We start from the raw sequence: 115,343 nt of genomic DNA on the forward strand, positions 1-115,343 counted from the left end.
TACATTACCCGTATTAATTATTTTATATCCAATTACAATCATTTTAATTTTCGTATCATTTATCGATAAATATACGAAACGTAAACCTTCTGTCTATATCGGAGCGATGATCGCAGCATTCATTATTAGCTGTATTCATGCACTTGATAATGTGGGAATGATACCAGGTTTTATCGCTAATATCGTACACACAATTCCTTTTTATGAATTAGGTATCGGCTGGATCGTTCCAGCAATAATCGGTGGTATAATCGGATACTTTATTCCGCAAACAGAAGCTGAAGTTGAGGTTTCTAGAAAATAAAAAGAAGCCAGCATGTATTTCATGCTGGCTTCTTTTTATTTTCTAGCGCTGAATACAGTATTTGTATATGAGCGAACAGTTAACATATAGTAACTAATCTTTAATATTTCGTTTTATACTACGCTTTGATACTTCTAAAAAATCCATCGTATACCTCCATCCGCTCTCGCATGTCTTTATACATGCAGTGTATACGAAAAAAAACTTCCTCCCTATCGATTTTCATTACATCTCTCTTACGATATTGTAATATAACAAATTAAAAAAGAATCTAGTTCCCTAGGTTATTTACATCATATGTTTAAATGTGAATAACGCATCAATTCATCTGCTTAAACTAGGTACAAACTCAACATTACATATCCATACCTTACAAAACTGTAAGGTTATTGTAAGCTAAAACGATTTGTCATATTCTTCACCTCTTCTATACTTAATGTAGATACTAAAACGAGCGAAAAGGTGATAAATAAATGAAAAAGAAAAATAAAGTGTTAATTACTAGTGTAGTAGCGATCGGAATTGCAGCTGGATCATATTTTGCTTTAGCTGGCGGTAGTTCAGAAGTAGCAATGGCATATAGCGGTTATAAAGTTACAGAAAAACAAATTGAAAATGCACAAAAATTTGGCGGCGAAGTTATTCCAAACGGAATTGAAACGATTTCATTTGATCCAACAAAAGGTACGTATGAATTAGCTGTTAAAAAAGGTGACGAAGTGAAAAAAGGGCAGCTTCTATTTAAATATAATGACCCTACTGCTAAACAAGGTGTAACAGAAGCAGAAATGCAAAAGAAAATTGCACAAAAAGAAGTGACATTATATCAAAAACAAATTGATGCAGCGAAACAAAAATTACAAAAAGATAAAAATGCAGGTCTTCCTCAGGAAGCATTAAAGGCATCGGAAGTCGAAGTGCAACAATTAGAATCACAACTTGAAATGAAAAAGTTTGAAGTAGAAAAAGCTGATGAAATGATTAAAGCAGCAAAAGAGAAAGTAAACACACTTTCTGTAACGAGTCCAACCGACGGTGTAATTGATGATATCGTAAAAACTGCTGATGAAAAAACAGGTATGAGTGGCATTACACTTCGTCACGCTGGTCAATTTAAAGTAAAAGGTCAACTTTCTGAATATGAACTTGCTAGTATGAAAGTTGGGCAAGAAGTAACTGTTTCATCAAAAACTGTCGCTGGTAAGACTTGGACAGGAAAAGTAACAGAAATCGGTTCTACACCATTAAAGAGCATGGACGAAAATAAAACTGTTTCTAATTATCAATTCACTGTCACATTAGATAATAGTGAAGAATTACAAAACGGCTTCCATGTTTACGTAACAAGTAAATCTGGCGAAGCAACTGGTACGATTGTTCCGAAAAGCAGCATTGTGAAAAAAGGTGACAAAAATGTTGTCTTCATTGTAAAAGACGGTAAAGCGAAAGAACAAGCAGTTACTGTTGAATTTGAGACAGATAGCGAAGCAAAAGTTTCTGGAGTGAAAAAAGGAGAGGAAATTATCTCTAAACCTGAAAAAGACTTAAAAGACGGTATGGAGGTTGTCACTCAATGATTAACTTAAAAGGCATCACGAAATCTTTCCAAAATGGTGCAGAGTCCGTTCAAATATTACACGGAATTGATGTAAAACTAAACCAAGGAGAATTCACTTCTATTATGGGACCATCTGGTTCTGGTAAATCAACATTAATGAACATTATCGGTTGCTTAGATAAACCAACGACAGGTGCGTACGAACTAGCTGGTCAAAACATTTCAAACATGTCTGAAACAGAACTTGCACATGTTCGTAATAAAGAGATCGGATTCATATTCCAAAACTTTATGTTATTACCGAGACTTACAGCACTTCAAAATGTAGAACTACCTCTTATTTACGCTGGAGTCGATAAAAAAGAAAGACGTGAGCGCTCATTAGCAGCTTTAACAAAAGTCAGTTTAGCTGATCGTGCTACTCACTTACCAAATGAATTGTCAGGTGGACAAAAGCAGCGTGTCGCAGTCGCACGTGCAATCGTAAATAACCCAAAATTTCTCTTAGCAGATGAACCGACGGGTGCACTTGATACGAAAACAAGTACACAAATTATGGATCTCTTTTACGAATTAAACAAACAAGGCTCAACAATCATTATGATTACCCACGATCGTGAAATTGGGGAAGCGGCAGCACGTCAAATTGTAATTCGTGACGGAAATATCGTCCAAGATTGGAGAGGTTAATTTTGAACACGAGTGAAAATATACGCATGGCCCTTTCCTCTATCTTTGCTCATAAAATGCGTTCTATATTAACAATGCTAGGTATTATTATCGGTATTAGCGCCATTATTACTATCATTTCAATGGGTGATGGTACAAATGCAAAGTTTAAAAAAGAGTTAGGCCAAGGAAAAGATACTGAAGTAACGATTTACTACAACAACCCTGATTATGGAACTGATAGTGCCAAAATCACACCTGATATGCTAAAACGTCTTCAAACTGTACCAGGCGTTAAAGATGTTTATCCAGATGTAAGTATGAAAGTAAAAGCATCTTCTGGTTCAAAAGATGTCTCTCTTGATTTAAAAGGTGGAACAGGCGCCTTTATGACAGATTCGAAAATAAAATTAGTTCACGGTCGTGAATTAAACGACAGCGAATTAAACCAAGCAATTCCTGCTGTTATATTAAATGAAGAAGCTTTCAACAAATTATTTAGTGGTTGGGAATCAAATCTATACACAGATATAAAAGGAAAGCCGTATAAAATAGTCGGTGTATACGAAACGAAAAACGAATTTGGAATGGCTATGCCTGAAGGTTATACATCTCTTGAAAACGCGCCTGTCATTTCAGGAGTAAATGAGTATGACTCTGTAAAATTAACAATGACCTCTCCCACAGAACGTAAAAGTGTAGAAAAACAAGCCGTTTCCGTTTTAAATGAAATGAAAGCTCCTAAATTTGAGCATAAATTTGAAGCTCAAGATATGGGTGAGTTTACGAAGCAATTAGATGAATCAATCGGTATGATGAAAATGGTATTCGGTGGTATCGCTGCTATCTCTTTACTTGTTGGTGGTATCGGTGTAATGAATATCATGCTTGTATCTGTAACAGAACGTACACGTGAGATCGGTATTCGTAAAGCACTTGGTGCAACGCGCGGTAAAGTATTAACGCAATTCTTAATTGAATCTTGTATTTTAACAGGACTCGGTGGTTTCATTGGATTCATGCTCGGTATCTTCTTCGCTTGGATCGTCTCAATCTTTGCCGGATGGCCACTCGTTATCTCAAAAGAACTTGGACTGCTTTCAGTAGGTATCTCAATGCTAATCGGTATTGCATTCGGTTTACTACCGGCTAACAAAGCTGCTAAACTTGATCCAATTGAATGTTTACGATATGAGTAAATAAAAACGTAGGAGTTTACACTCCTACGTTTTTTATTTGATTGAAGGCAAATGCAATTTTATCAACGTTTTGACAAAAATAAGAACCTCTAACTTCTATTATATAATTCTACTGTAATTCGTGAACAAATTCATAACGATATCGTCCCTTTAAATCATGTTTCTTCTATTATATATGTTTCATGTTACGAATATCTTTTTATCATTTAAACTTTCATTTCTTGCGAAAGCCATCAAGCAATCCTATTATTGCAAAAATAATATGTAAAAGAACAAATTCAAGGCGTAATTTTTTCCATACTACAACTTATTTTGTAACAATTATATCTCTATTTCATTAAAATTAACCCTATATATATGACTTCACACACAAAAAAATTATATTTTTATAACTAAATTGCAATTTAAACAGTTAAACACCCCCATTTTGTAACGTTACAGAAATTACAGCGTAATAATACTGATACATTATTAATCTATTAGTAATTAAAATAGTATTGTTTTTATGAATACTATGTTCTAATCCCCTAAAAACCGCGAGGAAAACGTTATCAGGATATTAATGGGATTATTACAGAATATTAATGCCTCGTTACGAATGCTTTGTAGTTTTGTGTTTTCCGCAAATAAGAAAATAATGGTTGCTATAATGAGGTCAACGAAAACAAATGCAATGGAGGCTATTATGAAAAAATTTATGGGTATAGCAACAGCAGCGGTTTTTGGTCTTGGGATTTTCACAACATCTGCTAAAGCAGAAACAATCGTAACGACTGATGTACTAAATGTACGAGAAAACCCAACTACTGAATCACAAGTTGTCGGAAAGTTATTAGATGGATATAAAGTTAACGTTTTACATACAGAAAACGGATGGTCAAAAGTTAAATTAAATAGTGGTAAAGAGGCTTTCATAAGCGCTGACTACACAAAAGATTCTTACTACGTAACAGCAAATGTATTAAACGTACGTGCTGGTGCAAACACAGACTCAGAAATTCTTGGTAAGTTAAAACAAGATGATGTAATCGAAACAACACACGAAGTGCAAAATGACTGGATTCAATTTGAATATAACGGAAAAACAGCTTATGTTCATGTTCCTTACTTAACAGGTAAAGCACCAGTTAAAGTTCAACCAGCAGTTAAAGTTGAAAAAGCAATTAAAGTTCAAGACACAGCTAAAGTTCGTGAAGCAGTTAAAGCTGGAGAATTAGCTGAAACTCAAGCAAAAGCTAAAGCTCAAGAAGCAACTAAAGCTCGTGAAGCAGCTGAAGCTCAAGCAGAAGTTAAAGCTCAGGAAGCAGCTAAAGCTCGTGAAGCAGCTAAGGCTCAAGCAGAAGTTAAAGCTCAGGCAGATGCTGAAGCTCAAGCAGAAGCTAAAGCTCAAGAAGCAGCTAAAGCTCGTGAAGCAGCTAAAGCTCAGGAAGCAGCTGAAGCTCAAGCAGCGGCTAAAGCTCAAGAAGCAGCTAAAGCTCGTGAAGCGGCTAAAGCTCAGGCAGATGCTGAAGCTCGTGAAGCAGCTAAGGCTCAAGAGGCAGCAGCTGAAGCTCGTAAAGCAGCTAAGGCTCAAGAGGCAGCTGATCGTGAAGCGGCTAATAAGGCTCAAAAACCAGCTACACAACAACCTGTTGCAAAAGAAACTGAGAAAAACACACAATCTTCTTCTCGTGAGTTCCAAGTTGTAGCAACAGCTTACACAGCAGATCCACTTGAAAATGGTTACAAAGCAGGAGACCAGGTAAAATCAGCTATGGGTCATAACTTAACAGCTAATCCAAACATGAAACTAATTGCAGTTGATCCAAGTGTCATTCCATTAGGTTCAAAAGTATGGGTTGAAGGTTACGGAGTAGCAATCGCTGGTGATACTGGTGGAGCTATTAAAGGTAATAAAATTGATGTTTTAATGCCAGATAAAGGTACATCAAGTAACTGGGGACGCCAAACAGTTACAGTGAAAATTTTAAACTAATTATTAAAAAAAGAGTTAGTCTCACTGTTGAGGCTAACTCTTTTTTTATGATTCTTACATTCTTTCTTTCTCTTGAAAGTAACTAATATTATCCCGAATCCATTTTCTCTCTGACATAAACAAGTTTCCTCGTTTTTTATATACTTTATCAAACGTCTTTAAAACTTCTTCATGAGTAGCAAACTTATGTAAGAAACGAAGAGCAATGACGATCTCTGATTCATCAGTAGGCTCTACTTCATTTTTACGTCTTCTAGAAACAACTTTAGTTACACGTTCGCTAATTGGTTGAATCGCCATTTCATCTCCATATGCATAAATAGCTCGAACAGCTTCGTATTTCACCATCACATTTCTATCCTTTAAAGCTTCAATATAAACTATTTGTAAGTCCGCTCCCCCTATTTTCGCTAAAACCTCAATAACAGTTGAACGAACATAAGCACTATCGCAATGTAAAAGCTTTGTTAAAGGTAAGATTGATCGCTTTGTTCCAATCTCATATAAAGTGGCACATATATTTACAATATCATCTCGATTCTCTTCCACTGTAAGTAACTTCAATAAAGCATCTTCTGCTTCCAACGATTTACACAACTTTAAAGCGATGACAGCAGAATAACGAACTCCACTATTTTTATGATATATGTAAGGAATAATTTTATGTGCATTGCTTGCTTCAGATAATTTACTTAAATCTATGAGCATGCTATCTAACACCATCCTGCTTTCTTCACTTTCTAACCGATCTATCAAATAATCTGCAATATACATCTCTTTAGTATTTATTGCAAGTCGTGTAATTAAAAAATAAAGATTTGTTTTTATATATACTTTTCGTGCTTCCATTACTTTCTCTTGGAAACAAGAAAAAAGCGATACATCATTTAACTGCCTCGCTTCTTCATACGCACATTGCCGAATACCTGCTTCTTCATCCGCCATCCGCCTTAATAAATCATCTATATACTCTTCCATCTCCTTCTCCCCCGTCCAAGTTAAATCTATCCCTTTGAATTCTATATACGATAGACTACTATTTCAACAGAAAAAAGAGGATGCTATAGCATCCTCTCCTCCCTTCCCTATTCCACACAAGTAAACTGCGTCCAAGCCCCTACATAATCTAGTAAGAACAACTCCTCTTCAGCAATTGTACCGACAATATTTTTCCGTTCATCTATCGGCATTTCTTTCAAGATGATTTGTAGTTCACCTTTATACTTACCAAATGAGTTGTTACCAATTACAACTTGCCCTCTTTCCTGTCGTACACTTTCGCGCACTGGGAAGTCATAGTCTTTGTACTTTTTACGTACTTCTGTAGAACGTACCATATACTCTGTTATGTCACCGCGTCTTACGTGTAATTCTTGCAGTGTCGCTCTCTTCTCTACTTCAGTCGCTTCGTCTACAAATTGTACCTTTAGCTGTAACATGTAACGATTTAAGTTTCCTAGTTTCTCTAACTCTTCTTCACTCGCATAAGCATTTCCGATAATAACATCATCAATAAGCCCTGTTGCCCATAAATGTTTCGCTTGTACTTCAATTGGTAAGTTACGATGTTGTTCAAGCGTACATAATCCGTCGTTAATATCCCATGGACCGATGTCAGCTGCATGCGATGTAATAAAGGCTGCACTGCGAATACCATGCTTTTTGAAGCGTTCACTACAGCGAATGAAATAATCATACGGAAGACCAGTGAATTTTTGCGGATAAAAATTGTGACAACCAATTAAAGCTGATTTATTCGCTTGATGCGAAAGGATATTTTCTAAATAGGCAATATCATTACTTACATTCAGCTCAATTTTTAAGCCATATGGATTATTCGTCATTTTCGCTTCTGTTAACCCATCAAACCCTACATCTAAACGAATTCCATCTGCACCTAACTCTGCAAAGAATGATAGATCACTATAACTAATACCAAGTTGATCGAATACAGCCGGAGCTACATCTAAAATAACTTCCATATCGTGCTCTTTTGCATGCCCAATAATTTCTTTAAATTCAGCTACAATTTCCTCTTTCGGACGATTAACAGATAGTAAACAAGTGAATATTCTTGAAAAACCGTGACGTGCCGCTGCTGAAATATATGCCATATCTTTTTCTTTCGTTGAATGCTCTGGATAAAGTGAAATTCCTAATTTACGCTCCATGCTTTTGCATCTCCTTCACACGTTGTATTAATGCCATACTCGTAAATCTATATTTTGCAGATAAACATGTTGCACATAAAATCGTTGGTACGATAATAAAGAATGGTGATTGTAAGCTCAATGCTACATAAGCTCCCATTGAACATCCGATAAATAATATCGACACAAGTAGTAAAACTAATAACGATTTACTTTGTACCCACTTTGAATAATGAGCAATGCACTGCCCCGCTACAAATGTAATTAAGATGATAATTGCTCCGAGCATTCTGCTTTCTCCTCTCCTGCTAATTGTTGTTTCTCATACATTTTGAAGAATGGGTAGTAAATAACGAATGAGATAACAAAGTTAACAAGTACAAGTACACCAGCCATAATTGTCCAGTCCGTACTAATAATAGCTGCAATTGGTGCTAACATCGTAAATGGCAGCTTCGCCATCATGAGCGGAATCACACCTGAAACAACTGCGAAATATGATACCGTCGTTGTAACGAACGGAATAATTAAAATTGGGTTCATTACAATTGGTGCCCCGAAAATAATTGGTTCGTTAATATTGAATAAACCTGGTACGAATGATAATCTACCTAACTCTTTTAAGAACTTAGATTTAGAGAACATAAACATAATTACTAAAGCTAACGTTGAGCCTGATCCACCAATCCATACGAACCATTGAATAAATTGCTCTGTAAATAAGTTTGGTAACTGATGTGCATTTCCTGTAGCCGTGAATACTTCCATATTTTCAAGAATTGCTGAATCCCACATCGGACGGATGATTGGTCCTAAAATCGCTGGGCCATGTATACCGAACGACCAGAAGAACACGATTAAGAATACTGTTAATAAACCTCCGAATAAATTATTTCCTACTAATACTGATTTTAATGGTGCGATTAAATATGTGATTGTTGTGTTTACATCAAATTTCAAACCGTAACGAATACCCCAGAATAAAAGAATAACTACTAAAGTTGGAATTAATGCTGCAAACGAGTTTGCAACTGCTGGTGGTACACTATCTGGTAATTTAATCGAAATATTATGCTTAATCATAAAGTGATAAATTTCTACTGCAATTAATGCTGTCACAATAGCTCCGAATAAAGAAGTTGCACTTAATGTCCCTACTGAAATATATCTTCCTGCATCAATAACACCTGGTACAGCTTTTGTTATTTGAATTGGTTCAACTGATGCTAGTAAAAAGGCGAGTACAGATAATAATCCTGCACTTAATTGATTGAGCTGATAAAAGTTCGCGAGTGAGGCCCCTACCCCAAATGCTGCGTATAAAGCCATTAAGCCTACTGTAAATCGGAATGGAATATCTAAAATATGACGAAACGGTGCAATCCACTCCATATATGCATCAATTGGTAAGTTTAAAAAGATAACGAAAAATGACCCGACAATCGTTAACGGTAATGTAGAAATAACTCCATTTCGAATTGCTAATAAATGTCGTTGCCCCGCAATCTTTTGCGTTGTCGGCATAATCTTCTGTTCCATAAAGCTCATAAAACCATTCATCGATAACCCTCCCTTTGTTCAATGTGGCGAAACTTAAAAGTTATAACATTATAATGTTTATATTTAAAAAAATATAATTACGCTAAAATTAATTGTTCTGCTTGCTTAAGTACTTTCAAACCATCACACATGCCATAATCTCGTTGTTCTATAATTGCAACTGGTATATCGTATGATTTCGCAAGAAACTCTACCGCTGGAAACAAATACTTCACCTGTGGTCCAATTAAAACAACATCAGCATTTTTCATTTCCAGTTTCACAAGTTCTGAATCGACTGCTTTAATTTTATAATCCTTCCCTTGTTTCTTTGCCTCTTCTTGCATTTTTCTTACAACCATACTCGTTGACATACCTGCCGCGCAACATAATAAAATGTACATATTACACTGTCACTTTCTCTTCCACTCGTTTATGAAGAGTAATAAATTCTTCAGCAAGTTCTTTCACTGTAATGGCATTCATTAAATGATCTTGTGCATGCACTAACAGTAAACTTATTTCTGCATGATTTCCTCTTGCTTCTTCTTGAATTAAGTCTGTTTGAATGCGATGAGCTGCTGAAATTTCTTCACTAGCAAGTGTCATCTTTTCACTCGCATTCTCAAAATCTCCTTGTCTTGCAAAAGCAATTGCTTCAAGTGCCGCGCTTCTCGCGTTACCACCATGTAAAATTAACGCAAATGGAGTTTGCATATCAGTCATTTTAAATTCCTCCCAGCTATGTTTTTTCTATATTTTTATCTTATTATGAAAACGCATACAATTAAACATAAAAAACTTCCGTTATGTAACGGAAGTTTTTATATACTTTTCTTATAAAGATAATAATATCTCTTGGAAATCTTCAATTACTTCAGCCTGAGTTAATTTCTCTATCGTATTCTGACTAGACATAATATCATATAAAAAATCATAAAGCTTTTGTAAATCTTCATTATTATTGCGCTTCACACTAAATAAAATAATAACTTGTACTTTATTATCTCCCCAATCAACAGCTTTATCAAGTGTACAAAACATCAAAAATGTTTGTTCACTTAATAACTGCATCGGATGTGGAATCGCAACTAAATTCCCAACCGCTGTAGGAGATGTGTTCTCTCTCTCCATAACAGAAGCATAAAAGTTTGCAGGTACATAGTTTTTCTCAGCAGCTTTCTCACATAAAAACTGGATAACCTCTTCTTTCGTAGAAGCACTACGATTTAAGAAGATCAAATCTTCCTTAACATATTGCTTCACACTATTATCCACATGCGTAAATAACTGCTGACCAATCGATTTAATCTCTTTATCATCAAATATTGAGTTCACTTTTATAACTGGTACAGGCAAACCACTCGGTATATAAATCGTACTAATAATACAATCTACTTTATCTTTATAAAGGTCTTCTACTTTCAATTGATAATAGCCTGTAATACCTACAATCTCTAATTTATCTCGAAACTGTGATAGAATTTTATATTTCAGTAGCTGTGCACTCCCTTGACCAGTCGCACAAACTAATAAACATCTTTTCTTTTGATTATTTTCTTGCAAACGGCTCATCGCCCCTCCAAAGTGAATGGCAATATAACCAATTTCACTCTCTGGAATGGATTCACCCGTATATTCACCAATTATATCTCCAACGAGAACTGCAATTTCAAAAGCATATGGATAATTTTTTTTCACTTCTGCTAAAAGAGGATTTCTCGTATTTAATTTATATTTCAAACGATTTAATAACGTTTTTAAATGAACACCAAAACCAAATAATAATTCTTCATCATAATAAAAAGTAAGATTCCGTTCTTCCGCTACTTTGAAAAGAATATGTTGCATGAATGCATATACGTCTTTCCCTAATAGTCCTTCCACATTTTCATAGCGATCTCTTGCTGTAACAGCTGTACTTAATAAATGCATCGTCACATATAAAATTTCTTCTTCTGGAAATTGAAGTTTTAACTCTTCCCCTAAATTTCCTAAAATCAGTTTCGCAATTTTATATTCTTTCTTTATGATAAGTTCAGATTCCTCTACATGCAGTGCTTGAATGTAATGATCATCCCTGCATCTCTTTAAAGCAATCGCAATATGAATTGATAAATTATCAATTTCTATATCTGATAAATATATCGTTCCTCCCTCGATATACTTTAGTATAACCGAGCGGATGAGAGAAATATGGGGTAACGATAAATATGTGTCCGTCTGCTCATAGTTCTCATGAAACGGAGTATGGTCATAACGTGGTAAACCATATTGTGATAAACAAGAGCGAATATTAAATTCTTCTCCCACAATACGTATACCATAATATGGTCTTTTTTCAATCTGTAACTCATAGCGACTACAAATATCCGTAACATCTTTCATAATTAAGTTTACAGTAGATTTACTCACATAAATCTCTTCCGCTAGCTGCGAAAGCTTCACATACCCATCTGTCGTTAAAATACGTTGTAAAATATACGCTACTCTTTCTTCATAAGAAGTGGGAATCTTTTCCGTCTGTTTTTGAAATACATTTACGCAAAAATCTTCAAACTTCTTAGTTTTTATAATTTCTAGTTCGTATCCATTCCCCCTTTGTGATTCAATTTTCGCTCCGTGTTCTTCCAACATATCATTTAATAATTTTATATCCTTTTGAATCGTCTTCGTTGATACATGTAAACGGCTCGCTAAAAAAGCTCGATTTAACATCGATTTCTCTTCTAAAAACTCCTCTAAAATAGAAATTAATCGCTGATGCACTTTTGTCATAGCTCTTCCTCTCGCTCTTTATATAAAAGGGAAAAAGCCACTGAAATCAGTAGTTTTTTCCCTTTTATCCCGATTGGTGTGGGCTAATAATCAGTGGGGATGAACTAAATTCCCACTGATTAAAGCTTCACTTTATCCCGCGTTCATTATTTCTTTAGCGTGAATCCAAACTTATCCCAAGCTTGTAAATAATCTAATAAGAAGATTTCTTCCTCTATAACTCGGCCAACTACATTTGTTTTTCCTGTATTCACCATATCTTTTAAAGCAATTTGTAATTCACCTTTATATTGACCATACTGTTCATTATCAATTAAAAGATCACCGCGTTTAATTTCGCGCGTATTATGCGGTTTGAACTCTTCTTTTTTATATTTCACACGACTCTGTGTAGAACGAATCATATATTCAGATACATCTCCGCGATAAAAATGCGGTTCGTCTAACACAATAATTCTTTCTAATTCTGTTGTTGTATCATATAGTCCTATATCAAATGTTTGTTTCTCTTTATTTAATGCACCTAGTGCTTGTAATTCTTCTTCTGAAGCATACGCGTTCGCAATAATAACATCATCAATTAATTCTGTCGCAAACAAATGCTTCGCCTGTGTTGTCATCGGTAATTCACGATGCTGCTCTAATGTACATAACCCTTCTGTTACTGGCCAAGGTCCATATGTTGCATCGAATGATGCAATAAAAGCAGCTGTTCTCATACCGTAATCTTTAAATTGTTTCGAGCATTTAATGAAATGATCGTATGATAATCCTGAATAACGATGCGGATAGAAATTATGACAGCCAATTAAATTTTCACGATTTGGTCTATGACTCATAATGTTATCTACATACTTCGTACCGTTACTCATATTAATCTCAATTTTTAAGCCGTATGGATTGTATGTCATAATTGATTCTTCTAAACCTGAGAAACCAACATCTAAACGAATACCATAAGCACCTAGTTCATGGAAGAACGATAAATCATTATACGAAATACCTAGTTGTTCAAAAACAGCTGGACTAATATCAACTAATACTTGGAACCCTAATGCATTCGCATGAGAGATCGTTTCCTTAAACTCTTCTATAATTGTCTCTTTCTCGCCATCTACAGATAATAAACATGTGAATACACGTGTAAATCCGTATTTACTTGCTAATGTTACATACTCTTTATCTTCCTCTACTGTCGAATGTTCTGGATAAATAGAAATACCTAATCGTCTCATATGTACACGCCTCTTTCTTCATCATATTGTAAACCTTTTCAAATATATGTAGTGAAAAAGTATGTATCCCCTTCTCGTCCACTACCATTTGAATCCGCTTTCTTTAAAGAAAAAATAATTTCTATCATTCATAACAACTACTAGTCTATACATCTATACTTTACATCTTTTTTTCAAAATTGTGTAGTCTTTCCACAAATTTGTCAGTTTTTTTGCCTCGAAAATTGTTATACGTTTTCAAGGCACCTTCCTTGACTGTGACGTTGACCAATACATATACTCGAAAGAACAGAGAAAACTTTTATATAGGGGATGAATATATGGGAGAGGCAATACTCGTAAAACGAGAACCGTTATGGACAAAAGAGTTTATTTCGCTAATTCTAGCAAACTTATGTATGTTTTTAGGATTTCAAATGTTAATTCCAACTTTACCTGTTTATGTGAAAGAAATTGGGGGCACAAGTTCAAATATCGGATTCGTTGTCGGCATGTTTACCGTTGCAGCACTTTTTATTAGGCCGCTAACTGGAAATGCCTTGCAAAAATTCAACAAAAAAATCATTTTAATGATCGGTACCGCTATTTGTTTACTCGCTATGGGCAGTTATCTTTTCGCTTCAACCGTTTTCCTATTGCTTGCCGTTCGAATTTTACACGGAGCTGGTTTTGGTATTACAACGACTACATACGGAACTGTCGTTTCAGATTTAATTCCGCAAGCTCGCCGCGGTGAAGGCATGGGGTATTTCGGTCTTTCTGGAACTATTGCCATGGCGCTCGGTCCACTTATTGGACTTTGGCTTATGCAAGCATATAACTTCACGATTCTTTTTTTATGTGCACTTTCATGCACAATAGTTTCATTAATATTAACGAAACTACTTCAAATCAAAAAATCGCCGCAACCACCACAGCAAACATCTGGTACCTTTCTTGATGGATTTATTGAGCGTAAAGCTTTACTTCCTTCATTATTAATATTATGTATTACGTTAATGTACGGGGGAATTGGGAGCTTTATCACATTATTTGCTACGGAAGTCGGGATTGCTGATATCAGTCTCTTCTTTTTATTTAACGCACTTGCAATCGCTGTAACTCGTCCGTTTTCTGGAAGATTATATGATACGAAAGGCCATACATTTGTCATCATTCCAGGAGTTATTATTACGTTTACAGGTATTATCTTGCTGTCGTATACAACTACAATTCCGAGTTTAATTATTGCCGCAGCATGCTACGGCAGTGGTTTCGGAGCAATTCAACCGGCACTACAAGCATGGATGATTGACCGAGTAGCACCGCACCGACGAGGAGTAGCAACAGCAACATTCTTCTCAGCATTTGACCTTGGAATTGGTGCTGGAGCGATTATTTTTGGATTCATTGCACACTTTACCAACTATGCAACTGTATATCGCTATTCCTCTCTGTTACTTATTGCTTTTCTTTTCATTTATATTACAAGCTTACGGAAGCAAAAACAGGGGGATAAAACAAAAGAAAAAGCCGTTGGGTAATGCTAATTGGTTCTTTTTCGAAGTACTTGGACCAAAAAATCATGTATACACATTCGTAAAAAGCAGTGGATTCCTAAAAAAATCACACTGCTTTTTGCATTGTATTGAAGAGTGAACCGCTGTTCTATTTATTCATGTTGTTCGTATGATATTAATATATAGAACGAATTGGAGGAAATATTAATGAAAGCAATAGTGTACACAAAATACGGTCTCCCCGACGTTCTTCAACTGAAAGAGATAGAAAAACCTGCTCCTAAGGACAATGAAATACTAGTAAAAATAAAAGCGACAACCGTAACGGCAGGAGATATTCGCTCACGAAGTTTTACGGTTCCCCCTTCTGTTTGGCTACCCGCTCGAATCGCACTTGGCTTTAAGCAACCGAAAAAACAAATACTCGGAATGGAATTAGCTGGTGAAGTTGAATCGATAGGAAAAGACGTCACACGATTTAAAAAAGGAGACCAAGTTTTTGCAGCTACCCAAGTGAATTTTGGTTCTTATGCTGAGTATATTTGTCTACCTGAAGGTGGAGCAGTGTGCATGAAGCCCTCCAATATATCCTATGAAGAAGCCGCAGCCATCCCAATTGGAGCACGTACAGCTTTGTTTTTCCTTAGGAAAGCTAACCTTCAAAGCGGTCAAAACATTCTTATTTACGGAGCTTCTGGAAGTGTCGGAAGTTATGCAGTACAAATTTCCAAGTATTTCGGCGCAACAGTTACAGGTGTGTGCAGTAGCTCCAATTTAGAATTGGTCAAATCTCTAGGAGCTGACGAAGTAATTGATTACACCACAAAAAAATTTTCTACTACAGACGAAACTTATGATGTTATCTTTGAAGCCGTAAACAGGAGTCCCTTTTCAGAGTGCATTAAAATGTTAAAGGAAGATGGTACCTATATAAATATCGTTGAACCATTACCAAGTGCTCAAATGCTCTGGACTAAATTAACAAGTCGCGTGAAACTCATATTAAGTCAAAACGCACCTGAAACTTCCGAAGCATTAAATTTCCTTAAAGAACTTGTTGAGAACGGTAAAATAAAAGTGGTCATTGATAGGCGATACACTTTTGAGGAAATTATTGAAGCTCACATATATGTTGAAAAAGGACATAAGAAGGGAAATGTCGTCATAACTATGGAGCATAATGACGATTCTAAATAAAGAAAAAACACTTTGCATAATTGTTAAAATGCAAAGCACCGAAAGTTTTTAACATAAAAAAGCAGAGCAAATTCATATGCGAATTGCTCTTTTTTATTGTTGCGGGCATCTCAAAAGAAAACAGTTTAAAATAATTTAATCATTTTTTACTTTCATTTAATACATTCATTTCAAACCTCCCCATTTCCACTACATATTTTTCTAACTTTAATCAAAAAATATGCAAAGAACTATTATTATAAATAAGGTGAACCTTTACTTAGCACATCCAATTTGGATAGTTTATCTCTCCTATTTTTACTATTCAAAAATAGTGTGACAAATGTGACTTTTTTACAAACCAATCAGATATATCATCTAAAAAACCAATTAAATCCAGGTGTTTCTTTAAAGATTTGTAAACTTTTTATCACTTTGTAAATTTAGTGTAAATTTTACTAATAAATCGTTTACAGTGCCTCAAGGTTTAGTTAATAATTACATCGTACATGAAATTTAAGGAGTGGAATGCGTGGAATACAATATTCAAGATATGATCTTCCAGTTCATTGGTGGATTAGGTATTTTCTTATTCGGGATTAAATACATGGGCGATGGACTGCAACAAGCAGCTGGAGATCGTCTTCGCGATATTCTAGATCGTTTTACAACAAACCCTCTTATGGGTGTACTAGCAGGTATGTTAGTTACAGTATTAATTCAATCAAGTTCAGGAACAACCGCTTTAACAGTCGGACTTGTAAGTGCCGGATTTATGACATTAAGACAAGCAATCGGTGTTATTATGGGTGCGAACATCGGAACGACAGTTACTGCATTTATTATCGGAATTAAAATCGGAGAATACGCTCTTCCAATTATGGCAGTTGGAGCAATCTTATTATTCTTCTTTAAAAATAAAAAAGTACAGTCTTTAGGTCAAGTCGTATTCGGATTTGGTATGTTATTCTTCGGTTTAGAATTAATGAGCGCAGGTATGAAACCTCTTCGTTCTTTAGAGTCATTCCAAGAATTAATGGTTAGTATGAGTGATAACCCGATCTTAGGAATCGTTGTTGGTACAGTCTTCACTTTAATCGTACAAAGTTCAAGTGCGACAATCGGTATTTTGCAAGAACTATTTGGCCAGGGTGCAATCGATTTACAAGCTTCCCTTCCTGTATTATTCGGTGATAACATCGGTACAACAATTACAGCTGTATTAGCAGCAATTGGTACTTCTATTGCAGCAAGACGTGCAGCATTAGTTCACGTTATCTTTAATATCGTCGGTACAATAATCTTTACGATTTTATTAGTACCATTTACAAGTTTAATTCAATATTTCCAAACATCATTAAACTTAAATCCAGAAATGACAATCGCATTTGCCCACGGAACATTTAACGTAACAAATGCACTTATTCAATTCCCATTCATCGCTGTATTAGCATGGATTGTAACAAAACTTATTCGCGGCGAAGATTCTGCTATTGATTTCAAACCGCAACATTTAAATACAATCTTTATTGAACAATCTCCTGCTATCGCGCTAACAGAAGCGCAAAAAGAAATTGTTCGCATGGCTGAGTTTTCTTTACAAGGATTAAAAGAAGCAAACCAATTTTTAAATACACAAGAAAAGAAACACGCTGATATGGCTACGCAATTAGAAGCAGCTATTAACAATTTAGATAAAAAAATTACCGAGTATTTAGTTTTACTATCAGAAAAACCACTTTCACATACAGACTCTGAAAAGCATTCAGTTCTAGCAGGTGTTGTTGGAGATATTGAACGTGTCGGTGATCATGTAGAAAACTTAGTAGAACTTGTAGATTTCCAAATTTCAAACCGCGTTTCACTATCAGATGAGGCACTAGCTGAATTAAATGAAATGCTTGAATTAACAATTTCAACATTACAAGATGCAATCAATGCTTTAACAAACTTCGACACTGAACTAGCTCAAACGGTTATTGCGAAAGAACGTAAAATTGACCAAATGGAACGTGTTCTTCGTAAACGTCATGTATTACGTCTGAACGAACGTAGCTGTTCAGGTGATGCAAGCATCATTTTCGTTGATATGGTAAGTAACTTAGAGCGTATCGGTGATCACGCTGTAAATATTGCTGATGGCGTTTTAGGTGAACAAGGAAAAGTAAATTTAAAACAATCATTATAATAGAAAAGAGACGCTAATTTGAGCGTCTCTTTTTTTATTTCACCTTTACAACCGTTCTTCCTTTTAACTTTCCTTGCAGTATAAGTGTAAATTTCTCATCTAATTCTTTTAATGTACATTCTTCTGTATAAGATAATAGCTCTGAGTTTTTCCACTCACCGGCTAACAATGCCCACACTTCTCTTCTCACATCTACTGGACATTGAACTGAATCTATTCCTAAAAGGCTAATCCCTCGTAATATGAATGGGTATACAGTTGTATTTAATTCATGCCCTGCTACGTTACCACACGTTGTTACACAGCCTCCATACTTCACTACCTTTAAAGAACTTTCTAACATGTTCCCGCCTACAGTATCGACAACCCCAGCATATATTCCTTTAAGCATCGGTCTTCCTGATTCATCACTCAACTCCGCACGGCGAATCATCTTTTTTGCACCTAAACGTAGCAGCATCTCTTTCTCTTCCATTTTCCCTGTTGCCCCTACTACGCTATATCCTAGCTTCCCTAAAATACTAACTGCTACACTGCCTACTCCGCCCGTAGCACCCGTTACTAAAACATCTCCCATACTAGGTGTAATTCCCGCTCTAATGAGCTTATATACCGATAAGGCAGCTGTAAAACCGGCTGTCCCGTACATCATACTTTCCTTCAAAGACATTTCTTTTGGTAAAGGAACAACCCAAGATGATGGCACGCGAATATATTCTCCGAAACCACCAGAAGTATTCATACCTAAATCATACCCAGTTACAATAACTTGATCGCCTTCCTGAAAGGCGTTATTTTCACTACTAACTACCTCTCCCGCTGCATCTATGCCAGGTGTATGAGGATATGTTCTCGTTACACCTTTATTACCAGTAGCTGAAAGGGCATCTTTATAATTTAATGAAGAATAATGAACACGTATTAATACGTCTCCTTCAGGTAAACTATTTACTTCTCTCTCAACAAGCTTTCTTTCAAATTGATTATTTTCCTTTTCTTTCACGACAATTGCTCGGAATGGTGTATGATTCATTACGCTCTCTCCTTCATCCGTAAAATCCTTCTTTATTATATAAGAAATGCTTTTAAAGCTAACCGCTTCTTCTTGGCTATATTTCAACAAATCTTACTTCTCTATCACTTTCTCACAATACGTATTTTCATTTCTACTAAAACACATTATACTTGTTCTACATCTTAAAAATAAAATATAGAAAATCTAACTTTTTATAAATAAATTGAATTTTTACGAAATGTAAATGATTTGTAATGTTTTTTTTCGCTAAATTTCATTATAATAAGTGGATATGAGTGTCGTATTTCAATTCAAATGAAGGAGTACAAGAAATGGAGCAAAACCCATCTTTGCAAGAAAATACACGAACTAAACCGAGAAATAGTAAGAAAAAAACAAAAATTATTATAAGCGTTATTTTATTATTTTTAATAATAGGTGGCGGTTATACTTGGTTTTTAGTAAATAAAGCATCTTCTGCTATTCGAAATGCCGCTCACGATTTAGCGCGCGGTGATAAATCTGATTTGCGTGATAAAGCTGTAAAACCTATTACAAATAATGTATCTGTCTTAATTATGGGTGTTGATGAAAGCGATGTCCGTGGGAAAGAATATGGTGAAGCTATAAGAACGGATGCACTATTACTTGCAACGTTTAATAAAGATAGCAAAACTGTAAAACTATTAAGTATTCCACGAGACACGTATACTTATATTCCAGTAGAAAAGAAAAAAGATAAAATTACACACGCTCATGCATTCGGTGCTACCAAAAACGGAAAAGATGGTGGACCACAAGCAAGTATTGATGCAGTTGAAAAATTAATGAATGTTCCTGTCGATTACTTTGTAAAATTCAACTTTAAATCATTCATGAAAATCGTTGATGATTTAGGTGGCATTGAAGTTGATGTACCAGTTGAATTTACTGAACAAGATAGTAATGATAACGCCGATGCAATTCACCTGAAAAAAGGTGTTCAAAAGTTAAATAGTGAAGAAGCTCTTGCTCTTGCTAGAACACGACACGTTGATAGTGATGCGATGCGTGGTCAACGTCAGCAACTCGTTATCGAAGCCATTTTAAAGAAACTAACAAGCGTTGGATCCGTAACAAAAGTTGGTAACATCATTGATGATATTAACGGACAATTCGTTACAAACTTAACATTCGACGATATGCTTTCATTCTATAAATATGGTGCAGATTCTTCAATTGAGAAATTACAAATTGAAGGTGAAGATTGTTACATGGCAAAAGGTGATGATACATGTAGTAAGTCATCTGGTGGTGGCCGAACTTACTACTACAATCCAGATAAAAAAGAATTAGCTAATGTTACAAATGAACTTCGTAGTCACCTTGGACTACCTGCCTATACAAAATCTGATTCTGATTCGAAAAAAACAAGCCCAGAGAAAACAAAAGAATCTAAGTCTGAAAATACGAGTGAACGCGAATCAAGTAACGATGAAACTCAAAATAAGAATAACAGTGAAGATACAGAAACATCGTCTAATGACAATGAATAAAGTGAAGCAGTGCTCTATGGAGGTAGAGCACTGCTTCTTTTTAATGCTTTCAAAAAAAATCAGAACTTTCCAACTATCTTTTTTAATATTTTTAAATTATAATAAATAGTAGTAATCTATTCCAATTATCAGGGGGCTCATACATATGAAAGCTGCAGTAAAACATAACATTTCAGATTTTAAAGAGTACTTAAAATCAAACGATATATACATGGAAGAAAATATAGATGAAAATGATGGTTCGGTACATTTTTCAGTAGGATTAGAAACAGAAGCTGGCGCAAAAATTCAACTTATCGCTGCTTTCCAAAGCGAACATCCTGCTGTGGATATATACTGCTTCAATGTTGCTCTTGTACCTGATTCAACATCAAAAAATGACATTTTACATGTCATCAATGAATTAAACACATCTTATCGATTTGCAAAATTCACGCTAAACAAACAAAATGCAATTGATATTTCAACATCTCTTGCATTCTCAGAACCAAATTTTAATCCCGCACTTGTCTTTGAACATACGAGAATGCTATATAAACTGGCAAACGATGAATATAAGAACTTAATGAAAGTTATTTGGGCGTAAATAAAAAGATGGTGCTACAAGAGCACCATCTTTTTATTTCGATATCATATCAACCCACATCTTTATCGCAGTTCCTACAATTAAAGTAGACAATACGTATTGCAAAACTTTTTGATTCACTCTCTTCCCTACTCTCACCCCAAGCGGAGCGGCAAATAAACTTGCTATCGCAACGATAAGAGCCGGAATAACAACTATTTGTCCAGTAATCACTTTCCCAGTAGTAATTCCTATCGAGGAAATAAAAGTAATAGCAATAGAGGTTGCTATTGTCGTACGTATCGGTAGTTTTAAAACAACTAGCATAATCGGGACTAAAAGAAATGCACCACCAGCCCCAATAATGCCGGAAACACTTCCTACAATCAACGCTAACATACTAGCTAGCCATTTATTATACATAGGTCCTTCTGAATCTTTACAGTCGTTTCGCTTCGGTATAAACATCATAACAGCCGCAATAGTAGCTAATATTGTATAAACAACATTTACAGCATGCTCATTTAATAGATTTGCACTAAAGCTTCCTACAAAGCTTCCTATTAATATACTAGCTCCCATATACACAACTAACGTTTTATCCATATCGTTACTTTTCCGGTACGCCCACGCGCCTGCAAAAGTTGCAAAGAATACTTGAATCGCTGTAATACCACTCACTTCATGTGATGTATATCCAGCAAACCCTAACAATACCGGAATGTATAAGATCATCGGATAATTAATAATTGCCCCGCCAATCCCAACCATTCCTGAAATAAACGAGCCTATAAACCCAATAATAAAAAGTAGTACTGTTAAACTCATATTGTATCCCCCGCCTTCTAAAAAGAAGGTGATTTAAATAAATAAATTCACATTCCCATCCGAAGCATCTGCTAAATATGCACCTACTCCTGCAAACTCTACCCCTTCCATAATCTCTTCCCCTTTTAACCCTAATAAATCTACTGTCATTTGACAAGCTACAAGCTTAACCCCTTGTTCTTTCGCCATATCAATTAAATCTGGTAAAGGCATCGCATTATGCTTCTTCATAATGCCTTTAATCATCTTTGGCCCCATACCAGCAAAATTCATTTTTGATAATCCCATCTTATCAGCGCCGCGCGGCATCATTTTTCCAAACACTTTCTCTATAAACGTTTTCTTCACTTTCACATGCTCATCTTTCCTAAGGGCATTTAAACCCCAGAAAGTATGAAAAATAGTCACCTCTTGATCGTACGCCGCTGCACCATTTGCAATAATATAAGCTGCCATCGCCTTATCATAATCTCCACTAAATAAAACAATCGTCGTTTTCTTCTGTTGTTCCATGATATTCTCCTCCTAATTACCTATAGGGGTATTTAAAAAATTATTAAAAGGCTCAAATTATCTAGCTACACCCGATACTACTTTCCCCCTTACAAAGCGTTCATACCGCCTGAAACATTTATAATGCGCTGAAACCCCAATTTTTTTAATACTTTTGCTGCTTGCTTACTTCTCATCCCGCTCTGACAAATAACAATTACTTCCTTATTTTTATCTAACTGATTTACTTTACTAGCTAACTCATTTAGCGGGATATTCTGAAACCCCTTCATATAATTTCCTCTATATTCACCTACTGTACGAACATCGATAAATTGTTTTCCCTTTTTTCCCACTATACCCTTTAATTCTTTTCCATTTATATTTTGAACATCTTTCACCGGTAACAAACGCGAAATAACAAACCATGCAGCAAGTACAATGAAAAGCGTGCTTAATATTGTATTCATATAACCTACCTCTCCGCCTTTACAAAACTAGTTTTTCCCTACGCCTTCTTAATCCAAAACTTCAGTACATCGTCTTCTATATTATGCTTTACTATTTCATGACCGCCTGTTTTTGACCATGCTGGAATATCCTTTACCGACCCTTTATCTGTTACATGTACTTCTAGCACTTCTCCAGATTGTAAAGTATCCATCGCTCTCTTCGTTCTTACAATCGGCATCGGACATGCTAAATCTTTCGCATCTAATACTTGTTTTATATTCATCATCTATTCCTCCAGTTTGTTATTTTATAATGAATCATGAACTGCACAACGATTTGGACCAATCTCCATTTCACGCTCTTCTTCCACACTCGGATGGATTTTCCCCATATTCGTTTGACGAATTTCTTGATAAGCATTCGGCTGAGGTGGTAGATTCTCCGTTACAATTTTGCGGAATTCATTCTCATCTTTAATATTTAATCCTGCATTCACTTCAAACAATTGTTTTAAATTAGCACTCACGATCCCATTTTCATCCATTTCACTTATTTTTGAGTAATGAGCTGGTAAAACAATTAACTCTTGAGATAATTCCTTATAGCGCTTATATAATGTATTTCGTAAATCACTCACCCAGTCTTCCGCCTTCCCGGCAAGATCGGGACGACCAATTGAATCTACAAATAAAATGTCACCTGATAATAAATACGTCTCATCTACAATAAATGATGTACTTCCAATCGTATGCCCCGGTGAGTATAACGCGCCAATATTAATTTGGGTACCCCCTACCGTAATAACAGTGCCTTCTACTAGCGGTTCGTACGAGAAAACAACTTCCTCCGCATCTTTTGGAGGTAACCAATACGTACCACCGACTTTTTCAGCCAACTTACGCCCACCTGAAATATGATCTGCATGTAGATGTGTATCCATTACATTCGTAATAGTAACTCCGTGTTCTTTTGCAAAATCTTCGTACGCCTCAATCGTTCTCACCGCATCAATGACTGCTGCTTCACCATTTGAAACGACCATATAAGATAAGCAGCCTTTTCCAAGACGGTTAAATTGATATATACTTCCTCCGCCCTGTACATCTCCTACTTTTAACGGCTTTACATATTCACTCCAAGCTTTCATCCCACCAGCTAAATAAAGAACATTATTGAAACCAGCATCTAACAATTGCTCTGCAACAAATTGCGAAGAGCCCTCTTTCGCACATACGACTAAAATTTCTTTCTCCCGCGGTAATTCATCTACAATATGTTCTACACCATCTAATAAATCAAAATACGGTTTATTTATAGAAGAGATTTGTTTCCCTTCAATTTTCCACTCTTCATAATCCGCTTCATTACGAACATCTAAAATAAATAACTCTCCGAATAAAACTTTCTCTGCGACATCTTTTGCTTGTAACATCTTAGCGACCATTCAATTACCCCCATAGGTATATTTTCGTTTAAAAAAATTTATTTTTCCATGTTCCCTTGCCACTCTAACATACCTGGAATGACATTTTTCACGTTCGAAAAACCTTTTTCTTTCAACGTTTGACACGCTATATCACTACGATTACCAGTTCGGCAAACAACATAAATAGGTTTCGCACGCTCTAACATAGCACTATCTAATTCACCTAACGGCACCGAAATTGCGGATGGAATATGACCAAAGACGAATTCCGCTTCTTCACGAACATCTAATACAGTGCACTCTTCACCATTTAATAATATATTTTGCAATTCCCCATTCGTAATTGTATGAGGATACTTCACAACTTCATTTACTTCATTTTCGTGGGCTTTTCGTACATAATGCTTTAATATATCTCCCTCTTGTTTCGTTCCAATATATTGATGCCCTACTTTACTTGACCAACTTTGTATATCTAGCGTAGAACCTTTATCCGTCGCCTCTATTTCAATAACTTTCCCTGCTGCCAACCCTTCCATCGCCTTTTTCGTCTTCACAATTGGCATCGGACAAGCCAATCCTTTACAGTCTAAACTCGTATCCACTTTTATACTCATAATCATTTCCTCCCTAATCATTACACTTATACCTGCAGGGGTATATTAAAATGTTTTTGAAAATCTGTCAACACATATGTTTGACAGATTATCGGCTTTTTACAAGTAATTGAACAGCTTCTTTAATTAACTCTTCATTTGAGCCATTACCTTTTTCAAACTGCTCGCGCAAACATTGCTCTAAATTTGTTCCCACAACGAGTCCAATTGTACGATCTAGCGCAGAACGGGATGCAGTTAACTGTGTAATAACATCTCGGCAATCTTTTCCCTCTTCCATCATGCGAAGCACACCACGAACTTGACCTTCAATACGTTTCAATCTATTTTTCATATCTTGATTATATTCCACTGTAAACCACCTCCGTAATTATAACTATATTATACATTACTTTGTAACTTTGTATAATATCATATACCCTTAAGGGTATATTGTAAAGCGGTTTATTTTTTTGTAAAACCTTCTAGGGTATAGTAAAAATGCACTACATTGTAGTCCATCTAATTTATTCTCTTTACCCTTTTCTAACTCTTGATCGACAGCCTTTACTGACTAATAATAATAAAGTTGTTTAATTTTAAGGGTGTGAATCCGCATTGCTACGCTGTTAAACTGTTCCATTTCAATAACAAAGTTGTTTAAAAATACGGTAGTGTATAGTTTATAATGAAGTGTAGACAAATACTGTTCGACTTATTAAATTATTTAAACTTTGAAATAGAAGATATAAAAATAGCCTACATTTTAAGGAATATAGGCTAAGCAATATAAGTTAATCTGTTATTAATTTTGAATAAATACTTAGATCAATAAACTTTTCATTAGATTTTTCACACTTTCTCATTGTCCCTTCGAATGTAAAGTTTAACTTTTGTAAGACTTTTATTGAATTAATGTTTTCAGATTCAACTTTTGCTTCTATTCTATTGAATTCTAAAGTACTAAACGCATAATCCATTAAAGAGAGAATGGCTTCTGGCGCATATCCCTTACCCCAAAAAGCTTTACTAATATCGTAACCAATTTCTGCTTTGGCGTTTTTGAAATCAAATGAATTATAACCACAAGAACCGATAATTTCATTTGATTCTAATTCAATTATCGAATAACGAATAGCTCTGTTTTCCCGAGATAGCTTATCAAGCACTTCAATCATATCTACCGCTTGGCTTTCATCAGTAAAACTATTGATATTCATAAATTTTGTAACTTCTGGATCAGACCAAATTGTAAACATGCTAGCTGAGTCTGATGCTTTCATTTTTCTTAAAACTAATCTTTCGGTTTGTAGTTCTGTAATCAATATTTTTACCTCCATTATGTTTTTATTTTGGGGTCAAGATATTGATATCTGCGCATAGTTCAGTCCCTTCGTGTTTCAAGATAATATTATTATAAAAGTTATAAAGGATGAAACAATAACTTTTATAAATTTGGTTATGTCACAGTTTATGATAACTGCATAATAAAGAAAAATGAAACGACCGTATTGTGATTTTTTAAACATCTTTAATTTTATTCTTATTTTCCGTTCGTTGAGAGCAATTATTTTTTAGTTGCTGTATTTCCCATTGCAATAGAAATTCTATTCCAACTGTTGATTTGATTGATTACCAAAACAAGGTCAACATATTGTTTCTCGTCATAGTGTTCACGTACTCGCTTATATAGGTCTTCAGGAACTCTTTTAGTAGGAATTAGAGTAATATGCTCAGATAGTTCAAGAGCAACTTTCTCTTCAGGTGTATAAAAATCACATTCATTCCAAGCATTCAAACAATAAATTCGTTGTTCGGTTTCACCCATCTTACGAGCATCGGATGTATGCATATCTATGCAGAAAGCACAACCGTTAATTTGAGAGACTCTAATCTTTATAAGTTCTCTAGTAATTCGATTAATTGTAGACTTCTTAGTGTACTTCTCCATATCCATCATAATTTTCATGCCATCAGGTGCAACATCATAGTAGGAAATTCTTTGACTCATAAGGCAAGACCTCCTTTAATTTTAAGATACTTATAATTATACCGTCACACGAACATTTGTGCTAATATTTTGTTTGTAAGGCATTCGAAATCAAAGAGAATTTCAGTTGTAGACAGTGTAATTAGTTGTTTCATGGTACGTAACTATCGCAAATGAGTAACCGTATTTTTCAAACAAATATTTTCACTTTTAAATTACTTTATTATTGCCATCAGAAGAAATTGAATAACTTTATTAATTTTTAAACGATTTTATTATGACCAAACATTTACTAACCTCTCTTTGTTAACAAACCCTTGAATAACTTCGTCACCAATAACGAACGTTGGAACAGCCTGAATTTCTACTTCTTTCATAGCATGTTTTATAGCTTCTTGATGTATTTCTCGGTATTTTCGTGATAGTAATGCCTCTTTAAATACATCATGCGAAAGGCCTACTTCCTCCGCCAGTTTTGTTCACACTTCAATATTTTTTCTTCTTGAAAAAATGCAACAAATACTCTATGATGAAATTCATTTCCTTTTCCCTGTTCCTTTGCAAATTAATAACCTTCAAATGCAAAGTGCGTATACGGACGCGATAAACGAGGTAATTTCATTTCTATTCCTAATTTTTTAGCAGTAGAATGAATGAACGAGCTCCAAGCTTCTATCACATAAGGCAATGTCCATGGATTAACTTTAGGATGCGGGATAGGGCGTAATTCAAGTGGCATCCATTCTATTTCTACATCTTTTTCCTTTGCAACCCCATCTAAAGGGGCAGTAGCTAAAAAACAAAATGGACAAATAAAATCAGAATAAACTCTAATTTTCACTGTCATATACATTCCTCACATTTCTTTTTATCCCATATTTGTAACTATACGAGCTTCAAACATGGGGATACTATGACTAATACAATATATCTACTACAAAAAATTCATTTCATTTACGAACGAAAGAATCAACCGTTTTATTATCATACTTCCTATAATCTCTTTGTAAAACTATAATCCATCCCTCCACCTAAAGCTTCAGCTGTATCACCAGTTTCTCTAAAATCATGTGTATAAATTTGTTCAAATGAACCAAAATCTACTTGTTTATAAAATTCATAACAAGGGAATCCATCATGCTCTCCTTGAATATCGATACTACCATCCTTTTTAACACATACAGTTAATAAATAATCCACAGGAGGTGCATATATATTTAATGGATTACTTGCACTGGCACTCATTTTGAATTGGACACCATCAGAATTCCATGCAATATGAGTACACACAATATTTTCAGTACTCGCTTTTCCTGTTCTTTTATTCACAGAACCATCTGGATTTGTAATCTTCTCTGTCGTAATACCCGTGTTTGCATATGAAAACACTTCTTCTTTATAAAAGTCCACTACTACCTCTTGCTCAACTCTAGAGCGCATAGTATTTACCGCATGTGGTGTAAATTCACGTGAATCACCTTCGAATTGGATTACTCTTCCTGTTTGTACATCCTTACTCGGTTCCGTCCAAGACATTGGAATAAATACACTGGCTCTAATTTTAACGATATTAGTCATAAGAAACACCTCTATAATTTTATTTTAGATACTGCATAATATTGAGTAAAACAGACCACAATTTCGCTCCCATAATCAATAGCGTTCTCTTTTGCGTTAGCTACTTCCTTCTTAAAAATAGCGCTATATTTATATCTAGATTGTCGTTTTAAAGCTATATTCCATTTCTCCAGCTAGTGCTGCTGGGGTATCACCCATTTCTCTGAAATCATGTATATATATTAATTTAAATGAACCAAAGTCTATTTGTTTATAAAATTCATAGCAAGGGAAACCATCATGTACACCTTCAACATGCACAGTACCACTTTCATTAACTCGCATAGTCAAAAAATAATCAGCTGCAGGTGCTGCCGCGTTTAAAGGATTACTTGCACTTGCTCTCATTTCAAATGAAACTTCATCTTCACTCCATACAATATTTGTACATGCAATGTTTTCTGTACTTGTTTCTCCTTTTTGATACTCAATTGAGCCATCTGGATTTGTAATTTTCACAGTGACGATACAAGTATCTGCATATGTGAAAATTTCTCTTTTATAAAAATCAATATTCACTTCTTGTTCTAATCTTGAACGCTTTGTGTTCATAGCGTATGGTGTAAACTCACGTGCATCTCCGGCATATTCAAACACTCTTCCTGTTGCAGAATCCTTAATAGGTTTCAGTAAAGTATACGGTGCAAATACACTCCCTCTAATTTTAACGATATTAACCATGTGAAACCTCCATAATTCATTGATTTTATTTAGATAAATCATTATTTTTTCTATCACTATCATATAGTCAATTTGATTGACTATAAGTAAGGAGGTTATATACATGGAGCATCAAACATTTAACGAATTAGATCTCACTTCACTTTTATCATTATCCTTCAGTACATTAATTACTGAACTACATGACAAATTAAGTGAATTGGGATTTGAAGATATTAGGCCAGCGCATGGTTTTATGTTCAAACGCATCCTTCCTAATGGAGCAACTGGCATAGAACTAGCTGAGTATTTAGGGGTTTCAAAACAAGCTGTAAGTAAAATGGTGGATTCTCTTGAAAACAGTGGTTATGTCACGCGCCAAACGCATCCTACTGATAAAAGAGGAAAAATCATTGTTTTAACCGAGCGTGGTTTAGCAGTAATGCAAGCAAAAAAAGAAATAGTAGCTGAAATAGAGCAGCGATGGATTGCAAACATAGGTGCAGAACGAATGCAAATGCTTAAAGCGGATTTAACAACATTCGTTACTAAAGAAAATACAGGCAGATTTTCATCAAGTATACGACCTGTTTGGTAAATAAAAACTCCATATAAAAAACGAATCCATTTTGAAAAAGACTAATCAAAATGGATTCGTTTTTTACAGTTGATTAAAATCATTGATTCCTTTAAATTTTGTTTTAAATATATGAGATACCTATATTTTATACATTATATAATTCTGTAACTCTCTGCACGATCAACTCCGCCGTATTCTCCTCTGGCGGCATCAACAAGTTTGTAACCGGCCCATACACAACAGGATTTAATTCCACTTCATACCCACCATATGCATACTCCTCTTTTGTCGGTAAGTAACCAATATATCCATTCGTATGGCCACAAAAGAAAGCTAGTTCATTTTGAAGACTCTCTTTCATTTCTAAAGCAGTTTCTGAAAAAGGTTCCATCGGTATTCCAGAGAATATACCATCATTAATTTGAAACAATTGAATTTCTAAATCGATACTTAAGTGCCTAATGTTTTTCCTATGCTTATCTAAAACAATAGTAAGCCATTCGTTAGTATTCACACCCCACTGCTTCTCAGCTAATTGGGCCATTCTTTTTATCTCTTCAATCCCTGGAATATCCTTCAATTTCATTTGCATCGTACTCGAAATCGTTCTTAAATTTACAATTGGGCTATAAGTAACTTTTGGCAACATGGTTAATACATGTCCACTAAGCATGTAAGCCATTTGTTTTAATGCTTCCATTGAACCGCGATACTTCGCATTCACGTTTCCAGCAGCACCTTGAACGATAATAATAGGACAGTTTACTATCTTCTCAAGAATCCCTCTCGTCATTCCAGGATAATCTGCTGATAATACATCACTATCACCTTTTAAAACATTCGGATGAGCAGTACAAAATACTACAATCCCAGATAGCTCCTTCGTTTCAGCATCTCTCATTGCTAACATACCAATTCGCTTATCCACAATGCCCTCTATATTTATGCCCATCTTCGCTTTTCCATCAGATGTTCTCTCTCGTCGGTTTACTCCAATATCACCTGTCGTAACACCCCATCCAGCTTCACATAACTTCATGTTGTTATTTGCAGTAACAGCACCGTGCACTACATTATTTAATAAAATCGTTTTATACGACTTTATTAAAGGATGATTACCGACTGTTTCCGGACCAGAGTGTGTATGTGTATAAACAACTGTTATTCGCTCAACTGGCACATGAAGCTCACTCGCTACTCGTTCACGAATAATATTCGTATCTTCTACTAACATCCCGATATTATCAATGCTTATAAACGCAGTCTTCATTTCATCTTTTTCAAACACAAAGACCGTCCCGTAAATACGCTCTTCAATATTATTAATTCCTGTATCTCTATGATATCCGATAAAATCAATACCTAAAGGCGGCGTAATATCCACCTTGCATACCCCTACTTTACTCATTTAAATCGCTCCATTTCTCTATGTAACTCCCTCTCTTCAAGAATAGCATATTTACCATTTTCAAAATAAAAAGAACGGACAAGAAATTCTTTGTCCGTTCTTTTTATTAGACATACTTCCGATGCACCATCTTCCCATCATAAGAAAACACAACGCCCTTACTTTCCACAATGGACTCCATATGCACCGTTCTTCCCCATAGCTGATGAAGATACGGTAATACTTTTTCTAAGTATTTTAAATCGAGCTCGATTCCTTCATAGCTATGTTTAATGTACAATTCCCCATTCTTTAAGTAATCTCCATCTTCCACTACTAAGTACGGGAAACCTCCATTTGTGCGCATATTTACGAGTTGATCGCGTACATGTTCCCACTCTTTATCAATTACTTTATATTCTTTTCCTTGGCGCTGGAATAAGTACATATCTTCTCTCATTACGAGTTTTTTATTTAAGTAGTTTCTTAGGAACGATACGTCCCATTCAATTTCCCGTACTTCAAAGATTTTCTCGCGACCAGAACCAGGCTTCACACCGCGCCTTTTCATTTCTTCTGTCGGATTGTTGTAGCGTTCTTCAATATCTTCAAACATTTTAATGCCGAGGTAGTATGGATTAATACTTGTTTTTGATGGCTGTACGACACCTGCATTTAATTTCGCAAATTCAATTGCTTCACCAGATGTTAAGTCCATTTCACGAAGTATGCGTTGATGCCAGTAGGAAGCCCAGCCTTCATTCATGATCTTCGTTTCAAGCTGTGGCCAGAAATATAACATTTCCTCGCGCATCATCGTTAATATGTCGCGCTGCCACTCTTCTAGCTCACGGCTGTATTCTTCAATAAAGAGGAGTAAATCTTTTTCTGGTTGCGGAGGGATTTTCTTCTTTTTATGCATATTAGGTCGTTCTCTCTTTTTGTTTCGATCATCTAAATTCCATAAATCATCGTACTGTGATATCTTTTTCTTTTCTACATCCTCTTCTAAATCTTCAATACTCCATGCAAGTTTCGGGCGCATAAGTGATGGATCTATATGTTCTTGAATGGCAAGTACTGCATCCAAGAACGTTTCTACCTCTGCTTTTCCGTACTTATGCTCATATGCTTTCACACGTTCAGCTGTTGCTGACATGCTCTCCACCATATCACGTTTCGTATTAGAAAAACGAATATTATTTTTGAAGAAGTCACAGTGCGCTAAAACGTGCGCCACGATTAGTTTATTTTGAATTAAAGAATTCGTATCTAATAAAAAGGCGTAACATGGATCAGAGTTAATAACGAGTTCATAAATTTTACTAAGTCCCAAATCGTATTGTAATTTCATTCTGAAAAATTGCTTTCCAAAACTCCAATGTGAAAACCTCGTCGGCATCCCATATGCACCAAATGTATAAATAATTTCCGCTGGACATACTTCATAACGCATCGGATAAAAATCAAGCCCAAATCCAGTCGCAATTTCCGTAATTTCCGCAATCGCATATTGCAATGCTTTATCTTCACTTGCTCTCATTATTTTCCCTCCTTACACTTTCCCTTAAGAAAGTGTATGATGAGGAACAAGCTTTCATGAGGATTGATTGCATAATAAAAAGACACCCCCGCAAAAACGAGAATGTCTCATCTATTAACCCTCAATAATCTCCATCTTCTCCGTAATCGGTGTACGAGCTTTTCCTTCTGGTGCTTTATCGAAATAGCCGATATGAAGAATTCCAATGATGCGTTGACCTCTTGTTAAACCGATTCCTTCTATAAATAGTGGATTGTAGTTTAATCCACCTGATTTCCAAACGCACCCTAAGCCGCGTTCCCAAGCAAGCAATTGGAAGTTTTGCATAAATGCACATGTTGCAGCGTAATCTTCGTCACGTTGAATTTGACGCGGATCTTCATTAATGTAAACAACGATTTGTGCAGGTGTGCTTAAGAAACGGTCAGATAAAATTTTGCCGCGTTTTGCTCTTTCTTCTTCTGTGAAAGAGTTTAATACTGCGTCTACTAATTTCTGACGGCCTTCTCCAATGTATAATTTACAATTCCATGGTTCACGGTTTTTATGATTCGGTGCCCATGTTGCGTCGTTTAATAGTTCAATTAATAGCTCTTTTTCTACTGCTTTATCTGTAAATGTACGCACAGAACGTCTTTCTTTAATAACGTTTGCGATGGAAGTATATGTAGTCATATTTTTCTCTCCCTTATTTTCATCTATATGTATAATTCCGTTATTGATATTGATTTTCAATTTCGATTATAACCTAGTTTTTCACTATTAATCAATGTTTTATGTTGGAAAACAGTTAAAAAATTAATTTCTCGTTGTGAATAAAAAAACTTGGTGTGTTCACAAGTTTTTCACATTTTATGGAAATGATATGTGTAAGTTTTCCACATTACCCATCTAGGAGGAGTTTACATGTATAAGAAAATCGCAGTAAGTATGACTATGGCAGCATTATTATGCGGAGTGTCTGTTTTCCCTGCTTCCGCTGCCCCGCCAAAAGAAGTAACAATGCATCATCATAAACCAATCTCAGAGGAAGAAATGCATTCTCTCGAAAAACTCGGCTATAACAAACATGAAATTTGGAAAGCTGCCCACATTGCAAGAATAAGTAAAAAAGAAATTAAGGACGTTTTAGCTTACTATAAGCAAAATAAATCTTGGGAGAAAACAGCCGAGCATTTCGGTGTAGATCCAAGTAAATTGAAAAAGCATCATATGAATAAAGAAACTAAAAAAGCACTACTGCAAAAATTAGCAAATATGCAAAAGTCCACACCAGATGGACTAAAACAAAAAATGAAAGAGTATAACATAGGTTTACGTCAGCTCACAGTATTAACAATCATCGCTCAAAAAAGTAATACTTCTCTCGATGATGTACTGAAAATGAAAAAAGATGGGATGGATATTAAACAAATTGCGGAAAAATTAAATGTTAAAAAAGAAGATATACGGACAGAAATGATTAAATTAGTGAAGTCTATTAAAGAAAAGAAAACAAATTAGCCTGCCAAAAAGGAAGAGATATTCAATACTCTTCCTTTTCTTTATGAACTTTCAATTTTCAAGTATAAATTCCCGCCTTTCCCAAAAACTAACATAAGTAAATGATGTAGGTAAGGGGTGAGGAAATGTTTCTTTCGTCTAAAAAGAATACAAAAACAATCTGTTCCATTCCAGAATTTATCCAAACTATGAAAGGGTCTAGTGATTTCGTTTCTTATAACATCGTAGAAGATGGGACGTTATGTTTGTTTTACTATAAATCTACAGCCGAATCACTCCTCATTAATCGATTCATTTTAACACCTTTAAAAAGAGAATTAGATCACATTGAAAATATAAGTGATATAGCAAATATCGTCACACTCGAGGAGATTATCACCGGCCCTTCTATTGATGATATTCGTGAAAAACTATTAAGTGGCTATGTACTTATACAACTAAAAAATGATTCTCACTCAGCAGAATATGCACTTATTCGTGCTGAAATTTCAGTCTTAGGTACACGGCTATATAACGATACTGAAAATGAATATAGTGTCATCGGTCCAAAGGTCGGATTCGTTGAGAATATCGATACAAATATACACTTACTTCGGCGAAATATTGTCACAGAACAATTAGTTTTCAAAGAAGTTATAGTTGGTTCTATATCAAAAACAAAAGTCGTAGTTGCTTACATCGAAGGCATTACGAATGAGCAACACGTTAATACTGCGATGCAGCGCCTACAAGACATTGACTTTGATGTTCCTTTCGATGCAACTATGATTGAACAGTTTATTAGCGATAATAGTAACTCTCCCTTCCCTGTTTTACTACCTACAGAGCGGTTAGATCGTTCTGTTTTTGCATTAATTAATGGAGGAGTCGTTATTTTAACAGACGGTTCTCCTTATGCATTAGCTGGACCGGCGACGTTACTCGATTTTTTTGTCTCTCCAGAAGATTATTATTTACCATGGGTAGCGGGCTCATTTCTTCGAATGGTGCGTTTTTTCGGAGCGGCATTCTCTCTATTCTCTTCAGCTATTTATACAGCCATATTAACGTATCACTATCAAATGATTCCTGCTGATTTACTTGGACCAATCATTTATTCAAGAGCGAATGTACCGTTCCCCCCTGTTTTAGAAGCTCTATTTTTAGAAATTACAATTGAGTTACTTCGCGAAGCAGGGGCACGATTACCGACAAAAGTTGGACAAACAATCGGTATTGTTGGAGGAATTGTAATTGGACAAGCATCCGTTGAGGCTGCTTTAACGAGCACTATTTTATTAATTGCAGTTGCATTATCTGCACTCGCGTCTTTTACAACACCGACGGTAAAGATGTCTTCTACTATCCGGTTACTTCGATTTCCGCTCATCGTTTTAGCTGGAGCATTTGGCGGATTAGGTCTCATTGTCGGATTCGTCTTCATTTTAGCTCATTTAATTCGTTTGAAGTCACTTGGATCGCCATATTTATTACCTTTATACCCATTTCGAGGTGTAAAAACTGCGGAAGGTCTCCTTCGTTTACCGTTTAGTCAAACCGCTGCACGTGCTTCTTTTCTTAGACCGAAAACAAAATGGCGCTATAATCCGGACAAAGCGAAAACGAAACGTGATGGTGAAAAGAAATGAAAAAGATTTTACTATGCTTTACTATGATCCTTTTTACTTTCCAATCAGGTTGTATGCAATCGAACATAGTGGATACACAGCGAATTATTCATGTAAGTGGATTTGATATAACGAAAGACAATAAATTTCGCGGGACAATTCTCTATCCAGATTATACAAAGGACGTACAATCAAAACCAGAAACTCAATCAACTACTGCAAATACAATTGAAACAATCTCTTCACAGTTAAACGCCAAATCACCACATACTATCGCCATAGGTCAAATGCGTGTTGCCCTATTTGGAAAATCATTAGGTGAACGCGGGCTTGCTGACATTATTAACAACTTACAACGTGATCCTAACATTGGCCGAGATGTACAACTAGCACTTGTAGATGGATCAACAGAAGAACTTCTCAAGCATGTTAAAACAAATGGATCGCTCTATCTTGCTGATTTACTTGAGCAAAATATAGAAACTGAAACAATTCCTCGGACCGCTTTAAATATTTTTTTGTATAACTTTTATTCATCAGGAGGCGATCCCTTTCTTCCCTATATTGAAGTTGACGAAGACAAATCAGCTTCTATTAAAGGCATCGCTTTTTTAAAAAAAGATAAAGTGGCTATGTATACAGATAAAAAAGGCTCTTTTTTATTAAAATTACTCATTAATCCAACTAAAAATGGACGTTACGAAGTTCCGATACGTCAAGGTAAACATAAAGGATTAATCGCTACTCAAAACTTATCTGGAAAAAGTGTCTGTGACGTTTCTCAAAACGGGAGTCTTCCAAAGGTTCACATCCACTTAAAACTAAATGGACTCATAAAAAACACTCCTGATTGGCTTGATTTATCTAAAAAGGAGAATATAACTTACGTAAAAAAACATGTAGAAAAAACACTTGAAAAACATTTAAACGAATTAATAAAACAATTCCAAGAAAAAGATATTGATCCAGTAGGTATACGTGAAGAAATTCGTAGTCACTCGAGAAAATGGAGTATGAAACAAATTCAAGAAATGTACCCTAGCGTAGACGTTGCGGTTAATGTGCAAGTTAATATCGTACAATCTGGTATCGGAGAATAATGAGGTGCTAAAATGGCTGAGCAAAATAAAAAGAATACTGTTTCTCCTTATTTCGTATTTCTTTTATTACACTCTCTTCAAATTGGAGTAGGTATATTAGGATATCAGCGAATTATTTCGCAACATGCTGGCTATGATGCTTGGATTTCCCTTATTGTTGCAGGTATTGCAACTCATATCGTATTATTTTGTATGCTTAAAATGTTAGAAAAAGATAATGATTTAATGAATATTCATACGACATGTTTCGGAAAGTGGCTTGGTACCTTTCTTTCCGTTTGTTTCACCTTATACCTTCTATTATTTTGCCTTACAGTTCTTCGTACATATATTGAGGTCATTCAAGTGTGGGTCTTCCCTACCATTAAACCATGGAAATTAACTTTATTATTTTTACTCGTGACCTACTATGTTATAAAAGGCGGATTCCGCTCTGTAACAGGAATATGTTTTTGGGGTATCGTATTACCGATTTTTGTAGTACTATTTTTAGCTTTCCCTATGAAATACGCACATTTCCGTAACATTTTACCTATACTCACACATTCTCCTGTAGAAATTTTAACTTCAGCGAAAGCTTCTGCATTAGAGTTTCTTGGATTTGAGTCGATTCTTATCTTTTATCCGTTAATTGAAAAAGGAAAATCCTTAAAAAAGTGGGCCCATGGCGGCATAGCCTTCTCAACCATTCTATATGTACTCTTGGCAATCATTTCTTTTATGTACTATAGCCAAGGGCAATTGCATCATACCATTTGGCCTACATTAACGATGTTGAAAATCATTAAAATCCCCTTTATTCAGCGATTTGAATACATAATTATTTTCGTGTGGTTCCTTATTATTTTACCTAACCTTTGTGTAACGATTTGGTCTTCTTGCCGTACTATTAAATGTTCTTTTCACATACCATTTAAAATTACATTGCCACTTTTTATCACAATTATATTTATTTCATCCCTATTTTTTACAAACCGTGAGAGTATCAATACATTAAATACAATACTATCTCAAGCTGGCCTGTATATTGTCTACGCTTATGTACCAATTTTATTTCTATTCCATTCACTGCGGTGGCGCTTCAAAAATCGTTCAAAAAAAACTTCTCCCTAGTTGTGCTTTAGTCTGATACAATTTTATTAATACATTTGTAAAGGGGACAAGCCAATGAAAAAGTATGTATTTTCTTTACTTGTAGTACTGAGCTTAATTCTTACTGGATGCGGGAGTACTGGTACAAATGAAAAAAAATCTTCTGAATCAAAAGAAGATCATGACCACGCATCACATACTCAGCAAGCTGACATTCAAGAAAAGACAAAAGGGGTCGACACACTTCCGGCCTTCCTAGACAAACTTGATCCACAAATGAAAGACATCTATACTGTCGCTGGACAAAATGCTGAACTATTGGATTGGATTCCTTGTTACTGCGGCTGTGGTGAAAGTGTAGGACATAAAAATAATAAAAATTGCTTTATTCGTGAAATCAAAAAGAATGGTGAAGTTGTTTGGGATTCCCATGCAACAACTTGTGTAAATTGCTTAGAAATCGCAGTTGAATCTGCTTCGATGAAACAAAAAGGAAAATCAACGCTTGAAATTCGTAATTATATTGATAATAAATACAAAGAAGGATATGGGAAACCAACACCTACGCCAATGCCAAAAGCTTAAAAAACGAGGAGACTCCTCGTTTTTTTTCTTTTCATTCACTTTTTTTCTTAACAAATTCTTTCAAGTGTATTTCTCCTCGCTTATCACACACTATATATAACTCTTCGGTAAGGAGGGTAACACAGTGCAAACATATAACGACTATGACAAAGCTCTCTATTACACGTATTGCTGTAATTGGGATAAACTACTCGTTTTAATGGTTCAAACGAATGATCAACTATTTTCTAAGCGTATTGAACACTTTTTACACGCTTATCAATACAGTAAAGAATTGCCAGAAGTTGACAAACAATTGCAGCTCCTATTTCAATATATTGACCATGCATCCCAGAAGTCACATGTAGAAGAAGTAGTAGAGCAAATTCAAATGTAAAATATAGCGCTATTCTCTCTTAGAGAATGGCGCTTTTTTGAACATTTTTATATCAATAAAAGTTTCCTTTTACAAAACTTTTATTGATAAACATATTTTCTCTTTCTTTTCTGTACTACTTCATACTATAATTTAGTATGTAACTATTATAAGTGAGGTATAAAATATGGGACGAGAAAAAAAGCAAGAGTATGCTTTATTTACTGCATGGGGAGCTTCTTTTATTGCTACGCTAGGTAGCCTATACTTTTCCGAAATCATGAAATTTGAGCCTTGTGTCCTTTGCTGGTATCAACGTATCTTTATGTATCCATTCGTTTTATGGCTCGGCATTGCTGTAGTAAAAAAAGATTATCGTATTGCAAGTTATTCCTTACCAATTGCAAGTATTGGTGCTTGTATTTCTTTATATCATTATGCAATTCAAAAAGTTTCAGCACTATCAGCTGCAGGAGCAGCTTGCGGACGCGTACCTTGTACGGGAGAATACATAAACTGGTTCGGCTTTGTGACAATCCCGTTTTTAGCTCTTATTGGCTTTATCACAATCGCTATTTGCAGCTTTATTGTAATTAAAAACAAATAAGGAGATGAAAGAATGAAAAAAATGCTTATATTTGGCGGTATTATTATCGTCTTATTTGCAGCAATTTTCGCTGTAACACAAATGGAAAAGAAAAACGTATCAACAACTGAAAAAGATTACTACACAAACAAAATTTCTCTTTCAGATCTCCAAAAGAATTTAAAAGAGAAAAAAGAAGAAACAGTATACTTTTATCAAACATCTTGCGTTCATTGCCAAAAATTATCTCCTATCCTAGTACCAATGGCTAAAGACTTGAATTTTGATATGAAAGTTATGGATATTGAAAAATTAGATGCTCCTTGGGATGAATATAAAATTAAAGGTACTCCAACAATCATTCATTTTAAAGATGGTAAAGAAGTGAGCCGTATTAGCGGCGAACAACCGGAAGACAAATTAAAAGAATGGCTTGAGCAAACGAAAAAATAATAAGAAAAGGAAACTCCTTCTATACATGAAATGCGTGTAAAATCCCACACTAATGTATAAGGAGGGGATTTTATGCCAGAAGTGAAATGCTCTGTTTCCAATTGCTCATTTTGGGGACAAGGTAACCTTTGTCAAGCAAGTGCAATCGTTGTTCAACCTGATGCACAAGAAGCAGGTCAAATTGAAAACAGTTCGTATACAAGCGCTGCTTTAACAAACGAGACGCTAGAAAGCTCTGTAACAACGAGTGTAGAGACTTGTTGTCATACATTTAAACCGAAATATTAAACGTAAAAGCATACGATTAGTCGTATGCTTTTTTACATTCCCCTCCAAAAATCATGCATCATAAAAAAGTACAAAATAACGAGAAGGACCGTCCCGCATAAAGTAATGCGTCGATATACACTCTTCTCCCCTTCCCTTGCTTTAACAAATGCCCAAATAAATCCGACGAACAATATTAAATCAACATATGGAACATAAAAGGAGAAGACGAGTAACGCATATACATACACGATAAATAAACAAGTCGTGATTAAGAAAATTTTAAATGCAAATTCACTTTTCATAATGTGACCGCCCCCCAGTCTGTACTGTATTATATTCAGCAAAACATAATAGTTGCTGTTTCAATTTTTTCATTTCACTATTTGCAGGCACACGATTGGTATGAAATCATTAAAACCAACTAAACTTCATCACAAATAAGCTACCGCCTATACACGGTAGCTATTATGGAACATTATATTTCCTTTTATATATGTTACTTAAAATCGAATAAGGTAATTGCTCATAACGAATTTTTTCTCCCGTTTCCTCTACAATATACAAATTGTTTCCTATATAATAGGTTCCATCTTTTCGTTTGGAATACACTGCGTATTTTTCATTTGGCAATACCGTTTTTACTTTCGTTAATTGTCCATTTGGTTCTTGCCAATATATATTTACACGATCAACTAACGTAAGCATTCCAATTTGTTCTTCTTCTACTTTACGACCATTCCAGCTCACAACACGATAACCAAGCTTATAAGCTTCATATTCGGGACTCGTATGAAAACGAGAAATAATTACTTTTGTCTGTAATTGTACCCGGTCGTATAACCATTGTATGTCCCGATCGTGCATGCGAATACAACCATTCGATTCCCGGCTTCCAATCGTTCCTTCACGATTTGTCCCGTGAATAGCATATTCCTTTTTATCCAGACCTAGCCATCTCGTACCGAGAGGATTATTCGGTGCACCCCCAGGTATTTTTTTACGATGGTATTCTTTATTTTTATATTTAGTTATAATACAAAAATTCCCTTCAGGCGTCGGGGTGCTATCTCTTCCTGTCGTTATCGGAAATGTTCTAGTATAGTTTCCCTCTTCAAAAAAAGACAGCTGATTCGTCGTAAGGTTAACTAATATTAAATGATCTGTATTAGCAAAAACGCTAGCTGGCAGGCAGAAAAATAGGATTACGATAAACCATACTTTCTTCATCTAAATCCTCCCTAGCACTAACATCATAATAAAGTGAAACTTTACTCGGTGGGGGGTTTGTCCATCCCCCACTAAGTATTAGCCTTCACCAATCGGGCATTTACGGGCTGTTATCTCCCACCTAACTTCCTTGCATTCGCCGAATTTCGAGGTGGAATTTTACTGCCCGCAAATAGCGGGATAAATGCAATTAGCTTTACTTTGCTCTTATAAATGAAAACTATCCATTCACAATTACGCCACCATTTACATGTATCATTTGCCCTGTCACATATGCCGAATCACTAGACGCTAAATATACATATGCAGGTGCTAATTCATACGGCTGACCAGGCCTTTGCATAGGAACATTACTCCCGAACTGTGATACTTTTTTCTCATCAAAACTAGATGGAATAAGCGGTGTCCAAATTGGTCCTGGTGCAACACCATTTACACGAATTCCTCTTTGTACTAACGACTGAGATAGCGATCTTGTAAAAGCGACAATTGCTCCTTTCGTTGCAGAATAATCAATTAACGTTTCATTTCCTTCATACGCAACGATAGATGCCGTGTTTATAATTACATCCCCTTGCTTTAAATAAGAGAGCGCTGCTTTTGTAACATGAAAATAAGAAAAAATATTAATACGGAACGTTTTTTCTAACTGTTCCGCTGTAATATACTCTAGCCCTTGCTGCGGATATTGCTGTGCGACGTTATTCACAAGAACATTTAAACTCCCCAGCTGCCGGGCGGTCTCTTCCACAATATCTTTACAATGTTGTTCACTACTCAAATCCCCCGGCAGTAATACACAATTCACGCCTTCTTTTTCAACAAGTTGTTTCGTCTCATTTGCATCTTCGTCCTCATCTAAATAAGCAATCGCAATATTTGCTCCCTCTTTTGCAAAAGCGATGGACACAGCTCTCCCAATCCCACTATCTCCCCCTGTAATTAATACATTCTTTCCTTTTAACTTTTCGCTTCCTTTATAATTAGGATCTTCAAACTTTGGACGAGGATTCATTAATGATTCAATACCAGGCTGTTTATTTTGATGTTGCGCTGGCATCGTTAAAAAGGTTTTTTGCTGTGGCATAACTTCCTTCAACTCCTTTTCCCTTATAATGTGCACAATATTAAAAACTACTTACACATAAAAAACCGCAATTCATGCTCATTTTCACGGTTAACATTCGAATTTAAGACATAAAATATGAATTGTTCTAAAGTTTTTATGCAAAACTATTGCAAAATAGTTAAAAAACGAATATTATATATAACTGTTGTGGAAATTATTCGTAAAAAGAAAGGATGTTTATATGTTTAACCTTTCAAAACATAAAACTTCTATTAAAACTGAAATTATGGCAGGTATTATTACCTTTTTAACAATGGCATATATCATTGTCGTAAACCCTGTCATCCTTGGGGATGCAGGCGTTCCATTTGAACAAGCATTTACAGCTACAATTATCGCCGCTGTTGTCGGAACATTATTTATGGCAATCTTTACAAACTTACCAATCGCAATTGCACCAGGTATGGGATTAAATGCTTACTTCTCTTATTCTGTTGTAAAAGCTCATGAAGGCATGACTTTCGCAATTGCATTCTCTGCTGTATTCGTAGCAGGTATGATTTTAATTTTGCTATCATTCACATCTTTCCGTACGAAATTAATGGAAGTAATTCCTGAAAACTTAAAACATGCACTTACTGCTGGTATCGGTCTTTTTATTGCTTTTATCGGTTTACGCTTAACAGGAATTGTTACAAAAAATGATGCAAACTTAGTTGGGCTTGGCGATCTTCACTCTGCTCCAGTTCTACTAGCATTAGCTGGCCTTGGAATTACAATTATCCTTATGTCTTTAAATATAAACGGGGCACTATTTATCGGAATGTTATTAACTGGTATTATCGCTTACTTCACAGGTCAATTAACATTCTCAAACGGCGTTACATCAATGCCTGGATTACCAGAAGGAATTATCGTTTCAAATCCAATTACTGCTGTATCTGATGTAATTAACTACGGATTATACGGCGTTGTGTTCTCATTCTTCCTTGTTACACTATTTGATACAACCGGAACATTACTTGGTGTAGCACAACAAGGTGGATTTATGAAAGATGGAAAGCTTCCAAAAGCAGGACGAGCTCTTCTATCTGACTCATTCTCAGCAACAATTGGAGCTATGTTCGGAACAACACCATCAACGGCTTACATTGAATCATCTGCTGGTGTTGCAGCTGGTGGCCGTACTGGTTTAACAACAATTACAGTAGCTGTTCTATTTGCATTAGCAGCATTCTTCGGACCGTTAGTGAGTGCTGTTTCTGGCGTTTCAGCTATTACAGCACCATCATTAATTATCGTTGGTAGTCTTATGATGGGTTCAGTTCGATATATCGATTGGGATACGTTCGATGAAGCATTCCCAGCATTTTTAGTAATCTTAAGCATGCCACTTACATCAAGTATCTCAACAGGAATTGCACTTGGATTTATTTCATACCCACTTATGAAAGTGGCAAAAGGACAATTCCGTGCTGTTCACCCGCTTGTGTATTTATTCGGAATCTTGTTCGCTTATCAATTAGTTTTCTTACCACATTAAAATCCCTCATAAAGAGGGATTTTTTTACAAATAAAAAAGCCCCCCTCCAAATATAAAGGGCGCTCACAATTTCTAATACCTCTCATCTACCTGTAATTCTGTACTATACTTTTGAATGAAAACTGATGAAATAACCATCATCATTCCTACACTAAACCCAATAAGCTGGTCCAGTAGCATCTCATCATGGATGAACCAACGAAGTAAAAATACACCACCAAAAATAAGCATCATAGTAAACCCAGTATGTCTAAGCCCTTTATATACATTTTTCATATGTATCACCTCTCCACACAATTTTATCCATATTATACCATAACTAATATATATATCTGTTTCTAAAATGGCATTCAGTTATAGATCAATAATAAAAAAGACTGCGGAGAACTTCTTCTCCACAGCCTAATACTTATTTTTGCAAAAATGCCTGTAAATCTGCATACTGTCTCTTCGCATCTTCATAGCCTTGTTCATATAAATTTTGTAGTTTTGCTGTATCCTTCTCCATACGGTCCACTTGAAGCTGCACTTCTGGGCGAATAACAAATAAATTACCAGCTTGTTCTTCTTTTTCAATGTAGTGAAGTGTTTCATTATACACTTCATAACGAGCTAGCATCGTGTTAACAAGGTTCGGATATTTTTTATAAGCTTTCTTTGCAATCCATCCAAATTTTGATTTTTTCTTTGAGTACCCATGATTTCTCGTTAAAATAACAACTGATTTCTTACACCCGTCCGTTTGTGCTTTACGCACTGGAATCGGATCTGAAATCCCGCCATCTAATAACTGCTTACCACGGTAATTTACTACTGGTGTAATGAAAGGTAATGAACTAGATGCTTGTAATAAATTTAGTGCATCATCATTCGTTCCCTCTTTTTCAAAATAAACAGATTGCCCTGTTTCACAATCCGTTGTTCCTATAAGGAAGCGCTCTGGACTATTAAAGTATGTGTCAAAATCAAATGGGACATGCTTTTCTGGAATTTCATGAAAAATGAATTCCATATCAAATAGCTGGCGTTTTTTCCACAAGTTTTTATATGATAAATACTTCGGATGTGATGCATAATCAATATTTACTGTTTTATTTCTATTTCTTTGTCTGGAAAGATACGACGCTGCATGACAAGCACCAGCTGATACACCGATTACATATGGAAAATATAAGTCTTGTTCCATAAAATATTCTAGTATCCCGCCCGTATATACACCACGCATACCGCCGCCTTCTAATACTAATCCCGTATTTTCAAGCATGTTACTCTCTCCTCTTTATATATATTGACTCTTTAATTATTCACTATGTTAAGTATCTTTTTCTATTATATATGAGTTCTTTTAGAAATTATATTCAAAAGGCTTGAAAAAAAGAAAAATAGAGACTCCTCAACAATCCAGTCTCTATTTTAAGCTCTTTGATCAGCAACGATATGAATATCAATATACTTCGTTTGTCTCATAATTTCATTTACAATAGAACCTTTTCGTATTTCTTCCCACCGTGTTCTCGCCGATTGCCCGAGTAAAACTTGTGTCACCTGTAGTCTTTTTGCAACTTCAATAATAACATCAGCCGGCTTTCTTCCTTTCGCTTCTTCTAATACAAAGCTCGCCTCAAATTGATTCGTTAGCGATTTCCATTCTTCAATTATTTGCTTTTTCCCTACTGAAAGGGAATCTATATTTTCCCTTTCTACATTTAAGACATACAATTCAGCGTTTAACCGATCAGCCATGCGCCATCCCCGTCTTATCAATTTCTCCGCTGTCGAACTATATTGCACACAAACGAGAATTTTTTCCTTTACACCAATCGGTTCTATAACTGTTTGGCTGATTTTCTCATCCATATCATCTGCAACTTCGCGAAGCGATAATTCCCTTAGTGCCCCTAAATTATTAAGCGTAAAGAAGTTTTGTAAGCTTTGTTGAATTTTTTCTTCCTTATATATCTTTCCATCTATTAATCTCTTCCTTAGCACTTCCGGCGTTGCATCAACGAGTTGAATTTCATTTGCTTTTTGCAAAATAAAGTCTGGAATACGCTCTCTTACTTTTACATTCGTAATTTGAGCTACAATGTCATGAACACTCTCTAAATGTTGAATATTAAATGCTGATAATACCGATATGCCAGCCTCTAGCAATTCTTGAACATCCATGTAACGTTTTTTATGTTTGGAACCTGGTATATTACTATGGGCAAGTTCATCTACTACAACTACTTGCGGCGCACGCTTTATAATTCCTTCCACATCAAGCTCATAAAATACCTTTCCTTTATAGGAAATTTCTTTTAACGGAACTTTTTCTAAATCAGCAATTGCTTCTTCCGTCTCTATTCTCCCATGTGTTTCAATTAAACCAATTACAATATCAATACCATCTTTTTTCATTTCTCTAGCATCATAGAGCATCTTATAACTTTTCCCTACCCCTGGAGCAGCCCCTACGTATAGCTTTAACTTCCCGCGATTTTGCTGACGAATATATTCTAAATACTCTTCTGGTGTCCGCCTTTGAAACGTCGGTTTATAGTCATCCGCATACAAAACACTCACAACCTTTCTTTCGAAACAACACTACCTCAATCCGTTAGATTGAGGTAGCACTGTTACTATTTCATTAGTTTCTGTAATTCTAAATTTAACTTTAAGACGTTCACGCGATTTTCTCCAAATAAGCCGAGTGCAGCACCTTCCGTTTGATCCTTAATCAATTGATCTAGCTTTTCTTTCGGAATATTCGTTAATTTCGAGATACGATTTACCTGTACGGAAGCCGCCTTCGGACTAATGTCAGGATCAAGCCCTGAACCTGAATTCGTCACTAAATCTATCGGTACTTCTGTAACTGGAACAGTTGGATTTTTTTCCTTCCAGTCTGCAATACTTTTCTCTACTCGTTTCTCTAAATCTGGATTAGACGGTGCATAGTTATTTGAACCAGATGCTTCTGCTTTATATTCTATACTAGAGACACGTCCATGAAAATAACGTGGATCTGTGAAATTTTGACCGATTAATTTCGAACCAATTACTTCATCTTTATCATTATATATAAGACTTCCATCCGCATTATCCTTCATTACCGCTTGCGCAATACCAGTTACAATAAGCGGATATACAAGTCCACACAAGACTAAAAACGTAAAAGTAATACGAATAATTGGTGAAAGTATACTTTGTTTCTTCGCCATCTTTTTTCCCCTCTTCCTTATATGAACAAGCCGACAATCATATCAATTACTTTAATTCCAATGAACGGAACGATAACTCCACCAAGCCCGTAAATGAGTAAGTTTCGGCTAAGCAATGCATTCGAACTCATCGGTTTATATGCAATACCTTTCATCGCCAACGGAATTAGTAATGGAATAATAACCGCATTAAATATTAATGCTGATAAGATTGCTGAAAGCGGTGATGTTAATTTCATAATGTTTAATGCTTCCATTTGCGGAATCGCAAGTGTAAACATTGCTGGAATGATTGCAAAATATTTTGCAATATCATTCGCAATACTAAACGTCGTTAACGCACCACGTGTCATTAACAATTGCTTACCGATTCCTACAACCTCAATAATTTTCGTTGGGTTCGAATCTAAATCGATCATATTGGCCGCTTCTTTCGCAGCTGTCGTACCACTATTCATCGCCAATCCAACGTCAGCTTGTGCTAACGCCGGAGCATCATTTGTACCATCACCTGTCATCGCTACAAGTTTTCCTTTATCTTGCTCTGCTTTAATAACCGCAATTTTATCTTCTGGTTTACATTCAGCAACGAATTCATCTACTCCAGCTTCTTTTGCAATTGTCGCTGCTGTTAATGGGTTATCACCTGTACACATAACCGTTTTAATCCCCATTTGGCGCAATTGTTCAAAACGCTCGCGCATACCAGGTTTTACTGTATCCTTTAAATAGATTAAACCGTAAATACGATCATCTACTGCAACTACAAGTGGTGTTCCGCCCTCTTTTGAAATGAAATCTGCTTTTTGATTCACATCTTTCGGAATCGTTCCGCCTTGTGATTGAACCCATTCAATAACGGCACCAACAGCACCTTTTCTTACTTTCGTTCCATCCTGTAAATCAACACCACTCATTCTCGTTTCTGCTTTAAACGGAACAAATTCACCTTGTTCTGCAAGTTCTCTATTATATGATATAGATTTCGTTTGTACATATTCTATAACTGATCGACCTTCTGGCGTTTCATCTAAAACTGAGCTAATTGCAGCCCATTTCCCTACTTGCTCAATCGTTTCATTCCCTACAGGGAGCAGTGTATGTGCCATCCGGTTCCCGAAAGTGATCGTACCTGTTTTATCTAAAATAATTGTATTAATATCACCCGCAGCTTCTACTGCTTTCCCTGACATCGCTAATACATTAAACTTTGTCACGCGGTCCATCCCGGCAATACCAATCGCTGATAATAATCCACCAATTGTCGTCGGAATTAAACAAACTAACAACGCTACAAGTACAGCTGTATCAATTTGAAACCCTAAATAATTTGTGAAAATCGGCAACGTCACAACAACGATTAAGAAAATAAGCGTTAAACTCGTTAATACTGTATTTAAAGCAATCTCATTCGGCGTTTTTTGACGAGCAGCTCCTTCTACTAAAGAAATCATTTTATCAATAAATGATTCACCAGGATTGCTCGTAATTACAATTGTAATCTCATCACTTACGACCATCGTTCCGCCTGTTACTGAACAAAAATCACCGCCCGCCTCTTTTATTACAGGAGCTGATTCCCCTGTAATTGCAGATTCATCTACAGACGCTAATCCTTTAATTACTTCACCATCATTCGGAATCATTTCTCCTTGTTTTACAATAACAACGTCACCTTTTCTCAGATCAGTTGCTGAAACTTGAACAATATCTCCATTTTCTTTTACAACATTTGCAAACACATCTTTCTTCGATTGTTTTAAAGAATCGGCTTGTGCTTTACCACGACCTTCAGCTAACGCTTCTGCAAAGTTAGCAAATAAAACTGTAAATAATAGAATGAGAGAAACTGTTATATTAAACCACCCTGGTACACTACTAGAACTACTTGGAATAAAGGATAAAATTAACGTAATGATAAATCCAATTTCCACAACGAACATAATCGGATTCTTTATCATTACTTTCGGGTTCAATTTCGCAAAGGATTGTTTCATCGCATGTGTCACGATATCACGATCCATCGTTTTTGCTTGTCTAACCTCATCTTCTACAACATGTATTTGTGACTCGTTCACTTGTTTTTCTTTTACTACTACCGGTCTCATCATTTACCCTCCATTACTTCAATGTAAGAAATTCTGCAATTGGGCCGAGTACTAACATCGGGAAGAATGTTAACGCACCAACAATTACAATCGTTCCGATGAAAATACCTCCAAATAAACTATTATCTGTACGGAACGTTCCGACTGTTTCTGGTACTACCGTCTTCTCTTTCAGTGAAGCTGCAACAGCTAGCATCGTAATTAAACTGAAATAGCGTCCTAAAAACATAACTAAACCAGTCGTAATATTCCAAAACGGTGTATTATCTGCTAATCCTTCAAATCCAGATCCGTTATTCGCAGCTGACGATGTATACTCATATACAACTTGCGTTAAACCGTGGAAACCTGAATGAGAAATTGCATCCGTTCCTAAACTTGTTGAAAGAGCTAATGCCGAAAATCCTAAAATAAGCAATGGATGAAATAATATCGTTACCGCAATTAATTTCATTTCCTTACCTTCAATTTTCTTACCTAAAAACTCTGGTGTCCGACCAACCATTAATCCAGATATAAAGACTGCGATTATTGCATACATAATAATGTTCACAAAACCTGCTCCAACACCGCCGTATACTGTATTTAACATCATATTTACAAGTGGTACTAATCCGCCAATTGGTGTTAATGTATCATGCATCGTATTAACTGCCCCTGTTTCAGCAGCTGTCGTTACTGTTGCGTATAGTGAAGAAAATACAGTCCCGAATCGTACTTCTTTTCCTTCTGTACTTCCTTGTACATGTTCGATACCTATTCCATTTAACGCTGGATTCCCATTTAATTCAGCTGTAGTAATCGTTATAAACCCTAGTAAAAACACCATAAATAGTGAAACGAAAAGGATACGTCCTTGTTTTTTATTTCCTACCATTCGTCCGTACGTAAATGGAAGTGCTGTTGGCAATAACATCATAAGCATCATTTGCAAAATATTACTCATTTGCCCTGGATTTTCGAAAGGATGTGTAGAGTTTGCTCCGAAAAATCCACCGCCGTTATTTCCAAGTTCCTTAATTGAAACGAATGATGCAACTGGCCCACGTAAAATACTTTGCTTCGCACCGTCAATTGTTTGTGCTGTAACAGCTCCGTCCAACGTTTGTGGTACACCAAGTGCGACAAAGACTAGCGCCGCAATAAATGCGATAGGAAGAAAAACTCTCGTTAATGCTCTCGTAAAATCAACGAAAAAGTTACCGAGTTCTTTTCCAGCCAGTCCTCTAATAAAAGCCATAACGAGCGCTAACGTCGTTGCTGGTGCCGCAAACATTAAAAATGTAATCCCGATTAATTGTGATAAATAAGATAAACCATTTTCACCGCTGTAATGCTGTAAGTTTGTATCAGCCATAAAACTAATCGCTGTATTAAAAGCGAGCGTAGGCTCCATCCCTTCAATATGCGCTGGATTTAATGGCAATACACCTTGTAATCTGAAAATGAAATATACGACGACAATCATAAATCCATTGAGTAGAACCAAAGATAATGCGTACTGTTTCCACGTTTGATTGTATGCTTTTACACCTGTAATTTTAAAAATAAGTTTCTCAAAAGGCCCGAATACTTTATCTAGCTTCTTGCTACCTTGAAAGGCTTTCTCTAAATAAATCCCCATTGGCTTTGCTACTAGAATAAACAAGAGCATTGTAATAACGACTGCAACCCAAATCATAATGAATGATTCCCCCTAATTAAAACTTTTCTGGATTTAATAATGCGTATACTAAGTACACCGTAATCGCTGCAACAATAACCGATAAGGCAATCATCATGATTGCTTCCCTTCTTTCACAACTTTATCTGACCAACTTGCAAGACTTGCCATCGATGCGACTAACCCAACAAAAATCCCGATCATTACAACATCTAACATAACTACCCCTCACTTTTTGTTAAAATTTACCATCTCGTTATCAAAAAAAGAACACTAAGCTCTACTTAGTGTTCGAAACGAACAACACAAAGTAAACCTCCTCTCTAAACGCTTACGAGGTTAGCTGTCGGATTCGGGCCTAAAGAGTAGCCCTACTTTCAAAATTGAAAGATTCACCCCAAGTGACGATGCACAAAATTGGTTCCCCCGCTCCATTTCTGGAACTCAGCGATTTTAGGTTTTTTTTGGAAATTTCATAAATGATTTATGAGAGTAAATATACTCCTCTATATTTAACTTGTAAAGAGGCAAATTACTGAAAATAAGAAAATATTCCATCGTTTAAACGCTTACATTACGGGTTATTAATATTCTTTCATCTATTTTCTTGTCTTTTCTTTCTTTTTCATAAAAATGATCCTTTAAATATGAAATAGAAAGAGCGAATTACATGAAGTGCATAGCTTGTTGCACTCAGTATTCACTCTCTTAAACTCTTTACCTTATTTTCTTCTCCAAAGCAAACAAGCGTTAATTCCATATATCTCATCCTCCTTAGCATAAAAGAACTCAAACATAGATTGATATTCTCCTATACTAATCAGACCGACGAAGTGATATATCCATCATGGCACCGCCCTCTCTCAAGACGCTTACGAAGTTAGCTGTCGGATTCGGGCTTTGAGAGTTGCCCTACTTTCAAAATTGAAAGATTCATCCCTAGTGACGACGCACAAATTGGTTCCCCCGCTCCATACATTTGAACTCAGCGTATTACAAAAAATGTATTCTGGCTGATATATCACTCCTGTATTTGGAAAAATTAAACATAAAAAAAGCCAGTTAACAAACTGGCTTCTCATGTCTTTATACACGTGTATTATTCATCTTATAAGCAAAATGATTCGGCGGCCCATGACCACTACCAATATTCAATGGCTCTTCAATCGCTATACTAATAAATCGTTTTGCTTCTTGAACTGCCTCTTCAATTGAATACCCTTTAGCAAGTCCTGCTGTAACTGCAGACGCGAATGTACATCCGCTTCCGTGCGTTTGCTTCGAAGGAATTCGTTCACTTCTAAATTCAATAAACTCTTCTCCATCAAAGAGTAAATCAATTACTTCATTACCTTGATATTCTGCATGTCCGCCCTTCATAAGCACATATTTAGCACCTAATTCGTGCAATACTTTCGCAGCTTCTTTACTATCTTCTATATTTTGAATCTCCATCCCAGTTAACACTTCTGCTTCCGGAACATTCGGTGTTACAACAGTTGCTACTGGTAATAAATATTCCTTTAATGCTTGTACTGCTTCTTGTTGTAATAATGATGCTCCGCCTTTTGCAATCATAACAGGATCTAGTACAATATTATTCCAGCCAAATTTCTTAATATGTTCTGCAACAATTTGAATAATTTCACTGCTAAATAGCATCCCTAGTTTCACAGCATCTGGTGTTAAATCCGTACCAATTGAATTCAGCTGTTCCTTAATTCCTTCTAAAGAAACAGGATATACCCCTTGAACGCCAAGCGTATTTTGAGCAGTAATTGCTGTAATAACCGTCATTCCATACACACCAAGCTCTTGGAATGTTTTTAAATCTGCTTGAATTCCAGCGCCGCCTCCGCTATCAGATCCTGCAATCGTTAAAGCTTTATTCACTTTCATCTCACTCATCCTTTTCTATCCAAAATAGCGATGATAAATTGTTTTCGCTTCACTTATATCTTTCGTTCCATGCACAAGTACACGACCATCTTTGAAAGCAACTAATCTCTTTTCTTCAACAGAAAATGATAATAAATATGGATTTACATTCAAATCATTCACGCGATTATTTAGCAATTCTTTATATTGCTCAAAATTCATTTCTTCTTTATGAGGTGGTCTAATTTGAACTGTATTTCTCCCGCATAACATTGCTGTTTTTGAAGTGTTTTCTTTATTTAAATACGGATATAATGCTTGCTCACCACATGATAGACAATTATGTTTACGAAGCTTTTGCACATTCATACATGAATACTCATTTTTCCATACATCAAATGATACAAGCCCATCTCGAAGCGAGTCATAATCTTCTACTAACAGTTTAAGTGTTTCCGTTACTTGATGAGAAACGACAAGAGATACAGCAGGTGATATAATCCCCGCTGTATCACATGTCGCTCCGCCAAGCGGAATCGATTGTAATAAACAAGATAAACATGGCGTTTTACCTGGAAGAATAGTATAAGAAAGACCGTAACTTCCTACACATGCCCCGTAAACCCATGGAATAGAATATTTTTGCGATATATCATTCACAACGAAACGCGTTTCGAAATTATCAGTCGCATCGATAATTACATCAACATTTGTAACGAGTTCTTCTAACTCTTCAGCCGTTACATCTTGAACGAGAGCTTCTACTCTTACTTCACTATTAATCTCTTCTAGACGTTTTTTTGCCGCCACAGCCTTCGGAAGGTTATTCTCTACATCACTCTCTGCATACAAGTGCTGTCTTTGTAAATTACTCCAATCCACATAATCGCGGTCAACAATTGTTACTGTGCCCACGCCAGCTCTTACAAACATCTCTGCATTTGCACTACCTAATGCACCTGCACCGATAATCAGTACATGCTTTTCTCTTATCTTTTGTTGCCCTTCTCCCCCAATTGGAGAAAATAGTTCTTGGCGAGAATATCGATTATTCAACTACGCTCATTCCTTCTAAAGGACTACTTGCCGTTGCACAACGTTTACGTGCAATACGACCTGCTTCAAACCCTAATCGTCCTGCCTCAATACCTAATTTCATAGCGTATGCCATTTTAATAGGATCTTTTGCCCCCGACACAGCCGTATTTAATAACACACCATCTGCTCCTAATTCCATCGCAAATGCCGCATCAGCTGGGCTACCAATACCAGCATCCACGATAACTGGTACTGTCGCTTGTTCAATAATGAAACTTAAATTTAATGGATTTACAATACCAAGTCCTGAACCAATCGGTGATGCACCTGGCATAATGGCATGCACGCCAAGTTCTTGTAATTTACGCGCTAATACAACATCATCAGATGTGTACGGTAGAACAATAAATCCTTCTTCCAGTAACATTTCAGATGCTTTTAACGTTTCTACCGGATCAGGTAATAACGTTCTATCATCACCAATAACTTCTACTTTTATCATGTCACAAAGTCCAGAAGCTTTTGCTAATTTCGCAATTCGAACAGCTTCTTCAGCATTTTTTGCTCCTGCTGTATTTGGTAATAACGTATATTTTTTCACATCAAGTTTCTCTAATAAATTAGGTTGCTTCGCATCAAATATATCCATGCGACGTACTGCGAACGTTAAAATTTCAGCCTCAGCAACGTCAATTGCTTTTTGCTGTACATCAAAATCAGAGAATTTCCCTGTTCCTAATAAAAGTCTAGAATGAAATGAAAATGGTCCAATGTTTAACATAATCAACCGCCTCCTACGAAAGTTACAATCTCAATTTGGTCTCCATCAAAAACTGATGTATCTTTATGATCATCCTTTTGTAAAATATCTTTATTACGCTCCACTACAACAATTCTGTTATCTAATTCTAAATGTGTAAGTAGCTCAGCTACTGTTTTCACACTCACTGGCACTTCAATTTGATTACCATTAATTTTTAAATTCAAACTTCCATCCCCTTTCTAAACCGATTTAGAAAGCAATGAATCTAGCAGATGATTCTCCTGCTTTCCTTCTATTAAATCAGCCATATACTGACCAGAAACAGGACTTAATAAAATACCGTTTCGATAATGTCCAGTACAAGCATATAAACCTTTTATTTCTTCATGCTCTCCCATATAAGGAGCTTCATGATTCGATTGTGGTCTTAATCCTGCCCATGTACTTTCCCACTCTGCTTCTTTTAAAGCAGGTAATATCGTATAAGCACGCTCTAATATGGAAGTAATACTTTCTGGTTGTACAGATTTATTGAACGTATGAGGCTTCATCGTTGCCCCAATCACATAACGGCCACCGCGCTTCGGCGTAATATAAAACCGCTCTTGGAAAATAGGAGCTTTCAAGAGAGGTTTCCTACTTCTTACTGCAACAACCTCTCCCTTAACAGGATATGTACCCCAATCACTATGGAAATAATGTAGTAATTTCGTACTCCATGACCCTCCAGCGATAACGACTTTTTCGCATGTGATTACACCTTCACTCGTAACAATCCCAGTCACTTTATTATTCTCAATACGAATATCAAACACTTCTGTTTGTTCATATATGTCAGCTCCAGAAAATGATGCGGAGTGTGCGAATGCTTTCGTAAGCTCTGGTGCAATAACGTGACCGTCTTTTGGATAATATACAGCCCCTATAATTGACTCGGAAAGAAATGGCTCTTTTTCCCGCAAACGATCCCCCGTTAGAAAATAGGAATCTTCACCTGTTTTCTGTTGCCAATCCATAATATGAAGAATTCTTTCCTTCTCCTCTTCATTTTGGGCAATGCGATAAATGCCTTTTTCCTCATACCCAATATCGATGCCTGTTTTTTCACGTAAAACTTCTGCAAGTTGTGGAAATATAGCACGGCTTTCTCTAGCAAGCTCAAACAGCGGATCATATTCATCCCATTCTGCCTGAACACCGAGCAAACCAGCAGCTGCTTTCGAAGCTTCAGATGCGATTCTTTGCTTCTCTATAATCGCTACTTTATGCCCTCTTTCTGCTAGAAAGTGTGCAACTGAACTACCAATTACACCTCCGCCAATAATCGCTACATCATACTTCTTACACATGTTTTCCCGCCCACTTTCTTATTGATTCCTTATAAGATTTCGCCTTGCTATACGGATTACTACTGCTTATAATCCCGGACATAACAGCAATGCCACTTACACCATTTGCAAGAACATCACCTGTATTTTCAGGAGTGATTCCACCAATTGCAGTTATTGGTATGGATAAACATCTTGCCATATGAGCAATTTCTTCTAATCCTCTTGCTGGCACATCCTTTTTACAAGCAGTTGGAAATACATGACCGTAAACGAGTGAATCCGCTCCATCTTTAAATGCCACTATCGCTTCATCTAAAGAATGTACTGAATAGCCAACATGCAAATAAGAAAACTTTTCTTTCACCGACCTTACATCTGCGCTTCGATATCCTAGCTGCACACGCGGAATATTTAATAGCATAGCAATATCAATTCGATCATTTATCACTATCTTCGATGCCGGAAAGCCTTTCTCCAAAAAACTTTCCACACCTTCATACAATTCCTTCGTACTTTTCTCACGCTCACGAATATGCAAATAATCAATCTCACTCTCAATTTGCATCGCTACATTCACTAACTCTTCGAATGGCATGTGACCATTTGAGATTACATGGAGCTCATTTTTCATATTCATTCGCCTACTTTAAAATGGTTTCGAATAATTCATCGGCTGGAACGATTTCTTTCGTCATTCCTTTTTCTTTCAGCCATTTATTTTGTTTCTCCCATGACTCTTTTGAATCTGATAAGAATGGCTCATCTTTCGTTTCCATTTTCTCTAATAAAATTTTCATACTTTCTTTTTCAACTTCTGGTACAAGCGGGAAATTTTCTTTTTCTTGATGATTTAATAAAATATTTAATGATTCATCCGGATTTTTCTTCATGAAATCATATCCTTTTTTCGCACCACGTAAAAAGGCCTGTAATGCTTCTTTATCCTTTTTCAAAGTTTTATCACCTGTTACAAATACAAGTTCATGATAATTCGGTACACCGTAATCAGCTGGATTAAAGTACGCCGGCTCATGACCCTCATGACGCATAACAGGTACTTCATGGTTAATATATGCTCCTGTTACAGCATCTACTTTTTTCGTAATTAGCGCTGGTACTAAATCGAATCCAACATCAACTACTTTTACTGTATCTGGATTACCACCATCTTCTTTTATCATCGTTTTTAAATATGCTTCACTTAAAGGGGTTCCAGAATATCCAACTGTTTTTCCTTCTAAGTCTTTAGGTGACTTAATACCTGCTGATTTCAGCGATACAACATGATTTAACGGCGAACGTACGACAGCTCCAATTGATTTCACTGGAATTTGTTCATTTGCTTTTGCCATGACAACATCCGGTTGATAATACAAACCAACTGTCACTTTCCCTGCTGCCGCTAGCGTTAATGGATCAGTCGGATTAGAAGGGAATTTAATATTCACCTTTACTCCTTCTTCTTTAAAGTACCCTTTTTCAATTGCCGTATAAATAAAGCTATGTACCGCATTTGGATACCAATCGAGCATTACTGTTATTTCTTTTTCTGTTTTATTCTTATCTGATGCTGAATTACTCGAACATCCTGCAATCATTGCAACTAATAATGTAAACACAAAGATGCGTTTTAATAATTTCATGAATGTTTCCTCCAACTAATAAATTTCTTTTCTAATATCGAAACAAGTATGACGAAGAAAATAGCTAATAATGATAACAATACAATTGGTGCAAACACACCAGCTCCGTCTAACTGCGTCATCATTCTTTTACTGAAATATCCAAGCCCAGCTTGTGCACCGAGCCATTCTCCAATTGCTGCTCCGATAACACTAAGCGGAACGGCAATTTTTAACGCTGAGAAAAAATAAGGAAGAGCAGATGGCAATTTTAGCTTTAAAAAAATATCTTTTTTCGTTGCACCATACGTAACTAAGAGCTCCTCCCATTCTTTCTTCGTACTACGCAGCCCATCATACGTATTTACCGCAATTGGGAAAAATGTAATTAAGACAGTGACAACAACCTTGCTCCAAATGGTATATCCAAACCATAAAACAAATAGTGGCGCAAGTGCTGTAATCGGGATTGTTTGAGAAGCTACTAATAATGGATAAAATGCTCTTTCCATCCACGTACTCGCATTCATTAACATTGCTAGCCCTACGCCCAGTACGATAGAAATAACAACACCTATTAAAACGACGTACAACGTTGCAGGTAAATGAACCGTAAATAATATATCTTTCAGCGCCCATATCTTCATGACAATTGCAGAAGGTGATGGCAAAATGTACATCTCATCTACAATTCTTGCGCCTACTTCCCATAGAGCAAGCAAAATTCCACTTAATATGAGGGCAGGTAATAACTCCTTCAAGCGATTCATCATACGAGTACCTGCTTTTGTAACATACTAAGGATCTCTTCTTTAAGCGCTAATACTTCAGGCTTATATAAATCTTTTCTTGTTCGGTTACGATCAAGCGGCACAATTCGCTCAGTTAAAGTTGCTATCGGTTGATTTTCTACAACCAAAATTCGATTAGAAAGAAACAAGGCTTCTTCAACATCATGAGTGATAAATAAAATTGTTTTTTCCCACTCTTTCCATTGTTCAAACAACCATTCTTGCAAAGATGCCTTCGTTAAAGCGTCCAATGCGCTAAACGGTTCATCTAACAATAATATCTCCCCGCCTGTTAATAAAGTTCGGATAAAAGATACGCGTTGCCTCATACCACCAGATAAATCTTTCGGATATTTTTTCTCGTACCCTTGTAAACCAAATTTATGTAACAGTTCTTTCGCTTTTACTTGCGCTTCTTTCTTCTGCACACCTTGGCACTCTAGCGGCAGGGCCGCATTCTCAATAATCGTCCTCCACGGTAAGAGCATATCTTTTTGGGGCATATACCCTACAGAATGACTCTTTGTTTCTGTCAGCTCTATCTGTCCAGTACTTGCCTCTTCTAAGCCTGTAATAAGGCGAAATAAAGTACTTTTCCCGCATCCACTCGGTCCGATAATACTTACAAACTCTTTATCTTGTATAGAAGCATTTAATTCATCGATGATTGGTTTCTCATCATAATGAAAGGAAACATTATGAAACTGTAGTATGTTCTTGCTCCTCAAAACCCCACATCTCCTTACGATAAGCCATATCCCAGAATAAATATTCAAATCGGCTGGAATATAAGAAAATCTCCTCTAATCGATCTAGCTCTTCCTCTGACTTTCCAACTGCCATTTCATTTAATAAATCTATTAACCAAATACAAAGGTTACCGTATTCTTCAGAACTATATCCTTGAATCCACTCTCCAAAGAACTCATGATCTCTTGCTCCAGGAATATCATTTAAACGCTTTCCAATCTCCCAATAGCTCCACATACATGGAAGTAAAGCTGATATTAATTCTGCAAGTGTGCCATTTTGAGATACAGACATCATGTAATTTGTATAGGCTAAATTTTTAGCAGATGGTTTCGCAGATTCCATCTCTTGTGCAGAAATACCAAGTCTTTTTGCATACTGTTTATGAATCGTCATTTCACCATTTAAAATCCCATCAATTTGCTCTGCAAATTTTGCCATAACTTGTGGATTCGTTGCCTTTACAACCCCAATTGCATATAGCTTTGCATAATCTAACAAATATAAATAATCTTGAATAATATAGTACTGGAATTTGTCTTTTTCCAACGTACCATCCCCCATACCTACTACAAACGGATGATTATGACTTTTCTCCCAAACAGGCTGCACCGTATCAAATAATCTTTCACAAAATTTCATTAATAATTCCCCTTCCTATATATCTATTTATCTCAATAAAAAAACCACTTCTGTATATAAGAAGTGGTTACAGCAAATAAAATTATAATTTATTCGTTGTTCCACTTCCCTTCGCTAGTATTATCTAGATCAGGTGTTGTAAGGGTTAAGGATTATTCCTCTCTCAGCACGAAAAGCACCCCTAGTGGTGTTAATATGAAATTTTCAAATAAAAAAGCCCCGTTTCTATACGCAAAGAAACGGGGACTCATTGTTAGTGTCCGAATTGCTTCCCTACGCTAGCATAATCTAGATCAGGTAATAAAAAGGATCAAAGACTTAAGGTCTTACTCTCAGCTGGCAACACCAGCCCTCCTAGCAAACTATAAAATTATCACTGTCAGTATAACACCGACATAAGACATCATCAACTGTTTTAATTTTCTCAATTGCGAATTAATCCTTAACGTGTTAAACAAATATAAATGCGACCCCACAAATGATATATACAATATTTATATACGAATCTCTCTTCTAGCATTATTTTTATTGATTTCATATTACATTTATGTGAATACGACCAATATATTATATCTTTATACTATAATGAAATTACAACTATACAACTAGAGGAGGTCTTTATTACATGAATATGAAAGCTACAGCTTTAACAGCAACTACTATCGCAATCGCTTCTTTACTTCCTTCTATGGGAGAATCCGATATACAAGCAGCGGCTGCTAAGCAACCATCTACAGTAAAAACTGGATATGTAAAAATTGATAACGTTGCACTACATCAAAATAACCATGCAGACAGTGCAATAATTGATAACATTCGATTTAATAGCCCTGTTACTATTCTTGAGACAACTCAAGATTGGTATAAAGTATCTGTTAACAACAAAACAGGCTATATGAAAAAAGAGGCAATTCTATTCAAAAAAAATGTTCAACCAAAAAATCAATATATCGTAAATGCAAACGCATTAAACGTTCGTTCTGAACCTAATACACAGTCTTCTATTCTAGATATATTACCAAATGGTCAATTCATTACCATTCAAGGTGAACAAGGGGATTGGTACAAAATATTACATAACGGGCAAATTGGTTACGTCCAAAAAACATTTGTATCTAATGGATCCACACCTCTAGTAAAAGGTGTAACTGTACAAGGTTCTCCTTCTTATACTGTTGCAACACCAAAATTAAATGTACGCAGCAACGCTAGTACAAGTAGCACTCTACTTGGCTCATTACAAAATGGTACACAAGTACAAGTAGTAGAAACGGTAGGTACTTGGTATAAAATTCGTTTTGGCACAGTATACGGATATGTAGCAAAACACTATGTAGTGCAAAATCAAAATCAAGCACAAGCTAAAACAGCTCAACCTGCATCAATTCCAGCAGTTTTCAAATTCCCTACTCAAGGGAAAATCAGCTCCACTTTTGATATGCGCTGGGAGCAAATGCATTATGGTATAGATATAGCAGCACAAGGAAATGTCTCTATTCAAGCTGCTGCTGCAGGTAAAGTTGTGAAATCTTATTATTCAGCTAGCTACGGCAATGTCGTGTTCATCGCCCACCAAATAAATGGGAAATTATATACAACAGTTTATGCTCATATGAAGGATCGCACTGTACAAGCTGGTGATCAAATACAAACTGGACAATTAGTAGGTCATATGGGAAACACAGGTCATTCATACGGGCAACATCTTCATTTTGAATTACATAATGGGGAATGGAATTTGGAAAAAACAAATGCAGTGAACCCACTGCCATATTTAGTTAGGTAAATTATATGCCACGCAATATACCTCTCCTTATTGAATACCTGGCCTTTTTAGGTTTAATCTGTTGTTTAATCATTTATAATACGAACACTGCATTCTTATCTATTATTATTACTTTTGTTGCTTTAGAAATCATTATGGAAGCATTACAAATGCGGCTAAAACAAAAAATTGCCCATATTTATAATGCAATTTTTCTTTTGAGTGCTCTTATAACAAATATAATTAGTAATGGTTTTTATTTATCTACCGTACTTCCTGTATTCTTTATAGGTGTTTTATTATTCATAGCTAGATACGTTCATGTTTCTAATAACCAAAAACATGAACAAGAAGCTTAGAAAGAGGAGACACTGTGTACCCATCTTTCAAAGATAATCCAATGAAATATATATTGAATTTATATGAAAAAATGAATACTTTTTTTGGTATACAAGGAAGTTATACTGCACAACTTCTCCTTTATGGAATGTTATTTCTTATCTTAGTTACTTTCTCCTTGCTTTACTAACAAAAAAGGATCTCACATAAACTTGAGATCCTTTTTAATTTATATTAATTTTTAATATGTAAAATATGGTTTATCCACAAGCATATTTTTCATAAATAAAACTAAGATTATATTTTTTCTCTAAGCTCATTCTTTGTTCATCGTCGCACCAATAGAAAAGAATATCATGAATCGTTGCATAACGCTTATTTTTAAGAAATAGTTTAAAGAATGATGGTAAACAATCATGTAATTGTATAAATATATAATTGCGTAGTATTTCTTCTTTGTATTCAATCCCCTTACAAATATACAGTAATTCTTCACAATAATATGCATGCTGTGGCACTTGGATCATTTCGAAAAATGGTACATATGATAGTAACTTTCCAATAAAATGACCATACCGATCCATTACCCCTATCGTCATATGCTCCATCATTTCTTTCATCACATATAAATAATCATCTACATGAGTTGTCTTTAAAGGATCTAATCGATCGGAAATTTGAGAAAGTACAGCTCTTTGACAAGCTAAAACTGCTTGACTAGGTCCATAATATGATAGGAAGTCTGTACACTTACGATACTTTCGTAATAAGTCATGTGTATATAAATCATACACAAAAGTATTACAATACATTGCCAGACTCATCATATCACTATTTAATTGCTCTTTTGATAGTGTTTTCGCTCGCTTACACATATAAAAAAATGTAAATTCCAATACTTCTTTATGAGATAATAGATGTTTGCAATCTGTTATACATTTCTCATTAAATTTAACTCGATCCCAAATTTCTACATCCTTATCTGTTAATTCACCAATACGATATTTAATAATTAAATAGTTTAAAGCAACTGCTTTCGTCAAAAGATCCCATGTTTCATACTCCAATGAAGTTTGGACAAATTCAGCTAGCCCTTGGGTTATCATAAAAGCATTCGCCTCTTCATACCAACCAACCTCTTGACATAAACGAAGAATACGTACTAGAGTTGGAATTTCATCTTTATGAAACTGCGGTAAATTTTTTACTTTATTCATGCCATATACGATACACGCAGCTAAATTTTCTTCTTTATAAAATTCTTTTTCTTTCCATACTAATATAGTTCGCTCTTTCCCTTCACCTTTTGGATGACGAGGTACAAGCAAAGAAAATAACTCAGCGAAATTATTTGGTTCTATATATGTATCTGTAACCAAATTCCAATTTGGATCGCCCTGTACAGCCCTCATATAATTCCCCTTCCCTTTGTATCTATGTAGGAAATATTAATTCATTATTACATCATTAACAATAAATATTGTTATATTCAAAATCTCTCATAATACTTATATCCCTCAGTATATCATTTTTTCTCTTATTAAAAATTAGGAATGACAAATTTAAAAAAACTGTCAAAAATATTGACTCTATACTTATTATATAATGTCTCAGATACATCACGCTAACATATTAGTTTAATCCATATATACTAGAATAATGTATCTGATCTTTATACATAATTTATTCCGTATGCACCGAGATTTCACTTAAAGCAAACCCTGCTTGATCATCTGCTGATTTTCTTATAGCTAAATCACCTAGTGCTAGCATCCCAACAAATTGACCGCTCTCAACTACTGGTAACCGTCTAATTTGATATTGTGCCATTAATTCTGTAGCTTTTTCAATAGGATCATCTGGAGAAACTGAAACAATGTTTGTTGTCATTACATTTGTAATTTGATTAGATCCAGGATGTTTTTCAGCAATCCCACGAACAACTAAGTCTCGATCAGTAACAAGCCCAACTACTTGTTGATTTTCAATAACAGGAATCAATCCAACCGATTCTTCCTTCATTTTTACAGCCGCCTCATATACATTGTCTAATGGGGTACAATGTACGATATGAGTACTCATAAGTTCTCTAACTTGTGTCATTTTTCCTCTCCTCCTTTTAATACATACCATAGCTTTTCCTAAATCCCTTTATTTATTTGAGGAAAATAAGGTGATAAAAAGAGGCTTATACATAATAAAAAAGAGTCAGCAATATGCTGACTCTTTTTTTATGACCCGTACGGGATTCGAACCCGTGTTACCGCCGTGAAAGGGCGGTGTCTTAACCACTTGACCAACGGGCCATGGCTCCGCAGGTAGGACTCGAACCTACGACCGATCGGTTAACAGCCGATAGCTCTACCACTGAGCTACTGCGGAATATATGGTGGGCCTAAATGGACTCGAACCATCGACCTCACGCTTATCAGGCGTGCGCTCTAACCAGCTGAGCTATAGGCCCATATAATTTACAGGGGCAGTAGGAATTGAACCCACACTGGAGGTTTTGGAGACCTCAGTTCTACCTTTAAACTATGCCCCTAAATGGTGCCGGCTAGAGGACTTGAACCCCCAACCTACTGATTACAAGTCAGTTGCTCTACCAATTGAGCTAAGCCGGCATAAATAAAAAAAAATAAAAAAAATGGTGGCTCGGGACGGAATCGAACCGCCGACACGAGGATTTTCAGTCCTCTGCTCTACCGACTGAGCTACCGAGCCAACATAAAATGGCGGTCCCGACCGGGGTCGAACCGGCGATCTCCTGCGTGACAGGCAGGCATGTTAACCACTACACCACGGGACCATTGGTTGCGGGGACAGGATTTGAACCTGCGACCTTCGGGTTATGAGCCCGACGAGCTACCGTACTGCTCCACCCCGCGACGATATTATGTTTTAAAAATAAATGGAGGAGGTAGAGGGATTCGAACCCCCGCGCGACTCTCGCCGCCTGTCGGTTTTCAAGACCGATCCCTTCAGCCGAACTTGGGTATACCTCCATGAAGGAAAAAATTAATATCTTATTCATTTTTATATGTAACTAAACCACTTTTTAAAAAAAATGGAGGAGGTAGAGGGATTCGAACCCCCGCGCGACTCTCGCCGCCTGTCGGTTTTCAAGACCGATCCCTTCAGCCGAACTTGGGTATACCTCCGACATATAAAAAATAAAGTGGAGCCTAGCGGGATCGAACCGCTGACCTCCTGCGTGCAAGGCAGGCGCTCTCCCAGCTGAGCTAAGGCCCCATGTTTTTGGGAAAATCGGGAAGACAGGATTTGAACCTGCGACCCCCTGGTCCCAAACCAGGTGCTCTACCAAGCTGAGCCACTTCCCGTTAATAAAAGCGCGCCCGAGAGGAGTCGAACCCCTAACCTCTTGATCCGTAGTCAAACGCTCTATCCAATTGAGCTACGGGCGCATATGGTGCCGAGGGCGGGGGTCGAACCCGCACGGTGGTCACCCACCGCAGGATTTTAAGTCCTGTGCGTCTGCCTGTTCCGCCACCCCGGCATGTCATATTGAAAATTGGAGCGGAAGACGGGATTCGAACCCGCGACCCCAACCTTGGCAAGGTTGTATTCTACCACTGAACTACTTCCGCAAGACATGTATGAGATATTTTATTAAAAGTGCGGGTGAAGGGAGTCGAACCCCCACGCCAAAGGCGCCAGATCCTAAGTCTGGTGCGTCTGCCAATTCCGCCACACCCGCATATTTTTTTAAGAAAATGGTGAGCCATGAAGGATTCGAACCTTCGACCCTCTGATTAAAAGTCAGATGCTCTACCAACTGAGCTAATGGCTCTTAATGGCTGGGCTAGCTGGATTCGAACCAGCGCATGACGGAGTCAAAGTCCGTTGCCTTACCGCTTGGCTATAGCCCAATAATTAAGAAATGGTGGAGGGGGGCAGATTCGAACTGCCGAACCCAAAGGAGCGGATTTACAGTCCGCCGCGTTTAGCCACTTCGCTACCCCTCCGACATATATGGTGGAGGATGACGGGATCGAACCGCCGACCCCCTGCTTGTAAGGCAGGTGCTCTCCCAGCTGAGCTAATCCTCCATTTTGCCTGGCAACGTCCTACTCTCACAGGGACAAGGTCCCAACTACCATCGGCGCTAGAGAGCTTAACTTCCGTGTTCGGTATGGGAACGGGTGTGGCCTCTCTGCCATCATTACCAGACTATATTCATTTGAGACAAACATTGTTATACTTGATTCACTTATAAAGTCAATAAGTTTTTTATATTCTCTCGTTTTTGCTTGGCGACGTCCTACTCTCACAGGGACAAGGTCCCAACTACCATCGGCGCTAGAGAGCTTAACTTCCGTGTTCGGTATGGGAACGGGTGTGACCTCTCTGCCATCATCACCAAACTATTGAAGGTATATTCCTTCAAAACTAGATAACATTGCTTCATATTATATGGTTAAGTCCTCGATCTATTAGTATTCGTCAGCTCCACATGTCACCATGCTTCCACCTCGAACCTATCAACCTGATCATCTTTCAGGGATCTTACTAGCTTACGCTATGGGAAATCTCATCTTGAGGGGGGCTTCATGCTTAGATGCTTTCAGCACTTATCCCTTCCGCACATAGCTACCCAGCTATGCCCTTGGCAGAACAACTGGTACACCAGCGGTGCGTCCATCCCGGTCCTCTCGTACTAAGGACAGCTCCTCTCAAATTTCCTGCGCCCACGACGGATAGGGACCGAACTGTCTCACGACGTTCTGAACCCAGCTCGCGTACCGCTTTAATGGGCGAACAGCCCAACCCTTGGGACCGACTACAGCCCCAGGATGCGATGAGCCGACATCGAGGTGCCAAACCTCCCCGTCGATGTGGACTCTTGGGGGAGATAAGCCTGTTATCCCCGGGGTAGCTTTTATCCGTTGAGCGATGGCCCTTCCATGCGGAACCACCGGATCACTAAGCCCGACTTTCGTCCCTGCTCGACTTGTAGGTCTCGCAGTCAAGCTCCCTTATGCCTTTGCACTCTACGAATGATTTCCAACCATTCTGAGGGAACCTTTGGGCGCCTCCGTTACACTTTAGGAGGCGACCGCCCCAGTCAAACTGCCCACCTGACACTGTCTCCCGGGTCGATAAGACCCGTAGGTTAGAATTTCAATACAGTCAGGGCGGTATCCCACCAGCGCCTCCACCGAAGCTAGCGCTCCGGTTTCAATGGCTCCCGCCTATCCTGTACAAACTGTACCAAAATTCAATATCAGGCTACAGTAAAGCTCCACGGGGTCTTTCCGTCCTGTCGCGGGTAACCTGCATCTTCACAGGTACTATAATTTCACCGAGTCTCTGGTTGAGACAGTGCCCAAATCGTTACACCTTTCGTGCGGGTCGGAACTTACCCGACAAGGAATTTCGCTACCTTAGGACCGTTATAGTTACGGCCGCCGTTTACTGGGGCTTCAGTTCAGAGCTTCGCTTACGCTAACCCCTCTCCTTAACCTTCCAGCACCGGGCAGGTGTCAGCCCCTATACTTCGCCTTACGGCTTCGCAGAGACCTGTGTTTTTGCTAAACAGTCGCTTGGGCCTATTCACTGCGGCTTTCCGTTAAGAAAGCACCCCTTCTCCCGAAGTTACGGGGTCATTTTGCCGAGTTCCTTAACCAGAGTTCTCTCGCACACCTTAGGATTCTCTCCTCGCCTACCTGTGTCGGTTTGCGGTACAGGCACCTTTTATCTCGCTAGAAGCTTTTCTTGGCAGCGGGGAATCAAAGACTTCGCTCCATAAGGAGCTTCCCCATCACAGCTCAGCCTTCACGATAAGCGGATTTGCCTACTTATCAGCCTAACTGCTTGGACGTGCACAACCAATCGCACGCTTCTTCTATCCTTCTGCGTCCCTCCATTGCTCAAACGATAAAGAGGTGGTACAGGAATATCAACCTGTTGTCCATCGCCTACGCCTGTCGGCCTCGGCTTAGGTCCTGACTAACCCTGAGCGGACGAGCCTTCCTCAGGAAACCTTAGGCATTCGGTGGACGGGATTCTCACCCGTCTTTCGCTACTCATACCGGCATTCTCACTTCTAAGCGCTCCACCAGTCCTTCCGGTCTGACTTCACTGCACTTAGAACGCTCCCCTACCACTGATACCATTGGTATCAATTCGCAGCTTCGGTGGTGTATTTAGCCCCGGTACATTTTCGGCGCAGAGTCACTCGACTAGTGAGCTATTACGCACTCTTTAAATGGTGGCTGCTTCTGAGCCAACATCCTAGTTGTCTAAGCAACTCCACATCCTTTTCCACTTAATACACACTTTGGGACCTTAGCTGGCGATCTGGGCTGTTTCCCTCTTGACTACGGATCTTATCACTCGCAGTCTGACTCCTAAGGATAAGTCATTGGCATTCGGAGTTTGACTGAATTCGGTAATCCGATGAGGACCCCTAGTTCAATCAGTGCTCTACCTCCAAGACTCTTACACTTAAGGCTAGCCCTAAAGCTATTTCGGGGAGAACCAGCTATCTCCAGGTTCGATTGGAATTTCTCCGCTACCCACACCTCATCCCCGCACTTTTCAACGTGCGTGGGTTCGGGCCTCCATTCAGTGTTACCTGAACTTCACCCTGGACATGGGTAGATCACCTGGTTTCGGGTCTACGACCACGTACTAAACGCCCTATTCAGACTCGCTTTCGCTGCGGCTCCGCCTCTTCAGCTTAACCTTGCACGGGATCGTAACTCGCCGGTTCATTCTACAAAAGGCACGCCATCACCCATTAACGGGCTCTGACTATTTGTAGGCACACGGTTTCAGGATCTCTTTCACTCCCCTTCCGGGGTGCTTTTCACCTTTCCCTCACGGTACTGGTTCACTATCGATCACTAGGGAGTATTTAGCCTTGGGAGATGGTCCTCCCAGATTCCGACGGAATTTCACGTGTTCCGCCGTACTCAGGATACATTCAAGAGAGAACGAAGTTTCGACTACGGGGTTGTTACCCTCTGTGACGGACCTTTCCAGGTCGCTTCGTCTACCTCGTTCCTTTGTAACTCCGTATAGAATGTCCTACAACCCCAAGAGGCAAGCCTCTTGGTTTGGGCTAGATTCCGTTTCGCTCGCCGCTACTCAGGAAATCGCATTTGCTTTCTCTTCCTCCAGGTACTTAGATGTTTCAGTTCCCTGGGTCTGTCTTCCATACCCTATGTATTCAGGTAAGGATACCATACCATTACGTATAGTGGGTTTCCCCATTCGGAAATCTTCGGATCAAAGCTTACTTACAGCTCCCCGAAGCATATCGGCGTTAGTCCCGTCCTTCATCGACTCCTAGTGTCAAGGCATCCACCGTGCGCCCTTTCTAACTTAACCAAACTAAAATTAAAAAAATATGAGCTACACTGTTATCTAGTTTTCAAAGAACATACATTTAAACTTGAGAGATAGTTCTCTCAAAACTGAACGAAACAAAACAAGTCAACGTTTATTGATGAACTGCGTTCATCAATTCTCCATAGAAAGGAGGTGATCCAGCCGCACCTTCCGATACGGCTACCTTGTTACGACTTCACCCCAATCATCTGTCCCACCTTAGGCGGCTGGCTCCATAAAGGTTACCCCACCGACTTCGGGTGTTACAAACTCTCGTGGTGTGACGGGCGGTGTGTACAAGGCCCGGGAACGTATTCACCGCGGCATGCTGATCCGCGATTACTAGCGATTCCAGCTTCATGTAGGCGAGTTGCAGCCTACAATCCGAACTGAGAACGGTTTTATGAGATTAGCTCCACCTCGCGGTCTTGCAGCTCTTTGTACCGTCCATTGTAGCACGTGTGTAGCCCAGGTCATAAGGGGCATGATGATTTGACGTCATCCCCACCTTCCTCCGGTTTGTCACCGGCAGTCACCTTAGAGTGCCCAACTTAATGATGGCAACTAAGATCAAGGGTTGCGCTCGTTGCGGGACTTAACCCAACATCTCACGACACGAGCTGACGACAACCATGCACCACCTGTCACTCTGCTCCCGAAGGAGAAGCTCTATCTCTAGAGTTTTCAGAGGATGTCAAGACCTGGTAAGGTTCTTCGCGTTGCTTCGAATTAAACCACATGCTCCACCGCTTGTGCGGGCCCCCGTCAATTCCTTTGAGTTTCAGCCTTGCGGCCGTACTCCCCAGGCGGAGTGCTTAATGCGTTAACTTCAGCACTAAAGGGCGGAAACCCTCTAACACTTAGCACTCATCGTTTACGGCGTGGACTACCAGGGTATCTAATCCTGTTTGCTCCCCACGCTTTCGCGCCTCAGTGTCAGTTACAGACCAGAAAGTCGCCTTCGCCACTGGTGTTCCTCCATATCTCTACGCATTTCACCGCTACACATGGAATTCCACTTTCCTCTTCTGCACTCAAGTCTCCCAGTTTCCAATGACCCTCCACGGTTGAGCCGTGGGCTTTCACATCAGACTTAAGAAACCACCTGCGCGCGCTTTACGCCCAATAATTCCGGATAACGCTTGCCACCTACGTATTACCGCGGCTGCTGGCACGTAGTTAGCCGTGGCTTTCTGGTTAGGTACCGTCAAGGTGCCAGCTTATTCAACTAGCACTTGTTCTTCCCTAACAACAGAGTTTTACGACCCGAAAGCCTTCATCACTCACGCGGCGTTGCTCCGTCAGACTTTCGTCCATTGCGGAAGATTCCCTACTGCTGCCTCCCGTAGGAGTCTGGGCCGTGTCTCAGTCCCAGTGTGGCCGATCACCCTCTCAGGTCGGCTACGCATCGTTGCCTTGGTGAGCCGTTACCTCACCAACTAGCTAATGCGACGCGGGTCCATCCATAAGTGACAGCCGAAGCCGCCTTTCAATTTCGAACTATGCAGTTCAAAATATTATCCGGTATTAGCCCCGGTTTCCCGGAGTTATCCCAGTCTTATGGGTAGGTTACCCACGTGTTACTCACCCGTCCGCCGCTAACTTCATAAGAGCAAGCTCTTAATCCATTCGCTCGACTTGCATGTATTAGGCACGCCGCCAGCGTTCATCCTGAGCCAGGATCAAACTCTCCAATAAAGTTAGTTTGTCTAGCATCTAAAAATAAAAATTGACGTTCACGTTGTTTGTTTCGTTCAGTTTTCAAAGAACTTGTCCGCCGCTTCAGAAGCGACTTCATCATATTAACATCTTCATTTTTCGATGTCAACTATGTTTTTAAATTTCTTTTTTGTCGTTTTCTGCGTTTCCGCATCAGCGACGTTTATTAATATACCATCATGGTTTTTAAATAACAAGTATTTTTTATAAAAAAACACAAAAAGTTATCTACTCTACTTTCTTCTATAGAAAGAACCCTTATCCTTTCTACTGAAAACATTCATTTTGATTGTATACAAGTTACTATACACTATCATCCACCAGGCAACTTCCTAACCTGTAGTCCTCTCCTTTTTAAATTTTACAATTACCACAGTTCTACTTAAGAAAGACAAATAACCATTTAAATGTAGAGTAACAAAAAACGAGGCCACTATACTAGAGCAAAACTTTAATTCCTGATTTTTCTCTCCAATCAGGAATTTTACTTCCACAAATAACGAACTTCCCCTCGAAATATTAACTTAAGATTATTGTTAGAATTTTTTTACATTTAATTAATGAAAGATATCCAATTTTTGTTATATAGTAAGAAAGTGCCCACAAAACTATAAATAAACTAATGGAGGAATTATCTTATGGATAGGTTAACAAAATTTTCATTAAAAAACCGAGCCGCTATTATTATCATGGTTTTTCTCATTTCCATACTTGGCGTTTATTCCGGCTCTAAATTACCTATGGAATTTTTACCAAGCATCGATAACCCCGCAATAACTGTCACGACATTATCTCAAGGGCTCGATGCTGAAACGATGGCCAAGGACGTAACTGATCCCCTTGAAAAACAATTTCGTAATTTAGAACATATCGATGGCATCACTTCTTCCACAAACGAGGGATTATCACGCATCGACATTGCATATACATCCAAGGCAAATATGAAAGATGCGGCACGCGAAGTCGAAAAAACAATTAATACAATTAAATTACCTAAAGATGTAACTAAGCCTGTAGTTAGCCAATTAAATACTTCTATGATTCCACTCGCTCAAATTACCATCCAGAAGCAGAACGGATTTTCAAAAGCTGACGAAAAACAAATCGAGAAAGAAATCGTACCACAACTCGAAAGCATTGACGGTGTTGCCAATGTTATGTTTTTCGGAAAATCAACTTCCGAATTATCCATCGTACTTGATCCTAACCAACTAAAAGATAAAAACGTAACATCAGAGCAAGTATTAGCAGTTTTACAAGGAAAAGAAACTTCCACTCCAGCCGGAGCAATTACCGTTAATAAGGAGGAATACAACCTTCGTGTCATCGGAGATATAAAAAATGTAAATGACATTAAAAACATTACCGTTACACCTCAAGTAAAGTTACAAGATGTCGCTCAAATTGAACTAAAACAACATCATGATACAATCTCTCACATAAACGGAGAAGAAGGAACAGGATTAATCATCATGAAAGAGCCAAGTAAAAACGCGGTTGCAATCGGAAAAGAGATCGATAAAAAGATTAAAGATATAAGCAAGCAATATAAAGATCAGTTTTCTATTAAACTTCTAGCTTCAACTCATGAGCAAGTTGAAAATGCTGTTACTAGTATGGGCAAAGAAGTAATCCTTGGGGCAATTGCTGCAACTCTCATTATCTTAATCTTTTTACGCAGCTTCCGAACAACACTCATCGCTGTCATTAGTATTCCGCTATCTATTTTATTAACACTATTTTTACTCCATCAATCCAACATCACACTTAACATTCTAACTCTTGGTGGCTTAGCTGTTGCTGTGGGTCGTCTCGTCGATGATAGTATCGTTGTCATCGAGAACATTTTCCGTCGTTTACAAAAAGAAACCTTCTCTAAAAATATTATTCTTGAAGCAACGAAAGAGGTCGCAGTCGCAATTACCTCTTCTACTTTAACAACAGTCGCCGTTTTTTTACCTATCGGTCTCGTATCGGGAGTAATTGGAAAACTAATGTTACCTATGGTATTAGCAGTTGTATATTCTATCCTTTCTTCTTTAATCGTTGCGTTAACAGTTGTTCCACTTATGGCTTTTTTACTACTCAAAAAAACAAAACGTCGCAATTCTCATTCTTCACCGCGATATGTCGCTATATTAAAGTGGGCTCTTTCTCATAAGTTTATCATTCTACTCACTTCTTTTTTATTGTTTGCAGGATCCATTGCAGCCTACATATTACTACCGAAAGCGAACATAAAGTCTGAGGACGATACAATGCTATCCGTTAACATGACATTTCCAACCGATTATGATTCTGAAGCTAAAAAACAAAAAGCCTTTGATTTCGAAAAGAAACTACTCTCTAATTCTGATGTAACAGATGTTATTTTACGAATGGGATCTAGCGCAGAAGATGCACAATGGGGACAGACAACTAAAAACAATCTTGCAACTATATTTGTAGTCTTTAAAAAGGGATCTGATATCGACCAATATATTAAAGAATTAAAAAAGGAGCATAATACTTTTGAACCAGCTGAACTTGATTATATAAAAACTAGTTACTCTGACTCCGGAGGCGGAAACAACTTACAATTTAACGTAACCGCTACTAACGAGACAAATTTAAAAAAGGCCGCTAACATCGTCGAAACAAAACTAAAAAGTATGGATGCTCTCTCTAAAGTAAAAACAAATATAGAAGACTCTAAAAAAGAATGGCAAATTTATATCGATCAAACAAAGGCGGAACAACTCGGTTTAACACCAGAATTAGTAGCACAACAAGTATCATTCCTTATGAAGAAATCTCCTATTGGGGAAATTTCAATCAATAATGAAAAAACAACTATTATGATAGAACATAAAAAGGCATCCATTAACAAACAAGAAGATATTTTAAACACAAATATACTTTCACCTATTAACGGACCTATTCCTTTAAAAGACATTGCAACTATTTCAGAAAAGCAACTTCAAACAGAAATCTTCCATAAAGATGGGAAAGAAACGATACAAATTACCGCAGAAGCTTCAAGTGAAGATTTAAGTAAAGTAAGCGCAGAAGTAAATAAGGCTATAACCGACTTAGATTTACCTAACAGAGCAAAAGTAAATATCGCAGGCGCTACCGAGTCTATGCAAGAGAACTTCACAGATTTATTCAAAATTATGGGGATTGCAATTGGGATTGTATATTTAATTATGGTTATCACCTTCGGGCAAGCACGTGCTCCTTTCGCGATTTTATTCTCTTTACCATTAGCTGCTGTCGGCGGTATTTTAGGATTAATCATTTCAAGAACACCTGTTGACGTAAATTCATTAATCGGCGCATTAATGTTAATCGGGATTGTCGTTACAAATGCTATTGTATTAATAGAAAGAGTGCAACAAAATCGGGAAAACGGTATGGAAACAAGAGAAGCCTTACTAGAAGCCGGATCTACTAGATTACGTCCAATTATTATGACAGCTATAACAACGATCGTCGCTATGCTACCACTCCTATTCGGTCAATCTCAAGCAGGAAGTATGGTATCCAAAAGTCTGGCCGTCGTTGTAATCGGTGGTTTGGCAGTCTCAACCGTTCTTACATTAGTAGTCGTTCCCGTTATGTATGAACTATTAGATAAAATCGGGAGAAAAAGACGCTCCCGTAGAAAAATAAGTACCTCTACAGAAACACCTGATATTTAAACGAAAAGGCGTTATCTTCTCGAATGAAGATAACGCCTTTTTATTTATCTACCGATATAACTCATTATTTTTGGGGCATATTGCTCTAGTAGCTTACCAGAATCTACAAGAAGATATTCATCATTCGAGGGTCTCTTACTGCCATATAGCCACTTTTTTCAAACGCTACTTCTGATTCTACTGACTTATCTTATATTCACGTGTTTGTAACCTACAATTAATTTCTTCTATATTATTAAGATAACATTCAATATTTTTATATGTAGCACCATACTTCCGATATAAACCTATTCCCTTTTCAACCATCCCATCATAGAGACATGGACTATCTAATATAACACTATGTTCTTGTTCTAACAAAAAAACTATCAGTTCCCATTCAATATAATAGGAGACTCCCCCAACAACTGTTGATTCACTTCCTTTTGCCGTTAATGATTTTAATAATGCTGATTTCACGACGTCATGACTTACAATAACTGCACCTGTTAACTTAGCGATATACTTAGAAAGTGTCGATTTACCTGATCCAGGAAATCCCGACATTTGCAGAAAGAACACTTTCATCCCAACATCCGTATATCAAGTTACCTATTCACCAACTCGCCTTCTTTTCCTGCTAACATCAAAATGGCCGTAAAAAAACTCCCTGTTTATAAACAGAGAGTTCTTACCTTCAATTTATGCCGCTTTTACCTTCTTCGTCGTTTTACTTTTTCTTTTCGTTCCTGTAAAACGCTTGTGTAATACAGATGCTACGAAACGAGAAATGATATTAAAGAGTAATACCATAATAATTAATACAGCTGCAGATTTTGTTGCAATTAACTTCGCATCTGGGATAATCCCTTCAGAGTTTAATTTCCAAATGTGAACAGCTAACGTTTCAGCTGGTCTAAATGGATTTAAAGGATGCGAGGGGCTCGAGAAGTCCGCTGCTGAATTTAAAATAGGTGATGTTAAACCCGCTGTATAAATTAACGCCGCAGCTTCACCGAATATACGGCCCGCTGCTAAAATAATACCTGTAATGATTTGTGGTAACGACGACGGAATAATGATACGGGCAATTGTTTGCCATTTCGTTGCACCTAGTCCAAGACTCGCCTCTTTTACATTATGAGGAACTTCAGAAATCGCATTTTCACAAACACGTGTTAAACCAGGTAAATTCAAAATAGTTAAAGCAAGAGCTCCACCCATTACTGTATATCCCCAGCCTGTCATTGTAACAAATACTAATAAGCCAAATAGTCCAACAACAATAGAAGGTAAAGACGCCATTGTTTCAATACATAAACGAACAAAACTTAAAAAACGACCTTTTTTTGCATACTCCGCTAAATATATTCCAGCCCCTAATCCAAGAGGAATAGATATAATAAGTGTTATAACAAGCATGTAGAAAGAATTGAATAACTGTGGACCAATTCCCCCCCCAGCTCTTGTATTGCTTGGTTCTCCGAATAAGAAACTAGGATCCCAAAATCCCCATCCCTTTTGCAGAATTTCGTACATTAAAAAAGCCAGCAAAGCTACAACTAAAGCTGCAACCGCATAAAAGATACCTGTCCAAACTTTATTTACCGTTCTTGCATTCATTATTATCGCTCACCTCTTTGACCAATCGCTCGAATTACTAAAATAAACAGGAATGAAATAACAAGTAAAATCATTGCTAACGTCCATAGCGCATTGTTCCAAGCTGTTCCGTTCAATGTATTCGTCATATCCATTGTCAGAATACCAGTTAACGTTGCTGTTGGACTATATATTCCTTCCGGTAATTTAATCGTGTTCCCGATTACCATTTGAACCGCTAACGCTTCACCAAAAGCACGCGCTAATCCTAAAACTATACCTGTTAAAATCCCTTGTTTTGCAGCAGGAACAATAACTCGGCTAATCGCTTGCCATTTCGTCGATCCTAGACCGTAAGAAGCTTCCAAGTAATCAAATGGAACAGAGCGTATTGCATCAGAGGCAATACTAGCAATAGTAGGTAAAATCATAATACTCAGGACAATAATACCCGCAATTAAACTAAAGCCCACTCCACCGAACGAATCACGTAATAGAGGAACCAAGATCGTAACCCCTAATAATCCGTATACAACTGATGGAATACCAACTAATAATTCTAAAACAGGCTTTAATACTTTATTCCCAAACTTCGGCGAAATTAAATTCATGAATATAGCAAGAGCTATAGCAATTGGTGCACTAATGACAACAGCACCTAACGACACAAGCGTCGAACCGACAATAAAGATTACAGCACCATACGTACCTTGATCAGCATTTGGATTCCATTTTGTCGAAGTTAACACCTCAGAAAATGAGATACCACTTTGCGTGAAAGATTGAATTCCTTTGCCGCAAATAAACGCAATAATAGCTAATGTAATAAAAACAATAAAGATACCGCAAAACGTAACAAGTGATCTACCTATATATTCACTCTTTACGTAATTAATTTGTTTTTTCCCCTTCATCACAGGACAGACCCCACTTCATAGATTGAAATGAACAGGACTGGCCTTGCAGCCAGCCCCATAAAATTTTATTACTTATTTAATTTAGACATTGGGATGTAACCCATATCTTCTACTTGTTTTTCGAAATCTTTACCTTTTACATAGTCAATGTAAGCTTTTGTCGCTTCTTTTGCCTCACCTTTAGTTACCATGTACTCGTAAGACCAGAATGGATATTTACCAGCAGAGATATTTTCAACTTTCGGTTCAGCACCATCAATTTTCACAGTTTGCAATGCACCTTTTTTATCGCCAACCATGTAAGACATTGCTAAATAGCTGATTGAACCTGGAGTAGAGTTAATTGCTTGCTCTACTGCACCGTTAGAATCTTGTGTTGTACCAGTTCCATCATTAATTTTAGCTTCTTTCATAACTGTTTTTTCAAATGTAGCACGTGTACCAGATGAAGCTGGACGATTAATTACATTGATTTTCTCATCTTTTCCGCCTAACTCTTTCCAGTTCGTCACTTTTCCAGTGAAGATATCTTGTACTTGTTTTGCTGTTAAGTTATCAACTTTTACATCTTTATTTACGACAAGCGCGAATGCGATACCCGCTACCTTGTTATCTACTAATTCTTTCGCTTTTTCAGCATCTTTAATTTTATCTGAAGCCGGAACATCCGAATTACCAATTTGTACTGCACCAGATGCTACTTGGTTAATCCCAGTTCCACTACCGCCACCTTGAACTTGAATAGAAACTTTTGAATTTTTCTCCATGAATTTCTTTCCAGCTTCCTCCGCAAGAGGTTGAAGAGCTGTAGAGCCAGCCGCTGCAATCGTACCTGATAATTCTTGTTTTGCATCGCTACCTTTAGCAGCTTCCTTATTATCCGTACTTTCTGCTTTTCCACATCCAACTAATGCACCTGCAACAACTAAAGCCGCTAAAGAAAATTTAATACCCTTTTTCATAATCATGTCTTGTACCCCCATTTGGATTATCACTTTTCGAATTCATCTTCTTTCGAACACAAATTCATTGTAGGACAACAATATTATGTGAGTGTTAAGCAATTTTTAAGTTTAAGTAAATAGAGCTAACATCCCATAAAAGCTAGACATCCCAACATTTACAGTTGAAAAAGCCAACAAAATCCACACTAAACACGCAGTATTGTAAATTTATTCTTAACAATGTAAATCCAATGTAAATATTTTTCTTTATTTTGCCCTTTAAGTTAAAACTATATTTACAAATCCGCTATATTTTCAAAATTTTACACTCTTACTTTATTTACATTAAGAAGAATTTCAGTAATATTTTTCGGTACAACTCAATAAATTGGAACAATTCTAAAAAAAATTGAATATTTTTAAAGTACTAATTGACAGCATCATTCAATGTAGTCTACTATATTAGTATCAAAAAGTTTACCTAAGGAAACTTTTTAAACTAAAACTAAAAATATAGAGATGAGGTAACTTTTATGGTATCGGCTAATACTAAACCCCTTTCCGAATTCAGAACAGGGGAATTTGTACAAATTGAGAAGATACAATTAGAAGGAACTATGAAACGACGTTTATTAGATTTAGGCTTTTTTCCTGGAGCGACAATTAAAGTATTACAACGTAGCCCACTTGGAGACCCAGTCGCTTATCAAGTAAGCAACACAACTATTGCACTGCGTAGTGAAGAAAGCTCCCTTATTTTCGGGGTATTAATAGGAGATGATTTCAGATGAATAACCATCGCATTGCGTTAGCTGGTAACCCGAATACCGGGAAAAGTACATTATTTAATACTTTAACAGGCTTAAAACAACATACTGGAAACTGGACGGGGAAAACTGTTTTAAAGGCTGAAGGGGAATATAAGCATGGCGGAAATATATATACAATAATAGATTTACCTGGAACTTACTCACTGTATTCAAATTCGGCAGATGAAGAAGTAGCACGAGATTATATTATATTTGAAAAACCAGAAGTAACTGTAGTTGTTATAGATGCAACTGCAATGGAAAGAAATTTAAATTTAGCACTCCAAGTAATGGAAATGACAAACGATGTGGTCATTTGTATTAACTTAATTGATGAAGCCGAGAAAAAAGGAATCATTATTGACGAAAAGAAATTAGCAAAATCACTTGGTGTACCGGTAGTTAAAATTTCAGCCCGAAACCGAGTTGGTATCGGACATTTACTAAGCGTCATTGCTAAAGTAGCAACTAAAAAACTCATTCCAACACCAATTAAAATTACTTATAATGAAAAAATTGAAAATATGATTCAAGAATTAGAACCACAAATTTATAAAGTGTTCGGCAATACGTATCCAGCACGTTGGATTGCGTTACGTATTTTAGATGGAGATAAAAATTTCTTAACTGCACTTCAAAAACATCATAACGAACCACTTGTAAGGGAGGTCGTAATAAATGGAATCTCACTCAGCCAGTAAGGATCTTCCGCTGGACTATATTGTTCAACATGCACAAACACTTTCAAAAGAGGACATACGAGATGATATTGTCGGAGATATTTATCGAACCTCCGCAAGTATATGTAAAGAAGCTGTCCAATATACGAATACTGATAAATTATATCGTTCAGAAAGATTAGATAAGATTTTCACTTCTCCTATTTGGGGATTTCCAATTATGCTCGGTATTTTATCTATTATTTTTTATCTTACAATCGCCGGTGCTAACGTGCCATCCGAGATGATTGCTGAATTTTTTGGCTGGGTCGAAGGATATTTAACATCTTGGTTCCAAGCAATGCATGCACCAGAATGGCTACATGGCGTTTTAATACTTGGTTTATTCCGTGGTACGGGAGCCGTTATTAGCGTTATGTTACCACCTATGGCAATCTTCTTCCCTATGTTTGCCCTATTAGAAAACTATGGATATTTACCACGCGTTGCGTTTAACATGGATCGTTTATTTAAACGCTCTGGCGCGCATGGGAAACAATCTTTAACTATGGCAATGGGGTTCGGATGTAACGCTGCCGCTATTATGTCAACACGTATTATCGAATCACCACGTGAGCGTATGCTTGCCATTTTAACAAACAACTTCGTCCCATGTAATGGACGATGGCCTACATTAATCTTAATGGCTTCATTATTTATGGCTGCTGGATATACAGGCAGCATGCAAACACTTGTTACTGCCGGCGTTGTCGTTGGAATGGTTGTAATTGGCGTTATTGTAACTTTAACTGTTTCTTGGGTTTTATCAAAAACTGCTCTAAAAGGCGTTCCAACTCACTATACGTTAGAGTTACCACCATACCGTAAACCAAAAATTTGGAATACAATTGTGCGTTCAACGCTCGATAAATCAATATATGTTTTAAAACGAGCTGTAATTGTAGCTGCACCTGCCGCTGTATTAACTTGGATACTTGCTAATATTTTCGTCGGTGACACGAGCTTACTTATGCATTTTGTGAACTTCTTAGATCCATTTGCTAAAATGTTAGGACTTGACGGATTTATTCTAGCTGCGTTTATTCTTGGACTACCAGCTAATGAAATTGTTATTCCGATTTTATTAATGTCTTACTTATCAACTGGTGCTTTAACTGAAATAGATGATTTTAATCAAATTAAAAATCTATTCTTAGAACACGGTTGGACTTGGTTAACTGCGTTAAACACAATGTTGTTCTCACTTCTTCATTTCCCATGTGGAACAACACTAGTTAACATATATAAAGAAACAAAAAGTGCAAAATGGACATTTTTATCGTTTGCAATCCCTACTGTTATTGCCATTGTTGTTACATTCCTCTCTACACAATTGGTACATTGGTTAGGGCTTGTATAAAGCAAAGCATACATAGAAGGTATCCCCCTTCACCATATGCTTTGTGCATAAAAGAAACCTGAAACTCATTCAGGTTTCTTTTTATCTTTCCACGGCTGAGCTCCATACGTTGTGATTTTTTTATGAATAAAATATATGGTCCCTGGAAGAACCGCCATTAATATCGTGCAACTAATTCCTAATCCAGTAAACAAATTTAATCACCCTTATTTCACTCTCTTCGGTAAAGCCGAACCCGAATGTTCAATTGTCGGATGAACATGAACAGTAACCTCAGCATTACTAAAATAATTTTCACCTTGATCCCAATTCTTATCTATCTTCTTCCATTCTTTATAATTATGCCGCTTATATACTTCCCCTAATGCTAATACATCCACCTTATATTTTTTTTGAACAAGCTTAATCGATTTTTGGATACGCTTCTCCATTTCCTCCGCGATGTTTTTCTTCAATCGATTTTCATTCATAATTTGTTTATGATCACTAAAATGCAACTCAGCTAAAGTCCCTTCCAAAGATAAATAAATATCAAACTTCGGTTTTGTGGCATTTTCCGTAGATACTTTAATCTTCCGATGCATCTTATGAATTTCATATGTAATAAGCTGGTCTTTTTTGCGAATGGTAAAGAACCCTCCAATTTTCTTACCTATTACATAATTCATCCCTAATGTTTCCTCTCCATTCAAACTACCTACACACTTATTATCCTTCCCACGAAATAACGCCGCCCCGTTCATTTGCACCCCTTGTTTTGTTAGTTCAAGAATAGGTAATACGAAACTTCGGTTAGCAATCATTTTTTGCTGCACCTCACCAATTCTTGCAGCCTCAATCATTTGGGCATTTTTTGGAGGATGTTCAGCTAACATATCAATATACTGCGCCGGTAAATTTTCAGGCTTAGCACTCTGCTTCAAAATAGCTTCTGCATCTTTCTCAGAAACGAACAAACGAATATTTCGTCTCATCTCATGATCACGAATATATACATCTAACGTATTTTGTAAAACATATGGATTCGCTAATAAATCTTTAGAAAAAATTATCACTTGTATATGCGGAAAGAATAATGAGCGACTAATTTTTTTAGCGATAATTCGTATTTGCTCAAAGACACTATCTGCTTTCGCACTAACATTAATATAATTTTCGCTATCTCCACCACCTTGTCCACCTTGCTGTGCTAGCTTACTGGGAAGTACCATCTGATACGTCCCTTTTATAATTGGATTCGATTTCTTTTTTTTCACAATATCATAGGCTGCACCTACTACAAATCCTCTTTCTTCTATTTCTTCTAGCTCAGAGCACCCACTTATAGATCCAGCTAAAACCATAAGCATTATAATTTTAAGAAGGTGTTTCATTTCTACCATTCCTTCTTTTTATTTTATATACAATAAAAACTAACAAAGGCGCTAACACAACAAAGCCCATATCTATCCAAGCTAAATACGTTCCGTAATTTGATAAAGTATCTAAATTACCAGGGATCATATTCAGCATAAAAATCATAGGAGCACTTACGAAAATAAAAATATGTTTCTTAACTTTCGGAAACATAGCACAAAACAATAGAGATGCAACGTCATAATACATTGCTGTGGTGTTATAAATAGTAATAATCCAAGTAGTAAAAAAGATCGCATCGAATCTTTCTAAAAACCCCCCACCAATTTCAATCTCCTTCCCCAATTCAATCGTTGGATATGTTAATCCCCGGGTTGTCATATATGTAAAAACACTAATACAAGTTAAATAAATTAAAATGTAAGACAATACGTTTACCATCACAGCTTTTGCAACTGCCATCGGCGCCTTTTTTGCTGTCTCGTTTAACATCACTGCATAAAATAGCGCTACCTCAAATCCAATAAACGTAAAAATAGAATTTTTAACTCCAACAGCATATTGACTTACGTCTGTTTGAAAAGCAGGTAGTAAATTATCTATTTCCATTAAGTTCACATTCAATAAAGAAAGCAGCACGATCGCAATTAAAACGATTGGTAAAAATAAAACATTTAACCTTAATAAAGCAGCCCTAGATCCAGCAATCCCATAAATAACAACTAACAAAAAAAAGAAGGATAACAATTGTATTGGTGTATCACTAAATAAATAAGTTTGTGAAATAATTGAAATTTTCCGGGCCTCATATGCTGTCAAAGCAACGAATGTTAACACTAAAATGATACTAATCGTGTATGAAACAGGCTTCGTCAAGTGCTCACTCGTATATTGAACAAAGTTTTGTTTTGGGAATAAAATAGCTACCCTCGTTACAAACCAACCTAAAACCGCACATATCAATCCACCCAAAAGCAAGATAATCCAACCGTCCGAAAATAAAGTTTGCGTAGCAATATCTCGTGGCATAGATAATGCACCTATACCGATAATTGTTGACGATACCGCAAAACCAAGTTCCCGAGATCCAATTTCTTCATCCCCATATTCAAATGGCTTCAATTACTCTCGCTCCTTTGGACGTAATGTAGAGTCTTTCGTTTGTAAATATTCTGGTCTCTCTTTTAACATTGATTTTGGTAAGCGAACCAATTCTTCTTCCCAATCTTTATAAAAAGCAGGAGCAATAGGTGTTGTATACGGAACCCCAACACTCTTTAAATTTGTAATATGAACCGCAAGTGCAATAAGAGCTAAAATGATTCCGTACAACCCAAAAGCAGTTGCAGCTAACACGAAGACGAAAAGTAAAATTCGAAATGTAATCGTAATGCTATATACAGGAAGTGAAAATGTAGCAATTGCGGTAACCGCAATAATAATTACTAAAAACGGATTTACAATCCCCGCATTTACTGCCGCTTCTCCAATTACAAGACCACCTACGATACCAATTGTTTGCCCCATCGGTTTCGGAAGCCTAATCCCGGCTTCTCGTATTAATTCCATCGTTAATGCCATCATTAGGGTTTCAATATAAGCAGGAAATGGCACCCCTTCTCTCGCTCCCGCAATAGAATAAGCTAGTTTAGATGGGATAAGCCCTTGATGATACGATACAAGCGCTACGTACATGGCAGGTAATAAAACAGCAGCGATACCTGATCCCATTCGTAAAATTCTTAATAACGTCCCAATTATCCATCGTTCATAATGATCTTCTACCGATTGAAAAATATCAACAAACACTAGCGGAGCAATAAGTGCAAATGGTGAGCCGTCTACTAAAATAGCCGCCTTTCCTTTCACTAATGAAGCCACTATGTTATCAGGCCTTTCTGTATTCAAAAACTGTGGAAATGGCGACAAATTATTATCTTGAATTAGCTGTTCAATTGTTCCTGTCTCAAAAATGACATCTGTCACTATTGATTGAAGTCGCCTATCTAATTCTTCTACAATATAAGGATTAATAATGTCTTCTATATATACTAAAGTTACTTCTTTTTGCGAACGCTTTCCCATGACATACGACTGAAATCTTAGCTTTGGATCACGTAAACCACGACGAATCAACATTTTATTCACATTAATATCTTCATTTAATCCAACTCTCGGTCCACGAATTAAATCTTCTGTTACAGGTGGTTCTAGACTTCTTTTCTCCCAAGCCCTACTATTAATAACAATAGCGGTTTGAATATTATCAATTAATATAACTGTGTCTCCTGCTAAAATCGCATTTATAATGTCTGGAAACGTTGTCTTCATACCGACTTCTGCAATAGAAATAAACCGATCTAATAACGTTTGAACAACAGCTGCTTCTTTTGGTACTTCTTCATATTGAAGTGTACGAACTACATATTTATAAACATTATCCTTATCTGTTAACCCACACAAAAAAACGACAGCGCAACGTGTAAAACTACCAGCAAGAGCAACTTCTCTAATTGTTAAATCATTAGGTGAACCTAACTCATCTCTAATTTCCTTCATAACTTCAAACAAGTTACCTTTTAGCTCTAACAATTTCCCCACCTAACTTCCTTTTCAACAAGTTTTTAGTTAGATTCCGCTAATAGAAGAAAATATATACAAAAAAGAGCTATCTCTTTTCGAAGATAGCTCTAACACGCGGATTACTTTTCTACTATTATACTGTCTGTCTTTATAGACACACTTTTCGTGAATCCGCTAACGATAAACATCACAATCATATTCATTAACAATGCGACTATACCTACATTTAAATCTTTTATATATTGCGGAAAACTAGGAAACATCGTAGCTATAGTTGAACCAGATAAGGTAATATATGCGACAATTAACAACCCAATCCCCATTCCTGCAGTCGCTCCTTGCTTCGTAATAATCTGCCGTGGAAACAAACTACATACAAGTGCAGGGAAAAGTTGCGTAACTATACTGTATCCCATTAAAAGAAGAGCCCCTATTGTTTCCCCCCCTTTAAATGTAAACAATACTGCTACGAGCGTTACTACAGGCACAAATAATTTTGCAGCTTTAGCAACTTGTCTATCTGAAGCAGATGGCACCATCGTTCGGTAAATATTTTTTGCTAACAACGTAGATGCCGCCATAACAAGCATAGACGCTGGAACTAATGCAGTTAGTACTCCCGCGCTACCAATAATACCAATAAACCATGGATCAAATGTTTGAAGCGCGAGACGGAATAACGAAAGATCTACATCCGCTCCCTTTAACCCTGGAACTTGCAATATAGCAGCAAACCCTGCAAAGAATACGAAAAGCAACACTAAAGAATAAAGAGGCATAATCGCCGCGTTTTTCCTAAATACTTTTTCATTTTTTGCAGAGAACGCCGAAGCGAATGTATGGGGCCACATATAGAAACCAAGAGCCGTTAATATAATAGTAGAAACAAACCAAGAAATACTCATTCCTTCTTCAGGTAAAGATAAAAAACCTGGTTTCGCTGCTTCTACAGCTTCGAACATCGGTTGAAATCCTCCGTAATAATGATACGGTAAATATATACCTAAAAACATAACGATAAACAGTATCATAATATCCTTCAAAGCGGCTGTCCAAGCCGATCCATGTATACCTGAAACCATTACATATATAGTTATAACAATAGCACCAATCCATACCGCAATAACAGGTGTCACTCTTCCATAGGAAGCTTCCGAAACGATAATTCCTAATCCCTTTAATTGCAAAACAAGATAAGGGATAATCGAAATAACACCAATAATTGAAACAATTATCCCAAGCGTCTTACTCCTGTATTTCTTCGCAAAGAAATCTGATTGTGAAATGAGGTTATGTTCTTTTGCATACTTCCAAATTGGAGGCAATAAAAAATACGATAAAATATAAGCTAATGCACCATACCCTAAAATATAAAATGTAGGAGCTCCTTTACTATAAGCCCAGCCACTTCCTCCTAAAAATGTGAATGTCGTATAAATTTCCCCTGCCATAAGGAGAAAAACGAAAATAGTTCCAAATCCTCTTCCTCCAACTGACCATTGTTCTAAATTCATATCTTTTCCATGTTGTGCCCGAATTCCTAAAAATAGTGCGAGAAACAAAAATATAATAATGATAAATAATGCAGTCATTTTACGTCCCCCTTATTAGCAGGATCGAATACGTATACAAGCCCCATACAAAGAGACGTAATGAGTACTGATAATAGTATCCAAAATAATAGAAATGGCATCCCCCATACGTAAGGAGTGACCGAATTTACAAATACTGGTCCAACTACTAAACAAAGAACTGGAATAAGTGCTAGCACGTGTATTTTCTTCATCTCATTCTCCTTTACTTATAAAATTCATAATGGATGATACAAAGACTTCCACTCCAATTGGTAATGCGTCTTCGTCAATTGTAAAACGAGGGTGATGATGCGGATATATAATTCCCTTCTCTTCATTTCCTGCCCCTATAAAAAAGAACGTCCCTGGTGCCTTTTGTAAAAATGCTGAAAAATCTTCCCCTGCCATCGTTGGCTGTAAACGAACAACTCTTTCTCTTCCATACAGCTGTAATGCTGTATGTTCAATAAGCTCTGTAACTTCATAATCGTTCACAACTGGGCGATATCCATATTCATAAGAAAATGTATACTTAGCACCGTAGGATTCTGTAATATGTTTTACAATCCTTTCAAGCTTCTTCTTTGTTTCTTCTCTTAATTCATGCCTTAAACTTCTCACTGTCCCTTCAATCTCCGCTTGTTCCGGGATAACATTATGAGTTGTCCCAGAATGAAATTGCGTAACAGATACTACGAGAGAATCTAACGGATTCGTGAGGCGAGATACAATTTGCTGAATTTGCGAAACTACTTGCGCACCAATGGCGATACTATCAACTGTTTCATGCGGAATTCCAGCATGTCCACCTTTTCCCTCTATCGTAATTTTAAAAACGTCCGGTGCCGCCATCGCAGGACCATAAATTACACCTACTTTTCCAACCTCTAATGACGCCCAAAGATGAGCACCAATAATGTAATCCACACCTTCCATCACTCCCGCTGCGACCATTTCCTCTGCACCGCCCGGAAAGTTTTCTTCTGCATGTTGAAATAAAAAGCGAATCTCTCCTTTAACTTTCTCTCTTTCCTCTACCAACTTATGTACTACACCAAGCAATATTGCCATGTGACCATCGTGACCACACGCATGCATCACACCTGGATATGTAGAAATAAAATCAAACTTATTTTCTTCATGAATGGGAAGAGCATCCATATCAGTACGAACCGCGATGGTTTTACCAGGCTGCTTACCAATTAACCTTGCCATTACACTATATTTAGTAGGCCTCGAGACTTCTAAATACGGGATTTCCCGAAGTATGTCGAATACAAATTGAGATGTTTTTTCCTCTTGAAAAGATAACTCTGGATACTTATGAAAATGCCTTCTCCACTCAATCAACTGATCCTTTGATAAAACAAGTTCCTTTGCGACATCCATTTCTCTTCTCCCCTTCTTCACCAAGTTAAATGTTATTATAGCGTGAACTGTTAACTTTTAAAAGAATCTTCAGAATTTTCTATAATAAATATTTAAAAATAAAAAGCCATCTCATGATGACTTTTCACTTTATCCCGCATTAACTGCCCGTAAACGCCCGATTGGTGAAGGCTAATAATCAGTGGGGGATGAACAACCCCCCCACTGATTATAGTTTCACTTTATAAAATAGTAATTGCTTGTTTCCCCATTTGCTCCCATGCCTTTTCAAATTCAGCACGTGGAACAGCTTTTCGTGGATTGTTTGCAAGAGGATCATTTACGTATACAAAGTTTTGATCATATCCAATTACTACAACACTATGCTCATAATATGTAATTTTCACTTCACCTGAACTCGTATTCCATGTTTCAAAACTACTTTCAGCTAATGGTTTAAACGTTGTATTAATAATTACCCATACCGGAGAACCAGAACTAATTACTTTATATAGATCTTGTACGTCTCTGCCCGTTAAATTAATTACTTTTTCAGGAACATACTTTTCTGCTAAATTAAAAATTGGTTGATTATATACACCGTATCCTCGCTCAGCTTTCGTATAAATATTTCCAACGAATCCCTCATAAGGATTTCCATGCAAACCATTTTGTTCAAATGGGACGCGATGAATCTCACTAGCAAGTTGCATCTTATCTACTTGTACACCTTTATGTTGCAGTAGCATAGCTAAACTTGTCACTTCACAACCTCTAGGTAATTCAGGTAACTGTCTAATAAACGGAACCTCTGTAATCATTGTACTTTCTTTCATCTCAGAGAAAAGGTCTAACCGTAATTCTTGTGCCTTTTTCATAATTTTATCTTTCTCGAAAAAAAATACGACAGCAAATATAATACCGAAAATAAAAATATATTTTAACTTTTTCATCATAAACCAAACTCCATTATATCAATTATTTTAAAGGCGCAACTTCTATCATTGTACCTTTCTTCTTACTAGTTTACTAGAAAGATTCTGTGAATTATTATTCACAAATATCATCGTAAAATTCTAATTTTTTCAATAAAAAGAAAAAATGATATGCTTTTTCAGAACGTTTTACTAACAACAAAATTATTAACATAGTGAAAGAATCGCGTTTCCTTCACTATGTTAATAAACATTCTAAGGTATTTAGTCATAGTTAGTTTTTCCTTTACATACTCAGTTCACAACAAAATAAACCGAATATGTTTTTCACCCTGCTAATGATTAAAAGTACCGAATGAAATCTAATTAACACATACAAAAAAATATGGGGGAGGGGCATATGAATCAACAAGCAGATTTAAAATACCGTACACCACTTTATCCAATAGTTCCAATCGTAGCTTCCTCATTCAATTTCCTTACATTTGTTAGTTTAGCCTTTATTCCAGATCAGAGAATTCCTCTGTCTTGCGGGATTCCATTTATAATCATTTGCTACATTTTATACCAAGTTAAACATTCGGAAAGTTGTCACATTTGAACAAAAAAGAAATATAACCTAGGCAACAAATTAAATGTACTAAAAATTCAGTAATCTTTCTTATGATAAGATAATTTTTTTCTATTTATTGGATATGTTGGTATAACTTTATTTATCTTAAAATTCTCACAATCGCGTTTTTATCTGGAAAATGGTTTACAATGTTATCAAGTTACAAATGATATTCACCTTAAAAAGCGTGCATTTGTGTCTATTTTTTAACAATATAACAAAAACTATTGCCAACTATAAATTAATAGGTTTATATTGTTTTATTGGCATAGTTTCAATCCAAGGAGAAAGGAGATTTTCAATCGTGCAACTAAAGAAAGCATTTTGGAAGTTGGCTTCGCTTCTTCCGTTATCATTACTTCTGTTCCTCGGTGGCTGTGATAAGAAACTCGCAGTATTAAATCCGCAAGGACCCGTTGCAAAGGCACAGTATGATTTAATTGTTTGGTCATTCTTGCTTATGTCATTAATTATCGCAATTGTATTCATTTTGTTTACAGTCATCTTGATTCGTTATCGTGAAAAACCAGAGAATATGGACTATGAGCCACCTGATCAACATGGTAACACATTATTAGAAATCATTTGGACGATTATTCCTGTTATTATCGTTATCGCATTATCGATTCCAACAGTTAAAGCAACTTATGCTTCGGAAGAGGTTCCGCAAGAGTCCAAACATATTAAGCCAGTTGAAATTTATGTTACATCTGCAAACTGGAAATGGTTATTTAGTTATCCGGAGGAAAAAATTGAAACCGTTAACTATTTAAACATACCAGCTGGTGTACCAATTCAATTTAAGCTGACTTCTGTAGGTCCAATGAATGCTTTCTGGGTACCAGAACTTGGTGGTATGAAGTATACAATGGATGGCATGATCATGGACTTATATTTACAAGCTGATAAGCCTGGTTCTTACCTAGGTCGTAGCTCGAACTTCTCTGGTGAAGGATTCACTCACATGGAGTTCGAAGTTGAAGCAAAAACAAAAGAAAAGTATGACAAGTGGGTAAAAGAAGTACAAGAAACTGCTCCTAAACTAACAGAAGATAAGTACAACGATATTGTTAAACCTGGTGTAGTTGGTCGTATGACATTCTCTAGTCACCACTTAAGTTATGTAGATCCAAAGTCACTTGAATATTGTGATTACAACTACTACAAAAACAAAAAATAATAGCTATTATTCCAACAGATTGGAGTGAACACAGTGAAGCTTGATGAATTTTTTGTCACAGGTGACCCGATTATTTACGGAGCTGACGCATCTATCGTTCTTGTGACATTAGCGATTCTTTTCGTACTAACAAAGTACAAAAAATGGAGATGGCTTTGGGATGAATGGTTAACAACTGTTGACCATAAAAAAATAGGAACCATGTATATTATCTCTGCCGTTATAATGTTATTCCGTGGTGGTATGGATGGTTTAATGATTCGTGCCCAGTTAACATTCCCAGATACAACCTATTTAAACGCTGAACACTATAACGGAATCTTTACAACACATGGTACAGTTATGATTCTTTTCATGGCGATGCCATTCGTTCTAGGATTAATGAACGTCGTTGTACCATTACAAATTGGTGCTCGTGACGTTGCATATCCGTTCTTAAATGCTTTAAGTTTCTGGTTATTCTTTATCGGAGCAATGTTATTCAACATCGCTTTCGTAATCGGTGGTTCTCCAGACGCTGGGTGGACTTCTTACTTCCCAATGGCGGGTACAGAGTTTACTCCTGGTGTAGGAAATAACTTCTACGCAATCGCCTTACAGATTTCAGGTCTTGGTACGTTAATGACAGGTATTAACTTCCTAGTTACTATTTTAAAAATGCGTACACCTGGCATGAAATTAATGAAAATGCCAATGTTTACATGGTCTATTTTAATTACATGTGTAATCATTATTTTCGCTTTCCCAGTATTAACAGTAGCTCTTGCATTAATGACATTTGACCGTCTATTCGATGCTCACTTCTTTACGATGGCGAGCGGCGGTATGCCAATGCTCTGGGCCAACTTGTTCTGGGTATGGGGTCACCCTGAAGTATATATCGTTATTTTACCGGCATTCGGTATTTTCTCTGAAATCATTAGTACATTCTCACGTAAACGTCTATTCGGTTACAGTGCGATGGTATACTCAATGGTTGCAATTTCTTTACTAAGTTTCGTCGTATGGCTTCATCACTTCTTCACGATGGGTGCAGGTCCAGCGGTTAACTCGTTCTTCTCGATTTCGACAATGGCGATTTCGATTCCAACCGGTGTTAAAATATTTAACTGGTTGTTTACGCTGTATAAAGGACGTATTCGTTTTACAGTTCCAATGCTTTGGTCATTGGCATTTATTCCAAACTTCGTAGTTGGTGGAGTTACAGGGGTTATGCTTGGAATGGCAGCAGCTGATTATCAATACCATAACAGCTACTTCCTAGTCGCTCATTTCCACTACGTATTAATCGCAGGTACAGTATTCGCTATGCTTGCTGGATTCACATTCTGGTATCCAAAAATGACAGGTCATATGCTAAATGAACGCCTTGGTAAATGGACATTCTGGATCTTTATGAGCGGATTTAACATCTGTTTCTTCCCAATGTACTTCCTAGGTTTAGATGGTATGACTCGTCGTATGTACACTTACTCTGAAAGCCTTGGATGGGGTTGGTTGAACCAAATCGCATCTGTCGGCGCAGTAATGATGGGTATTGGATTCGTAATTCTTTGTTACAACGTAATTTGGAGTGCACGTCACGGTGAACGTGACACAACTGGAGATCCATGGGATGGCCGTACACTTGAATGGGCAACTCACTCTCCTGTACAACATTACAACTTCGCGAAACTTCCTGAAATTAAAGAAGCTGATGCTTTCTGGTTCATGAAAAAACGCGGAGAAACAATTACACCAACAGCAGATGAATTAAAACCAATTCACATGCCAAGTAATTCTGGTGTGCCTATTATTATGTCTGCATTCTTCGGTCTTGCAGGTTTTGCATTAGTATTTAGCTGGTTCTGGATTGCAGCAATCGGTGGTATTGGTATTTTAGGTTGCTTAATCTATCGTTCATTCGATTATGATGATGGCTACTACGTAAGCATTGAAGAAATTAAAGAAACAGAACATATAGCATGAGAGGTGAAATGACATGGCGGCTTTAGATAAAAGCTTACCTTTGGAATATCAATCTGAACAAAGCAGATTGAATATCCTAGGATTCTGGATTTTTCTTGGGGCTGAAATTATGCTGTTCGCAACACTTTTCGCCTCTTATCTAGTCCTTGCTGGTCGTACGGCTGATGGCCCAACACCAGCGCAATTGTTTGAAGTTAAAACACTTTTAATTCAAACACTGTTACTTTTAACAAGTAGTTTTACATGTGGTATCGCAATTCACGAAATGCGTAAACACAATCAAAAAGGAATGTTAGCTTGGTTTATCCTGACTTTACTTTTAGGTGCAGGCTTCCTATTCTTTGAAATTGAAGAATTCATTTTGTACGTTGGTGAAGGCGCAACGATTCAAACAAGTGCTTTCTTATCTGCATTCTTCGTTCTTCTTGGAACGCATGGTGCCCACGTAACAGGTGGTATCATTTGGGCAACTTGTGTTATTATCCAAATTTTAAAACGAGGTTTAACACCAGTTACAGCTCGTAAAGTATTTATTATCAGCTTATACTGGCATTTCCTTGATCTTGTTTGGGTCTTTATTTACACACTAGTTTACTTGAACGGGATGGTGGCGTAAATGGGTCAAAATAACAATCAAACAAATGCGCATAGCGGATTCCCATGGTCACACGTTTTCGGATTTATTTTATCGCTTGCACTAACGTTTCTAGCGTTATACGTAGCACTTTACACAAACCTGCCACTTTCAACGATATTAACAACTATCATCATCATGGCAGTTGCGCAAGCGTTATTACAATTAATTATGTTCATGCACTTAAAAGAAGGCGAAGGAAGCATTCAAATTCTTACAATGATATACAGTTTCTTCGTTGCAGCTGCAACAGTTGGTCTTACTGTATGGATTTTCTTCTCAATGTAATTTGCATGAAAAAGACTGCTGAGATTCCTCAGCAGTCTTTTTTTATCCCGCATTAACGAGCAGTAAGACCCCCACTGATTAAAGTTTCACTTTATCCTCTCCCCTATTACATCCACATTACGGAATTAACAAAAAAATCATGAAAAATATACTTATTATGACAAATGTTAAGAAAACTCTTTCTTTATGAAATCGAATCCATATGCGTTGCTTTTCTACCTATTATATGGCTAAATAGGTACTATATTTATTTGAAGGGAGAGAACGCAGTGGAACATCATTCTTCTGTTCTATCACTGATGGTTGTTGTCGCAATCACGTTTTCCGTTCCCCTTTTGTTACAACGCTTTAAATTAAAAGCACTTCCTGTCGTTGTTGCAGAAATTATCGCAGGAATCTTTGTAGGTAAAAGTGGATTTAACATCATTGAGCCAGATATGTGGCTTCAAGTCTTATCAACACTAGGGTTTATCTTCCTAATGTTTTTAAGTGGTTTAGAAATTGACTTTTCGATCTTTAAGCAAAAAGGGAAAAAGAATACGACAACCGAACCAAACACATTCCAAGCAGCAAGCATTATCTTCTTATTTATTTTCATTTTATCTTATGCCCTATCATTACTATTCGTCTGGCTAGGATTCGTCGACAATGCAATGTTCATGACTTTAATTATTTCAACTATTTCCTTAGGTGTTGTCGTACCAACATTAAAAGAAAATAACTTAGGAAAAACCGCAATCGGGCAAATCATTTTATTAGTCGCTGTTATTGCAGACTTAGTTACAATGATTTTACTCGCTGTATTCGTCGGATTAAATTCCGAAAGTGGCCAAAGCATGTGGCTTCTACTTCTTCTATTCGGCGCTGGTATTGTAATTTACTTTGTCGCAAGACGTTTTAAAAATATTCCATACCTAGAAAACTTAAAAGCCGGTAGTGTACAAATTGATACGCGCGCTGTTTTTGCACTCATCTTAATATTAGTTGGATTATCTGAATCTGTTGGGGCAGAAAATATTTTGGGAGCCTTTTTAGCAGGTGTACTCGTATCTTTATTATCACCAAATGAAGATATGGTTGAAAAACTTGATTCCATCGGATATGGTTTCTTCATCCCTATTTTCTTCGTGATGGTTGGTGTAAATTTAGAAGTATGGTCTATTTTTAAAGAGCCTTCTAGTATGCTAATAATCCCAATTCTAATTGTGGGACTCTTTATTTCAAAACTGTTGCCATCACTCGTCTTACGAAAATGGTACCCACGTAATATCGTACTCGGAAGTGCCATTTTGTTAACATCAACACTTTCTTTAGTTATTGCGGCTGCACAAATCGGTGAAAAGCTAGGCATCATTAGCCCAAGTTTATCAGCATCTCTTATTTTAAGCGCAGTTATTACTTGTATTTTTGCACCTATATTATTTAACAAGATGTTTCCAAAAGTGGAAACACCAAAACCGAAAGTATCTATTATTGGTGCAAGCAGAATTACCCTTCCGCTATCACTTGATTTAAAACGTGAAGATTATGACGTAACACTATATATGATACGTCAAAATAAAATAAATGATGAGGAAGCGAAATCTCATGACTTCCCTATTGTAAAATTAGATGAGATTACTATTCAATCTTTAATGGAGCAAAAAGCTTTCGAAGCAGACCGTGTTGTTGTTGCGACAAGTGATGATGAACAAAACTTATTATTAGCAGAACACGCGAAAGAATTAGGTGTTGAACACGTCATCGCAAGTGTAGAAGATCCCCTTCTACAAGAAAAAGCGACTCAAGAACATATCGCTGTATTCTCGACTATTAACTCTACACGTATTTTATTACGTGCACTTATTGATAAACCGAGTCTCGTTCGCTTAATTACAACAGCAAATGAAACAGTACGTGAGGTTGAACTACGAAGTAATAAATATAACGGTTTAGCACTTCGTCGCCTTCCGTTTTTAGGTGATGTACTTGTCATTCAAATTTACCGCGGTAATAAAGCATTAATACCACATGGTGATACGAAGTTACAACATGGCGATACTTTACTTGTAACGGGTTCAAAAGAACATATTGATACAATGAAAAACATATTAGAGTAGAAAAATGCCCCTCACATAAATGAGGGGCATTTTTTCATTTTCATATGGTAAAATGTTACTATCACATATTATGGGGATGAATAACATTATGTCTATTTCAACTTTAGCTCTCTTATTATTAGCAGAAGTACTCGTCGCCATTATTCTCATCGGTATTAGCATTGAAATTTGTAGCTATGGATGGAAAAAATCGAATGGAATTAAGTACTTTTGTCTCTTACTTTCACTCCTTCTCGGAACCGCTAGCATACTAGGACTTCTCGTTGCACCCGCATATTTCTTCTTACAACTTATAGAAAAAGGCTTATAAGAAAGGATGATATTATGATTACAGTGAAACATATTGATGCATCTGAAACATACTTATTACGCCAAAAGATTTTGCGTCCCAATCAATCCTTAGAAGATTGTAAATACGATTCAGATTACGAAATAGACTCCTTCCACTTAGGTGCATTTCTACATGATGAACTTGTTAGCATCGTCTCCTTTTCAAAAGAACTATACCCTGCCTTACAAGCTGGTACCCATTATCGTCTACGAGGAATGGCAACATTACCTAATTTCCGAAACCAGCATGCTGGCACTTCCTTAATCCGTAAAGCTGAACAATTCCTCCAAGAACGCGAAGCAAATATTCTATGGTGTAATGCCCGAATTACCGTAGCGGATTATTACAAAGGATTAGGTTTCCATGAGCATGGTGAAATCTTCGAGATTGATCCAATAGGAATACATAAAGTAATGTATAAAGAAATATAAGAAAAGCTTTCTGCATATTGCAGAAAGCTTTTCTTATATTTCATCTTCACTTTTTATTTTTTTCATATATATGTATATAAACAAACTAGGAATTAAAAAACAAGCAAACATAATAAGTCCTGTTATACCAATTTCCTTTATCGAAATATCCGGTGTTACAATGATACAAATAGCTAAAATCCCAATAACAATCCCTACTGGAATTAATAATAGTTTCATGAAATAACTACGAGATACTCCCCCTGTATGCTCATACACTTCCACCGAATTTTTTAAGTTTAAAAAGTTAATAACTATTATCCCGCCCATAAATACCATTAATAAATCCGAAACACTTTCATACCCTGTCCCTTGCAAGACGTAACGGTAAAAAACAATGCCTAGTATGACGATATTTTGTAAGATGAAAGCCAATCTAATATGTTTTAATCCCTCAATCATTAAACGTTCATCTTTCACGATTTTCACCCTATCACTCCTTTTCCTCCCAAAACAAATCATTCAATGTTTTATCTACTGCATAACAAATTTTCAAACATAAATCTAAAGACGGATTGTATTTCCCCTTCTCAATTAAACTAATTGTTTGCCTTGTGACGCCTACTTTTTCTGCTAATTGTTGCTGTGTTAAATCTAACTGAACACGCGCGACTTTTATTTTACTTACAGCCATTCATGTTCCTCCTCTATCTTTATAGTAACATATATATTACATTAAGTAATTTATACTTTACAAATCCGGTTTAATTTTCACCTTATCCCGCTATTTGTGGGCAGTAAAACTCCCACCTCAAAATTCGGCTGGAGCAAAGAAGTTAGGTGGGAGCCCTGCTGCCCGTAAACGCCCTATTGGTGAAGGCTAATAAGCAGTGGGGATAAACAAAAGCCCCACTGCTTATAGTTTCACTTTATTATACACAAAAAAAGAGCCTCTCATAAGAAGCCCCTTTTCTATCTCTATATTATAAGAATAAATGACATCCAAATAAAATTGTAAATAAGTAAAGTAACGGATGTACTTCCATCCCTTTCCCCTTCACAATCTTTAATACTGGATACACTAAAAATCCAATTGCAATTCCATTTGCAATACTAGACGTTAACGGAATACCAACGAAAATTAAAAATGCTGGTAATGCATCTTCAAATTCATTCCAATTAATATCACGAATGCTTTGTGCCATTAAACTACCTACAATAATTAATGAAGGAGCTGTAATAGCAGCTACACTTGATAAAGACGCGATAACAGGGCTGAAAAATGCCGTTATAATCGTTAGACCAACAACTACAATACCTGTTAATCCAGTTTTACCACCTGCAGCAATACCAGCTGACGATTCAATCGTTGCTGCTGTTGGACTTGTACCAAAGATAGAACCTGTCGTTCCGCCAATCGCATCTGCAATAAACGCTTTGCCAAAACGTTTCTCTGTATTATCTGTAATTAAACCTGCTTGTTTAATTAAACCGAGTAATGCACCTGTCGTATCAAATAAAAGTACAAGTAAAAATGAAAATACAACACCATATAATCCATACTGAATTACATCTGAAAAAGCATTGATTGGATTTGAAACGATAATACCCTCTGGTAAATGAGGCATCGCTACAATTTTATCCTCAAACTTCAGTTGCCCCGTAAAGAAGGCGATAATTCCTGTCACAATCATACTAATAAATAATGCTCCACTCACACGTAATACCATTAATACCGCCGCTAAAATTAAACCAATTAAAGTTAAAATAACGGCTGGAGAATGAAAATCACCAATCGTAACTAAGTTAGATGGATGATCCACGATAATTCCAGATAGACGTAATCCAATAAAAGCAATAAATAGTCCAATTCCACCTGCAATTGCATGTTTTAAACTTTCAGGAATTGCGATAATTAGCTTTTGCCTAAATGAAGTGAAAGATAATAAAAGAAAAATGATACCTGTTACAAATACTGCCGAAAACGCAATGACATACGTAATCCCCTCTGCCTGTTGAACGACAGAATAAGCAAAATATGCATTCATCCCCATAGCTGGAGCAATAACAATTGGATAGTTAGCTAAAAACGCCATACATAGCGTCCCAATAACTGTCGCAATAATAGTTGCCGTAAACGCTTGATCAAATGGTACACCTGCATCAGATAATATTTTCGGATTGATGACAAGAATATACGCAAATGTAAAAAAAGTTGTGATGCCCGCTAAAAGCTCTTGCTTCACAGAAGTGTTATATTTTTGTAATTGAAACATGGCTATGTACCCTTCCTACACCTGAATTATTATCACACATTCTTTTCTTACTAGTATGTGAGAAAATATAATACTTAATCTTAACAATCAATAAAAAGAAGAGTCAATATATTCTCTAATAGTGAGAATTTTAAGTTTAAGTCTGACAAGTTCAGATGTAGTACAGTTCATTTTGATTATTTTTGTAGCATAACAGATAGAAATGTTTTATAATTTGAAATAGTTAAATATTTAGGTAGCTCATTCTACAAGGGGGATTCTTCTTATGCAGCACACAAACAAATCTGGAACTTTAAATCGAGGTTTAAAAGAACGACATATTACTTTAATGTCACTCGGTTCGGCTATTGGCGTTGGGCTATTTTTAGGATCTGCTTCTGCTATTAAACTAGCTGGTCCTTCCATCTTACTAGGTTATATGATCGCTGGACTCGTTATTTTTTTCATTATGCGAGCGCTCGGAGAAATGGCAATTGAACAACCGGTTGCCGGTTCTTTTAGTAAATATGCTAATGATTATATCGGCCCACTTGCTGGCTATATTACTGGTTGGAACTACTGGTTCTTATGGGTTGTTACTTGTATGGCTGAAATTACGGCGGCTGGAATTTACATGCAGTACTGGTTCCCAGATATCCCGCGCTGGACTTGGGCACTACTCGCTCTATTATTAATGAGCGCTTTCAACTTCTTATCAGTAAAAGTATTTGGAGAACTTGAGTTTTGGTTTGCTCTCATTAAAATTGTCACAATTATCTGTATGATAGTGATTGGCTTTGGTATTATTCTATTCGGATTTGGAAATGGCGGCGTTGCAACTGGTATTTCAAATCTTTGGGAACATGGGGGCTGGTTCCCAAATGGCTTCTCTGGATTATTGCTTTCCTTACAAATGGTATTATTCGCTTATTTAGGCGTTGAACTAATTGGTGTTACAGCTGGTGAAGCTCAAAACCCGAAGAAAACACTCGCAAAAGCTATCGATAACGTATTTTGGAGAATCCTAATCTTTTACGTCGGGGCATTATTCGTTATGATGGCAATTTATCCATGGAACGAACTTGGCGAGAAAGGAAGTCCATTCGTATTAACATTCCAACAAATCGGCATTGCAAAAGCAGCAGGTATTATTAACTTTGTTGTATTAACAGCTGCACTTTCTTCTTGTAACGGTGGTTTATTTAGTACAGGGCGTATGCTATTTACTTTGGCACAACAAAAGAAAGCTCCTGAAAGATTCGGTCGTTTAAATAAAAACGGTATTCCGAGTCAAGGAATTGTAGCAACGGCTATCGTTTTACTTGTTGGTGTTATATTAAACTACCTTGTGCCTGCAAAAGTATTTACATGGTTAACTAGTATTTCAACTTTCGGGGCAATTTGGACTTGGGGTATTATATTAGTCGCTCAAATTAAATTCCGTAAAGGATTATCAACTGAGAAAAAAGACAAGCTCACGTATAAAATGCCTTTACATCCAGTAAGCTCTTACTTCTCACTTGGCTTCCTTGCACTTGTACTATGTATAATGGCGTATTCAGAAGATACAAGAATTGCATTAATCGTTGGCCCAATTTGGCTTATTGGCTTAGCTATCGTGTATTACATGAAAGGATTTCATAAGATTGATGAAACACCTAATTCAAAGATTAGTTAAACAAGCTATCCCTTCCTTATTAATTGGAAGGGATTTTTTATTGTCTATATAAATATTTCTCAACAAAATTCACGGTATTTTTACAATTTTTTAATATTTTTTACGTTTTCTGTCTTTATTTTTTCAGAAAAATAAATTACATTATTAAAGCACATATATTTATTATTAGGGGGATTCTTCTATGAAGAATAAAAAATGGATTACATTTTCTTTAGCAACAGCAATTACACTTAGTATGGGGAGTTCGTTCATACCGTCTACTTATGCCGAAAGCTCTGTAGACCCAGCTCCTGAAATTGCTGCAAAAGTTGTAAATCAAAACAATGGTAAGAAAGTATTATTCGATAATACACACGGTCAAACGGCAGGGACAGCTGATTGGGTTATTGATGGCGGTTTTTCTGATTTCGGAAACGGCATTGCCCAAAACGGATATCATGTAAAAGAACTGCGTAAATCAACACCTATTACATATGACGATTTAAAAAATCACAATGTATTTATCGTTCCCGAAGCCAATATTCCTTATAAAAAATCTGAACAAGACGCAATGTTACAATACGTGAAAAATGGCGGCAGTATTTTCTTCATTGCCGATCATTATAATGCAGATCGTAATAAAAACCGCTGGGACTCCTCAGAAGTGTTCAATGGATATAGACGCGGGGCATGGGATAATCCAGCAAAGGGAATGTCTAATGAAGAAACAACTTCACAAGCTATGCAAGGAGTAGAAAGCTCTGATTGGCTATCCGATAATTTCGGTATTCGCTTCCGTTACAATGCACTTGGTGATGTTTCAGCTAAAAATATTGTCTCACCTGCGCAATCATTCGGAATTACAACTGGCGTTTCATCTGTAGCAATGCATGCCGGCTCTACTCTTGCGATTACAAATCCAAAACTAGCGAAAGGCCTTGTATATCTTCCAGAAAATCCATCAAAATGGAATAACGCTGTTGATAGCGGCGTTTATAACGGTGGTGGCGTTGCAGAGGGTCCTTATGCTGCCATTTCGAAAGTTGGCCTTGGAAAAGCAGCCTTTATTGGTGATTCTTCTCCTGTTGAAGATGCTACGCCAAAATATGTTCGTGAAGATTCAGGTCAATCAAAGAAAACTTATGATGGTTATAAAGAAGAAAACGATGCTGTTCTATTAGAAAACATCGTGAATTGGTTAGCGAAGCAAGAAACATTTACAAGCTTAGATCAAGTGAGTGGTTTACAGCTTGATGCACCTACAGCTCTACAAACATTTGAACAACCAAGTTTATCAACAGAACCACAACCAGAACCTTGGAGCGCACCAAGTCAAGGTTACCAGTGGTTCAATACAAATACTTTCAAACCAGGTTCATACGGCTATAACGGTGCAGTGACAACGAGTGATTACGTAATTACGCACCCTAGCATTCTACCAAACAATGAAGTGTTACAAATGAAGATTCAAGTAAATAACTTATTACCAAATACAACGTACAATAATTATTCTTTAGGTATCTTCACAACTGGCGGAACACAGGTGGCAAAAGTTCAAAATACAAATGGCACTTGGCCATCTTCTTTCGGATATAGCAGTGCATTCTCTTTCATCACAAATAACCAAGGATCTGCTGAAAAAATTGTGAATGTACAACTTGATCCAAATACAACTGGACAAGCAACACTCCGTCTACGTCAAAATACGACAGCGAAATATAGTGAAACTGTAACGATTGGTAAGAAGTAAAGTACAGTAAAAGGCAATCCGCATATGGATTGCCTTTTTTTCACTTCTCTTCTTTTGAGAAAAACATTCTTGAAATAACGATACCTATACTACCAACGATTAAGAATAACACCGCCCTAATCATCATCGACACCTCTGGTAAGTCGAGAAGGAATAACTTCCCTACTGTTACTACTAATACGACTAATCCAGCATATAATATTTCGTTCATCTGTCTATAACGGCCAAACCAAACTGCAAATAACGCATATACCATCCATAATAACGATACAGATACGCTAATTATACTTCCATCTGTAGAAAGAACTTCACCGATTCTAGTAATTGTAATAAATACAATGACCATTAACGAGTAGAGCGCTATAGAGTACACATATTTACCAAAACTCGCTAACACTTCTTTCGCTTGTCTCATGCAATAATAGAACGTCCCTATCAAAATAATATGAGCGACAAAGCCTGCTGAAATGAACTCATCAAACGGACTAAAAATCGTCTGTATCATTCCAATCGCATAAATCGTTGCACTTACATACAATTTAATATTTTGCTTTACTTTAATAGCAGTAACCATACCGAGGAAACCTTGTAACAATAATACGATTGCTGCATTCACCAAACTGTACTCGTATAAAATCGCTAAACTAAATGACCCCATTGCAAAGCCAAATATTAGATTTGTAAATACAGAATGTTTATTCTTCCTATATTCAAGTGCGAACATAACAGCATGCACGAATGCACTTATAACTAATCCCCACGTTGTAAATTCAGGAATTTGAGAAATGGCTAAAATAAAGAAAACTGCATTCGCACTAAATATCGCCAATCGTGCTTCTTGTATAAAACTTCTCTCCGAAAACATATGCCAAAATAATAGTAAATGAATTGCACCGTATACAACTGTTAACTGTACTTGCACATTCTCTACTAATATTGACATAACAGCAAAGAAGACAAATAGGACAATTGCCGCCACAACATAAGAAATCATATACAAGTACTTATAACGGTTTCTCAATGCATACCATAATAGACTACTTGTTAATATCGTCTCATAACTAAAGAAAATATACGTATTAGGGGTCGTACTATTTAACAAGAAAGGAACAAAAAATGCTCCCACCGCCACGAAAATAGCGAGGTATTCCGATTTATATCTTTTCGCTAAATAAATCCCTAAAACAACCCATATAATGTTGCAAATAAACGCAATACTTGCTGGAATGAATCCATATAAATAATGTGCCGCAAACGTCGTTAAAACAATACCTGTAATACTTCCTCCAGCTAATACTAATCCTAACGATTGCCGCTCTCGTTTAATTTGAATATCCCCTATATAATACAAACCGATAGATAAGGCGATACCAAACACAATTCGTATCGCTGGTGTTAATAAACCAGCATCTACCCCTGCTTTAAATAACCAAATAACCCCAAGTAGCATAATACCGACAAATATACGCGGCAACCATGTTTGGCAAAACTTAATAATATTGAATGGTTCCGGTTTAAAAGCAGATATATTTACTTGTTTTTCCTCAACTTTTTGAACAGGCTCTTTGATTTTCACTACATCTTCTTGTAATTTTTCATCCATTATCGTTTCGATATATACTTTCTTTTCCTTACTAACACGTTGCTGAGCGTTTTCTACTTCTATTTTCCTTTGTTTTGCTTTCAACTCAAAAAGTGCTTCTTGCATCGTTTCAATTGCAGTTTCGAGTGCTTCTATTTTCTTATTCAAATCTTCCTTCATACGCTCCCCCCTCATCATTCATTCGAAACCTATATATTACCAATTATCTTTATCATACTCTTAGTCTATTCATTTTCAAAACCATTTTTCCAAAAAAAGAAAGGTGTTTTCCCATTATGGAAAACACCTTTCACTTATTTATCCTTATTTATCATGATACTAGCGATTGCACCAATACACACACCTACAAGAGCTGGAATGATCCATCCTACACCTTCTGTATAAAACGGAATATGCTTCAATATTGGCGTCCACTGATTCGTCATCACATTTTTATTTAAAATATCGATTGCACTAAATACCGCTACAATCACAATTGTAACAGGATATATGCACACATACTTTCCAATATACTTATGGAATAACCCTAAAATAATAAGCGTTAATGCAATTGGATAAATAAATCCAAGAATCGGTACTGAAACTTTTAATATTTGTGTTAACCCTAAATTAGCTAAAACCATACTAATAAAGCTCAATATAAACGCCCAAACTTTATACGACACTTTCGGAAATACACTTGCGAAAAATTGACTACAAGATGTAACAAGTCCGATTGAAACACATAGACAAGCGACAGTAAAAATAAGACCTAATAAAACTAACCCACCTTGTCCAAATAATGCCGTCATAACTTGCGCTAACACTTCCGCACCGTTATCAAATGTACCCAATGAACCGCTAATTGAGCCAACATATCCAAGAATGACATAAATAATAGATAATAAAAGCCCTGCTCCAATACCAGCAATACTCATATATTTAGCTAAACCTTTATCATCTTCAATACCTTTTGCACGCAAAGCATTTGCAATAACAATCCCAAATATTAAAGCTGCTAACGCATCCATCGTTAAATATCCGTCTAAAAACCCTTGGAACATCGGAGCTTGTCCATAGTTCCCTATTGGCTCTTTCACATCTCCTACCGTTGTAAACATACTCTTTATAAAAATAAGTGCAATCATACATAATAATAACGGCGTCAAAACTTTTCCGAACAAGCCCATTAATTTAGACGGGGATAAACTTAACCAGTAAACAATACTAAAAAAAATAGCCGTGTAACATAACAAAACTAAGCTACCTGCTTGTGGGAACAACTGACCTGGTCCCATTTCAAAAGCTAAACTTCCTGCACGTGGTATACCAAGACCTGGTCCAATAAATAAGTACACAATACATGGAAATATAATTGCAAATGAGGAATGAACCCTGCCCGCTAACGTTTGAAAACTCCCCGCTTTCGCAATAGCGATAACCCCTAATATCGGAAGCCCTGTTGCTGACATAATAAAACCTAGCAATGAAATCCACACATGCTCTCCCGCTTCGTATCCAAGGAAAGGTGGAAATATAAGATTTCCGGCCCCAAAGAACATAGAGAATAACATAAGACTAATAAGTAAAATTTCTTTTTTCTGTAACAATTTCATTTCTTTCTCCTTCTTCAATTTCACCTTACATGAAATCAATTCCACACATAAAAAAATGCGGTAATCCGCTTCCTTACAAAGAAAACATAGTCCATAGTCTATCACAAAAGAAACACCCATTCTATAGCTATTTCCCTTTTCAAATTTCTTCTGAAAAATCAACCTTTATTGACTTATAATAGTTAATAAGGTAAAATATTAATCATACAAAACTATTAACTTTGTTTTTTGCTTGTGTCAGGAGGAAAATATTATGGAATCAGCGATACAACTAGAAAGAGAACAACAAAGAAAAAAGAAACATCCTCCAGGTTTATACTTACTCTTCTTTACAGAAATGTGGGAAAGATTTAGTTACTATGGATTACGAGGATTATTAACATTATATTTAACGACAGCTTTAGTAAGCGGTGGTCTTGGGTTTAGTCCAGCGTGGGCACTCTCTATTTACGGATTTTATACTGGTGCTTGTTATTTCACACCATTAATCGGTGGATACTTAACAGACCGTTTTCTAGGTAAACGAAAAGCCATCACAATTGGTGGTATAACGATGGCAATTGGTAACCTTACACTATTTGCCTTGCAAAACCAAGTCGGTCTATACCTCGGATTAGCGCTTATTATTATCGGTAATGGATTCTTCAAACCGAATATCTCTACACTTGTTGGAGAATTATACGAAGAAAATGATCCAAAGCGTGATAGTGCATTTACAATTTTCTATATGGGTATTAACGTCGGTTCATTTTTAGCTCCACTCGTTTGTGGGTTTTTATCAGAAAATTTATTCAAAACAACAGTAGATGGCGTTGTTCATTTCGGATTCCGTTACGGCTTCTTAGCCGCTTCAATCGGAATGATCATTGGACAAATTTTATTTACAACACTATCTAATCGCTTCCTTGGTGATATTGGTAAAAAACCAACCCGCGATTTACAAACAACAGATGGACAACCAACAGTAGGAAATACACCATTAACAAAAAAAGAAAAACAACATACAGCAGTTATCGTCATTTTAACGTGCTTCGTTGTCTTCTTCTGGGCTGGCTTTGAACAAGCTGGTAGTTCGTTAACATTATATACAAATAAATTCGTTGACCGCTCCGTATTCGGATGGGAAGTACCAACGTCTTGGTTCCAATCGGTCAATCCGTTATTTATTATTTTACTTGCACCAGCCATTTCAGCATTATGGGCGAAACTGGCAACTAGAAAAAATGGTGACATGAAAATCCCAACAAAAATGGGACTTGGTATGATCTTACTCGGTATCGGTTATATTGTTCTTGTTATCGCTACATTAAAAACAGGCAGTGACGAACATAACATTACAGAAAAAGCAAACTTACTATTTATCGTCTTTACGTATCTTTTCCATACGTTAGGTGAGCTATTCTTATCACCTGTCGGGCTATCAATGGTTAGTGCTCTCGCTCCAGTAAAACTTGCTTCTTTATTAATGGGCGTATGGTTAGCAAGCTCAGGTATTGCTAATATTTTAGGCGGACAGCTTGCAAGCTTCACAACTTCACTTGGATATGCTGAAGTATTCACAGTTATTGGGGCTGTGGCGATCGTTTTAGGTTGTGTTTTATTATCAATTTCTAAGAAATTAGTGAAATGGATGGATTAAAAAAAGATGAGGAATTTTCCTCATCTTTTTTTACGCTTTCTTTCCCTTTTCTATTGCTTGTTCATACAAGCCTTTATGTTCTTTATATTCACTTGGCACGAAACTCTTATAGAAGAACGAAAGCCAGCTGTCTCCTTTTTTATATCCTTCTTCTCGAATTTCCGCTGCCTTTTTATTTGATTTAAATCCTTCAGTAAACCATTTCTTTAATGTTTCATTCTTTTCATACTTAGCAGGAACTTTTAAGTCGTAGTTTTCAAATGCATATGTATATCCAGCTTTTTCCGCTGCCTTTTTAGCAGACTTATATCCCTTTTCATACGCGGTTTCATATGCTTTCACATATACATTCTTTTCAGTATTCCCAGGTTTCTTTTCAGCTAATTCTTTACCAGCCTTTTCACCAAGTTCCGCTTGTTCTTTTTCAATCTTTTCGGTTCTCTCTTTATTACCTACTTGGAAACCTTCTGCAAAGTTCACCTTAAACTCAGGAGTAATTTGACTATCGTCCATTGCTTCTTGTGCTAACCCTTGCTCTTTACCTTTTTCAAAATGCGCTTTTTTCTGTTCTTCTAAAGACCATGCCGCAGCATAAGTAGTTGTAAATGCTTGTTTATATGCATCTGGTTTTCCAGCTAAATGTCCTTCTGCATTATTCTTTCCTGCTTTAAAATCTGTCTCTCCGCTTGTTTGCCCTTCAGCTTGTCCCTTTTCAGCCTCAGCTTTACGCTGCGCTTCCTCTGCCTTACGTGCTTCTTCTGCTTTGCGTTGTTCTTCTGCAACACGCTGTCTCTCTTCCTCTACTTTGCGCTGTTCTTCTGCAGCGCGCTGTCTCTCTTCCTCTGCTTTACGCTGTGCTTCTGCAGCACGTTGTTTTTCTGCCTCCGCATTGCGCTGCGCTTCTGCTTGTCTTTCAGCTTCTACAGCACCATTATTATTTTGGCTAGGAGCTGGACTCGTTGCACCACTACTAGAAGCTGGTTTATTGTGATAATGATATTCCCCGTACTGTAATCCCCATTTCTCACAATTTGTACGGCACGTATGTCCACCATTAGCATCTGTACGCCCTGGATGTGCATAAGCAGAAATTGGCGCTACCAATAACGCTACACTTGTTGTTAAAAGAAGTTTTTTTACTTGCTGTTTCACTTTTGTTCCTCCCAAAATCTAGATTCATTACTTTATTATACAAAAATAGAAAAATACTTAAATACCAACTAAAATATTCTTTTATTTCTCAATTTTGGATAAAAAAAGAAGGTTCACTCTTTAAAGAGTGAACCTTCTTTTTTCTTTATTTCTTAGCCTTTGTTCCTACTAGATCACCCGTAATAACAAAACGCTTAGAATTATCCTTAACAGATACACACGTAATAAGTGTTATCTCGTCTTTCCCATGATCCTCTACAACTTCCCATTTATCAGGAGTCACTTCAGATACACCAGTAACAGTATACTCATACTCATTTGCATTGTCATACAAATAAATTTTATCGTTCTTCTTTAAAGTTGATACATCACTAAATAAAACACCGTTTTTTGACATATTATGCCCTGCAAGCGCATAATTCCCCTGTCCCATTACTTGATTTTCTCTTACAGTTGCCGCACCTGATAATAAATTCTTTTCAGTCGACGCTTTTAAAACAGGAAGTTCTAATGAGATGCTCGGAATTGAAATACGACCGATTACTTGTTTTTTATCTAACGATGCACTCGCTACTTCTGCCAAGTTTGGTTGATTAATTTTTGAAGCATCTACAAATTCCGTGTCGTGCTTTTCATAATCCATCTTTTGAACAGCTTGTACATTCGCTGTCTGTTTCGTCTCTGCCTTATATCCATCATAAAATGGCTTTCCGATTAATACACCACCTACAACAAATAGAAGGATTGCTACTATACTATAAATTCTTTGCTTATTCATATACAATTCCTTTCCGTTACAAAATCTTACTCTATATAAAATGATAAGATAATATTGCTATATGTACAAGTATAAGCTTAAAAAGAAACCTTCTTGCATCAGCAAGAAGGTTTCTTTTTAAGCCAATTTATTTCTGTATAGGGATACGTGGAAGACTGTCATTTGAATAAAGAAAATACCAAATGCAATATATAGCGGATACCCTGGAATATATAAATTAACAATAGGAGAAAGAGTTAAAAAACCAACCGCACAAGGTAATACATACCATAATGAAACAAATGTTGTGCGACAAGCTTTCTCTGTAATCGCCTTTTCGCGCTCATCTTCTTGAGGGAATAATAATGGATACATCCAATACGAAAGCCCCTTATATTTTTTCTTTTGAATTTTATAAAGAATAGTCGATATAATGCTAAACATTACAAGTAATCCAAACGGTATTAAACTCATCGAAACTTCAAATGGCACTTCCTCTGTTTTAATAAAATTAGCGACTTCAATAGTAACATAATACAGCTCAATAAATACCCAACCTGCTAAAACCATCAAAAGTACATTTAATATATAGGAAAATACAAGTCTATTCATCCTCTTCCCCCTCCTTATTTAAAACAAACACATCTTCCATCTTTAACTCGAATACATCACAAATCGTCAATGCTAGTAACAATGAAGGAACGTAATCCCCTTTTTCAATTGCAGCGATCGTTTGTCTCGTCACCCCAACCTTTTCTGCTAATACACTTTGCGAAAAATTAAAGCGAGCTCTTAATTCCTTCACCCTGTTTAAAATGGTCATTTTTACCACCTCTTACCATTATTGTATGCTACTCTTAACAAAATGTAAACTCAACTTAACATTATTTTTACAAAAAAATCCAACTTTACGTATTGTAAAGTTGGATTTCGTTTTAGTTTAAAATTGTAACTTTAACACTTCTTCTGCCCCAATTATTAGCTGTAGCTGAATCTGGCATTAATAAATCAATTATATGACCTTTAATCGCACTACCAGTATCTCCAGCAATCGCCGTACCGTAATTTTCCACATATACAGTAGAACCTAATGGAATCACAGCTGGATCTACAGCAATTAGTTTCATGTTTGGATTTGCAGTCAAATTATGTCCTAACTTAGACTTTACAATTTCACCCGGTTTATAGCCATTTTCAGATGGATCAGCTGTATAAGCAGTTGCTGTTACATAAAATTCTTTTCCACCTTGAGCTGGTTTTGGATCCGGCTTAGCTGGTGTTGTATCTTTAGCTACAGGCTCTGCCGGCTTAGCTGCCTGTTCTTCTTTTTGCTTAGCTGCTGCTGCCTTCGCTTTTGCCAACTCTTCTTGCTCAGCCTTTGCAGCTGCTTCAGCTTTTGCGCGCTCTTCTGCTGCAATTCTTGCTGCTTCTTGTTCACGAGCAATTGTTTCTTGTACTGCTTTCATATTTGCTTCAACTTTTGCTTTCTCTTCCGCTGCTAAATTAAGTTGGCTTGCAATCTGATTATATTTAGCTTGAACCGTTTGTAAGTTATCTTGACGTTTTTTCAAGTTATCTTTCAAATCTGCTTGTGCTTTTGCTAATTTTTGCTTATCTACTACTAAAGATGCTTCTTTTTCGTCAATCTCTTTTTTATCTTCTTCAATTTGACGAAGATCCTGTTCTTGTAGACGTAAAATTTCTTTATCTGCATCTAAAATTGTAGATACCGCATTCATACGTTGTATGAAATCAGCAAAGTTTTTTGATTCTACAACAACTTCTACTACTAAACTCGTATTTGAGCTATTTTGAACAGAAACCATACGTTTTTTCATAATATCCTTACGAGCAAGGACTTTATCTTCTAAAACGATAATATCTGCTTTTTTTTGTTCAATCTGCTTATGTGTTTCATCGATTTTATGTTGAATAGCAGCTTGATCCTCTTTATTTTTTGCAATTGTATTATTTAAATTATGTAGTTCATTTTCGATACCTTGAATTTCTTTACTAACAGCTTGCTTCTCTTGCTCTTTCTTCTGCATATCTGCATCGTTTTGCTGCAATTGCTGTTGCATGTTGTTAAGTTTCTCGTCGTTTGACTCTGCTTTTACAGCGACTGTACTAGAAAGAACAATCATTCCTGCTAATACTAGACTACTGATTCGCTTAAAATAGTTCATAATCCGACTCCCTTCTTATACAGTTATACATGATTTATTTTACAGTTTGTTTACAGAACCATTAAATACAGTTTATTTTTCATGACAAAAAAAAGGGAATTATGAATAAAATGTAATAGATTCTTAAATATTTAACAATTCCTATATTTAAAAATTATAAAAGATGCTAAAATCCAAATATAGAGAAAATATAACTTCTAAAGGCGGTTGAGATAAATACATGTTTACTCAAAAGAAAGCACTCCAACATAAAATTGATCAATTAGAAAATCGTATACAAGAGCTAGAAACAGAATTAAAACAAAAAGATATTGAAAGCCAAGAGACTATTTCTTCTATCCACGACCGTGTACAAAGCGTTGTTCAAGAGCATCAACTTGTAAATAACCAGCACCATACACTCCAAAATTTAATTCAACAATTAAACTCATGTTTTGAAAATGTTTCAACACGTACGACACATTCCAATGAATTAAATAGTGAAATGTTACAAAAAGAACAAAGCTTAATTCAGTCTATTGAAGAAATTATCGATTGCTCTAATGAAGGAAAAGAATCTGTTCACCGTTTACTTATTGTAATTAATAAATTAGGTGAACAATCTCAGCGCACGTCTAATAGTATGAATCATTTAAGTGAACGCTCAAAAGAAATCGAGCAAATTGTAGAAGTAATTCAAAACATTGCTGCGCAAACAAATTTATTAGCGTTAAATGCAAGTATTGAAGCTGCACGTGCTGGAGAGCATGGAAAAGGATTCGCTGTTGTTGCCAATGAAGTAAGAAAACTAGCAGAAAGCACAGCGGAGAGTACAAAAAACATTGGCAATTTAACGAAAAAAATCCAAGAGGAAATTGAAAAAGCGTACGAAAATACAAAAGATAATTTACATTTAGTTGATGAAGGTGTAGAAATGAGCGCCGATACTAACGCTAGAATTGAAAATATTTTAATAATGATTCAAACATTACAAAGTGGCGCTACAAATGTTATTAAAGCTATCGAAAACCAAAAATCTTGTAATGATGATATATTACGAGAATTTGCAAATACACAGCAAATGTTCCAAAAATTAAATACTACTATTATGAATCACATTCATGATGCTGAAAAAGTCGATGGTCAATTAACTAAAAGTCTTCAAGAAACAGTAGCTTCTCATTAATAATAAAAATCCCTTATACCGGTATAAGGGATTTTTATTATATTTCGAATATTTATTTCTTCTCAATATTCATCCTCTCTTTTGCTATAATGGAAAAGTTGTTTCTTTCGACTAATAAACAAGGAGGTTATTATGGAACAATTTTACTACATTTTAAAATATTTAATTCTTGGTCTATTCCAAGGACTAACAGAACCAATTCCGATTTCTTCAAGCGGTCATCTCGTTTTAGCACAGCATTTGCTAGGACTAAAAATAGAAGGGTTTAGCTTTGAGCTACTTGTTAATTCAGCTTCATTATTAGCTGTATTACTTATTTATAGAAATGACTTAATTCGTCTAACAAAGAATGGTCTATCTTATATATTCACAAGAGCAGAAGATGCAAAATCAGATTTCTTCTTTATTATTTACCTTGTTATTGCAACCATTCCAGCAGGTGTAATTGGAGTTTTATTTAAAGATTATATCGACCACTATTTAAAAGGTGTGAAAATGGTTGGGATTTCCCTTCTTATTACTGCTATCGGCCTTTGGATTATTCGAAACTTGCGTGGACGTAAAAATGATGGCGACCTTTCTATGAAAGATGCAATCATTATTGGTCTAGCACAAGCTTGCGCACTAATTCCTGGTATAAGCAGATCAGGTGCTACAATCGTGGCAGCAATGTTACTTGGTATGAAGCAAGAAACAGCTCTTCGCTTCTCATTCTTACTATACATTCCTGTTAGCTTAGGTGGTTTATTGTTAAGTATTACAGACATTGCAAACGATCCAAATTTAGATACATTACTTGTACCTTATATTGTTGCTTTCATCGCAACATTTGTCATGACATATATTTCATTAAAATGGTTTATGAACATTATGGCAAAAGGAAATTTAAAATATTTCTCTTTCTACTGTATTATCGTAGGTGTGCTAACTATCATTTTCTTATAAAGTGAAACTTTAATCAGTGGGGGTTTTGTTCATCCCCCACTGATTATTAGCCCGCACCAATCGGGCTTTTACGGGCAGCCCGACTCCCACCTAACTTCTTTGCTCCAACTGAATTTTGAGGTGGGAGTTTTACTGCCCACAAATAGCGGGATAAAAAACCTCTTACTACCCTCATACAGTAAGAGGTTTTTCCTTATGCATAAACTTTCTTTTCCTGACAATACAAGCGAATAACATGTGTATTTTTTTGAAATAAATCATGTGTTAAGCGAATAATAATAAAATTTCGTTTTGTATTATCATCATGAACAAAAATCTGTTCCCCCTCCTGAAAACGCCATGTGCTTTCAAAAGTTGTAATATGATCCCCGCTTACAGAAAAAAGCTCATATCGCATATCTAGTACCCTCTCTCAACTTATATAATCACAATATCCTTATATTATATTTAGTATAACTTAATTTCGATAAAATTTGTAATTCTTTCTATTTCGAAATATTTTAACTTTGTTTTAAACTCCTTTTAGCGCTATAATGATAAACGAATTTTCATTGAAAGGAGCTTCATTTTGACTGCATATTTATTTCCAGTAAAAACAGCATTTATTTTATTTCCTATTTTAGCAATGTTTCTCTTAATTCCTTTTTTAATATTTAATTATCGAAAATACGGTTATTTAAATAAATGGCGCTCATTTATTTTATACTCATTATTACTCTACTTATTAAATGCCTATTTTCTTGTTATTTTGCCATTACCACAAACGTATGATACTTGTAGCCTACAACCGGCTAATACACAGCACATGCAACTCTCACCATTTTATTTCATACAAGAGATTGGTAATCATACATCAGCAATTTTAACGAAACCAGCTACTTATTTCTACTTATTAAAAGAATCTGCATTTTTACAAGTTGCATTTAACGTTCTATTAACCGTTCCATTTGGTATTTACTTACGTTATTATTTCCGACGTAGTTTCTTACAGACTATTTGTATTTCTTTTTGTCTTTCACTATTTTTCGAGCTAACACAGGTGACTGGATTATATGGTATATATAATTGTGCCTATCGCCTATTCGATATAGACGATTTGTTTTTAAATACATTAGGAGGAATCATTGGTTTTATTATCGCACCAATATTTACGTACTTCCTTCCGAAAGCAAACGAGTTAGATAGTCGTATTGATTTGGAAACGAAACCAGTCGGATTCGTTCGTCGCCTTATCGCGATGCAAATTGATTGGATTTTCTTATCTATCGTTGTACCTTTCATTAAAAACAAAGGAAATTCTTTCTTCATTTCTAATATCCAATCTTACACAAATGTATACGAACTCATCTTCATTACATGTTCGATCTTTATTTACTTTATTATCATTCCATACTTTACAAACGGAAAAACAATTGGGAAAGCATTGCTTCGTATTTACGTGAAAGGAAAGTCAGATCGTATTACAATGAAGGAACTATTCATCCGTTACGGTATATTCTATTTCATTTTAGGTGGAATCAACTATATTCTTTCTAGTAGCTCTATCTTAAATCATACAGAGCCTTTAGTATTACTAGTTATATTGTTATTCCAATTCGTAATTAACGGCCTATTTATTATTCACGTTTTATTACATGTATTTAGCCGTGATAAGTTACTATTTTACGAACGTATTAGTCAAACAAGAAATGGAATTACACTTAAAAAAGCTGACAAATAATAATTTGTCAGCTTTTTTTCATAATCGTAAATAACTTTTCTGTATAAGGGCTTAAAAACATTCCTGTTTCATCTAGTGACTTCCTCATTTTTAGAAACGAATGCATTTCTGGATATATATTTTGTAATTTTTCGTACGTTAACGTATGCATTTTCCCCCAATGTGGGCGCCCTTCATACTTTAGAAAAATTTTCTCCACTTCACCAAAATAAGCGGCATACTTCATACCTTTATACATATGAACAGCAA

The 115,343-nt window shown here is 36.6% G+C and carries 108 protein-coding genes, 20 tRNA genes, 4 rRNA genes, 4 pseudogenes and 4 riboswitches (2 of these 140 cut by a window edge); of the genes and pseudogenes, 41 read left to right on the forward strand and 95 right to left on the reverse strand.

Going from position 1 to position 115,343, the window contains the following annotated elements:
- The 5 genes from brnQ2 to entC all read left to right on the forward strand — a co-directional run.
- Positions 1-304, forward strand: the end of a protein-coding gene (brnQ2, locus tag MKX77_RS20100) for a branched-chain amino acid transport system II carrier protein BrnQ2 (protein ID WP_341307613.1). Its footprint begins 1,013 nt before the window's first position; 304 of the gene's 1,317 nt are visible here — the last part of the coding sequence; its start codon lies off the left edge, out of view; the stop codon is at positions 302-304.
- Positions 305-777: 473 nt separating this feature from the next.
- Positions 778-1,881 (forward strand): efflux RND transporter periplasmic adaptor subunit, encoded by a 1,104-nt coding sequence (locus MKX77_RS20105; protein ID WP_341307614.1) that lies wholly within the window; start codon positions 778-780, stop codon positions 1,879-1,881.
- On the forward strand, positions 1,878-2,552 hold the full coding sequence (locus tag MKX77_RS20110; RefSeq protein ID WP_002188403.1) for an ABC transporter ATP-binding protein: 675 nt from the start codon (positions 1,878-1,880) through the stop codon (positions 2,550-2,552). Before MKX77_RS20105 ends, MKX77_RS20110 begins: the two co-directional genes overlap by 4 nt.
- Positions 2,553-2,578: 26 nt before the next feature.
- On the forward strand, positions 2,579-3,730 hold the full coding sequence (locus MKX77_RS20115; RefSeq protein ID WP_445819118.1) for an ABC transporter permease: 1,152 nt from the start codon (positions 2,579-2,581) through the stop codon (positions 3,728-3,730).
- A gap of 562 nt (positions 3,731-4,292) precedes the next feature.
- The gene (gene entC, locus MKX77_RS20120) at positions 4,293-5,705 is read left to right on the forward strand and encodes a cell wall-binding protein EntC (RefSeq protein ID WP_341307616.1); all 1,413 of its coding nucleotides are present in this window, start codon (positions 4,293-4,295) and stop codon (positions 5,703-5,705) included.
- A 54-nt stretch (positions 5,706-5,759) separates the two neighbouring features.
- Here entC and MKX77_RS20125 read toward each other — a convergent pair whose 3' ends face one another.
- The 8 genes from MKX77_RS20125 to MKX77_RS20160 form a co-directional block, all read right to left on the reverse strand.
- Positions 5,760-6,683 (reverse strand): HEAT repeat domain-containing protein, encoded by a 924-nt coding sequence (locus MKX77_RS20125; protein ID WP_341307617.1) that lies wholly within the window; start codon positions 6,681-6,683, stop codon positions 5,760-5,762.
- 107 nt (positions 6,684-6,790) lie between these two features.
- Positions 6,791-7,876, reverse strand: a complete 1,086-nt coding sequence (locus tag MKX77_RS20130) for a DUF871 domain-containing protein (RefSeq protein ID WP_341307618.1) — start codon at positions 7,874-7,876, stop codon at positions 6,791-6,793.
- Positions 7,866-8,144: a hypothetical protein gene (locus tag MKX77_RS20135; protein WP_341307619.1), complete on the reverse strand. Its 279-nt coding sequence runs from the start codon at positions 8,142-8,144 to the stop codon at positions 7,866-7,868. Before MKX77_RS20135 ends, MKX77_RS20130 begins: the two co-directional genes overlap by 11 nt.
- A complete protein-coding gene (locus MKX77_RS20140; protein ID WP_341307620.1) occupies positions 8,120-9,415 on the reverse strand; it encodes a PTS sugar transporter subunit IIC in 1,296 nt (431 codons plus the stop codon). The genes MKX77_RS20135 and MKX77_RS20140 overlap by 25 nt, the downstream gene beginning before the upstream one ends.
- Before the next feature lie 77 nt (positions 9,416-9,492).
- On the reverse strand, positions 9,493-9,798 hold the full coding sequence (locus tag MKX77_RS20145; RefSeq protein ID WP_002188397.1) for a PTS sugar transporter subunit IIB: 306 nt from the start codon (positions 9,796-9,798) through the stop codon (positions 9,493-9,495).
- Position 9,799: 1 nt separating this feature from the next.
- Positions 9,800-10,120, reverse strand: coding sequence for a PTS lactose/cellobiose transporter subunit IIA (locus tag MKX77_RS20150; protein ID WP_000131328.1), 321 nt, complete (start codon positions 10,118-10,120; stop codon positions 9,800-9,802).
- Between the two features lie 111 nt (positions 10,121-10,231).
- A complete protein-coding gene (locus MKX77_RS20155) occupies positions 10,232-12,172 on the reverse strand; it encodes a BglG family transcription antiterminator (protein WP_341307621.1) in 1,941 nt (646 codons plus the stop codon).
- Positions 12,173-12,318: 146 nt separating this feature from the next.
- A complete protein-coding gene (locus MKX77_RS20160; protein ID WP_341307622.1) occupies positions 12,319-13,407 on the reverse strand; it encodes a DUF871 domain-containing protein in 1,089 nt (362 codons plus the stop codon).
- A 320-nt stretch (positions 13,408-13,727) separates the two neighbouring features.
- Here MKX77_RS20160 and MKX77_RS20165 point away from each other — a divergent pair, with 320 nt between their 5' ends.
- The 3 genes from MKX77_RS20165 (at position 13,728) to MKX77_RS20175 (ending at position 18,270) form a co-directional block, all read left to right on the forward strand.
- A complete protein-coding gene (locus MKX77_RS20165; RefSeq protein WP_341307623.1) occupies positions 13,728-14,930 on the forward strand; it encodes an MFS transporter in 1,203 nt (400 codons plus the stop codon).
- 183 nt (positions 14,931-15,113) lie between these two features.
- Positions 15,114-16,103, forward strand: coding sequence for an NAD(P)-dependent alcohol dehydrogenase (locus MKX77_RS20170; protein WP_341307624.1), 990 nt, complete (start codon positions 15,114-15,116; stop codon positions 16,101-16,103).
- Positions 16,104-16,614: 511 nt separating this feature from the next.
- On the forward strand, positions 16,615-18,270 hold the full coding sequence (locus MKX77_RS20175; RefSeq protein WP_341307625.1) for a Na/Pi cotransporter family protein: 1,656 nt from the start codon (positions 16,615-16,617) through the stop codon (positions 18,268-18,270).
- Positions 18,271-18,304: 34 nt separating this feature from the next.
- Here the strand turns inward: MKX77_RS20175 and MKX77_RS20180 are convergent, their stop codons facing one another.
- Positions 18,305-19,303, reverse strand: a complete 999-nt coding sequence (locus MKX77_RS20180; protein ID WP_215555321.1) for a YhdH/YhfP family quinone oxidoreductase — start codon at positions 19,301-19,303, stop codon at positions 18,305-18,307.
- A gap of 314 nt (positions 19,304-19,617) precedes the next feature.
- Here MKX77_RS20180 and MKX77_RS20185 point away from each other — a divergent pair, with 314 nt between their 5' ends.
- Positions 19,618-20,820 (forward strand): LCP family protein, encoded by a 1,203-nt coding sequence (locus MKX77_RS20185; RefSeq protein WP_215555320.1) that lies wholly within the window; start codon positions 19,618-19,620, stop codon positions 20,818-20,820.
- Between the two features lie 145 nt (positions 20,821-20,965).
- On the forward strand, positions 20,966-21,406 hold the full coding sequence (locus MKX77_RS20190) for a hypothetical protein (protein ID WP_002010734.1): 441 nt from the start codon (positions 20,966-20,968) through the stop codon (positions 21,404-21,406).
- A gap of 33 nt (positions 21,407-21,439) precedes the next feature.
- Here the strand turns inward: MKX77_RS20190 and MKX77_RS20195 are convergent, their stop codons facing one another.
- The 12 genes and pseudogenes from MKX77_RS20195 to MKX77_RS20250 form a co-directional block, all read right to left on the reverse strand.
- Positions 21,440-22,213 (reverse strand): sulfite exporter TauE/SafE family protein, encoded by a 774-nt coding sequence (locus MKX77_RS20195; RefSeq protein WP_215555319.1) that lies wholly within the window; start codon positions 22,211-22,213, stop codon positions 21,440-21,442.
- 33 nt (positions 22,214-22,246) lie between these two features.
- Positions 22,247-22,726 carry a DsrE/DsrF/DrsH-like family protein gene (locus MKX77_RS20200; protein ID WP_215555318.1) on the reverse strand — a complete coding sequence of 160 codons (480 nt, stop codon included), beginning with the start codon at positions 22,724-22,726 and terminating at the stop codon, positions 22,247-22,249.
- An 89-nt stretch (positions 22,727-22,815) separates the two neighbouring features.
- Entirely contained in the window at positions 22,816-23,175 is a 360-nt protein-coding gene (locus MKX77_RS20205; RefSeq protein ID WP_341307626.1) for a rhodanese-like domain-containing protein, read from the reverse strand.
- 38 nt (positions 23,176-23,213) lie between these two features.
- A complete protein-coding gene (locus MKX77_RS20210; RefSeq protein WP_341307627.1) occupies positions 23,214-23,444 on the reverse strand; it encodes a sulfurtransferase TusA family protein in 231 nt (76 codons plus the stop codon).
- Between the two features lie 21 nt (positions 23,445-23,465).
- The gene (locus MKX77_RS20215; RefSeq protein WP_341307628.1) at positions 23,466-24,602 is read right to left on the reverse strand and encodes an MBL fold metallo-hydrolase; all 1,137 of its coding nucleotides are present in this window, start codon (positions 24,600-24,602) and stop codon (positions 23,466-23,468) included.
- A gap of 38 nt (positions 24,603-24,640) precedes the next feature.
- On the reverse strand, positions 24,641-25,201 hold the full coding sequence (locus tag MKX77_RS20220; protein WP_341307629.1) for a sulfurtransferase TusA family protein: 561 nt from the start codon (positions 25,199-25,201) through the stop codon (positions 24,641-24,643).
- Between the two features lie 88 nt (positions 25,202-25,289).
- A complete protein-coding gene (locus tag MKX77_RS20225; protein ID WP_002159198.1) occupies positions 25,290-25,553 on the reverse strand; it encodes a metal-sensitive transcriptional regulator in 264 nt (87 codons plus the stop codon).
- Positions 25,554-25,974: 421 nt separating this feature from the next.
- Positions 25,975-26,505 (reverse strand): GNAT family N-acetyltransferase, encoded by a 531-nt coding sequence (locus tag MKX77_RS20230; RefSeq protein ID WP_341307630.1) that lies wholly within the window; start codon positions 26,503-26,505, stop codon positions 25,975-25,977.
- Between the two features lie 242 nt (positions 26,506-26,747).
- Positions 26,748-27,191, reverse strand: a complete 444-nt coding sequence (locus tag MKX77_RS20235) for a carboxymuconolactone decarboxylase family protein (RefSeq protein WP_002010721.1) — start codon at positions 27,189-27,191, stop codon at positions 26,748-26,750.
- A 254-nt stretch (positions 27,192-27,445) separates the two neighbouring features.
- Positions 27,446-28,017, reverse strand: a pseudogene (locus MKX77_RS20240) (DsbA family oxidoreductase).
- Between the two features lie 146 nt (positions 28,018-28,163).
- The gene (locus tag MKX77_RS20245; RefSeq protein ID WP_215555313.1) at positions 28,164-28,748 is read right to left on the reverse strand and encodes a DUF3238 domain-containing protein; all 585 of its coding nucleotides are present in this window, start codon (positions 28,746-28,748) and stop codon (positions 28,164-28,166) included.
- Between the two features lie 135 nt (positions 28,749-28,883).
- On the reverse strand, positions 28,884-29,468 hold the full coding sequence (locus tag MKX77_RS20250; RefSeq protein WP_341307631.1) for a DUF3238 domain-containing protein: 585 nt from the start codon (positions 29,466-29,468) through the stop codon (positions 28,884-28,886).
- Positions 29,469-29,571: 103 nt separating this feature from the next.
- Here MKX77_RS20250 and MKX77_RS20255 point away from each other — a divergent pair, with 103 nt between their 5' ends.
- Positions 29,572-30,045: a MarR family winged helix-turn-helix transcriptional regulator gene (locus tag MKX77_RS20255; protein WP_341307632.1), complete on the forward strand. Its 474-nt coding sequence runs from the start codon at positions 29,572-29,574 to the stop codon at positions 30,043-30,045.
- A 127-nt stretch (positions 30,046-30,172) separates the two neighbouring features.
- On the opposite strand, the gene MKX77_RS20260 is transcribed toward MKX77_RS20255, so the two are convergent.
- The 3 genes from MKX77_RS20260 to MKX77_RS20270 all read right to left on the reverse strand — a co-directional run bounded on the left by MKX77_RS20260 (position 30,173) and on the right by MKX77_RS20270 (position 33,632).
- Positions 30,173-31,435 carry a neutral/alkaline non-lysosomal ceramidase N-terminal domain-containing protein gene (locus MKX77_RS20260; protein ID WP_341307633.1) on the reverse strand — a complete coding sequence of 421 codons (1,263 nt, stop codon included), beginning with the start codon at positions 31,433-31,435 and terminating at the stop codon, positions 30,173-30,175.
- Positions 31,436-31,541: 106 nt separating this feature from the next.
- Positions 31,542-32,957, reverse strand: coding sequence for a stage V sporulation protein SpoVR (gene spoVR / locus MKX77_RS20265; protein WP_341307634.1), 1,416 nt, complete (start codon positions 32,955-32,957; stop codon positions 31,542-31,544).
- A gap of 114 nt (positions 32,958-33,071) precedes the next feature.
- Positions 33,072-33,632, reverse strand: a complete 561-nt coding sequence (locus tag MKX77_RS20270) for a nitroreductase family protein (RefSeq protein ID WP_341307635.1) — start codon at positions 33,630-33,632, stop codon at positions 33,072-33,074.
- A gap of 231 nt (positions 33,633-33,863) precedes the next feature.
- Here MKX77_RS20270 and MKX77_RS20275 point away from each other — a divergent pair, with 231 nt between their 5' ends.
- The 9 genes from MKX77_RS20275 to MKX77_RS20315 all read left to right on the forward strand — a co-directional run bounded on the left by MKX77_RS20275 (position 33,864) and on the right by MKX77_RS20315 (position 40,526).
- On the forward strand, positions 33,864-34,460 hold the full coding sequence (locus MKX77_RS20275) for a hypothetical protein (RefSeq protein WP_215555307.1): 597 nt from the start codon (positions 33,864-33,866) through the stop codon (positions 34,458-34,460).
- Positions 34,461-34,585: 125 nt separating this feature from the next.
- Positions 34,586-36,088 carry a spore germination protein gene (locus tag MKX77_RS20280; protein ID WP_341307636.1) on the forward strand — a complete coding sequence of 501 codons (1,503 nt, stop codon included), beginning with the start codon at positions 34,586-34,588 and terminating at the stop codon, positions 36,086-36,088.
- Positions 36,085-37,167 (forward strand): spore germination protein GerYC, encoded by a 1,083-nt coding sequence (gerYC, locus tag MKX77_RS20285; protein ID WP_341307637.1) that lies wholly within the window; start codon positions 36,085-36,087, stop codon positions 37,165-37,167. Before MKX77_RS20280 ends, gerYC begins: the two co-directional genes overlap by 4 nt.
- Before the next feature lie 12 nt (positions 37,168-37,179).
- Positions 37,180-38,280 (forward strand): GerAB/ArcD/ProY family transporter, encoded by a 1,101-nt coding sequence (locus tag MKX77_RS20290; protein WP_341307638.1) that lies wholly within the window; start codon positions 37,180-37,182, stop codon positions 38,278-38,280.
- Between the two features lie 54 nt (positions 38,281-38,334).
- Positions 38,335-38,844, forward strand: coding sequence for a PCYCGC motif-containing (lipo)protein (locus MKX77_RS20295; protein WP_341307639.1), 510 nt, complete (start codon positions 38,335-38,337; stop codon positions 38,842-38,844).
- Between the two features lie 124 nt (positions 38,845-38,968).
- On the forward strand, positions 38,969-39,220 hold the full coding sequence (locus MKX77_RS20300) for a YhdB family protein (protein WP_002150460.1): 252 nt from the start codon (positions 38,969-38,971) through the stop codon (positions 39,218-39,220).
- A 166-nt stretch (positions 39,221-39,386) separates the two neighbouring features.
- On the forward strand, positions 39,387-39,806 hold the full coding sequence (locus MKX77_RS20305; RefSeq protein ID WP_002116351.1) for a disulfide formation protein C: 420 nt from the start codon (positions 39,387-39,389) through the stop codon (positions 39,804-39,806).
- Between the two features lie 12 nt (positions 39,807-39,818).
- Entirely contained in the window at positions 39,819-40,238 is a 420-nt protein-coding gene (locus tag MKX77_RS20310; protein WP_341307640.1) for a thioredoxin family protein, read from the forward strand.
- 72 nt (positions 40,239-40,310) lie between these two features.
- Complete coding sequence (locus MKX77_RS20315; RefSeq protein WP_002150465.1) at positions 40,311-40,526, forward strand: DUF1540 domain-containing protein; 216 nt, start codon at positions 40,311-40,313, stop codon at positions 40,524-40,526.
- A gap of 32 nt (positions 40,527-40,558) precedes the next feature.
- On the opposite strand, the gene MKX77_RS20320 is transcribed toward MKX77_RS20315, so the two are convergent.
- The 3 genes from MKX77_RS20320 to MKX77_RS20330 form a co-directional block, all read right to left on the reverse strand.
- Positions 40,559-40,810 (reverse strand): hypothetical protein, encoded by a 252-nt coding sequence (locus MKX77_RS20320; protein ID WP_078174067.1) that lies wholly within the window; start codon positions 40,808-40,810, stop codon positions 40,559-40,561.
- A gap of 163 nt (positions 40,811-40,973) precedes the next feature.
- On the reverse strand, positions 40,974-41,735 hold the full coding sequence (locus MKX77_RS20325; protein WP_002159216.1) for a L,D-transpeptidase: 762 nt from the start codon (positions 41,733-41,735) through the stop codon (positions 40,974-40,976).
- 220 nt (positions 41,736-41,955) lie between these two features.
- Positions 41,956-42,822 (reverse strand): SDR family oxidoreductase, encoded by an 867-nt coding sequence (locus tag MKX77_RS20330; RefSeq protein ID WP_341307641.1) that lies wholly within the window; start codon positions 42,820-42,822, stop codon positions 41,956-41,958.
- Positions 42,823-43,045: 223 nt separating this feature from the next.
- Between MKX77_RS20330 and MKX77_RS20335 the strand changes: the two genes are divergently transcribed.
- Positions 43,046-44,347 carry an NCS2 family permease gene (locus MKX77_RS20335; RefSeq protein WP_341307642.1) on the forward strand — a complete coding sequence of 434 codons (1,302 nt, stop codon included), beginning with the start codon at positions 43,046-43,048 and terminating at the stop codon, positions 44,345-44,347.
- A 72-nt stretch (positions 44,348-44,419) separates the two neighbouring features.
- On the opposite strand, the gene MKX77_RS20340 is transcribed toward MKX77_RS20335, so the two are convergent.
- The 18 genes from MKX77_RS20340 to tenA all read right to left on the reverse strand — a co-directional run bounded on the left by MKX77_RS20340 (position 44,420) and on the right by tenA (position 60,139).
- Positions 44,420-44,623 carry a hypothetical protein gene (locus MKX77_RS20340; RefSeq protein ID WP_341307643.1) on the reverse strand — a complete coding sequence of 68 codons (204 nt, stop codon included), beginning with the start codon at positions 44,621-44,623 and terminating at the stop codon, positions 44,420-44,422.
- Between the two features lie 133 nt (positions 44,624-44,756).
- The gene (locus tag MKX77_RS20345) at positions 44,757-45,611 is read right to left on the reverse strand and encodes a patatin-like phospholipase family protein (protein ID WP_341307644.1); all 855 of its coding nucleotides are present in this window, start codon (positions 45,609-45,611) and stop codon (positions 44,757-44,759) included.
- 149 nt (positions 45,612-45,760) lie between these two features.
- A complete protein-coding gene (gene kdpDN / locus MKX77_RS20350; RefSeq protein WP_341307645.1) occupies positions 45,761-46,915 on the reverse strand; it encodes a KdpD-like non-kinase potassium sensor in 1,155 nt (384 codons plus the stop codon).
- A 56-nt stretch (positions 46,916-46,971) separates the two neighbouring features.
- Entirely contained in the window at positions 46,972-47,553 is a 582-nt protein-coding gene (gene kdpC / locus MKX77_RS20355) for a K(+)-transporting ATPase subunit C (protein WP_341307646.1), read from the reverse strand.
- Between the two features lie 17 nt (positions 47,554-47,570).
- Positions 47,571-49,661: a potassium-transporting ATPase subunit KdpB gene (gene kdpB, locus MKX77_RS20360; protein WP_341307647.1), complete on the reverse strand. Its 2,091-nt coding sequence runs from the start codon at positions 49,659-49,661 to the stop codon at positions 47,571-47,573.
- Positions 49,662-49,674: 13 nt separating this feature from the next.
- Positions 49,675-51,342: a potassium-transporting ATPase subunit KdpA gene (gene kdpA, locus MKX77_RS20365; protein WP_341307648.1), complete on the reverse strand. Its 1,668-nt coding sequence runs from the start codon at positions 51,340-51,342 to the stop codon at positions 49,675-49,677.
- A 19-nt stretch (positions 51,343-51,361) separates the two neighbouring features.
- Positions 51,362-51,442 carry a K(+)-transporting ATPase subunit F gene (kdpF, locus tag MKX77_RS20370; RefSeq protein WP_000972378.1) on the reverse strand — a complete coding sequence of 27 codons (81 nt, stop codon included), beginning with the start codon at positions 51,440-51,442 and terminating at the stop codon, positions 51,362-51,364.
- Positions 51,439-51,543 carry a SipW-dependent-type signal peptide-containing protein gene (locus MKX77_RS20375; protein ID WP_000887888.1) on the reverse strand — a complete coding sequence of 35 codons (105 nt, stop codon included), beginning with the start codon at positions 51,541-51,543 and terminating at the stop codon, positions 51,439-51,441. Before MKX77_RS20375 ends, kdpF begins: the two co-directional genes overlap by 4 nt.
- Before the next feature lie 95 nt (positions 51,544-51,638).
- Positions 51,639-51,784: riboswitch (cyclic di-AMP (ydaO/yuaA leader) on the reverse strand.
- A gap of 393 nt (positions 51,785-52,177) precedes the next feature.
- Positions 52,178-52,325, reverse strand: a riboswitch (cyclic di-AMP (ydaO/yuaA leader).
- An 85-nt stretch (positions 52,326-52,410) separates the two neighbouring features.
- Positions 52,411-53,232 (reverse strand): bifunctional hydroxymethylpyrimidine kinase/phosphomethylpyrimidine kinase, encoded by an 822-nt coding sequence (thiD, locus tag MKX77_RS20380; RefSeq protein WP_341307649.1) that lies wholly within the window; start codon positions 53,230-53,232, stop codon positions 52,411-52,413.
- A 6-nt stretch (positions 53,233-53,238) separates the two neighbouring features.
- Positions 53,239-54,258, reverse strand: coding sequence for a thiazole biosynthesis adenylyltransferase ThiF (locus MKX77_RS20385; RefSeq protein ID WP_341307650.1), 1,020 nt, complete (start codon positions 54,256-54,258; stop codon positions 53,239-53,241).
- A complete protein-coding gene (gene thiG, locus MKX77_RS20390; RefSeq protein ID WP_341307651.1) occupies positions 54,251-55,021 on the reverse strand; it encodes a thiazole synthase in 771 nt (256 codons plus the stop codon). The genes MKX77_RS20385 and thiG overlap by 8 nt, the downstream gene beginning before the upstream one ends.
- A 2-nt stretch (positions 55,022-55,023) precedes the next feature.
- Entirely contained in the window at positions 55,024-55,227 is a 204-nt protein-coding gene (gene thiS, locus MKX77_RS20395) for a sulfur carrier protein ThiS (RefSeq protein ID WP_033718047.1), read from the reverse strand.
- Between the two features lie 15 nt (positions 55,228-55,242).
- Positions 55,243-56,352: a glycine oxidase ThiO gene (gene thiO / locus MKX77_RS20400; RefSeq protein WP_341307652.1), complete on the reverse strand. Its 1,110-nt coding sequence runs from the start codon at positions 56,350-56,352 to the stop codon at positions 55,243-55,245.
- The gene (gene tenI / locus MKX77_RS20405; protein WP_341307653.1) at positions 56,345-56,965 is read right to left on the reverse strand and encodes a thiazole tautomerase TenI; all 621 of its coding nucleotides are present in this window, start codon (positions 56,963-56,965) and stop codon (positions 56,345-56,347) included. The genes thiO and tenI overlap by 8 nt, the downstream gene beginning before the upstream one ends.
- 10 nt (positions 56,966-56,975) lie before the next feature.
- On the reverse strand, positions 56,976-57,977 hold the full coding sequence (locus MKX77_RS20410) for an ABC transporter substrate-binding protein (protein WP_341307654.1): 1,002 nt from the start codon (positions 57,975-57,977) through the stop codon (positions 56,976-56,978).
- Complete coding sequence (locus MKX77_RS20415) at positions 57,974-58,726, reverse strand: ABC transporter permease (RefSeq protein ID WP_215556560.1); 753 nt, start codon at positions 58,724-58,726, stop codon at positions 57,974-57,976. The genes MKX77_RS20410 and MKX77_RS20415 overlap by 4 nt, the downstream gene beginning before the upstream one ends.
- On the reverse strand, positions 58,726-59,475 hold the full coding sequence (locus tag MKX77_RS20420) for an ABC transporter ATP-binding protein (RefSeq protein ID WP_341307655.1): 750 nt from the start codon (positions 59,473-59,475) through the stop codon (positions 58,726-58,728). The genes MKX77_RS20415 and MKX77_RS20420 overlap by 1 nt, the downstream gene beginning before the upstream one ends.
- Positions 59,444-60,139: a thiaminase II gene (gene tenA, locus MKX77_RS20425; protein ID WP_341307656.1), complete on the reverse strand. Its 696-nt coding sequence runs from the start codon at positions 60,137-60,139 to the stop codon at positions 59,444-59,446. The genes MKX77_RS20420 and tenA overlap by 32 nt, the downstream gene beginning before the upstream one ends.
- 89 nt (positions 60,140-60,228) lie before the next feature.
- Positions 60,229-60,332: riboswitch (TPP riboswitch) on the reverse strand.
- A gap of 60 nt (positions 60,333-60,392) precedes the next feature.
- Positions 60,393-60,505, reverse strand: a riboswitch (TPP riboswitch).
- A gap of 259 nt (positions 60,506-60,764) precedes the next feature.
- On the opposite strand from tenA, the gene MKX77_RS20430 reads away from it, so the two are divergent.
- The gene (locus tag MKX77_RS20430; RefSeq protein WP_341307657.1) at positions 60,765-61,925 is read left to right on the forward strand and encodes an SH3 domain-containing protein; all 1,161 of its coding nucleotides are present in this window, start codon (positions 60,765-60,767) and stop codon (positions 61,923-61,925) included.
- 5 nt (positions 61,926-61,930) lie between these two features.
- On the forward strand, positions 61,931-62,263 hold the full coding sequence (locus tag MKX77_RS20435) for a hypothetical protein (RefSeq protein WP_341307658.1): 333 nt from the start codon (positions 61,931-61,933) through the stop codon (positions 62,261-62,263).
- 240 nt (positions 62,264-62,503) lie between these two features.
- On the opposite strand, the gene MKX77_RS20440 is transcribed toward MKX77_RS20435, so the two are convergent.
- The 26 genes from MKX77_RS20440 to MKX77_RS20565 form a co-directional block, all read right to left on the reverse strand.
- Positions 62,504-63,655, reverse strand: coding sequence for a DUF3965 domain-containing protein (locus MKX77_RS20440; RefSeq protein ID WP_341307659.1), 1,152 nt, complete (start codon positions 63,653-63,655; stop codon positions 62,504-62,506).
- Between the two features lie 271 nt (positions 63,656-63,926).
- The gene (locus tag MKX77_RS20445; protein WP_215555281.1) at positions 63,927-64,346 is read right to left on the reverse strand and encodes a CBS domain-containing protein; all 420 of its coding nucleotides are present in this window, start codon (positions 64,344-64,346) and stop codon (positions 63,927-63,929) included.
- Between the two features lie 131 nt (positions 64,347-64,477).
- A tRNA-Glu gene (locus MKX77_RS20450) sits at positions 64,478-64,549 on the reverse strand.
- Between the two features lies 1 nt (position 64,550).
- Positions 64,551-64,625, reverse strand: a tRNA-Asn gene (locus MKX77_RS20455).
- Between the two features lie 5 nt (positions 64,626-64,630).
- Positions 64,631-64,707 (reverse strand) — tRNA-Ile (locus tag MKX77_RS20460).
- 10 nt (positions 64,708-64,717) lie between these two features.
- A tRNA-Trp gene (locus MKX77_RS20465) sits at positions 64,718-64,788 on the reverse strand.
- A gap of 3 nt (positions 64,789-64,791) precedes the next feature.
- Positions 64,792-64,867, reverse strand: a tRNA-Thr gene (locus tag MKX77_RS20470).
- A 24-nt stretch (positions 64,868-64,891) separates the two neighbouring features.
- Positions 64,892-64,967: transfer RNA gene (locus tag MKX77_RS20475), tRNA-Phe, on the reverse strand.
- Between the two features lie 9 nt (positions 64,968-64,976).
- Positions 64,977-65,052, reverse strand: a tRNA-Asp gene (locus MKX77_RS20480).
- A gap of 2 nt (positions 65,053-65,054) precedes the next feature.
- Positions 65,055-65,131: transfer RNA gene (locus MKX77_RS20485), tRNA-Met, on the reverse strand.
- Between the two features lie 24 nt (positions 65,132-65,155).
- Positions 65,156-65,248: transfer RNA gene (locus MKX77_RS20490), tRNA-Ser, on the reverse strand.
- Positions 65,249-65,311: 63 nt separating this feature from the next.
- Positions 65,312-65,404, reverse strand: a tRNA-Ser gene (locus tag MKX77_RS20495).
- Positions 65,405-65,422: 18 nt separating this feature from the next.
- Positions 65,423-65,495: transfer RNA gene (locus tag MKX77_RS20500), tRNA-Ala, on the reverse strand.
- Between the two features lie 15 nt (positions 65,496-65,510).
- Positions 65,511-65,584 (reverse strand) — tRNA-Pro (locus MKX77_RS20505).
- Between the two features lie 10 nt (positions 65,585-65,594).
- Positions 65,595-65,668: transfer RNA gene (locus MKX77_RS20510), tRNA-Arg, on the reverse strand.
- A gap of 3 nt (positions 65,669-65,671) precedes the next feature.
- Positions 65,672-65,760, reverse strand: a tRNA-Leu gene (locus MKX77_RS20515).
- A gap of 16 nt (positions 65,761-65,776) precedes the next feature.
- Positions 65,777-65,851: transfer RNA gene (locus MKX77_RS20520), tRNA-Gly, on the reverse strand.
- A 29-nt stretch (positions 65,852-65,880) separates the two neighbouring features.
- Positions 65,881-65,961, reverse strand: a tRNA-Leu gene (locus MKX77_RS20525).
- A gap of 17 nt (positions 65,962-65,978) precedes the next feature.
- A tRNA-Lys gene (locus tag MKX77_RS20530) sits at positions 65,979-66,054 on the reverse strand.
- A 4-nt stretch (positions 66,055-66,058) separates the two neighbouring features.
- A tRNA-Gln gene (locus MKX77_RS20535) sits at positions 66,059-66,133 on the reverse strand.
- A 12-nt stretch (positions 66,134-66,145) separates the two neighbouring features.
- Positions 66,146-66,229 (reverse strand) — tRNA-Tyr (locus MKX77_RS20540).
- An 8-nt stretch (positions 66,230-66,237) separates the two neighbouring features.
- Positions 66,238-66,313, reverse strand: a tRNA-Val gene (locus MKX77_RS20545).
- Between the two features lie 5 nt (positions 66,314-66,318).
- Positions 66,319-66,434: ribosomal RNA gene (gene rrf, locus MKX77_RS20550) — 5S ribosomal RNA — on the reverse strand.
- A gap of 78 nt (positions 66,435-66,512) precedes the next feature.
- Positions 66,513-66,628 (reverse strand): 5S ribosomal RNA (rrf, locus tag MKX77_RS20555).
- A gap of 49 nt (positions 66,629-66,677) precedes the next feature.
- Positions 66,678-69,599: ribosomal RNA gene (locus MKX77_RS20560) — 23S ribosomal RNA — on the reverse strand.
- Between the two features lie 146 nt (positions 69,600-69,745).
- A 16S ribosomal RNA gene (locus MKX77_RS20565) occupies positions 69,746-71,297 on the reverse strand.
- Together the 16S, 23S and 5S rRNA genes with 20 tRNA genes alongside form the textbook arrangement of a ribosomal RNA operon.
- Before the next feature lie 659 nt (positions 71,298-71,956).
- Between MKX77_RS20565 and MKX77_RS20570 the strand changes: the two genes are divergently transcribed.
- Complete coding sequence (locus MKX77_RS20570; protein ID WP_341307660.1) at positions 71,957-75,001, forward strand: efflux RND transporter permease subunit; 3,045 nt, start codon at positions 71,957-71,959, stop codon at positions 74,999-75,001.
- Positions 75,002-75,045: 44 nt separating this feature from the next.
- Here MKX77_RS20570 and MKX77_RS20575 read toward each other — a convergent pair.
- The 4 genes and pseudogenes from MKX77_RS20575 to MKX77_RS20590 all read right to left on the reverse strand — a co-directional run bounded on the left by MKX77_RS20575 (position 75,046) and on the right by MKX77_RS20590 (position 78,467).
- Positions 75,046-75,562: pseudogene (locus tag MKX77_RS20575) on the reverse strand (AAA family ATPase).
- Between the two features lie 120 nt (positions 75,563-75,682).
- The gene (pstA, locus tag MKX77_RS20580) at positions 75,683-76,603 is read right to left on the reverse strand and encodes a phosphate ABC transporter permease PstA (RefSeq protein WP_215555279.1); all 921 of its coding nucleotides are present in this window, start codon (positions 76,601-76,603) and stop codon (positions 75,683-75,685) included.
- 2 nt (positions 76,604-76,605) lie between these two features.
- Positions 76,606-77,496, reverse strand: coding sequence for a phosphate ABC transporter permease subunit PstC (gene pstC / locus MKX77_RS20585; protein ID WP_002090872.1), 891 nt, complete (start codon positions 77,494-77,496; stop codon positions 76,606-76,608).
- 71 nt (positions 77,497-77,567) lie between these two features.
- Positions 77,568-78,467 carry a phosphate ABC transporter substrate-binding protein PstS family protein gene (locus MKX77_RS20590; RefSeq protein ID WP_002114243.1) on the reverse strand — a complete coding sequence of 300 codons (900 nt, stop codon included), beginning with the start codon at positions 78,465-78,467 and terminating at the stop codon, positions 77,568-77,570.
- A gap of 509 nt (positions 78,468-78,976) precedes the next feature.
- Between MKX77_RS20590 and MKX77_RS20595 the strand changes: the two genes are divergently transcribed.
- Genes MKX77_RS20595 through MKX77_RS20605 form a run of 3 tightly spaced genes read left to right on the forward strand, consistent with a single transcriptional unit; the run spans position 78,977 to position 81,331 of the window.
- Positions 78,977-79,234 carry a FeoA family protein gene (locus MKX77_RS20595; RefSeq protein ID WP_002090873.1) on the forward strand — a complete coding sequence of 86 codons (258 nt, stop codon included), beginning with the start codon at positions 78,977-78,979 and terminating at the stop codon, positions 79,232-79,234.
- On the forward strand, positions 79,231-79,953 hold the full coding sequence (locus MKX77_RS20600) for a FeoB small GTPase domain-containing protein (RefSeq protein ID WP_341307661.1): 723 nt from the start codon (positions 79,231-79,233) through the stop codon (positions 79,951-79,953). Before MKX77_RS20595 ends, MKX77_RS20600 begins: the two co-directional genes overlap by 4 nt.
- Positions 79,931-81,331: a nucleoside recognition domain-containing protein gene (locus MKX77_RS20605; protein ID WP_341307662.1), complete on the forward strand. Its 1,401-nt coding sequence runs from the start codon at positions 79,931-79,933 to the stop codon at positions 81,329-81,331. Before MKX77_RS20600 ends, MKX77_RS20605 begins: the two co-directional genes overlap by 23 nt.
- A gap of 65 nt (positions 81,332-81,396) precedes the next feature.
- Here MKX77_RS20605 and MKX77_RS20610 read toward each other — a convergent pair whose 3' ends face one another.
- The 8 genes from MKX77_RS20610 to MKX77_RS20645 form a co-directional block, all read right to left on the reverse strand.
- Entirely contained in the window at positions 81,397-81,525 is a 129-nt protein-coding gene (locus MKX77_RS20610) for a hypothetical protein (protein ID WP_002010618.1), read from the reverse strand.
- A gap of 12 nt (positions 81,526-81,537) precedes the next feature.
- A complete protein-coding gene (locus tag MKX77_RS20615) occupies positions 81,538-82,704 on the reverse strand; it encodes a Ger(x)C family spore germination protein (protein ID WP_215555276.1) in 1,167 nt (388 codons plus the stop codon).
- On the reverse strand, positions 82,688-83,809 hold the full coding sequence (locus MKX77_RS20620; RefSeq protein ID WP_215555275.1) for an endospore germination permease: 1,122 nt from the start codon (positions 83,807-83,809) through the stop codon (positions 82,688-82,690). Before MKX77_RS20620 ends, MKX77_RS20615 begins: the two co-directional genes overlap by 17 nt.
- The gene (gerLA, locus tag MKX77_RS20625; RefSeq protein ID WP_341307663.1) at positions 83,810-85,288 is read right to left on the reverse strand and encodes a spore germination protein GerLA; all 1,479 of its coding nucleotides are present in this window, start codon (positions 85,286-85,288) and stop codon (positions 83,810-83,812) included. It abuts the gene before it with no gap.
- 101 nt (positions 85,289-85,389) lie between these two features.
- Complete coding sequence (locus MKX77_RS20630) at positions 85,390-86,862, reverse strand: sodium:solute symporter family protein (protein ID WP_341307664.1); 1,473 nt, start codon at positions 86,860-86,862, stop codon at positions 85,390-85,392.
- Positions 86,859-87,056, reverse strand: coding sequence for a DUF3311 domain-containing protein (locus tag MKX77_RS20635; protein WP_341307665.1), 198 nt, complete (start codon positions 87,054-87,056; stop codon positions 86,859-86,861). The genes MKX77_RS20630 and MKX77_RS20635 overlap by 4 nt, the downstream gene beginning before the upstream one ends.
- 1 nt (position 87,057) lies before the next feature.
- Positions 87,058-88,233: an amidohydrolase gene (locus MKX77_RS20640; RefSeq protein ID WP_341307666.1), complete on the reverse strand. Its 1,176-nt coding sequence runs from the start codon at positions 88,231-88,233 to the stop codon at positions 87,058-87,060.
- Positions 88,234-88,454: 221 nt separating this feature from the next.
- On the reverse strand, positions 88,455-89,165 hold the full coding sequence (locus MKX77_RS20645; protein ID WP_341307985.1) for a C39 family peptidase: 711 nt from the start codon (positions 89,163-89,165) through the stop codon (positions 88,455-88,457).
- A 397-nt stretch (positions 89,166-89,562) separates the two neighbouring features.
- On the opposite strand from MKX77_RS20645, the pseudogene MKX77_RS20650 reads away from it, so the two are divergent.
- The 8 genes and pseudogenes from MKX77_RS20650 to MKX77_RS20685 form a co-directional block, all read left to right on the forward strand.
- Positions 89,563-89,770, forward strand: a pseudogene (locus MKX77_RS20650) (amino acid permease); the annotation flags it as partial.
- 294 nt (positions 89,771-90,064) lie between these two features.
- Positions 90,065-90,940 carry a cytochrome aa3 quinol oxidase subunit II gene (locus tag MKX77_RS20655; protein ID WP_215555270.1) on the forward strand — a complete coding sequence of 292 codons (876 nt, stop codon included), beginning with the start codon at positions 90,065-90,067 and terminating at the stop codon, positions 90,938-90,940.
- 33 nt (positions 90,941-90,973) lie between these two features.
- Positions 90,974-92,908 carry a cytochrome aa3 quinol oxidase subunit I gene (gene qoxB, locus MKX77_RS20660; RefSeq protein WP_002159259.1) on the forward strand — a complete coding sequence of 645 codons (1,935 nt, stop codon included), beginning with the start codon at positions 90,974-90,976 and terminating at the stop codon, positions 92,906-92,908.
- A gap of 13 nt (positions 92,909-92,921) precedes the next feature.
- Positions 92,922-93,524: a cytochrome aa3 quinol oxidase subunit III gene (gene qoxC / locus MKX77_RS20665; RefSeq protein ID WP_002029841.1), complete on the forward strand. Its 603-nt coding sequence runs from the start codon at positions 92,922-92,924 to the stop codon at positions 93,522-93,524.
- Positions 93,525-93,830, forward strand: coding sequence for a cytochrome aa3 quinol oxidase subunit IV (gene qoxD / locus MKX77_RS20670; RefSeq protein WP_215555269.1), 306 nt, complete (start codon positions 93,525-93,527; stop codon positions 93,828-93,830).
- A gap of 269 nt (positions 93,831-94,099) precedes the next feature.
- The gene (locus MKX77_RS20675) at positions 94,100-95,929 is read left to right on the forward strand and encodes a monovalent cation:proton antiporter family protein (protein ID WP_341307667.1); all 1,830 of its coding nucleotides are present in this window, start codon (positions 94,100-94,102) and stop codon (positions 95,927-95,929) included.
- A 19-nt stretch (positions 95,930-95,948) separates the two neighbouring features.
- Positions 95,949-96,239: a DUF4022 family protein gene (locus MKX77_RS20680; protein ID WP_341307668.1), complete on the forward strand. Its 291-nt coding sequence runs from the start codon at positions 95,949-95,951 to the stop codon at positions 96,237-96,239.
- A 14-nt stretch (positions 96,240-96,253) separates the two neighbouring features.
- Positions 96,254-96,691 carry a GNAT family N-acetyltransferase gene (locus tag MKX77_RS20685; RefSeq protein ID WP_341307669.1) on the forward strand — a complete coding sequence of 146 codons (438 nt, stop codon included), beginning with the start codon at positions 96,254-96,256 and terminating at the stop codon, positions 96,689-96,691.
- 33 nt (positions 96,692-96,724) lie between these two features.
- Here MKX77_RS20685 and MKX77_RS20690 read toward each other — a convergent pair whose 3' ends face one another.
- The 3 genes from MKX77_RS20690 to MKX77_RS20700 all read right to left on the reverse strand — a co-directional run bounded on the left by MKX77_RS20690 (position 96,725) and on the right by MKX77_RS20700 (position 98,946).
- Positions 96,725-97,159, reverse strand: a complete 435-nt coding sequence (locus MKX77_RS20690) for a hypothetical protein (RefSeq protein WP_341307670.1) — start codon at positions 97,157-97,159, stop codon at positions 96,725-96,727.
- Between the two features lie 4 nt (positions 97,160-97,163).
- Positions 97,164-97,364, reverse strand: coding sequence for a helix-turn-helix transcriptional regulator (locus MKX77_RS20695; RefSeq protein WP_000301182.1), 201 nt, complete (start codon positions 97,362-97,364; stop codon positions 97,164-97,166).
- 289 nt (positions 97,365-97,653) lie between these two features.
- Positions 97,654-98,946 carry an NCS2 family permease gene (locus tag MKX77_RS20700; protein WP_341307671.1) on the reverse strand — a complete coding sequence of 431 codons (1,293 nt, stop codon included), beginning with the start codon at positions 98,944-98,946 and terminating at the stop codon, positions 97,654-97,656.
- A gap of 265 nt (positions 98,947-99,211) precedes the next feature.
- On the opposite strand from MKX77_RS20700, the gene MKX77_RS20705 reads away from it, so the two are divergent.
- The gene (locus tag MKX77_RS20705) at positions 99,212-100,603 is read left to right on the forward strand and encodes an amino acid permease (protein ID WP_201032482.1); all 1,392 of its coding nucleotides are present in this window, start codon (positions 99,212-99,214) and stop codon (positions 100,601-100,603) included.
- 181 nt (positions 100,604-100,784) lie between these two features.
- Positions 100,785-102,332 carry a DNA-binding protein gene (locus MKX77_RS20710; protein WP_341307672.1) on the forward strand — a complete coding sequence of 516 codons (1,548 nt, stop codon included), beginning with the start codon at positions 100,785-100,787 and terminating at the stop codon, positions 102,330-102,332.
- Between the two features lie 40 nt (positions 102,333-102,372).
- Here the strand turns inward: MKX77_RS20710 and MKX77_RS20715 are convergent, their stop codons facing one another.
- The gene (locus tag MKX77_RS20715; protein WP_341307673.1) at positions 102,373-104,094 is read right to left on the reverse strand and encodes a DUF2339 domain-containing protein; all 1,722 of its coding nucleotides are present in this window, start codon (positions 104,092-104,094) and stop codon (positions 102,373-102,375) included.
- Between the two features lie 134 nt (positions 104,095-104,228).
- Positions 104,229-105,530 carry a branched-chain amino acid transport system II carrier protein BrnQ1 gene (gene brnQ1 / locus MKX77_RS20720; RefSeq protein WP_445819105.1) on the reverse strand — a complete coding sequence of 434 codons (1,302 nt, stop codon included), beginning with the start codon at positions 105,528-105,530 and terminating at the stop codon, positions 104,229-104,231.
- Between the two features lie 253 nt (positions 105,531-105,783).
- Between brnQ1 and MKX77_RS20725 the strand changes: the two genes are divergently transcribed.
- A complete protein-coding gene (locus tag MKX77_RS20725) occupies positions 105,784-107,169 on the forward strand; it encodes a peptide MFS transporter (protein WP_059037682.1) in 1,386 nt (461 codons plus the stop codon).
- A 30-nt stretch (positions 107,170-107,199) separates the two neighbouring features.
- On the opposite strand, the gene MKX77_RS20730 is transcribed toward MKX77_RS20725, so the two are convergent.
- From MKX77_RS20730 to MKX77_RS20750, 5 genes are all read right to left on the reverse strand, one after another.
- Positions 107,200-108,321, reverse strand: a complete 1,122-nt coding sequence (locus tag MKX77_RS20730; protein WP_341307675.1) for a YHYH domain-containing protein — start codon at positions 108,319-108,321, stop codon at positions 107,200-107,202.
- Positions 108,322-108,466: 145 nt separating this feature from the next.
- Complete coding sequence (locus MKX77_RS20735) at positions 108,467-109,099, reverse strand: class A sortase (RefSeq protein WP_341307676.1); 633 nt, start codon at positions 109,097-109,099, stop codon at positions 108,467-108,469.
- A 117-nt stretch (positions 109,100-109,216) separates the two neighbouring features.
- On the reverse strand, positions 109,217-109,690 hold the full coding sequence (locus tag MKX77_RS20740) for a DUF2178 domain-containing protein (RefSeq protein WP_341307677.1): 474 nt from the start codon (positions 109,688-109,690) through the stop codon (positions 109,217-109,219).
- Positions 109,683-109,901, reverse strand: a complete 219-nt coding sequence (locus tag MKX77_RS20745; protein WP_000154009.1) for a helix-turn-helix transcriptional regulator — start codon at positions 109,899-109,901, stop codon at positions 109,683-109,685. The genes MKX77_RS20740 and MKX77_RS20745 overlap by 8 nt, the downstream gene beginning before the upstream one ends.
- A gap of 112 nt (positions 109,902-110,013) precedes the next feature.
- Positions 110,014-111,264 (reverse strand): 3D domain-containing protein, encoded by a 1,251-nt coding sequence (locus MKX77_RS20750; protein WP_341307678.1) that lies wholly within the window; start codon positions 111,262-111,264, stop codon positions 110,014-110,016.
- A 646-nt stretch (positions 111,265-111,910) separates the two neighbouring features.
- Here MKX77_RS20750 and MKX77_RS30720 point away from each other — a divergent pair.
- A pseudogene (locus MKX77_RS30720) lies at positions 111,911-112,429 on the forward strand (methyl-accepting chemotaxis protein); the annotation flags it as partial.
- A gap of 132 nt (positions 112,430-112,561) precedes the next feature.
- On the forward strand, positions 112,562-113,374 hold the full coding sequence (locus tag MKX77_RS20760; protein ID WP_002114163.1) for an undecaprenyl-diphosphate phosphatase: 813 nt from the start codon (positions 112,562-112,564) through the stop codon (positions 113,372-113,374).
- Between the two features lie 193 nt (positions 113,375-113,567).
- Here the strand turns inward: MKX77_RS20760 and MKX77_RS20765 are convergent, their stop codons facing one another.
- Positions 113,568-113,771: a hypothetical protein gene (locus MKX77_RS20765; protein ID WP_016103553.1), complete on the reverse strand. Its 204-nt coding sequence runs from the start codon at positions 113,769-113,771 to the stop codon at positions 113,568-113,570.
- Positions 113,772-113,942: 171 nt separating this feature from the next.
- On the opposite strand from MKX77_RS20765, the gene MKX77_RS20770 reads away from it, so the two are divergent.
- Complete coding sequence (locus MKX77_RS20770; protein ID WP_341307679.1) at positions 113,943-115,094, forward strand: VanZ family protein; 1,152 nt, start codon at positions 113,943-113,945, stop codon at positions 115,092-115,094.
- A gap of 7 nt (positions 115,095-115,101) precedes the next feature.
- On the opposite strand, the gene MKX77_RS20775 is transcribed toward MKX77_RS20770, so the two are convergent.
- Positions 115,102-115,343, reverse strand: the 3' end of a protein-coding gene (locus tag MKX77_RS20775) for a D-arabinono-1,4-lactone oxidase (protein WP_341307680.1). Its footprint extends 1,072 nt past the window's final position; 242 of the gene's 1,314 nt are visible here — the last part of the coding sequence; its start codon lies beyond the right edge, outside the window; its stop codon occupies positions 115,102-115,104.

The sequence above is a fragment of the Bacillus sp. FSL R9-9410 genome, from assembly GCF_038050385.1.
GTDB classification, from domain to species: domain Bacteria; phylum Bacillota; class Bacilli; order Bacillales; family Bacillaceae_G; genus Bacillus_A; species Bacillus_A cereus_U.

Bases quoted from the DNA above. Each gene is read 5' to 3' on its own strand.
- MKX77_RS20105 (WP_341307614.1), top strand. From the start codon at position 778: ATGAAAAAGAAAAATAAAGTGTTAATTACTAGTGTAGTAGCGATCGGA.
- MKX77_RS20110 (WP_002188403.1), top strand. From the start codon at position 1,878: ATGATTAACTTAAAAGGCATCACGAAATCTTTCCAAAATGGTGCAGAG.
- MKX77_RS20115 (WP_445819118.1), top strand. From the start codon at position 2,579: ATGGCCCTTTCCTCTATCTTTGCTCATAAAATGCGTTCTATATTAACA.
- entC (WP_341307616.1), top strand. From the start codon at position 4,293: ATGGGATTATTACAGAATATTAATGCCTCGTTACGAATGCTTTGTAGT.
- MKX77_RS20125 (WP_341307617.1), bottom strand. From the start codon at position 6,683: ATGGAAGAGTATATAGATGATTTATTAAGGCGGATGGCGGATGAAGAA.
- MKX77_RS20130 (WP_341307618.1), bottom strand. From the start codon at position 7,876: ATGGAGCGTAAATTAGGAATTTCACTTTATCCAGAGCATTCAACGAAA.
- MKX77_RS20135 (WP_341307619.1), bottom strand. From the start codon at position 8,144: ATGCTCGGAGCAATTATCATCTTAATTACATTTGTAGCGGGGCAGTGC.
- MKX77_RS20140 (WP_341307620.1), bottom strand. From the start codon at position 9,415: ATGAATGGTTTTATGAGCTTTATGGAACAGAAGATTATGCCGACAACG.
- MKX77_RS20145 (WP_002188397.1), bottom strand. From the start codon at position 9,798: ATGTACATTTTATTATGTTGCGCGGCAGGTATGTCAACGAGTATGGTT.
- MKX77_RS20150 (WP_000131328.1), bottom strand. From the start codon at position 10,120: ATGACTGATATGCAAACTCCATTTGCGTTAATTTTACATGGTGGTAAC.
- MKX77_RS20155 (WP_341307621.1), bottom strand. From the start codon at position 12,172: ATGACAAAAGTGCATCAGCGATTAATTTCTATTTTAGAGGAGTTTTTA.
- MKX77_RS20160 (WP_341307622.1), bottom strand. From the start codon at position 13,407: ATGAGACGATTAGGTATTTCTATTTATCCAGAACATTCGACAGTAGAG.
- MKX77_RS20165 (WP_341307623.1), top strand. From the start codon at position 13,728: ATGGGAGAGGCAATACTCGTAAAACGAGAACCGTTATGGACAAAAGAG.
- MKX77_RS20170 (WP_341307624.1), top strand. From the start codon at position 15,114: ATGAAAGCAATAGTGTACACAAAATACGGTCTCCCCGACGTTCTTCAA.
- MKX77_RS20180 (WP_215555321.1), bottom strand. From the start codon at position 19,303: ATGAATCATACACCATTCCGAGCAATTGTCGTGAAAGAAAAGGAAAAT.
- MKX77_RS20185 (WP_215555320.1), top strand. From the start codon at position 19,618: ATGGAGCAAAACCCATCTTTGCAAGAAAATACACGAACTAAACCGAGA.
- MKX77_RS20190 (WP_002010734.1), top strand. From the start codon at position 20,966: ATGAAAGCTGCAGTAAAACATAACATTTCAGATTTTAAAGAGTACTTA.
- MKX77_RS20195 (WP_215555319.1), bottom strand. From the start codon at position 22,213: ATGAGTTTAACAGTACTACTTTTTATTATTGGGTTTATAGGCTCGTTT.
- MKX77_RS20200 (WP_215555318.1), bottom strand. From the start codon at position 22,726: ATGGAACAACAGAAGAAAACGACGATTGTTTTATTTAGTGGAGATTAT.
- MKX77_RS20205 (WP_341307626.1), bottom strand. From the start codon at position 23,175: ATGAATACAATATTAAGCACGCTTTTCATTGTACTTGCTGCATGGTTT.
- MKX77_RS20210 (WP_341307627.1), bottom strand. From the start codon at position 23,444: ATGATGAATATAAAACAAGTATTAGATGCGAAAGATTTAGCATGTCCG.
- MKX77_RS20215 (WP_341307628.1), bottom strand. From the start codon at position 24,602: ATGGTCGCTAAGATGTTACAAGCAAAAGATGTCGCAGAGAAAGTTTTA.
- MKX77_RS20220 (WP_341307629.1), bottom strand. From the start codon at position 25,201: ATGAGTATAAAAGTGGATACGAGTTTAGACTGTAAAGGATTGGCTTGT.
- MKX77_RS20235 (WP_002010721.1), bottom strand. From the start codon at position 27,191: ATGAGTCAAAGAATTTCCTACTATGATGTTGCACCTGATGGCATGAAA.
- MKX77_RS20245 (WP_215555313.1), bottom strand. From the start codon at position 28,748: ATGACTAATATCGTTAAAATTAGAGCCAGTGTATTTATTCCAATGTCT.
- MKX77_RS20250 (WP_341307631.1), bottom strand. From the start codon at position 29,468: ATGGTTAATATCGTTAAAATTAGAGGGAGTGTATTTGCACCGTATACT.
- MKX77_RS20255 (WP_341307632.1), top strand. From the start codon at position 29,572: ATGGAGCATCAAACATTTAACGAATTAGATCTCACTTCACTTTTATCA.
- MKX77_RS20260 (WP_341307633.1), bottom strand. From the start codon at position 31,435: ATGAGTAAAGTAGGGGTATGCAAGGTGGATATTACGCCGCCTTTAGGT.
- spoVR (WP_341307634.1), bottom strand. From the start codon at position 32,957: ATGAGAGCAAGTGAAGATAAAGCATTGCAATATGCGATTGCGGAAATT.
- MKX77_RS20270 (WP_341307635.1), bottom strand. From the start codon at position 33,632: ATGACTACATATACTTCCATCGCAAACGTTATTAAAGAAAGACGTTCT.
- MKX77_RS20275 (WP_215555307.1), top strand. From the start codon at position 33,864: ATGTATAAGAAAATCGCAGTAAGTATGACTATGGCAGCATTATTATGC.
- MKX77_RS20280 (WP_341307636.1), top strand. From the start codon at position 34,586: ATGTTTCTTTCGTCTAAAAAGAATACAAAAACAATCTGTTCCATTCCA.
- gerYC (WP_341307637.1), top strand. From the start codon at position 36,085: ATGAAAAAGATTTTACTATGCTTTACTATGATCCTTTTTACTTTCCAA.
- MKX77_RS20290 (WP_341307638.1), top strand. From the start codon at position 37,180: ATGGCTGAGCAAAATAAAAAGAATACTGTTTCTCCTTATTTCGTATTT.
- MKX77_RS20295 (WP_341307639.1), top strand. From the start codon at position 38,335: ATGAAAAAGTATGTATTTTCTTTACTTGTAGTACTGAGCTTAATTCTT.
- MKX77_RS20305 (WP_002116351.1), top strand. From the start codon at position 39,387: ATGGGACGAGAAAAAAAGCAAGAGTATGCTTTATTTACTGCATGGGGA.
- MKX77_RS20310 (WP_341307640.1), top strand. From the start codon at position 39,819: ATGAAAAAAATGCTTATATTTGGCGGTATTATTATCGTCTTATTTGCA.
- MKX77_RS20315 (WP_002150465.1), top strand. From the start codon at position 40,311: ATGCCAGAAGTGAAATGCTCTGTTTCCAATTGCTCATTTTGGGGACAA.
- MKX77_RS20320 (WP_078174067.1), bottom strand. From the start codon at position 40,810: ATGAAAAGTGAATTTGCATTTAAAATTTTCTTAATCACGACTTGTTTA.
- MKX77_RS20325 (WP_002159216.1), bottom strand. From the start codon at position 41,735: ATGAAGAAAGTATGGTTTATCGTAATCCTATTTTTCTGCCTGCCAGCT.
- MKX77_RS20330 (WP_341307641.1), bottom strand. From the start codon at position 42,822: ATGCCACAGCAAAAAACCTTTTTAACGATGCCAGCGCAACATCAAAAT.
- MKX77_RS20335 (WP_341307642.1), top strand. From the start codon at position 43,046: ATGTTTAACCTTTCAAAACATAAAACTTCTATTAAAACTGAAATTATG.
- MKX77_RS20340 (WP_341307643.1), bottom strand. From the start codon at position 44,623: ATGAAAAATGTATATAAAGGGCTTAGACATACTGGGTTTACTATGATG.
- MKX77_RS20345 (WP_341307644.1), bottom strand. From the start codon at position 45,611: ATGCTTGAAAATACGGGATTAGTATTAGAAGGCGGCGGTATGCGTGGT.
- kdpC (WP_341307646.1), bottom strand. From the start codon at position 47,553: ATGGCGAAGAAACAAAGTATACTTTCACCAATTATTCGTATTACTTTT.
- kdpB (WP_341307647.1), bottom strand. From the start codon at position 49,661: ATGAGACCGGTAGTAGTAAAAGAAAAACAAGTGAACGAGTCACAAATA.
- kdpA (WP_341307648.1), bottom strand. From the start codon at position 51,342: ATGATTTGGGTTGCAGTCGTTATTACAATGCTCTTGTTTATTCTAGTA.
- kdpF (WP_000972378.1), bottom strand. From the start codon at position 51,442: ATGATGATTGCCTTATCGGTTATTGTTGCAGCGATTACGGTGTACTTA.
- MKX77_RS20375 (WP_000887888.1), bottom strand. From the start codon at position 51,543: ATGTTAGATGTTGTAATGATCGGGATTTTTGTTGGGTTAGTCGCATCG.
- thiD (WP_341307649.1), bottom strand. From the start codon at position 53,232: ATGAGTGAGATGAAAGTGAATAAAGCTTTAACGATTGCAGGATCTGAT.
- thiG (WP_341307651.1), bottom strand. From the start codon at position 55,021: ATGTTAAACATTGGACCATTTTCATTTCATTCTAGACTTTTATTAGGA.
- thiO (WP_341307652.1), bottom strand. From the start codon at position 56,352: ATGTGTAAGAAGTATGATGTAGCGATTATTGGCGGAGGTGTAATTGGT.
- tenI (WP_341307653.1), bottom strand. From the start codon at position 56,965: ATGAAAAATGAGCTCCATGTAATCTCAAATGGTCACATGCCATTCGAA.
- MKX77_RS20410 (WP_341307654.1), bottom strand. From the start codon at position 57,977: ATGAAATTATTAAAACGCATCTTTGTGTTTACATTATTAGTTGCAATG.
- MKX77_RS20415 (WP_215556560.1), bottom strand. From the start codon at position 58,726: ATGAATCGCTTGAAGGAGTTATTACCTGCCCTCATATTAAGTGGAATT.
- tenA (WP_341307656.1), bottom strand. From the start codon at position 60,139: ATGAAATTTTGTGAAAGATTATTTGATACGGTGCAGCCTGTTTGGGAG.
- MKX77_RS20430 (WP_341307657.1), top strand. From the start codon at position 60,765: ATGAATATGAAAGCTACAGCTTTAACAGCAACTACTATCGCAATCGCT.
- MKX77_RS20435 (WP_341307658.1), top strand. From the start codon at position 61,931: ATGCCACGCAATATACCTCTCCTTATTGAATACCTGGCCTTTTTAGGT.
- MKX77_RS20440 (WP_341307659.1), bottom strand. From the start codon at position 63,655: ATGAGGGCTGTACAGGGCGATCCAAATTGGAATTTGGTTACAGATACA.
- MKX77_RS20445 (WP_215555281.1), bottom strand. From the start codon at position 64,346: ATGACACAAGTTAGAGAACTTATGAGTACTCATATCGTACATTGTACC.
- MKX77_RS20570 (WP_341307660.1), top strand. From the start codon at position 71,957: ATGGATAGGTTAACAAAATTTTCATTAAAAAACCGAGCCGCTATTATT.
- pstA (WP_215555279.1), bottom strand. From the start codon at position 76,603: ATGAATGCAAGAACGGTAAATAAAGTTTGGACAGGTATCTTTTATGCG.
- pstC (WP_002090872.1), bottom strand. From the start codon at position 77,496: ATGAAGGGGAAAAAACAAATTAATTACGTAAAGAGTGAATATATAGGT.
- MKX77_RS20590 (WP_002114243.1), bottom strand. From the start codon at position 78,467: ATGATTATGAAAAAGGGTATTAAATTTTCTTTAGCGGCTTTAGTTGTT.
- MKX77_RS20595 (WP_002090873.1), top strand. From the start codon at position 78,977: ATGGTATCGGCTAATACTAAACCCCTTTCCGAATTCAGAACAGGGGAA.
- MKX77_RS20600 (WP_341307661.1), top strand. From the start codon at position 79,231: ATGAATAACCATCGCATTGCGTTAGCTGGTAACCCGAATACCGGGAAA.
- MKX77_RS20605 (WP_341307662.1), top strand. From the start codon at position 79,931: ATGGAATCTCACTCAGCCAGTAAGGATCTTCCGCTGGACTATATTGTT.
- MKX77_RS20615 (WP_215555276.1), bottom strand. From the start codon at position 82,704: ATGAAACACCTTCTTAAAATTATAATGCTTATGGTTTTAGCTGGATCT.
- MKX77_RS20630 (WP_341307664.1), bottom strand. From the start codon at position 86,862: ATGACTGCATTATTTATCATTATTATATTTTTGTTTCTCGCACTATTT.
- MKX77_RS20635 (WP_341307665.1), bottom strand. From the start codon at position 87,056: ATGAAGAAAATACACGTGCTAGCACTTATTCCAGTTCTTTGTTTAGTA.
- MKX77_RS20640 (WP_341307666.1), bottom strand. From the start codon at position 88,233: ATGGATGTCGCAAAGGAACTTGTTTTATCAAAGGATCAGTTGATTGAG.
- MKX77_RS20645 (WP_341307985.1), bottom strand. From the start codon at position 89,165: ATGAAAAAGTTAAAATATATTTTTATTTTCGGTATTATATTTGCTGTC.
- qoxC (WP_002029841.1), top strand. From the start codon at position 92,922: ATGGCGGCTTTAGATAAAAGCTTACCTTTGGAATATCAATCTGAACAA.
- qoxD (WP_215555269.1), top strand. From the start codon at position 93,525: ATGGGTCAAAATAACAATCAAACAAATGCGCATAGCGGATTCCCATGG.
- MKX77_RS20680 (WP_341307668.1), top strand. From the start codon at position 95,949: ATGAGGGGCATTTTTTCATTTTCATATGGTAAAATGTTACTATCACAT.
- MKX77_RS20685 (WP_341307669.1), top strand. From the start codon at position 96,254: ATGATTACAGTGAAACATATTGATGCATCTGAAACATACTTATTACGC.
- MKX77_RS20695 (WP_000301182.1), bottom strand. From the start codon at position 97,364: ATGGCTGTAAGTAAAATAAAAGTCGCGCGTGTTCAGTTAGATTTAACA.
- MKX77_RS20700 (WP_341307671.1), bottom strand. From the start codon at position 98,946: ATGTTTCAATTACAAAAATATAACACTTCTGTGAAGCAAGAGCTTTTA.
- MKX77_RS20705 (WP_201032482.1), top strand. From the start codon at position 99,212: ATGCAGCACACAAACAAATCTGGAACTTTAAATCGAGGTTTAAAAGAA.
- MKX77_RS20710 (WP_341307672.1), top strand. From the start codon at position 100,785: ATGAAGAATAAAAAATGGATTACATTTTCTTTAGCAACAGCAATTACA.
- MKX77_RS20715 (WP_341307673.1), bottom strand. From the start codon at position 104,094: ATGAAGGAAGATTTGAATAAGAAAATAGAAGCACTCGAAACTGCAATT.
- brnQ1 (WP_445819105.1), bottom strand. From the start codon at position 105,530: ATGAAATTGTTACAGAAAAAAGAAATTTTACTTATTAGTCTTATGTTA.
- MKX77_RS20725 (WP_059037682.1), top strand. From the start codon at position 105,784: ATGGAATCAGCGATACAACTAGAAAGAGAACAACAAAGAAAAAAGAAA.
- MKX77_RS20735 (WP_341307676.1), bottom strand. From the start codon at position 109,099: ATGAATAAGCAAAGAATTTATAGTATAGTAGCAATCCTTCTATTTGTT.
- MKX77_RS20740 (WP_341307677.1), bottom strand. From the start codon at position 109,690: ATGAATAGACTTGTATTTTCCTATATATTAAATGTACTTTTGATGGTT.
- MKX77_RS20745 (WP_000154009.1), bottom strand. From the start codon at position 109,901: ATGACCATTTTAAACAGGGTGAAGGAATTAAGAGCTCGCTTTAATTTT.
- MKX77_RS20750 (WP_341307678.1), bottom strand. From the start codon at position 111,264: ATGAACTATTTTAAGCGAATCAGTAGTCTAGTATTAGCAGGAATGATT.
- MKX77_RS20760 (WP_002114163.1), top strand. From the start codon at position 112,562: ATGGAACAATTTTACTACATTTTAAAATATTTAATTCTTGGTCTATTC.
- MKX77_RS20765 (WP_016103553.1), bottom strand. From the start codon at position 113,771: ATGCGATATGAGCTTTTTTCTGTAAGCGGGGATCATATTACAACTTTT.